The organism is Streptomyces sp. Tek67B01 (genome assembly GCF_055231995.1).
The window spans coordinates 3864389-3979371 of the sequence record NZ_JBUYUY010000001.1; the positions used below are offsets into that span (position 1 = coordinate 3864389).

The following is a 114983-nucleotide window of genomic DNA, read 5'->3' on the forward strand; positions in this document are numbered from 1 at the left end:
CTTCGCGGACATGACCGAGGCCCAGGTCGCCGAGACGCTCGGCGTCTCGCTCGGCTCGGTGAAGGCGTACGGTTCGCGGGGCATTGCCGCGCTGCGGGTGGCGATGGAGGCTGCGCGGTCATGAGGGACGACGACACCACCCGCCGGGACGGCACCACCCGCGCGGACGACACCACCCGCCGGGACGAAGTTGTCCGCCCGGACGGCCTCGACGCCTTGGAGGAGCGGCGGCTGCGCGCCCTGCTGAGCGGCGCCGTGCAGGGCCTGGAGCCCTCCGAACACGCACTGGAGCGGCTGCGGCACGCGGTCCCCGCCCGCCGGACCCGCAGGCGTCGCGCCCTCCTCGGTGCGGCGGCGGCCGTCCTGCTGGCCGGTGCGGCGGTCCCGACGGCCCTGCGCATGACCGGCACCGCGGGCAGCGGCGCGGCCGGGCACCCGGCCATGGCCGGGCACGGGGAGGTGCCGGGCGGCAAGGTGGGCAGCTCCTCCGACCCCCGCCAGAACGGCTCGGGGACCCACGCCTGGTCCACGGCCCCCGCCGGCAAGGACCCAGGGGCGGGCGACGGCGGCGGCAGCCCCGCCCCCCGCCCGAGCGGCTCCTCCTCGGACGGCGCCGTCGCGGGCCCGACCGCCGGCGGCGCCTCGACGGGTACCTCCGGCCACCGGGACCGCAACCACCAGTTGCCCCCGATCGGGGCGGTGCCCGGAGTCCCCGAGTGCACCGCCGGGCAGCTCGGCGTGCTGGGCAGCGCCCACGCGCCGGGGGCCGACGGCAAGGTGTACGGCAGTTTCAAGGTCACCAACGTCTCGGGCCGCGGCTGCGTGGCCTCCGGCCGGGACACGGTGACCGCCGCCCCCGCGGCCGACCCCCCGCCGCCCACGCGGAGCCCGGTGGTGTCCGTGGTCGGGCACACCGCGGGCGATCCGGCGAGCGCACTGCTCCCCGACCCGTCCGCGGAGTCCCCGGCGGTCGTGCTCCAGCCGAACGCGGCGTACGAGGTCCGGTTCGCCTGGGTGCCCTCGGAACTCTCCTGTCCGGCGGGAACCGCCGACCCGTCGGCGAAGCCGGCACGGGGCGGGAGCGGAGCGGCCGGTACGGCGCCGGGCGCCGACGGCCCGGCCGCGGCCTCCGCCCCGCTGGGCGCCACCGGCGATCCGGTCCCGACCGGGGTGGAGGTGTCCCACACCCCGGCGGCGGGCGCGCCGACGACGCAGGCGACGATCCCGGCGGCCTGCGGCGGAACGGTCTACCGGACGGGGGTCATTCCCCTGACGGCGCCGTCGAAGCCGTAACGGCCGGACGGATCTGCTGCTCCGGCACCAGACCCGCCTGCGCGTCCCGCAGGGACTCCACCTCGCGCCGGTAGAAGCGGAACCACATGAACAGCACGAAGGCGGCGAAGACGAACCACTCGCCGGTGTAGCCGAGGTTCTGGAAGGCCTTCAGGTCGAGCCCGGTGTTGTCCGGTGCCTTCGCGGGCACCGGAAGCATCCCGTCCGACGGGGTCTGCACGGTCAGCCACGCGTCGTACAGCGGCTCCGGCACCAGGTTCACCAGGGTCGCCGCGCCGATCACGCCGAGCTGCCCGGCGGGCAGGCCGCCCTGCGCGTGCGCACCCTTCGTGCCGGAGTTCTCGGAGGCCTGGAGCGCCCCGGTGACCTCCACCCGGCCGCTCGGCGCGGCCGGTGCCCTCGCCGCGTCCGCGTCGCCCGGCAGCCAGCCCCGGACCACCGGGACGGCTTTGCCGGAGTCGGTCCTCAGCAGGTTCAGGACGTAGAAGCCGTTCTTGCCGTCGAGGTCGCGCTCGGGGACCAGCAGTTGTTCCCCGTACACCCCCGCCGCGGAAGCCAGCCGTCCGGAGGTCTTCTTGTCCACCGGGAGCAGCGATTCCAGCGGCGCGGCGGGCTGCTCCTCGGGCCGCTGGGCGGTGGCCTCGCGGTGGTCGCCGACGCGGTCCTCGAAGCGGCCGAGCTGCCAGGTCCCCATGAACAGGCAGAAGGGGATGGCGAGGACGACGAAGACGTTGATCCCCCACCAGCGCGGGGTCAGGAGAAACCGGTGCACCCCACCACCGTACGGGGGGCGCACCGGATCACCGGTGTCGGGTCAGGCGGGGAGGTGCTTGAGGGCGAACTCCAGATCCATCCGGACCTGCTTGATCCGCTCCTCCACCACGAGCGAGCCGTGGCCGGCGTCGTACCGGTACACCTCGTGCACCGCCCCGCGCGCCGCGAGCCGCTCCACGTAGTTGTCGATCTGCCGGATCGGGCAGCGCGGGTCGTTCACGCCCGCCGCGATGTGGACGGGGGCCTTCACCGCGTCCACGTACGTCAGCGGCGAGGACGCCTCGAACCGCTCGGGGACCTCCTCGGGCGTGCCGCCGAAGAGGGTGCGGTCCAGCGACTTCAGCGCCTCCATCTCGTCGTGGTAGGCCGTCACGTAGTCCGCCACCGGTACGGCGGCCAGGCCGACCGCCCAGGCGTCGGGCTGCGTGCCCAGGCCCAACAGCGTCAGGTACCCGCCCCACGAGCCGCCCGACAGCACGAGCCGCGCCGGGTCGGCGAGGCCGGAGGCGACGGCCCACTCGCGGACCGCCGCGATGTCCTCCAGCTCGATCAGCCCGACGCGGTGCTTGAGGGCGTCGGTCCACTCCCGCCCGTATCCCGTCGAACCGCGGTAGTTGACGCGGACGACCGCGAAGCCGTGGTCCAGCCAGGCCGCCGGGGTGGCGGCGAAGGCGTCGCTGTCGTGCCAGGTGGGGCCGCCGTGGATCTCGAACACCGTCGGGAAGGGGCCGTCCCCGTGGCCGACGGGCCGCTGTGCCAGCGCGTGGACGCGCCCGCCCGGCCCCTCCACCCAGGCGTCCTCCACCGGGACCGAGCCCGGCGGCCGGAACCCGGGCGGGTCGAGCACGACCCCGCCCGCCGTGGACCGGATCGTCGACGGCTCGGCGGCCGAGGACCACTGGTACTCCACCGTCCCGTCCGGCCGGGCCGTCGCACCCGAGACCGACCCCGGCGGCGTGTCCACGCGTACGAGTTCCCGAGCCGCCAGGTCGTACCGCCACAGCTCGCCGCGCGCCTCGAAGTCGTGGTGGATCAACAGCGCCGAGCCGTCCGGGTACCACTCGGCGCCCACGTCGCCCGGCAGGTCGATCGCCAACTCCTCCTCGGTCCCCGTCGCCACGTCCCACACCATCGGCTCCCAGCGGCCCCGCCGCTGGTGCCCGACGAGCAGCCGGGTGTCGCCGGCGACGGGGGCGAAACCGAGCACGCTCAGGCCCAACTCCACGGCGCCGCCCTCGGAGTCGTCCAGCTCGGCGACGGGGGCGCCGTCGAGGGTCACCACGCGCAGCGCCGAATGCATGGCGTCGCCGTGCTCGGTGTGCTCGATCACGACCAGGGTGCCGTCCCGGGACAGGTCGCCGACGCCCGCCGACTCGCGGTGCCGGTAGATCACGGTCGGCTCGTCCGCGCCGGGCCGTACGACGTGGACGGTGGTGCCCTCCTCGTCGGTGGACCGGCCCACGACGGCCGTGCCGTCCCGGCCGATGGCCAGCCCGGCGGGGTACGAGGGCTTCAGGCCTGGGGTCGCCGGCTCGTCGGGGCCGCCCGCGAAGGGCTGGCGCACCCAGGTGCCGAACTCGTCGCCGTCGGTGTCGGAGAACCACCAGATCCACTCGCCGTCGGGCGAGAGGGTGCCGTCGGTGGTGCCGTTGGGGCGGTCCGTGGCCTGCCGCCGACTGCCGGTGGCGCGGTCCCAGGCATAGAGCTCGTAGGTCCCGGTCGCGTTGGAGACGAAGAGCGAGCGGTCCGGGGCGTCCTCGGCCCATTCGGGCAGCCCTACGCGCGGAGCCCGGAAGCGTTTCTCCCAGTCGGGCATCTCGGGGGACGGTACGGAGGTCACGTCGGTGTCGCTGGTCATGGCCCCACCTTGCCGTACCGCGCGCCGGTATGCCGACTACGCCGATCGGGCGCATCGTGGGGGCGTCCCCGGAGAGGGCCGCCGGGGCCCGTGCCGGGGCGGGCGGCCCGCGACGTGCGGTCGGTCGTCGCTGACGTGCGGTCGGTCGCCGCGAAACGCGGGGCACGCGGCACAAGGCCCGGTCGAGCGCGGCCGGTGCCCCTACGCTGGCCGCATGCGGATGATCGTCCGGGGCGCCCGGCTGCTGCACGAACACGGCCTGTCCGACGTGGAGGTGTCCGAGGACGGACGGATCGCCCGCGTCGTCCCGTACGACGACCAGAAGGAACCACCGGCGACCGGTGTGCTGATCGAGGCGCACGGCGCGCTGCTCTCGCCTCCGTACGTCGAGCCGCACATCCACCTCGACACCGCCCTGACCGCCGGTGAGCCGCGCCCCAACGCGTCCGGGACCCTTTGGGAGGGCATCGCCTGCTGGAGCGAGCGCAAGAAGACCCTGACCCGCGAGGACGTGATCGCCCGGGCCACCGAGGTGCTGCGCTGGCAGGCGGCGCAGGGAGTCCTGCACGTACGGACCCACTGCGACGTCACCGATCCGACGCTGACCGCGCTCGACGCGCTGCTGGAGGTCCGCGACCGGGTGCGGGACGTGATGACGCTCCAGATCGTGGCCTTCCCGCAGGAGGGCATCGTCTCCTTCCCGGACGGCGAGGCGCTGCTGCGCGAGGCGGTCCGGCGCGGGGCGGATGTCGTCGGCGCGATCCCGCACTTCGAGGACACCCGCGAGGACGGGGTCGCCTCGCTCGCGATCGCCTTCGCACTGGCCGAGGAGCACGGGCTGCGCGTCGACGCGCACTGCGACGAGATCGACGACGAGCAGTCGCGGTTCGTGGAGGTACTGGCCACCCTCGCGCTGCGCTCGGGCCTGCGGGAGCGGGGCACCGCCTCGCACACGACGGCGATGGGTTCCTACGGCGGCGGGTACAGCTTCAAACTCCGGCGGCTGCTCTCGCGTTCCGGGATCAACCTCGTCGCGAACCCGTTCGCCAACCTCAACCTCCAAGGTCGGTTCGACGGATACCCCAAGCGGCGCGGCCTCACGCAGGTCAAGGAGATGCTGGCGGCGGGCGTGAACGTGGCCTTCGGCCACGACGACGTGATGGACCCGTGGAACGCGCTCGGGACCGGCAACCCGCTGCAGACCGCCCTGGTGGGCCTGTACGCGGCCCAGTTGACCGGCACGGACGAGATCCCGGTGGCGTTCTCCATGGTGACGGACCGCGCGGCGCGGGTGCTGGGCCTGTCCGGGACCGAGTACGGCATCACGGCGGGCGCGCCGGCCTCGTTCGTGCTCCTGCCGGCCGAGTCACCGCAGGAGGCGATCCGGCGCCAGGTCCGCCCCCGGTACGTCGTCTCGCGCGGCACCGTCCTCGCCGAGAGTCCGCCCGCGGTGACGCGGCTGCTGTCCTGGCCGGGGGAGGACGGGCCGGCGGAGGTGGACTTCAGCCGCAGGCGGGAAACCCACCGATAGGACGGGAGTTCGACGGCAAAGCCCTACGCTGCGCCTCATGACATGGACCTTCGACACCGATGCCGGCCGCGCCGCGCTGGAGATCGCCTCCGAGTACGCGGACACGACCCTGCTGAACCACTCGATCCGCTCGTACGCCTTCGGGGCCTGGTACGCGCGGCAACACGGGTTGACCCATGACGCCGAACTCTTCTACGTCAGTGCCCTGCTGCACGATCTGGGCCTGACCGCACCGTTCGACAGTCACACGCTGCCCTTCGAGGAGGCGGGCGGTCATGTGGCGCGCGTCCTGACGGCGGGGCTGGGTTGGCCGCCGGCCCGGCGGGCGCGTGCGGAGGAGGTGATCGTCCTGCACATGCGGGACGACGTGACGGCCGGCCAGGACGTGGAGAGCCACCTCCTCCAGGTGGGGACTAGCGCGGACGTGTCGGGGCTGCGGGTGGGAGAGTTCCCCGAGTCGTTCCTCGCGGACCTCCTCGCGGAGTACCCCCGGCACGGCTTCGGGAAGGCGTTCCTGACGCTGGTCGAGGACCAAGCGGTGCGCAAGCCCGACTGCGCGGCGGCGGCCTACGTGGCGGGCGGCGCGCAGGCCCGTATCGCGGCGAACCCCCTGGACCACCGCGCCTGAGTCCCCGACCGCCGCGCCGAGCTCCCGGGCGGGGCCTCCGCCCCGCCCGGGGCCGGAAGCGGGCCCGCGCGCCGGCGACCGGGCCCGCGCGCGTTCGAGAAGCGCGACGCGGGGGTTCCCCTACCCCCGCGCGCTCTTCGGCCGCATGTCCGTCCAGGTCTGCTCGACGTACTCCAGGCACGCCGCCCGGCTGCTCTCGTCGCGCGCTATTGACCAGCCCGCCGGGACGGCGAAGGGGGCCGGCCAAAGGGACCGCTGGTCTTCCTCGTTCACGAGGACCAGGTAGCTGCCGTCAGCGTTCTCGAACGGGTTCGACATGATGATGTGCTCCTTGACTGAAGGGGGGAGATCGGATCGGTGGCCCTGTCAGGGCCGGTCCAGAGACGGAAGCGGCATGCCGAGGTGGCGCAGGGCCGACCCGGCGGCGTGGTAGCCGCACATGCCGTGGACTCCGGGGCCCGGTGGGGTCGCCGCAGAGCACAGGAAGACTCCCGGTATCCCGGTGCGGTAGGGGTCCACCGCGGCGCGCGGGCGCATCACCATCTGAGTGAGGGTGTTGGCGCCGGTGAGGATGTCGCCTCCGATGTAGTTGGCGTTGTACGACTCCAGTTGCGCGGCGGACATGGCCACATGGGCGATCACGCGCTCCCGCAACCCCGGGGCGAAGCGCTCCAGCTGGGCGAGCACGGCTTCGGTGGCGTCGCCGGTATAGCCGTGCGGGACGTGCGCGTAGGCCCAGACGGGATGGACATCACCCGCGGAGCGGATCGGGTCGGCGAGGTACTGCTGGGAGACGAGGACGAAGGGGCGCTCCGGCATCCGGCCACGCGTGATGTCCTGCTCGGCGTGGGCGACCTCCTCCAGCGTGCCGCCCAAGTGCACAGTTCCTGCTCGCCGGCAGGCTTCGTCGCGCCACGGCACTCCGCCCGCGACGGCCATGTCGACCTTGAACGCCGCCGGCCCGTGCGCCCAGCGTGCGTAGGCGCGCCGGGTGCGGGCGGGCAGGCGGTCGCCGCACAGGGCCACGGCGGCGCGCGGTGCCACGTCCAGCAAAGTGACGCGACTGGGCGGCAGCTGGGCGAGGGAGCGCACCCGGACGCCGGTCTCCACAGTGCCTCCGAGTTCGGTCAGACGCGCTGCCAAGGCGTTCGTGACGGCCTGGGACCCGCCGTGCGCGACAGGCCATCCGTGCCGGTGCCCGGCCGCGACGAGCATGAGGGCGATGGCGGCGCTGCCGGGCGCGGCCAGAGGACGCAGCGCGTGCGCGGCCAACCCGGCGAACAGGGCGCGGGCCTGCGGAGTGTGCCAGCGGTTCGCGACGGCGGTGGCGGTGCGGGGGGCGAGAAGCCCGAAACGGGCCAGGGGAAGAGGGTGCCGGGGCAGGTGGAGCGGGGGCGCCATCAGCTCGGTGGCCAGGGAGTCGTAGTGGTGCGACAGCGGTGCGAAGAGCCGCCGCCACGCTTCTCCGTCCGAGCCGAGGCCGCCTACCGTCCGGTCCAGCGAACGCCGCAGCACGGCTGCGGGGCCCCGGTCGAGCGGATGGGCGAGGTCGATGTCGGGCCATCGCCACTCCAGGCCGTGCCGCTCCAGCGCGAGTGAGCGCAGGAAGGGCGAAGCGAGGGCCATGGGGTGGACGGCCGCACAGTGGTCGTGCAGCAGTCCCGGCAGGGTGAGTTCGCTGGTACGGGTGCCGCCCCCGATGGTGTCGGCCGCCTCCAGCACGGTGACCGAGAGCCCCTGCTGGGCCAGGGCGACGGCGGCGGCCAGCCCGTTCGGGCCGGCCCCCACCACGATCGCGTCCAAAGTCACCGCAGACGTCCCCCGGTACGCCGGAACCACTGAAGGTAGGCCGGCGAAGGCGAGCCGAGCCCGGTGGCGTAGTCGTAGCCGGGGCCGGCGTGCAGGCCGTAGTCGCGGCCCAAGGCGTACAGGACGTAGCGCTGCTTCTCGTCCTCGGAAGGCCCGTAGTCGCGCACGGTGGTGAGGGGGCCGGGTCCCGCGGCCGCAGGCTGGTCCGTGACGTCGCGGAAGGCGGTCGAACCGCCGAGGGCGTAGAGCAAGGGGTTGGCGAAGCCGAGGGGATGACCAATCACTTGCTGGGCGTCGGCCTGTAGTGCGGCGAAGGCGGGGGTGGCGGCGGAAGTGCCGCCGAAGCCGACGAGCTGGAACTGTCCGCTGTCGGTCAGCCCGACCAGGACGGGCAGGGCACCGTCACCTTCCATGGCCACGTCCGGGGTCGCCCTGCGGGCGGGCGTGCCGGCCGCGGGGGCGGGGACGTGTCCGTGCTGGTACCACGGCTCGGGGAAGTCGCTGAGCCCTCCTCCGCCGCCGAAGGCGAAGACCCCCGGCACCGGGCCCCAAGCTCGCTGGGTGCCGGTACCGGTCAGGACCGACAGCTCATCGCCCATGCTGGTCTCCCAGGCGTAGTCGCCGTGCCGGTCCAGGGCCAGGGTGGTGCCTCCGACGGAGGTTACCCAGGGGGAGCCGCTCGGGAAGTCTGCCTGGGCCGCGGTGGTCTTCATGTCGCAGTTGACTCCGGTCTCGGCGGCAACGGGGGAGGAGTCGCCGCAGTCACCGGCAGCGAAGTACGTGCCGATGCCTTCGGCGGCGGCCTGCTGGAACAGCAGGTTCCACGCGTTGACCAGGTCCGGCGTCAGATGCCCGGGGTCGGAGTGGATGATTTCCGCCCAGGAGTTCGATATGGAGTCGGCCAGGTGCTGGTCGATAACGGTGGCCTCTGCGTCCATGAGGTCGTTGTCCAGGCATGAGTCGGCGCCGATGTAGAGCACGTCGGCGTCGGGGGCGAGGCCGTGGGCCATGTCCACGTCCAAGGCCTGCTCCCCGGCCCAGGCCTCGGGCGGTGCGCAGGCGGGCCCCACGCTCCAATCCTTCGGTGTGACCTGCTGGCGGTACTGGCCCGGCCGGAAGGGGCGGTCGCCGGTGGCCTGGGCGAACCGGTCCGCGTCGGCGGGCATGGTGGGGGACCCGTAGGCGTCGACGATCGCGATGGTGGCGCCCTTACCGGTTGCGCCGGAGCCTCCCGCGCCGTACGCGCGGCGCAGCTGCGAGGGCAGGTAAGGGCAGGAGGAGAAGGCCGGGGTGTTGCCGTACGCGGGGGGCAGTTCCGAGGCGGGCTTCTCCCCGAAGTGGTCGGAACAGACCGCGGGCGTTCCGGTGGGGGCGGTGGCGCGTGAGGACAACGGATGGGCGGCCGCGGGTGCGGACAGTCCGGACACGGCGACGATGTCGTCGCCCAGGGCTTCCGGCACGCTGACGTCGCCGGTGGGGGCGTTGACGGTCCCCCCGGTGGTCCGGTAGCGGTGCACGGGACTCTTGAGCGCCTCCTGCACGGCCTTCGCCGGGCCGGAGATCTCCAGATAGTGATGGGTGTCCCGGTTGACGGTGACCCCGGCGCCGGTGAGCCAGTGGGCGATGGCCCGGTGTTCCTGGTCGCTGAGGGCGAAGCGCCGACGGTACTGGTCGGGCGTGAGGAAGTGCCGGTAGGCCGGGTTGTGGGGATCGGTGACGTTCTTGAGGAACGCAGCCAGGCCGGCCGGGTCGCGGGAGCCGAGATACAGGCGGGCGGTGAGGTGCTCCTCGGCGGGGACCGGGCCGGTGTCGGCCGCGGCGGTGGCATAGCCGGGGTGCGAGCCCGGCACGATGTGGCGGTGCGCGGAGGGGGCGTCGGCCTGGGCGGCCGGGGCGGCGAACGCGGTGCCCAGGAGCGCGGCGCAGGCCACGGCGGCGAGGGTACGGGGCCGTACGCGTCGGAGCGGAGATGACGGGGACACGGATTTCCCTTCGGGCAAGGGGCGTGGCGAAAGGGGCATGGCGAAAGAGGCACGACGAAAGAGGCACGACGAAAGAGGCACGACGAAGACGTGCCGGACTGTCGGACATGAGGAGCGGGGGGGGGAAGGGGACCGATTTGAAGGGCGGTCAGGTGCGCAGGGTGCGCCCGCGGTGCAGCGTCCCGTCGATGCCGGTGAACCGGAGGTCGAGCCCTACACCTTCGCGTTCGGCATGGATGTGCAGGTGCGGCTCGCTGGTGTTCCCGGAGTTGCCGACTTCCCCGAGCAACTGACCGGTGTGCACCCGGTCGCCGGCGGACACCGTCACGCTGCCCGGCCGCAGGTGCGCGAGCTTGACGATTTCGCTGCCCGTGTCGATGAACACATGGTTCCCGTACGGCGGTCCGTAGCGGATCGCGCCGGGCGTCTGGTCGGCGTACCCGTCGGCGGCTGACACGACGTGGCCGTCGCACGGGGCGTACAGCTGCGCACCGTAAATCCGGAACGCGTCGGGGGAGTTGCCGCCTCGGAGTCGTACCCCGCGTGCACCGATGCCGACGACGTCAAGAGCCCCGCGCTGTTCGGGCTGCGGCAGATGGTGGTTGAGGCCGCGGCCGCCGCCCTGGGCGATGAGCCAGGTCCCGTCCCGCAGAGGGAAGTGCAGCGGGAGGGACACAGACGCGCCCCCAGAGGGCGAGCCGGCCCCGAGCTCCACATCGGCAGTCCCCGGAGGGAGGTGGGGCAGGCGCCAGGCGGAAGCCGCCGCCACGAACGCGCCCGCCTCCATGGACCGGCGAAACCAACGGGGCAACCGCGCCGGGGTGAAGAAGCCTTCCAGGACCAGATAGGCGGCGCCCGCGACGAGCACGTCCGCGCACCAGGCGGTCACGGACGGCGCGTTCCAGCACGCTGAGACGCGCACGGCCAGCAGCAGGCACCACACGAACCATGCCACGACGCCACGCCCGGCATCCGGGATGCGCAGCCGGCCGGGCCGGTAGGGGCCGGGGGAGATGCGGAGGTGGACGAGGTTCCCGTCGGCGTCCGCCTGGGCGAAGGCGAGGGCGTGGCCCGCGGTACCCCCGATCACCAGTCCGTCGCGACCGTCGGTGACACCGGTGAAGTCTCCGACGTGCTCCCGGGTCGCCGCGACGATCTCGCGCAGCCGCTGGTGGCCGACGGCGGCCACGACACGGGGTGCCAGCCGGGGCCACCGTTCGGGGTCGGCGAGGAGGAACCGTTCGAGCGCGTGGGCCGCCTCCGTGGGGTCGTCCGGCCTACGCATCGGCTCCGCTGCCCTGGGTTTCGAGCAGGCTTCCCACCGGATCCTTGCCGAGTGGGGGCCCGATGGGCGCGGGGGGCCGTGCATGCGCCATGAAGCGCGAGGCGAGTCCCGTGGCACGGTTTTTGAGCGACCGGTAGTCCTCGTCGCGCAAACAGGTGCAGTCCGCGCCGATCATCAGCAGGCCGAAGCACACCAGACCCATGAAGGCCATGATGCCCAGGTGCATGCCCTCGAGGGCCAAGGTGTTGGCCTTCCGTACCCAGCCGCGTGCGGACAGGATCGCGAAGGGCAGGGCCAGCTCGGCGAAGATGGTGAAGTAGCTGACGGCGGTGGTGACGTACGCGTTGCTCATCAAGTGCGCATAGGCCGGCCAGATCTGGAATCCGGTGAGCCGGCTGATGTAGTACATGGCGACGCCGTCCTGCCACATCTTCCCGGCGATCTTCCAGTAGCCGGCGGCGAAATAGAGGATCGCCGTCTGGAAGACGATCAGGTAGGCCGCCAGGTTGTGCAGGACCGTCGGCAGGGAAGGCCCTTCGTCCGCCCGCAGGCGAGCACGGCGCTGTTTGGCCCCGGGCGCGAAATAGGCGTTGGACACCGTGAAGACCATGAAGATGATGAGGATCTGGGCGAGGTTGTCACCGCCTTCGAGCACATCTTGGTTCCGGTTGTGCAGCGACCACATGAGTATCGCCTGGGCCAGGGTGAGTGCCCTGCCGCCATACACCATGTAAACGGCGGATACCAGGATGGTGGCGTGGAACACCATCTCGAACCACACAGTGGAATGGCTGAAGAAGTAGACGGAGAAGCTCCCCGGGGAGAGGGCGGCCTTCGCGGTCTCGATCGAGTTGTACGAGTGGGGCCCCCACAGGAACCGTCGGTTTCCGTAGTCGGAGAGGCAGTACATGACCGTTGCGAGGCCGATCACGACCCGCAGCAGCGCTATCCCGATCAGCCGGTGCTTGCGGCTCGCCATTCTCAGGAGTCCGGCGTCAAGCCGGGCCATGCCGGACGTTGCCCATGCGCGCATCAGCGGGCCACCCCCGGAACGTAGTCCATCCACGACGTCTCAAGAATGGCCTTGACCGGCTGGTCGTGCTTGGGGCTCGCATAGCGTTCGGAAAATGGAATCATGGGCTTGTTCTTGAATGCGGCCTGCACGGATATGATCTGCGCCTTCGGATACATCGAGTCGGCCTGGGCGGACAGGAAGCGCTGGATTTCCTCGAACTCCGACGCGTACTGCTTGTCGAGCAGGTCCTGCGCCGGTTTGCGATCCGCCTCGGGCAGGTTCTTGAAGTTCGTCACCGCGCTGGCGTAGCGATTGCCGGTGACACCCTGCTCAACCCGCACCAGATCGTGCACCGGCAACTCGACGTCGTCGGATCCTGGGCGTTCACCGGGGCACACCTCGTCGAGTACGTACGCCTGCTGCCCGCTCTCGCGGCGCGCTTCGACCTGGCGAGCCTGGTGTCGTCCTACTCGCTGCAGGACCACGAGGCCGCGCTCGCCGCCGTGGCGGGCGGCTCGGTGATGAAGGCGGTACTCACGAACAGATAGGTGTGCGTGAGCTGATGCGCGTGCGGAGCCGCCGGACCGTATCCGGCGGCTCCGCACGTGTGAAGGCGGTCAGTGGGGGGTTGCCGGCACGGCGTCGGCCCGGTCCACCCCGGCGCTGTCGGGCCGGGAAATGCCCTTTTGCTGCCTGGCGTTGACGAGGAGGAAGACGGCGACCGCGGCGACGACGAGGATGCCGACCGCCCACCAGATCGCCGTGGCATAACCGTGCACCGCGGCCTCGTTCGCCAGCCGGGTCGGGTCCGTGCCGGAACGGGCGTGCGAGGCGAGCCAGTCGGTCGTCGCGCCGGCCGCGATGGTGTTCAGCAGGGCGGTGCCGATGGAGCCGCCGACCTGCTGGGAGGTGCTGACCATGGCGGAGGCCACGCCTGCGTCCTGTGGCTGCACACTGCGGGTGGCCAGGCTCATCGCGGGCATGAAGGCCGTACCCATTCCCAGGCCGAGGAGCACCTGCGCGGGCAGCACCAGGCCCACGTACGAACTGTCGACCTCGATCCGGGTGAGCAGCGCGATGCCGAGGGCCGACGTCAGGAAGCCGGGCCCCATCAGCAGCCGCGCCGGCACCCGGGTCATCAGACGGGTGCCGATCTGCGTCGACCCGATCACCATCCCCACCACCATGGGCAGGAAGGCGAGTCCGGCGACGACCGGCGTGTACCCCTTCACGATCTGCAGGTAGTAGGTGAGGAACAGGAAGAGGCCGAACATGCCGATGACGGACAGGCCCAATGAGAGGTAGACGCCACCCCGGTTGCGTTCGGTCACCACCCGGAGCGGCAGTAGGGGGGCCGGGACCCGGGACTCGACGAAGACGAACGTCCCGAGCAGGGCCACCGAGGCGAGGAAGAAGCCGAGGGTGACGGGGGCGGTCCAGCCGTCGGACTCGGCGCGGGTGAACCCGTAGACCAGGGACAGCAGGCCGGTGGTGGCGAGGACGACTCCGGGGAGGTCCAGGCGCGCGCCGTTGCGGGCGCCCACCGGTTCACGGACCACGGTGACGGCACCTACCACGGCCGCGACGGCGAACGGGATGTTGACGAAGAGCGCCCAGCGCCAGTTCAGGTACTCCGTCAGCACCCCGCCCGTGATCAGGCCGACGGCGCCCCCCGCCCCGGAGATCGCGCCGTAGATCCCGAAAGCCTTGGCCCGTTCCCTGGGCTCGGTGAAGGTGACCGCGAGCAACGAGAGCGCGGCGGGCGCGAGCAGCGCGCCGAAGACGCCTTGCAGGGCGCGGGCGGCCAGCAGCATCCCGGGGTTGACCGCGAGGCCGCCCAGCGCGGACGCGCCGGCGAAGCCGAGCAGTCCGATGATGAAGGCACGTCTGCGGCCGGTCAGGTCGGCGATGCGGCCGCCGAAGAGCAGCAGGCTGCCGAATGCCAGGGAATAGGCGGTGATCACCCACTGGCGGTTGCCGTCGGAGATACCCAGGTCGTGCTGGGCCGAGGGCAGGGCGATGTTCACGACGGTCGTGTCCAGCACGACCATCAACTGGGCGATGCCGATGAATATCAGCGCTTTCCAGCGCCGCGGGTCGGGTTGGGCGGTTGCGTGCATCACGTCTCTCAGTTGACGTTCAGGGCGCCTGTTCAAGGCAGGGCAGCAGGGTGGGCAGCAGTTCGGCGAATACGTCGACGGCGGCGCCCAGCGCTTCCTGGCCACCGGCTCCGCCGGCGGCGGTCCGGGCGAGAATGCCCTCGCGGGAGGCGAGCAGGAAGACGGCGAGGCTCTGCGCGCCGACGCGCGTCCCGTTGCGCTCCAGCAGGGCCGCGAGAGCCCCGGTGACAGACTTGTCGTGTTCGTGCAGCCGGACGCTGAGCTCCGGGCTGCGGGCCGCGTCGAGCCGGAATTCCAGGAACAGCAGGATCCAGCCCCGCTCGTCCGGATCCACCGCCAGGAGCAGTTCCCCGATCCGGCGTGCCGCTCCCGGCGCCGGATCTCGCAGCAGACCTTCCAACTGATCGAGCCGGTGCGCGGAGTGGCGGTCGAACAGGGCGAGGACGAGGTCCTGCTTGCTCTCGAAGTTGGAGTAAAAGGCCCCCCGGGTATACCCGGCCGCCGCGCACATGTCCTCGATGCTGGTCTTCGCGTACCCCTGTTCGACCAACACCCGCCCGGCGGCGTCGAGCAGCCGCTCACGCGTGTGCACACGCCGCCGGGGCGGCCGTCCGGAACCGGCGGCAACAGTCTTCGATGGAGCCATGCCGGAACGATACAACAGTGTATTGAGTGCACCGTGTATTGAACGCCGTGCCAGGGAGCCGGGCCTGCCGGTACGCGGCCCGAGGCGCCGAGGAATCTGCGGCCGGGGGCCAGGTCGAGCTGCGGGTACGGAGGAGGCGCCCCCGGGCGCCCGGCGTCAGTGCCCCGGCCACAGCTCGCCGCTGAGCGTCCCGTGCAGCCGGGCGCCGCAGCTCGTTCAGGCCGACGATCTCCACGCCTTGCGGCCGAGGCAGCCTCCGATGCCCCGCGAACGATCTCCGCAGACGCAGAAAGGGCCCGATCCGCGATGCGGATCAGGCCCTTCACTGGTCTTACTCTGTCGGGGTGGCGGGATTTGAACCCACGACCTCTTCGTCCCGAACGAGGTCCACCCAAGATCCCCACCTGCGCAGATGGCGTTTCCCCTGGTCAGGGCTTCGTCCTCGGCTGGCGTGAGCGAGTCCCGACAGGTACCGGGGAGCGGATCGGCTCCCAGTCGGCTCCCAGCGAGGGGCCGGGAGGAGTGCTCGGCTGCTGTCGGATTTCAACATCATCGGCAGTGCCGTGCTGGCTCAGTCCCGAGCTGCCTCGAAAGGCGTCTTCGCCTTCCATTGCGTACGGGCTCCGGGACAATGAAGTACGGTCGGCGAAGCCCGACTATTGGGAGAGGAGGTGGGCGCGCGTGTCGTACGAGCCCAAGCTGGCTGCTGCTCTCTCGGGTGCCACCATGCGCCAGCTTTCCCATTGGCGGCATGCCTCCGGAAGCAGCGGTGCCCTGCTGGTTCCTGAGCTCTCTGACTCCCGCCCGATCTTGTACTCGTTTCGGGATGTTGTAGCCCTCCGCGCGTGCGTTCGGCTGAGGCAGGAGACCTCGCTGCAGAGGATCCGCAAGGCGCTGAACACTCTGAGGGAAGACCTGGGGGAGCGAGAGCACCTCTCCTCGTACGTCCTCGTCGCCGACCGGGGCGCGGTCTACCTGGCGGACGCGGAAAACGCTGTCGACCTGAACAGGGGCGGCAACATGGTGATCCACGAGCTTGTCGACGTGCTTGCGCCCTTCTATCGCGATGGGCGACACATCCCCGACCTGTTGGCACCTCGAGAGCACGTGGCGGTCGACTCCTCCGTGCGCGGAGGTGAACCTGTGATCCAGGGAACCCGGATCCCGGCCTCGGAGGTTGCTGCCCTCGTCCGAGACGGCATCCCGCCGGAGCAGATTGGCGACTTCTACCCTGGCGTGAGCGCTGAGGCAGCCCGTGACGCCGCCGACTTCACGGACTACGTTGACAGCTACGGCGACAGCGAACCCCGGCAGGTCGTCGCTTGAGGCTGCTGCTCGATGAGAACGTGCCACGGCCCATGGCCGAGATCGTGCGCATCTTGTTGAAGGCGCATGAGGTGGTTCACGTCCACGAGCTCCAGGGCTGGGCTGGCACGAAGGACATCGAGCTGTACGCCAGAGCCAAAGTCGAAGGCTTCGAGGTGATCATCACCAACGACGCCAAGCAGCTCAGCCGGCCGCTGGAGGTTGCGGCGATCGCCGAGTCGGGCCTGCACCGAATCGAGTACCGGCAGAACAACAAGCACGGTGGCCTCGTGGGCCTTGGCACCGCAATAGCCACCGTCTGCGCGGCCCTGCCCCACGCCATCGCGGAGCTGGCGGAGGCTGACGGCCAGCGGCTTATCGCTTTGCGGTCCATTGACCCGAGTCGGCAGAATCGCCTGCAGACGACAGACCCGGCGGCGGCACCACCCAAGTTCTGGCCCTCCCGCTAGGCTGCGTCGGCGAGGGATTGCCCCGAACGTCTTCCCCAAGTGTTCGTACGGCCGTCCGGTCGTGGCCATACTCGCCCTGACCTGTGGTGGAGTTCTCTGGTTGCCCTTCGTTTGGACGGCGCCGGAGTGAGGCGAACGCAGCCACAGCCAGGACCCGGCCCCCGGAGGGGGCCGGCCGGGGCTCCTACTCCAAGATGTCCAGGGCTGGCAGGGCATCCACGATCTTCATCGTCTCCACGCTGACCGTCACGATCCGCTTGAGGAGATCAATGATGTAGCGAGGGTCGTCGGACCAATCGTTCGGGTCGTTGGTGAGGCCGCTCTTGCCCTTGGTATCAACCGTGAACTGATAGCGGTCAATGATCCATTCGATCGCGGACCGGGCACCTAGCTGGTATCGGTACGCGTCCTCGGGGATGTTGGTGAGGGTGATGCGGCCGTTGTAGATGATCGTCGAGCGATCCTGCTGCCCCTTCACCTTCGGGATCTTCATCTTGGCAACCCGATACAGGTCGTCCGGTGCCGAGTTGGATACGTCGCCAGTGATCGTCTCGACGATGCCGCGGTAGGGATCAGCCTGCTCGTAGTCGAGGTGCAGATCGGCGAGGTTGCGACCTGCTTCGGCGAATCCCCGGAAGTCGCGCACCCTGGGGATACGCGGGAGGGATTTCTTCAGGTCGGCGGCAAAGCTGGCACGGTAGGCGGGGGAGTGGAGTAGGCCGTAGACGTAGAAGAAGACGTCGTCCTTGGTGATCGTGTCGTCGGCGTACGTCTTCCTGTAGGCGCGGAGCGCAGCGTCAGTGACGTTGTCGACGCGCTCGTACTGCTCGCCCTCGCTGATTGTGGCGAACAGGTCATCATCGCTGCCGGCCTCACGATACGTGTAGCGAGCGAAGTGCGGGCCGACGCTCTTTGTGCCAACCGCGTGAAGATCGGGGATAACGTCCGTCAGTAGAACGGAGAAAGGCTCGTCAGACCCCGTTCCGGTGATGTAGAAGCCGAGATTCTCGTGCTGCGGCGTGGGGAAGATCCGTGGAAGCTGATAAACCGTGTTGTTCAGCTTCCGGTCGAAATAGGCGAACTGTCGAGTGAAAGGGCGGTACATGGAGACGAAGATGCGATCGTCCAAGAAGCGGTACTTCTCACCCTTGGCGATACGACCCTTGTCTGCTCGATCCCAGCTAATCCTCGTTGGGTCGAGATCAATGAAATTGTCAACGTCCGACGGCTTCGGCGCTGTAACTTTTTGGGTCTTGGAATGCTCGGCGAAGCCCTTGACCTGAAAATTGTAGAATTCGATCGTTGACGTCATGTTTTGCTTGAGCTGCAGCTCGGAGAAGTTGTATGCCCAAGCGTCGCGGCCCGTCTTGAGGCCACTGGAGTGTAGCTCAAAGAGTGGATCGGATTTCTCCGACTTATCCTTCTTGGCGATCGGCTGGAACTCGGCGAAGCGCTCGTCCCTCTGGTTGACCCAGTCCCCGTCTGTGTTTGGGGTGATCGTCTGCCAATGGACTGTGTCGAGGTCTTGCCCAGCTACGATGCGCAGCTTGTCCTCGCGGCTAAGGTAGTCATCGACGCTGCAATAGTGCAGGGCGCATGCGTCATTGGCGTCCCTGCCACCCTTGATGAGGATCAGAATCGCGACGGTATTCTGACTCCCAGAGCCGAAGATCTTGCCTCCTTCTCGCTTCCAGTCGTGTGTGCGCTGGTTGCCGCGAAGGTTGTAGCAGTAGATCGCATCGAACTCGTCCGTCAGGGATTTTCGCAGTCCATCGGCTGTGTTGCCGTCAATGTATCCGCCGTTAGAAACGAATGCGACGACTCCTTCATTCTCGATTCGGTCCGAAGCCCATCGAATTGCGCGAATGTAGGAATCATAGAGTGACGTCTTGAGGGTGGCAGTGGACCGCACCGCATATGTTTCGCCGATCCGCTTATCGAGTGCCTCGTATTTGAGATTTTGATTGGCGTCGTTGGCGCTGTCCTGGCCGACCGAGTATGGTGGATTTCCTACTACTACGGTAATGCCCTGCTTTTGCTGTTTCTTCGCCCGCTCGCTGTTTCCTTCCAATACGTCCATCCCGTCGAGCTTCGCCGTGCCCTCGGCGAGCTGGAAGGTGTCCGTAAGGACGATTCCCTCGAAGGGTTGGTATTCACCACCGGCGAGGTCGTGGAAGGCGGCTTCGATGTTGACCGCTGCGATGTAGTACGCGAGGAGCACGATCTCGTTCGCGTGGAGCTCACTCGTGTACTTGCGCAGCAAATCGCCCGGCTTGATGAGACCTGATTGGAGGAGGCGTACCGGGAACGTGCCGGTGCCGACGAACGGGTCGATGATCTGAACGCCCTCATCCGAGAGGGAGCGGCCGAGATGCTTGTTCAGGGCCTGCTCAGTAGCGCGGATGATGAAGTCGACGACCTCGATCGGCGTGTAGACGATGCCGAGGGCGTCGGCGGTCTTCGGCAGTGCAGTCTTGAAGAACTTGTCGTACAGCTCGACGATGACGCGCTGGCGGCCCTCATGGTTGTCGATACCTTCGGCGCGGACCTTCACCGACTCGTAGAAGCCCGCAAGGGTCTTGGCTTCGGAGTCCAGGCCCTGGTCGTCGAGGATGTCGAGCATCCGCTGCATGGCTTTCGAGACCGGGTTGTGCTCGGCGAACCCGTAGTCCTTGAAAAGGGCGTCGAAGACCGGCTTGGTGACGATGTGCTGGGCGAGCATGTCGATGGCGTCGGTCTCGGAGACACCAGGATTTATGTTGGCCCTCAGCTCGCCCACGAACTCGTCGAAGGCCGCTTTCTTCTCGGGGATTGCGAGCGCGGCTTCGATGCGGGTGACATGTCGGCGGGCGATGCCCGCGATGTCCTTGGCCCAGTCCTCCCAGTAGTGGCGCTCGCCTACCTTGTCAACGATGCGGGCGTAGATGGCGTCCCGCCAGTCGGTGACGGAGAACAGGGCATCCTGGATGCCCTGGGCGCTCTGGGCTTCCTTGTCCTTGGCTTCCTGGCCGGTGTCAGCGGTGCTCGAGCCGTCCTTGTCGCCGATCGTCTCGTCGTTAGGCCCGATGCTGCCGATGCCGATCTTGTTGTCAGGCCTGTTCTTGTTCAGCTCGATCTGGTTGACGGTTGCGTTGAAGCGATCGTCGTGGGCGCGCAGGGCCTGGAGGACTTGCCACACGGTCTTGAAGCGCTGGTTGTCGGCGAGCGCCTTCTCGGGCGGCGTCCCAGCCGGCACTGCGACGGGCAGGATTATGTAGCCGTAGTTCTTGCCCGGGGCCAGGCGCATCACGCGGCCGACGGACTGGACGACGTCGACGACGCTGTTGCGGGGGTGGAGGAAGAGGACGGCGTCCAGGCTGGGGACATCGACCCCCTCGGACAGGCAACGGGCATTTGACAGGATGCGGGCGTTGGCCGGACCGGGGTCTTGCTTGAGCCAGTCGAGCAGGACGTTGCGCTTCAGGGTGTTGAAGGTGCCATCGACATGGTCAACTTCGCAGTGCAGGACGTCGTCATCGGCGTCGTCGTAGGCGTCGACGACCTCGTTGAAGCGGGCTGCGATTTCCTTGGAGTCGGCGATGGAACGGGCGAAGGCGACGGCCCGCTTCATGGGCGCCTCGTCCTCGGCGAAGCCGGATCCGTCGGCGAAGGTGCCGGTGCGCTTGGCCATCGCGTTCCAGCAGCCGATGATTTTTGCAGCATCGTCGATGTTCAGCTCGGACGCACCGCCGGCGAAACCCTCCTGGAGGGTCTTGGCGACTACGCCTTCGTCGATGGTGAGGATGAGGACCTTGTAGTCGGTAAGTAGGCCCTGCTCTACGGCCTGGCCGAAGCCCAGGCGGTGGAACTCCGGGCCGAACTGGTCTTCCCTGTCCATCGACGCCAGAGCTGCATCGGCATTCTTCGCATCTGTCTTGGTGTCCTCATTGTAGATACGAGGGGTGGCCGTCATGTAGAGGCGGCGGTCCGCGCCGAGGTACTCATCGTCGTGAACGCGGACGAACGCGGACTCATCGTGGCCGGCGAGGGTGACACCGGTGGTGCGGTGTGCCTCGTCGCACAGGATGAGGTCGAAGCGGGCCAGGCCCTTCTTCTGAGCCTCGGAGATCGTGGCGATGGACTGGTACGTGGAAAACACCACGGTCAGCCCCGGTACCGCCTCGACACTGGCCATCTGCTGGATCAGGCGATTGGGGTCCGTGGTGGCGGGCAGAGCCAGATCGTGGGTGGACATGTCCTTGTCGTCGCCCTGGGGCTGCTTGCCGACCTTCGTGTCCGAGCAGACTGCGAAGCCGCGCAGTGGGACCTCAGCCTCGAACGACCACTCGCGGAGCGTCTGCGAGAGCAGCGCGATGGAGGGGACGAGGAAGAGGACGGTCGTGTGCTCGCCCTCACCGGCCGCGGCGCGCTCCTGCTGGAGCCGCTCCACGATCTTCAGGCCAGTGAACGTCTTGCCCGTACCGCAGGCCATGATCAGCTTGCCGCGGTTGTGGTCGGCGAACCCCGCGAAGACGTTGTCAATGGCCTCGCGCTGGTGCCTGCGCGGCTCCTTCTTGGCCTGCAGCTTCATCTCAAGCGGGGCGCCGGCCTTCGGCATGTGCCACTCGACGGGGCTGTTCGCGATGTCAGACAGGCCGAGACGCGTGACCGGAATCTGCTGGTCATTCAGGGCCGCCTCGGCGTGTACTCCCCACTTCTCCGTCGTCGAGATGATCATGCGGCGGGTGTACCCGCCCTTGCCCGAGGCGGTGAAGAACGAGTCGATGTCGTCCTTCTGGATGGTGTGCTGTGGCTCGTAGAACTTGCACTGGATGGCACAGAAGCCACCAGTCTCGCGGTCCTGGGCCACCAGGTCGATGCCGGTGTCCCGCTTGTCGTTCTCGGCCCCCGGCCAGTCGGCCCACATCCACACACGGCTGAACTGCTCGGTCCACTGAGGGTCCGTGCTGAGGTACTGGAGCATGAGCTCCTCGAAGCGCGTACCGCGGTCGCGATTCCCGGCGGAGCCATTACGGATCGCCCTGATGACGTCGTGCACCGTCGTGGTCGTGGCCACTGCGCTTCGTTTCCCTCACTGCCAGAGGCACGCGAAGTCGCGTACCGAGAACGTTTCACTAGAAGTCCTTCAGAACCCTACTGGCAGCTGAAGACATCACGCACGTACTCCGAACGGCATTCCGTCGGGGTGGCCCACGTGCCTCGTCGGTGCCCGCTTGTCGGCTCGTCCGCGACGGTTCGGCCCCCTTTAGATGCCCCGCTTGCCCGACTGCTGAAGGTTTCCAAGGACCTGCTCGGCAACCGTGGCGGCCTGAGCCTTCATGTCCTTCTCGGACACCACGTGCCCCGGGGAGTACCTCTCCACGAAGAGGAACTGGCCGGAACCGATGTCCACTGAGAGTGAGGCCCGCCAGTCGTCGCCGTACATGATCTGCTGCGCTGCCAGGCGGCCCTTGATCTCCACTGGAACGGCCTTCGTAGGGCTGGGCTTCGTGCCGTCGGCAGTCTGAAGCAGGGCTTCCTCGCTCTTGAACAAGGAGACGACATATCCGGCGGCATTCGTGGTGGTCGGCGTCATGGAGAAGTAGCAGGAGATCTCGCCCTTGCCAGACATAGGCGTGGCCTCGCGGACGCTGATCTCTTTCTGCTGGGCGTCGGTGAGGACGATCTTGCAGATCGAACTCTCGTTCACAGCGTCGGTTGCGATCGGAGCCGCAGGCGTGAGCTTGCCTGGGTCGGCCGGCTGTCCGGCGTCCGAGCATCCTGCCACCGCCAGGACGGTGAGCGACACCAGTGAGAACATGCGCAACCTCGGACGCACTGAGACCCCTCGTCGCGTTGAAGAAAGCCCTGGCCCGCATGGCTGCAGGCGGAACGATCATCGTAAACAGACGATCTTCGCCCAGCCCTTCGTCGATCGACTATGGCTGGAACGGCACCCTTGGCTGGTAGGCGTAAGCCCCGATGGCCAGGGCGTGGCTGCTGACACCGCAGCCAATAGGGAGGCTTGCGCCGCCGAGCAGCGACCCCAGTGGAAGCAGGCATCCGGCAACGGGGCACAGTCCCGTCGCCGAGCGGGCCGCTTCACATGCGTCAGGAGTTCTCTACTGTCGTGGCCGTCCATGCTGAGGACGGAGGCCGTACGCGTGCGCCGTGTCTACTGAAGGGATTGCGCCCGACGACCCGACGGTGTTCACGGTCGACTTCCACGCTGCCGGAGCCCGGCCTCCATACCGGAGCTGGTGCTGAGGACCAGTCGGGTGCTTCGGGCCGCATGGCCCGGAGGGCGTCCTCGCCCATCCCATGGTTCACGCCCCCGCAGACGCAGTCACAAGGCGAACTCGGTGACGCGGTTGCACAGGCTGCCGAGCCGCAGAACGGTGCGCCGGCTCCGTCAGGGTGGTGTCGGCACAGCCTGGACAAGCATGGAGTCTGCAGATACCAGTCGAGGCATCCGACAGCACCAGTCAGCTCACGGTCCAGGACTGCGAGCATCACGGGTATGGCGTCTTCCAGGATGGTGACGGTGCTCCAATATTCCACGGGGGGCGCGTTGCCGAAGATCGCCTCTCGGTAGCCGGAAGCGAACGTGCGCGCCGTAGCGTGGTCGCTGATTGCGCAGAGGTCCGTACTCAGACCCATCGGGCGAAAGCCTCCGATCACCAACGCGTCGTCGGACAGATGAGCCCATCGGTTGCCGGTGGTTCTGCTCTCGAAACGGCCGCCGAAGATCTCCTGCCACTCGCGGACCATACCGGTGAGCACGGTCCGCGTGTCACGGCCGTCCGAGAGCCAGCGCTGATCGGCCGGTGCTGTGGCGAGAACGCCAGTGAGCGCTGTCTCGGCTCGCTGGGTCTTCTTGTCTGTCCTGACGTGTGCCTTGCCGCGTGGGGAGTTCAAGTAACACCTCTCACGGCAATGTGCACGACGGTGAGCGGGATCCGATCAGTCTGCTACTCCTGCTTGGCAGGCGGGCTTGAACGAGCCGGCAGTTGGAGAAACTGGCGGAGAAGCGATGGAGATGGCCTATTGCAGTCTCTGTCGCCAGGGATGCTCTGGTGCGGTCACCTTGAGGGCGTCCAGCAGCCAAGCCCTCTGGTCCTGGTCCAGCGACGGGAGGACCGCGTCGAAGTCCATCTCGTCTTTCTCTCTGGTGTTCTTCGCCTTGTAGAAGAGCTGCATCTCGGGGGTGAGGTAGGGGGTGCCATCCGCGGCGACGCGACTGAGACGGGTGATGGGCATCCGCACGCGGGGGTCGCGTCTCGATACCCATTCGTCGCCGACTGCATCGTCGAGCATGAGCTGCACCGACCAGGGCGAGTCTGGTGTTCGGCGACACCAGATGTCATGAAGGGGCTCTTCGAGCATCTCGCCGAAGCCCCATGCGCGGAGCTTGCCGGTGCCTGGTGGGTCTGCGACGTGGAGATCCCAGCCTGGCAGGCACTCCTGGGCTCGTGTCTGATCGCGCCGCAGCACGAGAACGTCGAGGTCTCCATGCGTCCGCAGCTCGTGCCCGACGAAGAGTTCGATCGCGCGACCGCCGGCGATCCACCACGGGAAGTTGGCCTGCTTGAAGACTTCCGCCATCTCGCTGGCTGAAGCGGGGCTCCACTCCCCAAGGTTGTTGCTCGTCACGAAGCCATCGTGTCAGTGGTGCGACAAGTCGGCATGCGTCTTGGGTAGAGTCCCGCACCGACGGCCATCGGGGTTGCCTGGACCCGAACGTCCGTCATTTCCAGGCCTGTTCCTTCGGGCGAGGCCACGGAGTTTCGTGCGGCAACTCACATCGCGAATGGACGCTCCGCGTAGGCTTGATCACTCGATGTAGATCCGTAGCCTCTGAGAAGAAGGTCGGAGTGACAGTGGCCAAACCCTTCGTGCCTCAACCGTTGTGGTCCCCACTGGACGAGTACCTCTGGCACTCATGCGACATCCTCGCCGACCTTGTCGAGGGACGGCTTGCCCGGCGCCCCTTGGTGGCCACGACGGCGAGGCTAGGGACTGGCGAGCGCGCCCTGGCCGTCGGACCGGGGCAGCGCCTGACGTGGCGGGCACTCGGCAACGGTCGTTACACCCACAACAGCGTCACCGCGTTCGGCAGCCCGGCCTGGGTGATCGGCAGCATGGTGGGATCGGCACTCGGGAACTCCGCTCGCCGCAACCAAGCAGCCCGCGACGCCCAGCCGCGCTGGGTGCAGGACGGAGCCGGTGAAGTCACCATCACGCTGCAGCGTCTGCACTTAGCGCACCCGACGAGCGGGCTCGACATCGAGTGGAAGGCCTTGAGCGCGATCGATCTTGCCGCTCCTGATGTCTTCCAGATGAGCTTCACCAACACCCAGGGCCGGCACATGACCATCCGCATGCAGACACCGTGGGCTTCGCTCATCTTCACGCTAGCCGCACTCACCGCGTTCCCCGCCCATCCCCGGCTGCTTGGCCGAGGCTGGCTGCCTCCAAATTTCGAACAGCGATGTGCCCAGATGGGGCGGCCGTGCCGCTCGGCCGCCGACCTCATGGTGAACGGGCGGGCGACGGACTGACCCACTCCCCGGCACAGGTCTCCGAGGAGCCACAGATTCGATGTGTCACTTCAGCGGCCCCCGCCGAGGATGCTGAGATGCGCCACGAAGCCGCTTGTCAGACTGTCGAGGACGGCCTTGCCCTTCTCTGCCGAGGCAGATGAGGGGTAACCGATCACCCCGGACTCCGTGTACGCGCTCATGCCCTGGACCAGGAGGAAAGGACGGGAGCCGCCATCGTGGTCTGCGGAGGCGAAGCCGTCCCGCACAAGCTCCGGGGCGGAGTGGAGCAGGACGGATGTCTCGATCTCGCCGGCGTGCATGTCTGCGTGTCGATCGGAGACAAGTCCAGCGTGGTCGCGGGCCCGGTCCCAGTCGGCCCCGAGTGGGAAAAGGGAGACGGCGGGGCCGTCGACGTTCGCTTCCTGGACGATGTTGGACAGGACGTAGTTGCCGCCGTGGCCGTTGATGATCACGAGCTTGGTGATGCCGGAGCGGGCGAGGGACGCCCGGATGTCGTCGATCAATGCGCAGAGGGTCTTCGCGCTGATGCTGACGGTGCCGGGGAACGCGGCGTGCTCGTGGCTGCACGACACCGTGATCGGCGGGAGCAAGTGCACGGGGTAGGCGTCGGCGATCTCCTGGCCGATGATGCATGCGATTGCTGTGTCGGTGATCAGTGGGAGATAGCGGCCGTGCTGTTCGAAGGAGCCGATGGGGAGCACGGCCACCATCGGCTGCGACTCTTGGATGTCTGTGCTCGTAGTGGTCGGCAGCAGGTTCACGACACTCCCGTGGCGGCTGGAGATCATCTCTTGCTCGGGCGAGTATGAACTGCTGGCTCAGCCGAGGTGGGGGAATGCGCCGGCGAGGTAGTCGCCGATCTGCTGGCGCATGCTGGGGTGGATGTCGTACTGGTCGAGCTCGGCGGGCTGGATGAAGCGGACGCCGTCAGCCTCGTCGTTGACCGTTGGCTCGCCACCTACGGGGCGGCCGATGTAGGTGTTCTCGTACTGCTGCCGGATCTCGCCGTCGGTGTAGGCCACGATGTGGCGGGGGTTGGTGTAGACCCCGAGGAAGCCGGTGATCTCGGCGACGATGCCGGTCTCTTCGAGGCATTCGCGTACGGCGCACTGTGCAGCCGTCTCGCCGATGTCCTGGGCACCTCCGGGTAGCGCCCACTGGCCGGTGTCACGGCGGCGCTGGAGAAGGATGGCGCCGGTGTCCTCGACGACGAGCAGGTTGCTGGCAGGAATAAGGGTGTTCGCCTTCGGTGCCGCGGGGTCGTTGTAGTACTCAGTCCTGCCCATGTGCGACGGTCCCCTCCTGGTGATGCCAGGGCCGCGGCGGCGACCCAGACGGCTTCGAAGCATGGTGTCGTGCAGCCTCACCGCGTAGCCGGCATCGGGCAGCAAGGCTCGGCAGTATGTCAGGGAGGCGCGGATCTTGGAGGCGAGGTGTTGCCAAGACCCCTCCTTTCGGTCCCGGATGGCAGCACGGGTGTAGTCAGGTCCCTGTTTCCGGCGACTGCCCGTGTTCCAGGTAGGCAGTCAGGCCGTCCGTTCGGGCCTGGATGCCTGCGGCGATTCGGCGCGCGAGGCGGGGGATGGTGAGGTCTGGCACCTGTTCGGCGCCGTGGAAGTCGTAGCTGCGGAGCTCGTCCGCTTGCAGTGCGATCTGTTGGCGGTGGTCTGCGTCCAGGCGGCCGCCGTCGAAGAGGTAGAGGACCTTGTCGCCCTCTCCTGGGTTCGGCGCCCAGTCGACAACGAGCAAGCGGCAGATGTGGGGTTTGATGCCCAGTTCCTCATGGACCTCGCGCACACAGGCTTGTCGGGGCGACTCGCCCTGCTCGACGTATCCGCCAGGGATGTCCCGGTAGTCCTTGTACGACGGCTCGACGAGGAGGACTCGATCAGCTTCGTCGAAGAAGAGAGCGCCGGCCGCCATGCGGGGGTGGGCCATCTTCGCTTCGTGCTCGTTCTCGCTCACGGATTGGACTCTAGCCGCCCGCCACGATGCGGAGCCTGCGGGCCAGGTCGGCCAGGGGATGGGACGGCTGGCCTCTGGTACCGCGTATCCAGCCGATGACCAGTTCTCGGCTCATGTAGTGGTGGCGGACCTGCTCGGGGGCGACCTGTTCGGCTTCCAGCAGGACGGCCAAGGCTTCGTCAGTCCGGTTCCAGGCACTCAGCGCCCTGGCGACTTCGAGGCTGTGCCGCGCACGCCGTTCCACTGGCATACCGCTGGTGTCGATTCGCGGACCGAGGTCCGCGGCGACCTGAATGTCGCCCAGTTCGCCGGCTGCGGCTACACAGTGGATGGCCACATTGGTCGGTCCGAAGGCTGTCCACAGGTGGTTGGCATCGGCGCTGAGGCGCTGCGCGGTCTCGTCCGCCTCTCGGAGGAAGATCTGCGTAGTTGCCCGATCCTCTGCCCGGGCTGCGGCCATCGCCCCGGTGAGGAACAGCGTGCCGTATACGGAGAGGTACTCGTCGCTCGCGTTGCCCAGCTCCGGTTGCATGACGGCAGCCGCGTCGTTCACCAGCTGGATCGCTGCCGTGAAGCGTCCGGTGGCCAGTAGGCAGTGTGTGACCGCGCGGAAGAGTGAACCTGTGACCTCGCTTCGGCCGCTGTGCTGCGCGGCTGCCAGACCGCGGTCAGCCGCGATCCACGCCAGCTCGGACTCTCCGACCTTGCCCAGCACCATGGCTGCGCCGTGGTAGGCCAGGGCGAGTAGCGCGTGAGCCTCCTCCCCCTGATTCCCCGAGTAAGCGCGGGATGCGGCGAGGGCGTCGGCCAGGACGAGGGGGAGACGTCGAGTAGCGAAGCCGTAGCGGGACGCCTGGTAGGCGTCGAGCACCTCGCCCACGTTGGCACGAAGGTCCTGCAGGGCAGGTGGCTCGTCATCGGGTGCAGACCCCAGCAGGGGTGTGAGCTGCTTGTAGTCCATGAGCGCTTCGCGCAACGCGGCAACGGTGCGATGGCCGCTGTCGGGCGACCATTCCATGAGAGCGGGCTCGGCGAGGAGGTCTCCAAGGGAGACATCGAGGGCGTCGGCGAGTGAGGTGATCACCGAGAGGCGATCGAGCTCGATCCGATTGTTCTCCGCTTTGCTCAGCCAGTCCGTGGTACGGCCGACAAGGCCCGCCAGTACCTCTTGGGAGAGGCCGCGACGGCGCCGATACCAGGCGACGCGCTCGCCGATGGTCAGGTTCTCTGTCATACCTCGCATGTCCTGATCATCACCTCGTGGCCGAAGTGGACCCCGGAAGGTTTTTCCGGGGTGTCGTGGGGCGCCCTGGCTACTGTCGCAACAGACCGAGAACGCCGCTGGGCGATGCGAGCAACTCATCCTGCATCAACTGGCTTTTGTTAGTGACACTGGTCCGTCCCACCCGTCTTCTTCAGGCAGAGAGATCGGAGATGGCAAAGCCATGAAGCCCGCATCGCAAGGCCCCGAAGGGGTGGTCCCGGCCGTATCGCGACGCCACGTGACCGTCGAGGCCGCCGCCGGCTGGAGCTCGCTGCCGGAGTGGCTCACGGTCCATGCGCTGGTGATCGACACGGGCACCGGCCGCCGGGGCGAGGTGCAGCCGTGGCCCTACTACTCCGAGAGGCCGCCCGCCAGCGCCTGGCTGCGGCCGGAGGGCGGCGGAAAGGAGTGGATGGCCCCGATCGACGGCCTCCGGCCGGCCCGCGACCATCCGGCCACGTGAAGCCTCAGCAGCTGTGGCAGCGGTTCGAGTGGACCACCGGGAGTTGTTTCCGCTGCGAACGGCTCCATGTAGAGGTGACCGTCATCGGCTCCATCGCCGTGAGCGGTGTTGAGGCCGAGATCCACGCGTGCAGGAAATGTGTTTTCCGCCTGGAACAGCTGCACTGGGTACTCGTCGAGAGAAAGTCTCGGCCACTTGGCCGATATCCCTCTCCGGGCCTCAACTGACAGGCACAGAAGGGTGTTCCGCCGCAGGTAACCTCAAGCGGGCGAGGCGCTGAGCGCCCGTCATATGGCTTGCCTGAAAGCTGAAAGGGAACCGATGGCCCAGGATCAGGAAAACACCGTGGAGCGCACTCTCGTCCTCCTCAAGCCCGACGCGATGGTCCGCGGATTCGCGGGGAAGATCATCGCTCGATTCGAGGATGCGGCGCTGAAGATCGTCGGCATCAAGATGAAGCAGATGGACGCCGAGTTCACCCGGCGCCACTACTTCGACCTGGAGGAGCGGCTCGGTGCCGAGGTCTATAACCTGACCTCCACGTTCATGCAGCAGGGCCCGGTGATCGCGCTCGTGCTAGAGGGCTTCGATGCCGTCGCCACCGTACGCAAGATCGTCGGGAGCACCTACCCGAACGAGGCCCCCGCCGGCACTGTCCGCGGCGACTTCTCGCACTACAGCCGGGGCGCCAGCGCGGCCTCTGGCAAGGCCGTCGCGAACCTGGTCCACGCCTCCGGCAACAAGGCCGAGGCCGACCAGGAGCTGGAGCTGTGGTTCGACAAGGACGAGCTTCACGACTACCGCACCCTCGCGGAGATCTTCACCTACTGAGCCCGACCGATGTCACCGATCGGCCGTCGACGCGTTGAACACCACCAGGCACCAACGTAGGAGAGAAGACGTCATGACCAACCCGACCCGCGTCGCCTCCGTGGCCGAGCTGGAGAGCATCTTCCAGCAGGAGCTGGCCACCGACCGATGGGCCGCGACGGAGACCGCCTTCGCGCTCGCCGTCCGCAGCCGTGACACCGGCGACTGGGAGAAGTCCCGCGAGTGGGTGGCGCAGTGCCTCCAGCTGCTGGAGGGCTTCCCGGACGAGACCGAGGAACAGGTCGCCACCAAGCGCGTGTCCGTCGGCGGCGTGCCGCTCCCGACCTACCTGCACGAGGGCGTCGTGCGTGACCGCTTCGGCGAGCTCGCCTGACGCTCCTGCCCTGTGGCGGTGCGGCACGCACCCGCGTACCGCACCGCCCGGACGCTTGATCAATCACACACCGCACTGAACTGAGCCAGCCCCGCTTTGCCTGGCTCGGGCGGATCACCCATGCCCGATTCCGTAAGGGAGCCACTGTGGCCATCGAGATCGAGATGCGCGCCCGCTTCGACAAGGACGCGTACGAGCAGCTCCTCGCGCGTCTGACGCAGGAGGCCGAGGACCTCGGCTGCGACGACAAGAACATCTTCTTCTACGTGCTGCCCGACCAGCTGCTCAAGGTCACGGACAACATCGCGGCCAGCTCCGCGAAGATCACGCTCAAGGCCGGCAAGATCGGCCAGGGCGCTGCCTTCCCGGAGACCGAGTTCGCCATCGGCCGCGAGGACGTTCCGGCCGCTGTGCGGATTTTCAATGCCCTCGGCTTCGAGGACGCCATGCACCAGGCGTTCAATCAGCGCCACAACTTCCGCTTCCGCGGTGTCGAGATCGCCGTGAAGTGGAGCGATGCCTGGGGGCACCACGCCGAGTTTGAGGTGCTGCTCGACGACGAGGCGAGCACCACCGCGCGGGACGAGGCTGTCGCCCGCATCGGCGCCGTGGCCGATGAGCTGGGCGTGCACCTCATGACCGAGGAGGAGCTCGCCGAGTTCACGGCCGCCTTCGAGGCCGCCGAGCAGGCTCGCAAGGAGCAGGCGGCCCAGACCGCGTCCGTCAGCTAGGCATCCGCTGTCGCAGACCACCGAGGGGGTGGGCCCGATGAGCACGACCTCGCCGGCCGACAGTCTGGTCGAGCTGGCTGCCCGTAAGCAGCTACCGCACCACCAGTACACCGATCCCGCCACCGTTCGCTGGATCACCGCGAACCGGCCGGACTTCTCGGACGGCCCGCCTCCCCGGCTGCGGAAGACCTCACAGTCGCTCCTTTCCCGCTCGGCCATCCCTGCCGGGTGGCTGGCCGAGGCGAAGTGCCTGGACTCCCTCCACGGGATCCGGCACGCGATGCGCACCGCCGCGCTGGCCGCGCTGCTCGCGGAGTCGGCCGGGCTCAGCGAGGACGACACCGCCACGCTGGTCCTGGCCGCCGCCGTCCACGACTGCCGTCGCCTCCACGACAAGGACGACCGGGGCCATGGGGCGCGTGCTGCCATCTGGCTCACGGACAACGCCGACACCGTCTGGCCCCACTTCGGGGTCATGGCGACGCCCAGCCGGATCGCCACCGCCGCCACCGCGGTGCGGCTCCACGACGTGCCGTACGACGCCTTCACCGAGGACGATCAAGCCGATCACACCCGAGCTGAGGTCATCTGCGACCTCCTCAAGGCCGCGGACGCCCTGGACCGCTACCGGCTGCCGAAGCTCAGCTGGTGGCCTGACCCCGCCCAGGTACGCTCCGACGCCTTCAACGGTTTACGCACGACTGCCTTCGAGCTGGTTGTCCGGTCCGAGACCGCATGGCTGGCCGGAGCGAGCAGCACGGAGGCGGTCCTCGTAGGACTTGCGCAGCTGGAGCTGACCCGCTGATGGACTTCCTGGACGCCTACGAGCAGTGGGCCGATGCCCACGCCTTCTTCGATACGACGCTAATCCCCAGCCCTGTGGACGGCCAGGATCCGCTCGCGGAGCAGGCTGCGGCCTGGGAGAACAGGCTCGTGGCGGAGACCCCGAACGGCCGGCTGCTGCGGGACAACGCCCTCTTTCGTGCCTTGGGCGGGGACGGCAAGCTGCACCTGTTGCACGTCACACACGCTCTGGAGCAGATCAGCGAGCACGGCTCGCTCTATCCCTCCGGGGGCTGCCTGGTCGGCAGCGTGTACTGCGCGCCCCTCACCCCGACGGAGCGCGGATACCGCATGCACAACCTCGCCGAGTACGTGCTGACCAAGGAGGCCCCGGCCTTCGTGGCGCAGGCCGGCACACCGAAGCGTGTGCCGACGCCTCTGATCTTCGAGATCAACCTGCCGCCCCAGGCGTACCGCGGGCTGGCCGGCGTGGACTACCTCCGCCTCGGCTCGATCCACCTGCAGATCTACAGCCGCCTGGAGTACCTGCTCTCCAAGACCGAGCGACACCAGCTGCGCGAGACCATCGTCAGCAGGATCAAAAACTCCACGGCCTTCCTCGCCCTGGCGGCTGCCGTCGCCTACCAGGGCGCCGCAGTCCAGCCCAGCACGTTCCTGCGACTCCTCGACGAGACGATCCCTCGGCTGCCGATCCTCGGGTACGTGTACTTCGAGGCCCTGGCGGAGTACCTGATGCTGCACTCCACCACGCAGCAGACGCAGGAGAGGGCCGAGCTCGGCGAATTCAACAACTGGCTTTACAAGGAAATGTTGTTCGCGTCCTTCCCGCACATGGCGGGCAAGTTCGATCTCGCGAAGTTTCGGCCCTCACCGGACGAGCTGGGCTCGCTCCTTGCTCGGATCGACCCCAGCCTCGACGCCGCTCACGCCGGTGCCTACCTCACCGAGCGGATCAGCCACCTCGTCGCGGCCCGGCTGTTCACGCCCGGCCAGGTCCCGGAAGCCTGGCACCACACCCGCTGGGAGTTCGACAGCCTCTCCACCCAGCTCGGCCCGCTCCTCGGACACCTGATCCACCGCGAACTGCGGACCTTCGGGCGGTACCCGGACTTCTACTTCTACTTCGACCAGCACAAGGCGCTCCAGGCGTGGAACTACTGGAACCACATGGACATCATCGCGCCCTTCAACGGCACGATCCCCAAGGGCGAGATCGGCATCAACCCTGCGTACCCCGATCTCGACTACCGGGTCTGGCGGGCCGAGCAGGACGACCGCGGCCGGCTCCATCCCGCCGAAGAACTCGACCTGACCATCGCCCCGCGCCTGGTCGACATCAAGTACACGCTCATGCGCAACAACCAGTGGACCTCACCCACCCCTGCCACGGCCTGAAGCGAGAGGACGCATAGCTGATGAATGCCCACCGCACGGACGGCTGCACCGTCGATCTCCTCGGCGAGCAGATCACGACTCTCCTCGCCGACCCTGCCACCACCCACGGCCTCGCGCGCACCCTCCGCGCTGCGGCCAAAGAGATCGAGCTCAGCCGCTACCACCGCGCCAGCCAGAAGGCGTTCCCCAGCGGCCTGGTCGACGCCGCACCGAATAAAGTCCAGGTCGGCGGCGGAGCCCACCGCCTCGACGGCTTCTGCAACATCGACGCCGTGCCGCCCGCCGACTTGCTGTGGGATGTCCGTGAGGGGATCCCGCTGCAGGACGACTCCGTGGACGTGCTGTTCTCCGAGCACTTCCTGGAGCACATCGACTACCCGGTCTCCGCCAAGCAGTACGCCCGAGAAGCCCACCGCGTCCTCGCCTCCGGCGGCCGTCTCATCACCGGGGTGCCGGACGCGGCCTTCGTACTCGGCCAGTACCCGGCCGGCCCCGAGCAGGCCGAGGAAATGATCTCCCGGTGGTACGGCAAGCGAGACTGCCGCAAGGACATCAACACCTACCTTGACCTGATCAACTACGTCTTCCGCGACCAGGACGACGACCCCACGTACAACCCGCACTACTGGGCGTACGACTTCGAGAAGCTCAGCCAGCTGTTCACCGAGGCTGGCTTCGCCACCGTCGAGCCCTGGGACTTCGACCCGGACCTGGCGAACCCGAAGAGGCAGTGGGCGAGCGTGTACGTAGTCGCGATCAAGTAGCGGGCTGGTGAACGCCTCGTTGGGCTTCCGCCTCAGGACGCCCGACGAGGTCGGGTTACACACCTATTGCGTTGCAGGTGCCGTGCCCGCTTCCTATCCTCGTGGCCAACGCGTAGACGGAGACGAGTAGCCGAGGATCACGCGAGCAGAGAGAGCCGCCAGTAGCTGGGAAGGCGGACTCGCGCCCGAGGCGAAGACCCTCCTGAGCGCGGGGAGGAACGGCCCTTGGCCCAATGCCCCGCCGGCTCGCCCCCGTCACAGGGCGGAATGAGGCTGCTGCTTACAGGCGGCGGCGAAAGTGCGGTGGTACCGCGAGTTCCCTTCTCGCCCGCACCCCCAAGGGATCATGACGACGCCCCGGGAGGGCTGCGATGATCCACACCACGAGCCGCGTACTGACTTCTGACCTACGCGGCCACATCGACCAGACCGTCTCTGTCTCCGGCTGGGTGAACGCACTCCGGCTGCAGCGCAAGATGCAGTTCGTGATCCTGCGCGACCACTCCGGCATGGTCCAGGTGACCCACAGGCGCGACGGCGGCCCGCTGGAGGCTGTGCTCGAGTCCCTCACCCCGGAGTCCGCCGTACGGATCACCGGACGCGTCGTGGACGCGGCGCAGGTCAAGCTCGGCGCCCTGGAAATCGTCCCCGAGGCGGTCGAGGTGCTGAACGTGGCAGAGACGCCGCTGCCGATCGACGAGCAGACCGGGCCGGAGCATCGGCTCGACTGGCGCTTCCTTGACGTCCGCAAGCGGGAGGCCGCGCAGATGGTGTTCGCCGCGCAGACGACCTTGGAGCAGGGGCTGCGCGAGTACGCCATGCAGAACGGCTGCACGGAGATGCACACCCGAAGCTGATGGGTACCGCCTCGGAGTCCGGGGCGGAGGTATTCAAGCTCGGGTATTTCGACCGGTCGGCGTACCTGGCGCAGTCGCCGCAGTTCTACAAGCAGATGGCGGTGGCGGCCGGCATCGACCGGGTTTTCGAGATCGGTCCGGTCTTCCGGGCCGAGCCGTCATTCACCTCCCGGCACGCGACCGAGTTCACCGGTGTGGACGTGGAGCTGTCGTGGATCGACAGCGTCGAGGACGGGATGGGCTTCGAGGAGCGGATGCTCGCCCATGCCATCGCCAAGGTGGCCGAGGTCCACGGTGCGCGGATCCGGGAGGTGTTCGGGGTCGAGGTCATCGTGCCGGAGACGCCGTTCCCGCGGATCACGATGGCCGAGACGCAGGAGGTTCTGCGGGCCGGCGGGTGGGACCCGGAGGGGGTGAAGGAGGACCTGGACCCGGACGGTGAGCGCCGGATTGCCGCACACATGAAAGAGCAGACCGGGCACGAGTTCGTGTTCATCACGCACTACCCGGCAAGCATCCGGCCCTTCTACCACATGCGCCCAGAGGGACAGCCAGACCTGACGCTCAGCTTCGACCTGCTCTGGAAGGGCCTGGAGGTCACCACCGGGGCCCAGCGCGAGCACCGCTCCGACGTCCTGCTCAAGCAGGCGGAGGAGAAAGGCATGAGCACCGAGCCGATGCAGGACTACCTGAACGTCTTCCGCTCCGGCTGCCCGCCCCACGGCGGCCTCGGCGCCGGCCTCGGCCGGATCCTCATGGTCATGATGGGCCTGGACTCTATCCGCGAAGCGACCTTCCTCTTCCGTGGACCGAACCGCCTCACCCCCTGACCGGGGCCGTATATGCCGCTGTTCCCGCCGCCGCTCTGGCGGCAGGAGCAGCTGGTCGGCGTTTGCGCCGGCTTACGGGAGGTTGCGCTCCCGCCATATGGCGTCCATTTCGGTCAGGGCGGTCATCGCGTTGGCGATGGTCTCGCGGGTGACGGAGCGGCCCGGTGCCTGGTACTGGGGGTCATACTTGGCAAAGGTCCTGCTGCCCCGTGTCTGTGCGAGAGCCGTCACGACATCGCACAGGAGATAGGTTGCAACCCTCCGCTGCCGTACGTCTTCCTTGATGCGTTCCCTGTGCTTGTTCCAGGCCTGAATCGCGGTGAGTTCGCCCGTGATGACCCGGTCGGCGAGGTCAGGGGCCTCAACGCGCAGTCGGGCCAAGTGCTGCTGGCTGGCTTGTGCACGAACCTTGTTGGCGAGTGCGATCTCGTGGGCCTCGTCCAGGCTGACGGCACGCGTGATCACCGGGTCTACGAGGTTAGGCTCGTGGCACATGACGAAGTCGGCCAGCTCCAGTCGGCCAGTGGAGATACCGGTCTTCTCGCTGAGGGATTGCATCGCGGCCTCTGGGGCGAGGTGCTCATTCGTTTCGGTGCTGGCTTGGGCCTTGGTTGCGATCACCGCCGCCTGCCCCGTGGTCAGGTTGCGCTGGCGGAGGTTCATGGCCAGGGCGTATCCGTCGGGATCAGCGCCTTCGTAGGTGGTGAAGCGGGGCTCGATTCCGAGGGCCTTGCAGACGGCCAGTCGGTTGCGACCGTCGAGCAGGACCCCGTCGGGGCCGAAGACGATCGGGTGACGTAGGCCGTGGGTCTTGATGGACTCGGTGAGCTCGTGGAGTTCCTCGTTGGTGAGCGGCGGGAACATGGCAGTGATGGGCTGGACGTTCAGGGTGGTGCTCCTTCTGGTGTGGGTATGCCGACAGCACCGTGCGGCTTGGTGGGGTTGGGCGAGGAGCCCGGGTATTTCAATGATCTGGAGAATCCCCGGTTTGGCTGACCGGGGTTCGTCAGCTATATATGCCGACCCCGTCGTGCGAGCAGGAGCGGTTTCGCATGGGCGCGCCGTCGCTGCTATCGCCCGGGTAACGGTGCACACGTTGGCCGGTCGAGCTGCCCTGTAGGGACGGCCCGTCTGGCGGAGCGCGGGGCGCCAAGTGCGGCGCCTTGGAGGTCAGCGTCGTGGGCGGTTCGGCGGGGCTGCGGGGGCGGTGGGCGGCTGCGTGCCGTGTCCAGGCTGGCCGGTCCACGATGCCGTTGTGCGTCGGCGGGCGGCTTCGGCGCGGGGGTTTGGGCTGGGGTTGCGGCCGGTGTGCTGGAGGCGGGTGATCAGGACGCGGGCCGGTTGACGGGCTGTGCCGAGTTCGCGCTGGGCTGCGGCCTCCTTCAGGAGCTGGTGGGGTTGGTGGCCACCGGCTTCGGCGTCGGCCAGGAGGGCGGCGAGGGCGGGCCAGCTAGGGTCGGCAAGGATGCGATCGGCCTGGTCGGGGACGGCGGCGCGTACGTCGTGGGCAAGGGCGCGGCGGGCTTCCTCCCTCGGCTGACGCTGTTCGAGTACGACGACCGTGGGTGTGAGCGCTTGCTCGGCGGCTGCCTGCAGGTGGTGGAGGGCTTGCCGGGCGGCGTCGGCCTGGTGGGCGTGGCCCTTGGCCTCGTGCCAGCGGCCGGCCACGATCCCAGCCCACAGGAGGGCTGCGATGAGGGCTGCGAGGGCGCTGCCGTCGGGGCCTGTGGCGGTGTGGACGATGTCGCGGGCCGCGTTGCGGATGGCGCGGGCGGCACGGTCTTCCGCCCGGATCTGGGAGCGCTGGGCGCGTGCGAACGCCTTGGATGCGGCGTGGAGTTCGGCGCGGAGGTGGGTGGGGGCTTTCTGGGTGGTGGCTTCGAGGAGTTCGCCGAGGGCGGTGATGTGCGCCTGGGCGTGGGTGTCGTCGGCGAGGTCGGTGCGGAAGCTGTCGAGGGCTTCCGTGGCGTGGTGCCACGGGGTGGCGGGGCGGTTGCGGCGGGCGGTGGGGTGTTCCTCGGGCTGGCCGGCTTCGAGGCGGGACTGGATTTTGGGGAGGGTGAGGTCGGGGCCGATCCTCCCGCCGGGGTGGAAGATCTGTTCGCCGTCCTTGTTGAGGTCGCCGGGGCGGCCTGCGGCGTAGCCGAGGAGGTCTCCGGAGGGGCCGCGCCGGGCCTTGACCGCGATGCCGTCGGCTTCGAGGTAGGCGAGGAGTTCCTCGGCCGTGCGGGCGTGGGGGATGGCGGCGCGGATGCGGTCCTGGAGCCATTCGCGGCTCGTCTGTTCCCAGCCGAGGCGTTCGGCCTTGTGCATCTCGGCCTGGGTGGGGGCGCGGGTGCCGGTCCGGTCACCCTTCTTCAGGCGACGGAGACCGTAGTCCTTCTCGATCTGGCGGCAGGCGTCGCCGACGCGGATGCCGCTGTCGTGGAGCTTGGGGCGGCGGCCGTCCTCGCGGACGGTGGTGGCGAGGATGTGGATGTGGTCGTCGTCGTGGCGTACGGCGATCCAGCGGCAGGCCAGGTCGTCGCCCTCGGGGGCGATGCCGGCCGCGGCGACGATGCGCTGGGCGATCTCGCCCCACTCGGCGTCGGAGAGGTGGCGGTCCTCGGGGGCTGCGCGGACGGGGCAGTGCCAGACGTGGTCGGTGATCTTCTTGCCGAACTCGCTGTTGCGCAGGCGCACGGGCTCGTCGAGGTAGCGGGCGAGCTGGGTGAGGGTGGCGTTCTCGTCGCGGCCGGGGTCGGGCATGGCGAGCATGGCGAAGCCGGCCACGATGTGCGGGTCGGTGTGCTCGTCGTGGCGGCCGGGGCCGTAGAGGTAGGCGAGCAGGCCACGCGTGTTGGCGCCGGAGGGCTTGATGGCGGCGATCACGAGGGTCAGACCTCCCTCGGGTCGGCGGGCTCTCGCAGGGCTTCGGCGATCAGGACGAGCAGGTCGTGGAGCTCGTCGAGGCGCTGGCGTATGTCGGGCGGGGTGAGGTCAGTGTTCAGGGCGCGGGCGATCTGGTTGATGTTGACGCCGATGCGGTTGCACTGGCGCAGGACCTGGGCGCGAAACACGTGCGTACGGCGCCGGTCCTCGGATAGCGGGAGGTTGGCGGTGAACCGCCCGTAGATGAAGGCGAGGACGATGTCGGCGGCGAAGCCGGATACACCCTTGTAGCCGTGCTCGGCTGCGGCCTCTTGGAGGCGAGGATGTTCGTCGTCGGTGAAGCGCAGGGGGCCGACGCGGTCGGAGCGCTTGTTGCCGGTGAAGCGGCGGATCGTGGGCTGGACGCTCTTCACCGTCGGCTCGCCGGCGGCAGGCTCGGCGCTGCGTACGGCGTGGAGGATCTCGCGCTGGACGGCGTGGAGCGTCTCCTGGTCGGGGCCGCCTTCGGACCCGACCTCCTGGTCCGGCGCCCCCTGGCGCGGGGCCGTCTCCGCCACCCCCGGGGCGGAGATCCCCGAAGGCCGACCTTGAGTCGGACTCGGGGTACTACTGGCTCCGCCAGGAGCCGTCCTGCCGAACGCGCGCCGCCAACGGTCGGTCAGCGTAGACGACTTTGATGACGGCGAGGGTGTGTCGCCGACGTGCTGCGAGGCGGGTGTCACGGGTGGTTCTCCTGCAGGGTGAGGTGAGAGGGCGATCGCCTCGCGGTTCCGAGCAGGCATGTGCCGGGACGGGATGCGGGAGGCTGTCCGGTCCCCGGTCCCCGGATCGCGTGGTGGCGGGCGTGGTCCCCCGAAGGCGTTTGGGGCGAGGGTCGGGGAATTGGGGATCACTGCAGCAAGGCGAATCGGGGACCGTCCGGAACAGGGGGCGGCGGGGATCGGCGCGTTGGGGACTCGGGCGAGCGGCGTGCGGGGCGCGGCGGGGGAAGCGTGGGGACCGAATGGGACGGTCCCCGTGGTCACTGGTGAGGGGACCGGTCCCCTTCGGTCCCGAGATCCGATGACCTGACGGTCCCCAATGGGATCTGGGGACGGTCCCCAGATGGCGGGACGTCCCGACGGTCCCCAACGCGGTGATGCCGGGCGGTCACCGGGACCGAGTCTGCTTATCAGCCGTTTGACCTGCGGAAAGAATTCGGGACCGTCTCGATGCGGAGATCGGTCCCCGCGCCGTTCTCCGGGGTAGGTGCTGGTTGCGGGGACGGTCCCCGTTTGCAAGCGGCGATCCGCGACGGTCCCCGATCGGCTGTGTGTTCGGGGACGGTCCCGTTCCGTACGGGACCGAGGGGTGTGTTTTGGGGACGGTCCCCTCTCAGCGGGGACCGGGGACCGGGTGTGGTTTTGGGGACGGCCCCCCGAGTGGTCCGGCTTGGTGGCTCGGTCCCCGATGCGTAGGGGACCGTGGCGGTCAGGAGTCCGACGGCTGAGTGCGGCGGCGGTCCGGGCCGGTGAGGATGACGCGGGTGGTCATCTCCGCCAGCCGGGATGCGACGCGGTCCCCGACGGCTCCGCGTAGCTCGGCGATGGGGAGGTTGGTGGTGATCAGCGTCGGGAGCATCTCGGTGTAGCGGCGGTTGATCAGCCGGTACGTCAGCTCCTCGGTCCACTCGGACTGCTTGGCCGCGCCGAGGTCGTCGAGGATCAGCAGCGGGCATCTGCCGAGTTCCTGGATCTCCCGCTCGGGGTCGTGGTTGGGGCGCGGGCGGAACTGGGCGTGCAGGTCTGCGGAGGTGACCGCCTGCCAGCTGAGCCGGACGCCCGCCATGAGAAGGGAGCGGACTGCTCCGTACGCCTGGTGGGTTTTGCCGCTGCCGGTGGGGCCGGCGATCAGCAGTGAGGGCCCGTAGGAGATGCCCCGCGTGCCGCCGGGGCCCACCCGGCCCATGCCGGTGACTTGCTCGGCCCATGCGCGTACGCCGGGGTCCGTGGCGGTGGCCTCCCGGTAGCGGGGCGGGATTCGCCGGTCGGCCAGCTCCAGGGCGGTCACCGGTTCCGCTACGGGCTGGGCGGGGGCCGCGTCGGGGTCGATGCCCTTGGCGGCGAGGATCGCGTTCAGGCGGGCAGCCAGGAGCCCGGCGCGCTGCGGTTCACGGGTCGCTGTGGTCACAGGGCACCTCCGTAGGCGGCTTCGGGGTTTGCGGGGTTGGCGTAGGGCCGGTGGCCGCCCCGGAGCGCGGCGGCCGTCTGCGGCGGGTTCATGGCCTCGTTGACCAGGCTGGGCAGCACGCTGGGGTGCAGGGCCCTCTCCCGAAGTCGCGCCAGCCCGGTGCGGATGTGGGTCGGGTCGATGCCCTCGGAGAGCAGCTTGTCGACGGTCTTGCCGAGCTGGCCCAGTACGGCGGCGGGCGGTCGGTTGGGGCATACGCGGAGGCGTACTCGGCGACGAGTTGGGAGGGGGAGACGGTGTCGTGTGCTGGGGCGCTCGCGCCCCCCAACGGAGTTGATCCTAGATCCACGTTCCTAGGTCCTAGATCCGGACCGTGAGGGCTCACCGCGGGCTCCCGGACACCTCCCTGCGCGCTTCCGGAGAGATCACTGAATCCGCTCTGACCTGCGGATATGTGGATGGGTGAGGGTTCGTTCCGTTCGGGGGAGGGCTCGGCGAGGGGTGCGTGAACCTGCATGGTGCCCTCACGGAGACCTCCGTGCGTCGGCAGTGAATTCGCAGGGACTCGACCGCCTTCGTGGCGGGGGCAGGCCGGATGGCGGCTACCGCTCGGCCGGTTGACCTTCTGGTGCATGGAGAAGGTGACGATGTGCAGGTACCGCTTGCCGTCGTCGCCCTCATACCCGGCAGATGAGCTCGGCAGTGTCGAGCTGGTTGAGGTCGTCCTCGACCTCCAGAGCGCCGTGCTCCGGGCGCAGCGACCACAGGGCTCCGGCGATGACGGCGGCCTGGTCGCGGAACCGCCCGTGGTCGTCGGCTTGGGTGAGCAGGCCGAAGAAGGTCCGCTCGGCGGCGATGCTGACCTTGGCGAGCGACTCGGAGATGAACGCCTCCGGCTTGATGGTGCGGATGCGCGCCATGCCTATCGCCCCGCCTTCGCGCAGTAGGCGAACGAGGTCCTGGGGACCGGCAGGGGGGCGCGGACGGCCACTTGGGCCGTGCGGTGGGGCACAGATGTTCCTCTCGATCGTCCAGCGGGGAGCGGCAGTTCGGTGGGGGCTCGGATGGTCCGCAGCGCATTGCACCGGAGGTCGAATCAATTCCCGAACCGGGCGCGTGGACAACATAGCCACACCCACTTCGGACAAGTCCAGCGATTCCGGTTACGAAGCGGCACCAGTCGAAATGGCGCAGGGGGGAATGTCGTAACGGTAGGGCTGGATCCCCGGTTGACCAAAAAGCCGGCGCCGAATACGGAGCGGGAAAGATCGCACCGCGAAATCCTTGACCGCTGCCGCTAGTGCCGTCTATGTTGCCGCCCGCTCCCACGTCAGACACCGTGCGGCCTGTACATGTGGTCCGTCTGGGCGCATGGCGCCGGATGTCCGAATCACCTGGACGCTGTCGGTCGCCGACCTCCTCCGCAAAGTCATGGACCTCATTAAGTCCTGCGCGAAATGAAGCGGCGGGGCTTTATACCCCACGATCCCCGGTCACCCAAACCGGGGAATCGGAGTTACAACAGACGCATGCCCAAACACCCCGCGAAAATCAGTCCTGACCTGCCCCGCCTGTACCGCCCCGAGGAGATCGCCGCAGCTCTTGGCTGCTCCGTCTGGTGGGTCAAGGACCGGGCCAGTCGGACGCTCATCCCCTGCTCGCGAGTCGGCCGCTCGTATCGCTTCACCGCCGAGCACCTCGCCGAGATCGTCCGTCTGCACGAAGTACGGCCGGCCCAGCGCCCAGAACCCATCGGATCAGCCGCCGCCCCAGCCGCCCCACGTACCAGGCCGGTCCCGACGGCGGCCCGCCTCCGCGCCCGCCCGCCGCGCAGGACCCGGCAGGACGAGTTCGACACCACCGCGTAGTAGAGGGATCCGAAGGGGGAGGGAAGAGTTGGGTTTCGCGGAGAAGCGCGGAAACTACTGGCGCGGTCGGTACAAGACCGAGCCGGGCAAGCACAACACCGTCGTCGACGACACCGGCGCGACGATCAAGTTCGCCACCAAGCGCGAGGCCAAGCGGGCAGCGGACGAAGCGGAAATCGGGTTCCGCCGCGGAGACGTACGCGATCCGTCGCTAGGGAAGGAGACCTTCGCCGAGTACGCAAGCCGCTGGTACGCGGCCCAGGACCTAGCAGCGTCCACCATGCAGAACTACCGCCGCCACATCGAGGAGCACCTGCTCCCCGTGTTCGAGGACAAGGCTCTCGCCGGAATCCTCCGCACCGACGTCGCGCTTTGGGAGAAGCAGGAACGTGCCTCCTATGCGGCCTCCAGTGTCAAGACCTGGCGCGCGACCCTCCACCTCATCCTTGCCGATGCCGTCGACGAGGGGCTCATCGAGGCGAACCCCGCCGCGAAGCGCCGAGGACGGGGCAAACGCGCCGGCCGTTCCGCCGATCGCGGCCCCGAGAAGGTGGTCACCGACGCGCTCGGCGTCCTCCTGATCGCCGAGCGGGCCGCCCTCCTTGCCGGGCGGGACGACGAGTTCGTCGCGGTGCTCCTCAAGGCGTACACCGGCATGCGCTGGGGTGAAATCGTCGGTCTGGAGACCGAGTTCGCCCGCCGGGGCTCGGTACGTGTCGAGTGGCAGCTGTACGAGCTCGACTCGGGTGTGATGGTCCGCTGCCCGCCTAAGGACGACAGCTACCGCACCATCGACGCCCCCGACTGGCTCTCGGCCCTCGTGGCCGACCACGTCGCCCGTACCAAGCCCAAGCCGTGCCCGTGCCATGGCAGGACGTACGTCTTCCAAGGCCAGGGCACCGCCCGCACCGGAGGCCACCAAGGTGCGAAGCTGGTCGACGTAGCCCGCCGCGCCGGCGTCTCCACGGGAACGGTGTCCAACGTCCTGAACCACCCCGACCGCGTGCGCGAGGTCACCCGTACCCGCGTCGAACTCGCCATTACCGAGCTGGGCTTCGTACGAGGCGGCGCACCCTCGGAACACGCCGCCCACTGGCGCCGCAACGGCTTCGCCACCTGGCTCTTCCACCCGGCGACGACGGGCTGGTACCCGAAGAAGGCGCCGCAGGAGCCCCGTCCCGTTCCGCTCCTCGGCGACCCGTTCCCGGGCATACCGGTCCGGGGTCGCAACGCCCAGGGTCGCGCCGACGCCTGCTGGACGGCCATCGCCAGGGGCCTCACCCCGCACGGCCTGCGCCATTCCCACCGCACGCACATGGAGGACCTCGGCACGGAGAAGGTCCTCATGGACGAGCGGATGGGGCACATCGACGGATCAGTCTCCGCGCGCTACGCCCACGTCACCCCGGGCATGCGCCAACGCCTCATGGCCGGCCTCACCCAGCAATGGGAGGCAGCCCTCGACGCCCGCCTGTCGATGGCCCCGAGGTCCCCAGTGCGTGCGCTCGACACACTTTTGCGAGCTCGATCTGCTGCGCGATAGCCGCTGGGCGAATGCCGTGCTCGAACGCGGGTCTGCCGGTACGCGTCCGGCCGGACGTCAGGTGACCAGGAGACGCCGGAGTTCGTCCACCGGCAGGCGGGCTTCCTGAGCGGCGGCGCCCGCCTCGAAGCGGACGCCCTCGGTACCCAGGACGTCTGCGGGAGTGTCTGCACGTTTCGTGTCGGGCCACTGGAAGCCGGTGCTTACACGCCCAGCGGCGGTGAGCACTCGCCAAGCGTTGGGGCACTGTCCGCAGGTCGCCAGGTGGGTTCCGACTGGGACGGCGTGGCTGCCGATCACGGTCGCCACATCCCCGTAGGTCGTCCACTGACCGGAAGGGATGGCTCCCAGAAGGGTGTGCAGACCCGACCAGTCCTTGCGGGTACCGCTGAGCTGCTTGGCCAGGGCCGCGAGACTGGTGCCCGCAAGTGCTGCCCACTCACCGGGGTCGACGGTGTCCGGGACACGGTCGGTATCGACGTCCCACCAGGTCGTGCCCTGTATCCCGTCGGCCTTGCGGCCGGTCACGCTGATGAAGATGTGGTTGGCCAGCCCGGTCGGCGTGTACGACTTGCCGTCGGCTTCCCAGGTCAGCGGCTCGGCGGTGTTGTTGCTCCACGTGACGCTCGCGCGCCTGCCGTTCTCGTCGACCCAGGCCCGGATGTCCTCGCGGATGGATTCCGGCACGCCGTGCCTCGGTACCAGCTGCAGCCGAGCCCCATCGGGCAACAGCCCGGCGTCGACTAGAACGTGCACGGCGTTGCGGGCGCGTGAGCGTTCCTCCAGTTTCTGGGCTGCGGCCTTGGCCTCGATCCGGGCCGGAGCGAGGGTGAACTCCTCGACCTCCGGGGTGGGGTAGACCTTGGTGAATCCGGCGACGAGCTGCCCCTGGACCTTCCAGAGGCCGACCTCGATGAGGTCGATGTCGAGGTTCATCTCCGACAGCCACACGACGGTGTGGGTGACCTGCTTGGGGAAGCCAGCCGCAATGATCACTTGGCGGGGGCGCTGGAGCAGCTCTGGACTCCAGTCCCCGTCCACGTGGTCCAGGAGGCGCTGCCGGCACTCGTCGAGTTCGAGGCTCTGGCCCCTGCCCTTCAAGAAGTCGCGGTGCGCCTGGGCCAGGGTGTCGAGGTCGAAGCGGGACACCAGGGCGGCGTAGGTGATCGCTTGGAGGTGTACGTCTCGGTCGGCCGTTCCCCGCTTCAGCTCGACCACCACGAGGCGCCCGGTGGCATCCAGGCCCAGGACGTCCAGTCGGTCCCGCGCCGGCACCCCGTCCGTGTCGGCCCACCGGTCGAACTCGGCGGTGATGACGAGTACCGACTCTCCGAGGACCTGAGGGTGCGCGATCACCCACTCCTGGAGGTGCTGTCGTTCGAGGAGCCCCTCCGCTGCGAGCGCGGTCGGCGCGACGGGCGCGGCCGAGGCCCCTTCGACGGTGAAGAGATGATCCACGCTGTCCCCCTGCCCCAGTCCGTCAGCCAGGCGCTCCCGCGCCGACTGCCCCGAGCCTACGTGCGGGCCGTGCCCCGGGGCAGTTGCTTCCGGTAGATCACGGACGGGGCGGGGCCGACTCCGAAGTCGGCTCGCCGTCGAGATCTTGTTGATGGGCATCCGGCGGCGCCGTCGACCTGGCTCAATGGAGGCATGAAGATCGGGGAGTGCTGGGCCTATCGGGCCAAGCCGAAGGAACTGGGCGGCGCCCTGCGCCAGGTGGAGATCGTTCGAGTGGGCGCCTCCGGCAGGTCAGGAATCCACGTGCGGTTCCTGGACGGTGATGAGGCCGGACTGCAGGAGTGGGTCAGCGCCGGCTGTCTGGTCACGCTCTGGGCTGACGTCGACGCCTTCCGTGCGGATGACACGGCGGAGCTCGCCCTGGCCGAGGCGTCGAGGGAGGTGCGGGGGAGTGCCGAGTTCGAGGCGGCGCGGATGATCCTGGGCTTCGTCCGCCCCAAGGGGCGGCTACGGCTGCGCAAGGCGGTGGCAGACGCGGGTGTGCTGGAGCTCGGCCACCTCGACGAGACAGCGCCGCTGATCGCCATGGACCCCGCCGAGCTTCGCGGCGACGCCATGGTCCACGAGGACCGCAACGGCCTTTGCCTGGTCGGCTGGCCGGTCGCCGAGCGGATCGCGCGGCAGGTGGCGCAGCGCTTGACTGAGGAGGTCCTGCCGGAGGTGGACCGGCGGCAACAGGCTGTGGACGATGAGCGCGCTCGGCCCTCCTGGCAGTCGTACCACCGCCGGGACGACCGCAAGCTGGACGCGGAGGCGGCCGCCCTGCGCACGGTCCGGGAGTGGTGCGGGGAGGAGAAGGCCGAGCGCTACGACGAGCTCGTCGCCCTACGCGCCGAGGTGCTGCGCCTTGGCGAACTGGTCGAGCAGGCCGTGAAGGCGCTCCGAGACCGTGGGCATGGCGTCATCGCCTCCACCATTGAGCGCGGCCTTGGGGTCCATATCTCCAGCCTTGGTCCTGACGTACGTCGTTGAAGCCGTCACGCCACCGCTCGGGCTCCGGCTTGGGCGGTGCGGGCTCCACCGGTGGCTTCACCTTCTCCGGGCGGTGCGGATGCCAGCCGTCGAGGAACGGCCGCAGCTCGTCCCCGGTGGGCTCGGCGTGGAAGTCCCGGGCACCGAGCCCCTTTCCGTTCAAGGTCGGGTCCAGGCGGGCGGCCTCCGCCCTGCCCCACGCCGACCACTCCCGGAGCCGCTCGGCCTCGATGGGGTCCTCCGTCTGGGCGGCGGTCTCGTCCAGCGCGTTGCAGAAGGTCCGGATCTCTCCTGCGGCTCGCCACTGTTCCAGCGCGGTGCCGAAGTGCTCGGCCCGAGCGGCGTCCACCGCCTTGATCGAAGCCACGCCGACCGCGGCCTCCCACTCCCGTTGGGCGCGCTCTTGCCTCTCGGCTTCCAGTCGGCGGTTCTCGGCCTGCTGCCGTTCCCGCTCGTCCTGGAGCCGCCGCTGTTCGGCCTCCCGCTCCAACCGGGCCCGTTCCTGCTCATCGGCCCGGGCCCTGAGCGCCCGGAGTACCGAACCGATCTGGTCCTCAAGCGGCTTCTTCTCGGTGTCGGCCCACTCCTTCTTCCAGCCGTACTGGTACCCCTGTTGCTGGGCGAGGACCATTTCCAGCTCCCCGGACGGCTCGAACCGCTGCGCCGGGACGACCCGCTGCCAGTCGTACGTGCGGCGGCCCGCTGGCTTGGGCACGTACCGGACCTGCTTCTGACGTTCCTTGAAGGTGATCTCGTACGTACGGCCATGGATCGTGAGCAGTGGCCTCGGTTGCCTACGCTTCTTGGACACCGCGATCTCCCCGTGGAGAGGGAGGGCCTGCTCGGCGATCCGGCGAAGCAGGGACAGAGCACGGGGAAGTGCCCCGTCGGAGATCTCGAAGGCGCTGTGGTCCGCGGTCACGGCCGCGACGACATCGTCCACGTCGGTGATCACACGACTGCGCGCCAGGCGGATCCGGTTCCACTCCGTGTCGTCCTCGCCGGTCACCCGGAGCAGCCCCAGGAAGAAGTCCCCCTTGGTCCGCCCGCTGTACTTCAGGTGGTACCCGGCGGACGCACACTGGCGGGCCGCGTCGAAGGCTCTGCGGTAGCGAGCTCGCTCCGCCTCGTCCGGGGCGGGGATGCGCAGGAACCGGCCTGCCTGCTGCACCTCCGCGATCAGGGCGGGCCCGATGTCTGCCGGAGAAGGCCGTGGGGCCCTGGCGACGTGCTGAACAGGAGGCTTCGGTTCGGCAGCGGCCTTTCGCTCGCGGTCGGACTCCGGTTTCTTGGCTTCGGACGTCGTTGCCGGTCGAGCCTTCCGTGGTGCCGGCTCAGGCCGGTCCGGGTGATGGCCGTGCTGGAGGTAGAACTGCCCCGCAATGGTGATCTCCGCCCGCCACTTCCCGTCTTCCTTGGGCATGGCGATGAGCCCGCGCTCCTTCAGGGCCCGCGCGGTGAGCGCGAGATGGGGGCTTTCCGACGTGACGGGGTCGGAACCCTCCGCGACGCGGGTGAGGAGAGCGAGCTGACGATCGTTGAGCGGCGACCAACGGTGCATGGTCTCGGTGGTACCGGCCGCGTCGGCCCCGCACAAGCGGAATCGTGATTCGGCTGGAAATCATCGCATTAGCTGACACTGCGTCGGGGAGAGATGAGCGGTCATCACTCGGAGTGAAGTGGGGGTTGCATGCGGCGGAGGGGCGAGACGGAAAAGGCACTCAGTCAACTCGACGTCATAAGGGGAGCGCTTGAGGACCCGGCGACGGGGCTGAGCGCGCTCTACGTGACGGTGGACCAGACGCGGCAGAAGGTTCTGGAAGCCGTGGCGCAAGGCACGATGGGCCTGCGCGAGGAGAACCGCGAGCTCCGGCGACGTCAGGAACGGATGCTCACCGACTTGGCAGAGACACGGGGCAGTTTGGAGTCCCTGAGCCGGCGCCTGGAGGAGAGCAGCCAGCCGGTGCCGTTGGTACAGCCTCAGGTGACGAGTCTCCCGGCTTCTAGCGCCCTGGCCGCCGTTGTGTCCGTTGAGCAACGGCCCGCCGGGCTGGACACGACCGCGCCTGAGGTACTCGGAGAGCCGGCCGAGCTGACCGAACAACCCGACGGGAAGGAACCTCAGGTGCTGGAAGAAGTTCGCATCGCCCACGGTCAGGGGAACGCGGCAACCGGGCAGGGCGCCGCGCCCGACTCGTCTCCGGTCGCGACGCCGGTCCAGAAGCCCGTTCAGATCGACCAGGAGGACCAGCGCGCTCATCTGGAGCGCCTGCTGTCGGCGGCGTCGATCGCCTCCGCGACCCTGATCTGCCACAGGGAGACGTGGGACTTCATCGCGGAGCAGACCAGCGGGCACGCCCACTTCCGGCTCCCCGAGCGGATCGACGACGCGGATGGCGGCCGTGTCGAGACAGCCCTGTCGGGAAGGTCCCTGCTCGCCGTGCTCACCACGATGTGGAAGGTGACCCGGGGACACGAGGCAGGCGGCGCGCCGGGTGAGGACCAGGACCTGGCCACGTGGGCGCTGGCCGCGGCGGTCTACCGCAGGACGGCGCTCGCCGTGGACCGTGTGACCGATCAGGCCGAGAAGGAGAACGGCCCCGCCTTGATCGTCCTCGACGACCGGAGCACCCGCACGACTGCCCCGGACCCCGGCGCCGCCGCTGCCTGACCGGCTCCCCGGGGAGCCAGGTTCCGAAGTCGGCTCCCCGATGGCTCCCAAGACAGGAGCAAACGCCAAACAGGGGCCTGATCCACTGAGTGGATCAGGCCCCTGACCTGGTCTTACGAAGTCGGGGTGGCGGGATTTGAACCCACGACCTCTTCGTCCCGAACGAAGCGCGCTGCCAAGCTGCGCTACACCCCGATCGCCGCCTGTGCAGCGTGTGCTGTCCTGGCGACATCGATTACTTTAGCGGACCGTCGGCCGGAGACGAAATCCGGTTTTCGCGGGGCGCCCGCCGGGCGGTCAGCCGGGTTGCCGCGGGGTCAGTGTCAGGAGGGTGGCCTCCGGGGGGCAGGCGAAGCGGACCGGGGTGAAGCGGTTGGTGCCGCAGCCCGCCGAGACGTGGAGGTACGCGCGGTTGCCGTTCGCCGTGTGGGTCGACAGGCCCTTGACCCGGTCGGTGTCCAGGTCGCAGTTGGTCACCAGCGCCCCGTAGAACGGGACGCACAGCTGCCCGCCGTGGGTGTGCCCGGCCAGGATCAGCGGGTAGCGGTCGGTGGTGAACGCTTCGAGGACGCGCAGGTACGGGGCGTGGACCACCGCCATGGAGAAGTCCGCGTCCGCCTCCGGTCCGCCCGCGACCATCGCGTAGCGGTCCCGCTTGATGTGCGGGTCGTCCAGGCCGGTGAAGGCGATCTCCAGCCCGTCCAGCTTCATCCGCGCCCGCGTGTTGGTCAGGTTCAGCCAGCCGGCCGCGTCGAAGGCGTCGCGCATCTCCTCCCACGGGTTGTGGACGGCGCCGACGACCGGCTTGTTCCCGTTCAACCCGTGCCGACCCTGGGTCTTCTCGATCAGGTAGCGCCCGGGGTTGCGCAGCCGCGGCCCGTAGTAGTCGTTCGAGCCGAAGACGTACACGCCGGGGAAGGACATCAGCGGCCCGAGGGCGTCCAGCACCTCCGGCACGCCCTCGGTGTCGGAGAGGTTGTCGCCCGTGTTCACCACGAAATCCGGGCGCAGCCCGGCGAGCGATTGGAGCCAGGCGCGCTTCTTGCGCTGCCCGCCCACCATGTGGATGTCCGACACCTGCAGTATCCGCAGGGGTCGCATACCGGGGGGGAGGACGGGGACCGTCACCCGGCGCAGCCGGAACGACCGTGCCTCGAACCCGGCCGCGTAGGCCACACCCGCGGCCCCCACCGCCGCGATCCCGGCGCCGACCTTCAGGGGTACTCCGTAACGCGCACGCATGACCCCATCGTCGCACCCCGCGTCGCCCCAGCGGAAAACCGGCGGGCGCCGACGCCGCCGCACCTGGCAGACTCGGGGCATGACCACGCTCAAGGCCAAGCTCCAGGAAGACCTCACCGCTGCCATCAAGGCGCGCGACGAGCTCAGCTCGTCCACGCTGCGACTGACCCTCGCCGCCATCACCAAGGAGGAGGTCGCCGGCAAGGAAGCCCGGGTGCTCTCCGACGACGAAGTCCTCAAGGTGATCGCCAAGGAGGCGAAGAAGCGCCGCGAGGCAGCGGAGGCGTTCAGCCAGGGTGGCCGGGCCGAGTCGGCCGCGCGGGAGCTCTCGGAGGGCGAGTTCCTCGACAGGTACCTGCCCAAGCAGCTCACGGACGACGAGCTCGGCGAGATCGTCGCGCAGGCCGTGGCGGAGGCGAAGGCGGCCGGGGCCGAGGGGCCGCGGGCGATGGGCGCCGTCATGAAGATCGTGAACCCGAAGGTCGCCGGGCTGGCCGACGGCGGTCGCGTCGCCGCCGCCGTCAAGCAGCGGCTCGCGTAAGGCTCCCCGACCTGGCGTGGGACTCCTGGACCTCTCGCCGAGGGCTTCCGGACACGGGAAGCCCGGACACGTGGAGAGGGAGGCCCCCACCGGAATCCGGCGGGGGCCTCCCTCTTTCACGCCCAGGCGTGTCCGGGCTACTGGACGTCGCCGCCGCCGATCACGCCCGGCGGGATGGAGATCCCGGGGAAGGGGTCGACGGGTGCGCCGCCGCCGGTGGCCCCGGCGATCGTCGCCCCGCCCGGGTCGCCGTCGCCCGGCTTGCCGTCCCGACCCGGCTTGCCCTTCCCGGGCTTGGCCGGGTTGGGGTTGCTCGGCTGGGTCGGGCGGTTGCCGCGGGCGCCGCCGGACGGGGTGGCGGAGTCACCGACGAACACCGTCTGGAAGCTCTGGTTCTCCCGGCCCGCCAGCGCGCCCGTCACCGCCTGCTTCCAGATCGGGCCGGGCAGCCCGCCACCGTAGACCTTGTCGTAGAACTCGCCGCCGATGGTGATGTTCTCCATCGACACCTGCTTGAGGCCCGCCGAGCCGACCCACGTCGCGCCGGACATGTTCGGCGTGTACCCGACGAACCAGGCGTTGTAGCGGTTCTCGGTCGTACCCGTCTTGCCCGCGCTCTGCCGGTCGGTGAGACCCGCCTGGGCGCCCGTACCGGAGTCGACCACGCCGAGCAGCAGGGTGTTGATGGTGTCGGCGGTCTTCTCCGACATCACCCGCTCGCACTGCGACTTGGGGACGGCGAGCGCCTTGCCGTGCGCGTCCGTGATGGACTCTATGGCGATCGGGGTGCAGCGCACGCCCCGGTTGGCGAACGTGGCGTAGGCGCCGGCCATGGTCAGCGGGGACATGCCCTGGGTGCCGAGCGCGATGGCGGGGACCTCCGGCAGCTTGGCGCCGTCGGCCGGGACGACACCGAGCTTCGTGGTCATCTCGGTGACCGGGCACAGCCCGATGTCGCTGATCATCTCGACGAAGTAGGTGTTGACCGACTTGGCCATCGCCTCCCTCATCCCGTACGGGCCGTTCTCGGACTCCGATTCGTTCTCGACCCGGTCCTTGGGCTTGCTGTCGTTGACCCAGGGCTTGTCGCCGCAGGTTTGCACGCCGCTCGGGTACTCCATGTCGTGCGGGGAGGCGTACACCTTCGTGGGCGACATGCCCTGCTCGATGGCCGCGGCCGCGACGAAGGGCTTGAAGGTGGAGCCGGTCGGGAAGCCGAAGTTCGAGCCGCCCATCCGCTTGTCGACGGAGTAGTTGATCTGCGTCTCGTCCTTGCCGAAGCCGTACGGCTTGGACTGGCCCATTCCGAGCACCCGGCCGGTGCCGGGCTGGACGAGGGTGACGGCCGTCGCGACCTTGTCGTCCTGGTGGACGTGGTCCTTGATGGACTCGTTGACCGAGTCCTGCGACTGCGGGTCGAGCGTCGTACGGACCGTCAGGCCGCCGCGGTTCCAGAGCTTGGCGCGCTCCTCGCGGGTCTTGCCGAACACCGGGTCGGTCAGGAAGGTGTTGCGCACGTAGTCACAGAAGAAGCCGGCGCCCTTCACGGCGGTGATGCAGCCGTTCTTGGGCCGGGTCACCTTGAGCGTGACCGGCTTCTGCTTCGCCTCGTCCGCCTCGGCCTGCGAGATGTCCTTCATGTCGGCCATCCGCTGGAGGACGACGTTGCGGCGCTTCATCGCCTCCTGGGAGTCGTTGACCGGGTCGAAGCGGGTCGGCGACTGCACCACGCCGGCCAGCAGCGCGGACTCCTCCAGCGTCAGGTCCTTGGCGGGCTTGCTGAAGTAGCGCTGGGAGGCGGATTCGATTCCGTACGCCTGCTGGCCGAAGTAGGTGATGTTGAGGTAGTTCTCGAGGATCTTCTTCTTCCCGAGTTCCTCCTCGACCTGGATCGAGTACTTCAGCTCGCGGATCTTGCGCCCGAGGCTCTTCTCCTGCGCCTCGCGCACCTTCGACTCGTCGTCACCGGCTTCCTCGACGAAGACGTTCTTCACGTACTGCTGGGTCAACGTGGACGCGCCCTGGGCGGCGCCGCCCTCCTGCGCGTTGCGGTTCACCGCACGCAGGATGCCCTTGAGGTCGACCGCGCCGTGCTCGTAGAAACGCGAGTCCTCGATGGCGACGATCGCCTTCTGCATGTACGGGGAGATGGCCGTCAGCGGGACGACTTGGCGGTCGCGCGAATAGACGGTGGCGATCAAGCCACCCTCCGCGTCCAGAATCGTGGTGCGCTGGCTCAACGGAGGTGTCTTGAGATTGGCCGGGATCTCGTCGAATCCCTCGACCGTCCCCTTGGCTGCGAGACCCAGGGCGCCGGCGCCCGGGATCGCGATGCCAGCCAATACGACTCCGGAGAGGACCGACACCCCGAGGAACTTGGCGGCCTGTTGCGGCCCCGTGAGCCCGCCGCCCGAGCGCTTCTTTCCCATGGAGGGCAGCCTAATCCGTTGTTAGCGGCATTCTGCGGGACCACGGGTCTCTCGGGATGTTCGAGTACCAGACCGTGACATCCAAGTGCAGCCGGGCCATCGAGGCCTCAACGTAGATCGGTGCGCGGTCTGGTGCGAGTGGTGGCGGTCACGTGGGTGCCGGGCGGACGCCTTGGTGTTGCCTGGCCTTCGAGGCCTGGCAATAGAGCGAGCGGCGTCCGGCGCCTCCGTGGCCGCCGCCACGAGTGGTGTTGGCGCCCGTCGGCGCTGGACGGATGCCCAAAACTCACCCGGCATCGATGCCTATTAAGAGAGCGGCACTGTCCAGGGCCGTCGCGGGTCAACACCTCTCGACTTGATCATTCGTTTCGTTGGTGGTGCGAGCCCATCGCATGGTGACCTCTTGAGCCGCCCGAGCCGTCTGAGCTCCCGCATAGACCGAGGCCCGTGGGATGCGCTGGTGCCACGAACGGCTAGTGAGGTGGCGGCCCGGCCGTAGTGCGGTCGAGGCCTGGGATTAGGCCGCTGCGTGGCCCGCATGCGCTCGTGACCAGCGCAAAAGCCGAACTCTGGGGAGGGAATCTTGATCTACTGCGGAATCGACTGGGCGGAACGAACCCACGACGTCGCCCTGGTCGATGACACCGGCCAGCTGCTGGCCAAGCGTCACATCACCGACGATGTGGCCGGCTACACGATCCTGCTGGAGTTACTCGCCGAGTACGGCGACACCGAGGAGAACCCGATCCCGGTCGCGATCGAGAGTTCCCGGGGCTTACTGGTGGCCGTACTGCGGACCGGCAAGCGCAAGGTGTTCGCGATCAACCCGATGGCCGCCGCCCGCTATCGCGACCGGCACAGCGTCTCGCGAAAGAAGTCAGACCCCGGCGATGCCCTGGTCCTGGCCAACATCCTCCGCACCGACATGCACGCCCACCGGACCTTGCCAGACGACTCGGAGCTCGGGCGCGCGATCACCGTCCTGGCACGAGCTCAGCAGGACTCCCTGTGGAACCGGCAGCAGCTCGCCAACCAGCTCCGGTCCCTGCTGCGCGAGTACTACCCCGCAGCCCTGGCCGCCTTCGCGGCCTGGACCAACGGCCTGTGCCGCCCCGAAGCCCGCGAGCTCCTCAAGACCGCACCGACCCCGACCAGAGCCGCACGCCTGACCCGCACCCAGATCCAGGCGGCCCTCAAGCGCGCCGGCCGCCAGCGCGGCATCGAAGCCGAAGCCGAGCGCCTCCGCGAGGTCTTCCGGGACGAATGGGCGCACCAGCCGCCGTTGGTTGAGAATGCGCTCGGCAAGCAGATGCTCGCCCTCCTCATCCAGCTGGATGCGGCCTGCACCGCCGCAGACCAGCTCGCCAAAGCGGTGGAAGAAGCCTTCCCCCAGCACCCGGACGCCGAGGTCCTGCTGAGCTTCCCCGGCCTCGGAATCCAGCTCGCCGCCCGAGTCCTTGCAGAGATCGGAGACGACCGCGGTCGCTTCGTCGACGCCCGCGGCCTCAAGGCCTACGCCGGCTCCTCACCCATCACCCGAGCCTCGGGCAAGAAGTCCGCCGTCACCAGACGGTGGGTGAAGAACGACCGGCTCAACCACGCCGGCTACCTCTGGGCCTTCGCTTCTCTGCGAGCATCGACCGGAGCCAACGCGCACTACCGGCGCCGACGCGAACAAGGCGACTGGCACGCGGCCGCCCAGCGCAACCTGTTCAACCGCATGATCGGCCAGCTCTATCACTGCCTTCAGCACCACAAGCTGTTCGACGAGCAGTCCGCGTTCCCAGCACCGTCGTCGGCAGAAGCACAAGCCGCGTGACCTGCGAAGAAACCTTGCCCACGCTGCTGACGGCGGCCGATCATTCGAGCATGAGACCCGAAGTGCAGGCGTTCGTTGCTGACGGCCCGCTCCCCGACTGGGACGCGAGCGAAGAAGAGATCGACCAGCGTGACCAACAGCTCCGAGCGATCACCAAGCCAGTCACCGGGGAAGAGGCGCAGGCTCTCGTCTCATGCTTCGGTCCGGACGACTGCTACGGCGTGGCCTGGACCCTGCTGCATCTCATAGAGACCGGCCCGAATCCCGTGCTGATCAGCAAGCCCGCTTCTGGCGCAAACGAGTGGCATCAGCGCCTCTACGACCGCGCCGTGTTCGGAGGCCTCATCCCATGAACTTGACCGCATAGCAACGTGAGGTGTCTACGTTCTCATTCACCGGACACGCGCGAATGCCTTGGCCTAAGCTGGCCCCAACTGTCACAGCAGTGCGGCGCGACATCAACCCCTCGGCTTGATTTTCACCCTTGCCGAATGCGGTGGACTGATGTCCGAATCCCGCCGTTCACTCGGACGGTGTCCGGTGGTGAATCTCCGATTTCACCCGAATCGCCGGAATGGTCGGGCATGTCGTCCGATCACTCCGTCGGGTGATCTGCCGCTTACCCATAGTCCGTTCGGACCATTCAAGATTGGGCCCGTCGGGGGTGTTGCGCTGTGCTCGCCTTCCGTAACGTCCTCAACTGGCAGCGGTGAATATGCCGCTACCGCCGTGGGGGAGCCTCGATTCGGGAGAGGACGGCGCCGGGATGGGCTGGGTTACCGACTGGAGTGCGCAGGCAGCCTGCCGCACTACCGATCCGGATGAACTGTTCGTTCAAGGAGCGGCACAGAACAGGGCCAAGGCGGTGTGCACCGGATGTCCGGTGCGGACCGAGTGCCTGGCCGACGCGCTCGACAACCGTGTCGAGTTCGGAGTATGGGGCGGAATGACCGAGCGGGAGCGTCGCGCGTTGCTGCGCCGGCGTCCCACCGTCACCTCGTGGCGACGGCTGCTCGAAACCGCCCGCACGGAGTACGAGCGCAGTACGGGCATCCTCACCATGGATGTCGACGCGGAGATCGACGTTCCGTACGAGACGTACGCGGCAGCCGGGTAAACCGCCCACACCGCACGTACGCGAACGCCTACGCTCCGGCCGGAACCCCGGTCGCGAGCCGCTCTCCGATGGCCCGTAGCCCGGCGAGGTCGTGCACATCGCCGGGCAGGGCGGCCACTTCGGCCACCGCCACCTCGGGATGCAGTGAGGTGAAGCGGTCACGCGTGCGCTGTTCGCGCGCGATCACCTGCATCCGCTCGGCATGCAGACGCAGCAATCCCGCGGTGATCTCGTCCACGTCGGCGTCGACGGCGCTGGGGGAGCCGGTCTCGGGGGCGCCGGTGTCCGCGTCCGAGTCACGAAGTCCAGCTTGCCCGGACTCCTGATCGACAATGCCCCCGTCCTCAAGATTCTCTGCGGCGGCCAACGCCCTTTCCGCGGAGAGCTGTTCGGCCGCACTGTCATGGACCCGGTTCAGCACCAGGCCGGCCAGCGGCATCCGTTCCGCCGCCAGCCGCTCGACGAAGTACGCCGCCTCGCGCAGGGCGTCCGGCTCGGGCGCGGCGACCACGAGGAAGGCCGTGCCAGGGGCCTGGAGCAGTCGGAAGGTCGCGTCCGCGCGGGTGCGGAAGCCACCGAACATCGTGTCCATCGCCGCCACGAAGGTCTGTACGTCCTTCAACAGCGAGGCGCCCATCAACTTGCTCAGCGTGCCGGTCATCAGTGACATGCCGACGTTGAGGAACTTCATCCCGGCCCGCCCGCCGACCTTCGCCGGAGCCATCAGAACCCGGATGAACCTGCCGTCCAGGAACGACCCCAGACGCTTCGGCGCGTCGAGGAAGTCCAGCGCGGACCGGCTCGGCGGGGTGTCGACCACGATCAGGTCCCAGTCGTCCCGCGCCCGCAGCTGGCCCAGCTTCTCCATCGCCATGTACTCCTGCGTGCCGGCGAAACCGGCCGACAGGGACTGGTAGAAGGGGTTCGCCAGGATGGCCCGGGCCCGCTCGCCGTCCGCGTGCGCCTCGACGATCTCGTCGAAGGTGCGCTTCATGTCGAGCATCATGGCGTGCAGTTCACCGCCCTCACCCGACACGCCCGCGACCTTGCGCGGCGTGTTGTCCAGCGAGGCGATCCCCATCGACTGGGCCAGCCGGCGCGCCGGATCGATGGTCAGCACGACCACCTTCCGGCCGCGCTCGGCCGCCCGTACGCCGAGCGCCGCCGCGGTGGTGGTCTTGCCGACGCCGCCGGAGCCGCAGCACACGATGATCCGGGTCTTCGGGTCGTCCAGCAGCGCGTCCACCGCCAGCGCGGGCGGAGTGTCCAGGCCCATGTCGTCGGCCACCAGCTTCCCGGTCGTGGGCGTATCGGTCGTCTGTCCCTCCGGCGTCTGTTCCTCCGGCGTCTGTTCCTCCGGCGTCGGCTGCTCGCTCGGCTGCTCCTCCGCCGCCGTCCCGCGCTCGGTCATGCGTCGACCGCCTGCTTGCGCAGTTCCGTCGCCAGCTCGTACAGCCCGGCCAGGTCCATGCCCGAGCCGCCGAGCAGGGGAAGTTCGTACGTCGGCACGTCCAGCCCCTCCAGCACGGTCCGCTGCTCCCGCTCCAGCCGTACCCGGCTCGTGTGTTCGGCGGCCTGCGCGAGCAGCGGGTCCACCAGCCGCTCGGCCAGACCGCCGCGGCGCGCGCCGCCCAGACCCGCGCGGGACAGGGCCTTCGCCACATCGGCACGGCGCTCGCCGGCCGCCGCGCCCAGGGCTTCCTGGTCCAAGTGGTGCGGGCGGACCATGTTGACGACGACCCGGCCCACGGGCAGCCCGGCCGCCTCCAGTTCGGCGATCCCGTCCGCCGTCTCCTGGACCGGCATCTCCTCCAGCAACGTCACCAGGTGGACGGCCGTCTCCGGGGACTTCAGGACCTTCATGACGGCCTGCGCCTGGTTGTGGATCGGCCCGAACCGGGCCAGCCCGGCCACCTCGTCGTTGACGTTCAGGAAGCGGGTGATCCGCCCCGTCGGCGGCGCGTCCATGATCACGTGGTCGTAGACGTACCGCCCGGCCTTGTCCTTGCGCCGGACCGCCTCGCAGGCCTTGCCGGTCAACAGGACGTCGCGCAGGCCCGGCGCGATGGTCGTCGCGAAGTCGATCGCGCCGAGCTTCTTGAGCGCGCGGCCGGCGGAACCGAGCTTGTAGAACATCTGGAGGTAGTCCAGTAGCGCGCGTTCGGCGTCGATGGCGAGCGCGTACACCTCACCGCCGCCGCCCGGCGCGACGGCGATCTTCCGCTCCTCGTACGGGAGCGCCTCCGCGCCGAAGAGCTGCGCGATGCCTTGCCTGCCCTCGACCTCCACCAACAGAGTCCGTCTGCCCTCGCGCGCGAGGGCGAGTGCGAGTGCGGCGGCGACCGTGGTCTTGCCGGTGCCGCCCTTGCCGCTGACCACCTGGAGCCTGCTCACAGCGTCCGAGCCTAACGAGTCGGCCGGACGGTTCGTGTTCCGGGCCGGGGAACGAGGCCGCGCGAGAGGCCCCGGTGACAGGCACTACCCTCGCTCCCATGACCAAGAAGTTCGAATACGCGACGGTCCCGCTGCTGGTCCACGCCACCAAGCAGATCCTGGACACCTGGGGCGAGGACGGCTGGGAGCTCGTCCAGGTCGTGCCCGGGCCGAACAACCCCGAGCAGCTCGTGGCCTACATGAAGCGGGAGAAGGCCGCATGAGCGGGAACGTCGAGGCGAGGCTGGCCGAGCTCGGCCTGACCCTGCCGGACGTCGTGCCGCCGCTGGCCGCGTACCAGCCGGCCGTGCGGTCGGGCGCCTACGTGTACACCGCCGGCCAGCTGCCGATGGTCAAGGGCAGCCTGCCGGTCACCGGCAAGGTCGGCGCCGAAGTGTCGGCGGAGCAGGCCAAGCAGTTGGCCGCGACCTGCGCGCTGAACGCGCTCGCGGCCGTCAAGTCCGTGATCGGCGACCTGGACAAGATCGCGCGTGTCGTGAAGGTCGTCGGCTTCGTGGCCTCCGCCCCGGACTTCACCGGGCAGCCGGGTGTGCTGAACGGTGCGAGCGAACTGCTGGGCGAGGTGCTCGGCGACAAGGGCGTGCACGCCCGCAGCGCGGTCGGCGTGGCGGTACTGCCGCTGGACGCCCCGGTCGAGGTCGAGATCCAGGTCGAGCTGGTCCCCGAAGCCTGACCGGCTCCTTCCCCGCCCCGCCGTGATCGGCGGGGCGAGGTGGCGCCGGGTCGGGTGGGCTCTCCCGCACCCCGGCCCGCCTCGACTCCGGCCTCGCCGGCGTTCCGGGCGCGGGGCCGTGGGTGGCGGCGGTGATGTCGTGGTCCGGGCGGAGCCCGGCCGTACTGCTCGTCGGCACCCAGAGCCGAGGCTTCGGCCGGGGCGCCCGCGCCGGTTTCGGGCCCTGGTCGGTGGCGCCCGCCTCGGGTTGCGGCTTCCGGCCTTCCAGGCGCCCGCCTCGGTCTCAGACCCCGGTCGGTGGCCGCGTACGGGGCCCTCACTCGGGCAGGCTCCCCCGGTTCAGGGCCCGTGTCGTGGTCCGGGCGGAGCCCGGCCGTACTGCTCGTCGGCCACCTGATCGGGGCTCTCGGCCGGTTTGCCCGCCCGGGGGTTGCGGCCCCGGTCAGTGGCCGCCTACCCGGCCCTTGCGTAGCCGGGCTTTCAATATTCGGGCGAGCTCCTGTGGTTCGGGGCCCGCGCCCTGGCCCGCAGCTCCCGCCCGGCCCCGGCCCCGGCCGGGCAGTCGGGCCACTCGGCCTCCGCCCGGCCCCGGCCCTCGCTCCGGCTCTCGCCCGGCCGGCGGAGCGGTCGGCAGATCGGCCCGCGGCCCGGCCTGCGGCCTTCGTCTGGTCCCGGCCTTATTCCGGCCCCGGTCCTCGCCCCGTTTCCGCTCCTGCTCCTGCTCCGGCCCCGGCCCCGGCCTCCGCCCTGCTCCAGCGTGGCGGGTTCACGGTTGCGCCCTCGGCCTTCGGCTCGGGCCCCGGCGTGACGGGTTCGCGGTTGCGGGCAGGTGTTCGGCCCGGCAAGTCAGCGGCCCCGAGCCTCGCGTGCCTTGGCCCGCAGCCTCCGCCCGGCTCCGGCCCTTGCTCCGGCTCTCGCCCGGCCGGCGGAGCGGTCGGCAGATCGGCCCGCGGCCCGGCCTGCGGCCTTCGTCTGGTCCCGGCCTTATTCCGGCCCCGGTCCTCGCCCCGTTTCCGCTCCTGCTCCGGCCCCGGCCCCGGCCCCGGCCCCGGCCTCCGCCCTGCTCCAGCGTGGCGGGTTCACGGTTGCGCCCTCGGCCTTCGGCTCGGGCCCCGGCGTGACGGGTTCGCGGTTGCGGGCAGGCCTTCGGCCCGGCAAGTGGCCGGCCGCCCGGGTTCCCGCCCGGTCGGCTGCGGGTGTGAAGAGCCGTGTCCGACCGCCTGGCGGCGGCGGGCAGGCGGCTCGCTTCCGACCGCCTGACGGGTGCTCCACCCCGGGGCCTACGGGGCCTCGGCCCTGGCGGGCCCGTCGCTGCGGGTCGGCTCCGGGCGCGTGGGGACCGTAGGGCAGCCACTCCTGGGCTCACCCGAGCTCCGGGCCGCCCCCCCGGCCCACCCCGCCGTATCCGGACCCTTCGGCCCGCCCCCGGCCCGGCCGTTGGCGTGGCGGCCCAGGCAGCGGCCGCGTGGGGGCGCTCGTAGCCTGCGGGCTCCCCACCGGCTGCGGCGCGGGGGTGGTCCGGCTCGGGTCGCGGAGGCGGGGGCCGACGGGGCGGGGGCCCCTCGAACATCGGGCCGGATGGCCGTAGCATCCGGCCATGCCCAACGGTGAGCAGGGACAGCAGCAGTCGCACCCGGACGAGGCCACGCCCGCCGGGGGCCAGTGGTACCCCCCGGAGTGGCCCGACCGCATCCGCGCGCTAGCGGACGGTTCCCTCACTCCCGTCGAACCCAGACGCGCCGCCACCGTGATGCTGCTGCGTGACACCGACGCCGGTCCGGCCGTGCACATGCTGCGCCGGCGCACCTCCATGGCCTTCGCCGGCGGCGCCTACGCCTACCCCGGCGGCGGGGTCGACCCCCGCGACGAGGACCACCGCATCGGCTGGGCGGGACCGAGCCTCGAGGACTGGTCGGACCGCCTCGGCACGGACCCCCGTACGGCCCAGGCCATCGTCTGCGGAGCCGTCCGCGAGACCTTCGAGGAAGCCGGGGTCCTCCTCGCCGGCGAAGCCCCCGACGCGATCGTCGGCGACACGACCGGCGACGATTGGGAGGTCGACCGGCTGGCCCTCGTCGCCCGCGAGCTGTCCTTCGCCGAGTTCCTCGACCGCCGTGGCCTCCTGCTGCGCTCGGACCTGCTCGGGGCCTGGGCCCGCTGGATCACCCCGGCGTTCGAGCCCCGCCGCTACGACACCTGGTTCTTCGTCGCCGCCCTCCCCGAGGGGCAGCGCACCCGCAACGCCTCCACCGAGGCCGACCGGACGGTGTGGATCCGCCCCGAAGAGGCGGCCGCGGGCTACGACAAGGGGGAGCTGCTGATGATGCCGCCCACCATCTCCACCCTGCGGTCACTGGAGCCGTACGAGAGCGCCGCCGACGCCCTGGCCGGGGCAGTGCACCAGGACCTGACCCCGGTCCTCGCGCAGGCGGCCCTGGAGGGCGGGGATGTGGTGCTCAGCTGGCCGGGGCACGATGAGTTCACCAAGCGCGTCCGCCTCGGACGCCCCGGAGGTGCCACCGCATGACCGACGCCGCAAGCCTGCCCGGCCAGCCCCGGGGAGTGGTCTCCTCGGGGCCCGCCACCGCCCGCGCGGTCAACGTCCTGGCCCCCAACGCCTCCGCGATGACCCTGGACGGGACCAACACCTGGCTCGTCTCCGAGCCCGACTCCGACCTGGCCGTCGTCATCGACCCCGGCCCGCTCGACGAGGGGCACCTGCGGGCCGTCATCCGCACCGCCGAGGAGGCCGGCAAGCGCGTCGCCCTGACCCTTCTCACCCACGGCCACCCCGACCACGCGGAGGGCGCCGGCCGCTTCGCCGAGCTCACCGGCACCAAGGTCCGCGCCTTGGACCCGGCCCTGCGGCTCGGCGACGAGGGCCTCTCGGCGGGCCAGGGGATCCAGGTCGGCGGCCTGGAGCTGCGCGTGGTCCCGACGCCCGGTCACACCTCGGACTCCCTCTCGTTCCACCTGCCCGCCGACCGGGCCGTCCTCACCGGAGACACCATCCTCGGACGCGGCACGACCGTCGTCGCGCACCCCGACGGCCGGCTCGGCGACTACCTGGACTCCCTGCGCCGCCTGCGCTCCCTCACCGTCGACGACGGGGTCCACACGGTGCTCCCGGGCCACGGTCCGGTCCTGGACGACGCGCAGGGGGCGGTCGAGTTCTACCTGGCCCACCGCGCCCATCGGCTGGCCCAGGTCGAGACCGCCGTGGAGAACGGTTTCCTCACCCCCGAGGCGGTCGTGGCCTACGTCTACGCCGACGTGGACCGGTCGCTTTGGCCGATTGCGGAATGGTCTGTCCGGGCCCAACTGGAGTATCTTCAAGATCACGGACTGATTCCGGGGGGACCTGAATGACCACGCTGTTCCTGTTGCTCGCGCTGATCGCCACGGCCTCGTGGATCACCTCGACGGTGACCCTGCGGATGAAGGCCCTCGAACGCCGGGCGGACGGCCTGGAGCGCCGCCTGGGCCTGGTGCTGGACCACTTCGGCATCGAGGAACCCGAACCGGCGGGGATGGACGAGGTACGGGCCCTGGCCCGCGACGGCCGCACCGTCGAAGCCATCCGCGTCCACCGCCGCGCCACGGGTTCGGGCCTCGCGGAGGCCAAGCACGCGGTCGAGGCGCTCACCGACCGGACCGAGATCTAGCAGCCGGCGCCCGTCGGACTACCGGGCCCAGGGCCTGTCGGGCTGCGGTCAAGGCCGGCCGGGCGGGACGTCTCACCCACGGCCTCACCCACGGCCTCACCCACGGTCCGGCCCCGGTCCCGCGCGGGGACGCCGTGCCGGGCGGTGTACTCCCGCGCGAGCCACGGCCCGAGGTCCTCCGTGTACCCGCGCACGACCGCCGGGTCCGCGACCGGGTCCAGCGCCACCGCGGCCGTCGCCCGCATCTGCGCCGCACGCTCGGGGTAGTACCGGCCGAAGACCTCCGCCGACTCGGTGAGGTCGCTGGTCCAGCCGCCCCACCAGGGCATGACCAAGGTGAACCCGCTGCGCACCAGGTGCCGGGAGAAGGACCGGCTCAGCTTCCGGTACTCCTCGGGCGAGGAGGCCGCCCGCGCCCTGCTCCGCCACGCGGGCAGCAGAGCGTCCAGTCCGCCGTTGGTCTCCCGGGCGAGCACACCGTCCGGCCGGTAGCGCGGCAATTGCTCGGCCAGGTCCTCGCCGAGCAGTGGCGTGCTCAGGCAGGCGAGGAACCAGCCCAGGTCGAAACGTTCCTCCTCGCTCAGCAGCCGGTCCTTGCCGAAGAGCAGAACGCCCACCCCGTCGATCTGCGGGAAGTCCTCGTCCAACCCCCGCCCGAGTACTTCGGCGGTGTCCCGGTCGTCGTCGGCGGGTTCCCGGTGCAGGGCGAGCAGCAGGTCGAGGTCGGAGCGCCCGGGGCGGGCCGTCCCGCGCGGCACGGACCCGTAGAGGTAGGCGCTGTGCAGCCGCCGCCCGTACGCCTCGGCGATCCGCTCCCGCGCGGCGACGACGACCGGCGTGAACGGCCGCGGCACCCGGCCGAGCGATCCCTCGCGCTCGAAGTACCCCTGTGCGTCCAGCCCCTTGTGCCCCATGCCTCCACCCTGCTCCTTCCCGGAGAAGACGTCACGGGAGATGCCGTCACGGGGGGCCGCCGCAGGGGAAAGGTTCCACGGGAGCCGACGTCGTGCGGATGATGTCACCGGAAACGACGGAAGGGCCCCACCCCTCGGGGCAGGACCCTTCCGCGCAGCCTGTGGCGGTGCGCCGGGTTGGCGTCAGCGCGAGCGCTTCGCCAGCCGCTCGACGTCCAGCAGGATCACCGCGCGCGCCTCCAGCCGCAGCCAGCCGCGGCCGGCGAAGTCGGCCAGCGCCTTGTTCACGGTCTCGCGCGAGGCGCCGACGAGCTGTGCCAGCTCCTCCTGCGTGAGGTCGTGCACGACGTGGATGCCCTCCTCCGACTGCACGCCGAAGCGGCGCGACAGGTCCAGGAGGGCACGGGCCACGCGGCCCGGGACATCGGAGAAGACCAGGTCGGACATCTGGTCGTTGGTCTTGCGCAGGCGCCGCGCCACGGCGCGCAGCAGCGCCGTCGCGACCTCGGGCCGGGCGTTCAGCCAGGGCTGGAGGTCGCCGTGACCCAGACCCAGCAGCTTGACCTCGGTCAGCGCGGTCGCGGTGGCGGTGCGCGGGCCCGGGTCGAACAGCGACAGCTCGCCGATCAGCTCGCCGGGACCGAGGACGGCCAGCATGTTCTCGCGGCCGTCGGGGGAGGTGCGGTGCAGCTTCACCTTGCCCTCGGTGACCACGTACAGCCGGTCACCGGGGTCGCCCTCGTGGAACAGGGCGTCACCGCGTGCGAGGGTCACCTCGCCCATGGAGGCGCGGAGCTCCGCGGCCTGCTCGTCATCGAGCGCCGCGAAGAGCGGGGCGCGCCGCAGAACGTCGTCCACGAGTCTCTCTCCTATGTCGACCGGCTCAGGGGACCGCTCCCCATTTTGCCGGACGGCTGAAACAGTGCGATCAATCACAAGGATGCCGGACGTACGGGTGTGCTGTGTGGCGAGGGCCCCATCGGGGTGGTGTTACCAGAGGTCCGGGCGGCTGTCAGCGGTCGGCCTTAGGCTGGCCGGGTGTCCAATAAGCCGGTGAGAGCACAGGCCATGGGGTCCGCAGGAGTGACGGCGGGCCAGAATTCAGCCGTGGGCGAACAAGGCCCCGGGGCGTCGCCCTCGGAGGTTCCTCCGAGCCCACAGGGCAAAGGTTCGACCAAGAAACAAGGGCCCGGGCGGGCCGCAGGGCAGCGGAAGCCCATGCCCGCCAAGACCGCTTCCGCCAAGACCGCCCTCGCGAACAAGGCCGCGTCCGCCGAGACCGCCCCCGCGAACACGCCCGCGTCCGCCGACGCCGCGCCCGCCGAGGGCGCGCCGTCGCAACCGCCCAAGCCGTCGCAACCGCCCAAGCCGTCCCGGGCGCCCAAGCCGTCCCGGACGGCGGCCAAGCCGTCCAAGACCGCCGCCCCGGCGAAGCCCGCCAGGACCCCGAAGCCGGAATCCCGCCTCGCGATGATCCGCAGGGCCCGCCGGATCAACCGGGAACTGGCGGAGGTGTACCCGTACGCCCACCCGGAGCTGGATTTCCGCAACCCGTTCGAGCTCCTGGTCGCCACCGTCCTCTCCGCGCAGACCACCGACCTGCGCGTGAACCAGACGACCCCGGCCCTCTTCGCCGCCTACCCGACCCCCGAGGCCATGGCCGCCGCCGCCCCGGAGGATCTGGAGGAGCTGATCCGGCCGACCGGGTTCTTCCGGGCGAAGTCGCGTTCGCTCCTCGGCCTTTCGCAGGCCCTGTGCGAGAACTTCGGCGGCGAGGTGCCGGGCCGGATCGAAGACCTGGTGACCCTGCCCGGCGTGGGCCGCAAGACGGCCAACGTCGTGCTCGGCAACGCCTTCGGCGTCCCGGGCATCACCGTCGACACCCACTTCGGCCGGCTGGTGCGGCGCTTCAAGTGGACCGAGCAGGAGGACCCGGAAAAAGTCGAGGAGGAGATCTGCGCGATCTTCCCCAAGAGCGAGTGGACGATGCTCTCGCACCGCGTCGTCTTCCACGGCCGCCGGATCTGCCACGCGCGCAAGCCCGCCTGCGGCGCCTGCCCGATCGCCCCGCTCTGCCCGTCGTACGGGGAGGGTGAGACCGATCCGGACAAGGCGCGCAAGCTGCTCAAGTACGAGAAGGGCGGTCAGCCGGGCCAGCGGCTGAGCCCGCCGGCGGACTACCCGGGCCTGCCCGCGCCGCCGCTGGGCGCCCCGGCGCCCTGAAGGGGGTCCGCGGCGTCGCAAGGCGCTCGCGGAGGAACGAAACCGGCGGCGGGCCGCGTTGAGCGGGTGTCACCGTCGCCGGGGTGGACACGGATCAGGAGCCAGGAGCAGGGGTGCCTATGACGCGGGGTACGAGGGACGAGAGCGTGACGGGCGGGCCGGTGGGCGCGGCGGGAGTCGAGGGTGATGAGTCGTACGTCGGCCCCCGCGGCCCCGTGACCCTGAGCACCCGGGGGCTTCCCGGCTGGTTGGACCCGGTGGTCGAGGCCGTGCGCACCGTGCGGCCCCACCAGCTGAGCCGGTTCCTGCCCCCCGAGGACGGGCGGGGTCGCCAGTCCGCGGTGCTGATCCTCTTCGGCGAGGGCCCCCGAGGCCCGGAGCTGCTGCTCCAGGAACGCGCGGGGAGCCTGCGCTCGCACGCGGGCCAGCCTTCCTTCCCCGGCGGTGCCCTCGACCCGGAGGACGGCGATCCGCGGACCACGGGCCCGCTGCGCGCCGCCCTGCGGGAGGCGGAGGAGGAGACCGGCCTCGATCCCGCCGGGGTCCAGCTCTTCGGGGCGCTGCCCCGCCTCTACATCCCGGTCAGCGAGTTCGTCGTGACCCCGGTGCTCGGCTGGTGGAGGGTGCCGACCCCGGTCGGCGCCGTGGACCCGGCGGAGACGGCCCGCGTGTTCACGGTGCCGGTCGCGGACCTCGCGGATCCGGCGCACCGTGTGACAGCCGTACATCCGAGCGGTCTGCTGGGCCCCGCTTTCACCGTCGAATCGGCTCTGGTCTGGGGTTTCACCGCGGGGGTGATCGACCGGTTGCTGCACTTCGCGGGGTGGGAGCGCGAGTGGGACCGATCACGTGAGGTCACGATCGACTGGCGCGCATGAGACGGTGGCCCACGTGAATGTGCTGGACATCCTGTTGCTGGTCGCCGCCGTATGGTTCGCGATCGTCGGCTACCGCCAGGGCTTCGTCGTCGGCATCCTGTCGGTGATCGGCTTCCTGGGCGGTGGTCTCATCGCCGTGTCCCTGCTTCCGCTGATCTGGGACCGGGTCACCGACAACGGCACTCAGGTGTCCACCACCGTCGTGGTCATCGCCGTCGTCGTGATCATCATCTGTGCCTCGATCGGCCAGGCCCTCACCACCCATCTGGGCAGCAGACTCAGACGGCACATCACCTGGTCCCCGGCCCGCGCGATCGACGCGACGGGCGGGGCACTGGTGAACGTCGTCGCGATGCTGCTGGTGGCGTGGCTGATCGGTTCCGCGCTTGCCGGGACCTCGCTGCCCACCCTGGGCAAGGAGGTCCGCAACTCCAAGGTGCTCCTCGGCGTGTCGCGGGTGATGCCGGCGCAGGCGAACACCTGGTTCTCGGATTTCAGTTCGACCTTGGCGCGCAACGGTTTCCCGGAGGTGTTCAGCCCCTTCTCCAACGAGCCGATCACCGAGGTGAAGGCGCCCGATCCGGCGCTCGCCCGCAGCGGTGTCGCCGACCTGGCCAAGCGCTCGATCGTGAAGGTCGTGGGCACCGCGCCCAGTTGCAGCAAGGTGCTGGAGGGCACGGGCTTCGTGTTCGCGCCCGGCAAGGTGATGACCAACGCGCACGTCGTCGGCGGGGTCGCCGAGCCGACGGTGCAGGTGGGCGGCGAAGGCAAGCTCTACGACGGCAAGGTGGTGCTCTACGACTGGGAGCGTGACATCGCCGTCCTGGACGTGCCCAGGCTGAAGGCGCCCGCGCTGGAGTTCACCGAGAAGGACGCGGCGAGCGGCAGCGACGCGATCGTCGCCGGTTTCCCGGAGAACGGCGCGTACGACATCCGCTCGGCGCGCGTCCGCGGCCGGATCAACGCCAACGGCCCTGACATCTACCACCGCGGCACGGTCCGACGGGACGTGTACTCCCTGTTCGCGACGGTCCGCCAGGGCAACTCCGGCGGCCCGCTGCTGACGCCCGAGGGCAAGGTGTACGGGGTCGTCTTCGCCAAGTCGCTGGACGACCCCAACACCGGTTACGCCCTGACGGCGGACGAGATCCGCGACGACATCCGGAGCGGGAAGACGGCCGAACGGCGCGTCGACAGCCAGGGTTGCGCCCTCTGAGGCGTGTGCGAAGGGCAGCGCCGGGCCCGAGGGGCCCTACATCCGCGGATGGCGCAGCCGGGCCGATACCCAGCGGGCCCGGCGGCGCAGGATGCGCGGAATCCCGAGTCGAGGGTCGTGGCCGTCGCGGCCTTGCCCCTCGTGGGTGCCCGGCGCGGTGGCCGAGCGGCGTTCGTGTGCGGTGTCACCGTAGTCGTGCGTCCAGCCCATACTCCGAGCTTTGCCCGGGCCCAAAGGTCGGTAATCGCGTACGCGGCGGCCAATTGGCCTATGCGGCAGGCAATTGAACGACCGTCACACAACCGTATGAAGGATGGGCGGACTGTCGTCCCGGCTCCCCTCGTAGGTTCCCCATTCCGGCCGCCCCCAGGCTCCCCGCCCGGGCCGCCGCTCGGGCCGCCGATCGGCCGCCGGCGGGGCGTCCGCCCGGCGGACGGGCACTCGCCGGGCGCCCGTCCGCTCAGCGGTCCGGTTCGGGGTCCTTGAGCCAGTTCACCAGTTCCGCCGAGAAGGCCGCGGGGTCCTCCTCGTGCGGGAAGTGCCCCAGGCCGTCGAACAGGCGCCACCGGTAGGGAGCTTCGACGTACTGCCCGCTGCCCGCCGCACTCCGTATGCGCATCACCGGATCGAGCGAGCCGTGCAGGTGCAGCGTCGGCACCCGCACCGGTCGCTTCATGCGCCGGTTGAACTGGAGCCCGTCGGGCCGGGCCATCGAGCGCATCATCCAGCGGTACGGCTCGATCGAGCAGTGCGCGGTGGACGGAATGCACATCGCGCGCCGGTACGCGTCGACATCGGCGTCCTCGGGCGGCACGGGACCGGACCACTCCCGGATCAGCCGGCCCACGAGCGCCCCGTCGTCGGCGACCAGTTGCCGCTCGGGGACGAACGGTCGCTGAAAGCCCCAGATGTGCGAACTCGCGCGGGTCTGCCCGAAGTCCGCGAGCATCGCCGCGCGCCAACGACGCGGGTGCGGCATCGAGGAGACCACCAGTCGGCGGACCAGCTTCGGCCGCATCACAGCCGCCGTCCAGGCGAGGTAGCCGCCCAGGTCGTGCCCGACGAGTGCGGCGTCCGGCTCACCGAGGGACCGGATGACGCCGGTGATGTCCAGCGCCAGGTTCGCCGGGTCGTAGCCGCGGGGCGTGCGGTCGCTGCCGCCCACCCCGCGCAGGTCCATCGCGACGGCGCGGTAACCGGCGTCTGCGAGGGCGGTCAGTTGGTGCCGCCAGGTCCACCAGAACTGCGGGAAGCCGTGCAGCAGGAGCACCAACGGCCCGTCACCGAGCTCGGCGACGTGGAAGCGCGCCCCGTTGGCGGCGACGTCCCGGTGCGTCACCTCTTTCCCGCCGGGGATGTCGAGCCGTACCGCCGAGGCGGCGGTGGGCGGGGTGCCGGAAGCCGGCGAGGGCGCTGTCATGAGGACGAGCGTGCCACACCCACGGCGTTGTCACTGACCGCGCGGGGATGCGGCTTGACGGTCCCGACGACGGCCGCCGTCTGCTTCACGGAGGCGATGGTCCTCTCCGGCGGCTTGACCTTCTTGAACTTCGACACGGCCAGCAGCGAGAGCACGCCGGCGAGCAGCAGGAACGCGGCTCCGACGATGAGGAAGGACCAGGCGAGCCCCAGCCCGAGGTTGTGGATCCCGTACGCCGCGGCGAAGCTCAACACCGGCAGCGAGAACAGCGCGAACACCCCTGCGATGGAGATCGCGGCGCCGCCGACCCCGGCGCGCTTGGCGTCCTGGCGCAGCTCCGCCTTGGCGAGGGCGATCTCGTCGTGCACCAGGGCGGACATCTCCGCGGTCGCCGAGGCGACCAGCTGACCGAGCGTGCGCTCGGCTCCTTGTTCCCCTTGGTCCAACGCGCTCATCGCTCTCTCCCTATGTCGTCCGTCGTCGACGGCTGTCCTCCGTCAGTTCAGATCATGCCGGACGGTCGCGCTCTGCGCTGGACCCGGCCGACGCTTCGTCGCCCGCGAGCGCCGCGGCCGCCGCGGCGAGTCGGCGGTGTTCCGCCGCCTTCTCCTCGTGGATGCGCGCCATGCGCAGGTGGTACTCGGGGTTGTCCAGCTCGTACACGTCCGGGATGCCGTCGCGGTCCTCGTCGCGGTCCTCGGCCTCCGTGAGCGCCTTGTACTTGCGGTCGCGGAGCTTGAGCAGCACGCTCGCGACGACCGCGGCGATGAGCGAGCCGATCAGGACGGCGGCCTTGACCTCGTCGGTGAGGGTCTCGTCGCCGGCGAAGGCGAGCTCCCCGATGAGCAGGGACACCGTGAAGCCGATGCCGGCCAGCGAGGCGACCGCGAGGACGTCCGGCCAGGCGAGGTCCTCGTTCAGCTCGGCCTTGGTGAAGCGGGCGGCAAGCCAGGTGCCGCCGAAGATGCCGATCGCCTTGCCGACGACCAGGCCGAGGACCACGCCGAGGGTTTCCGGCCGGGTGAAGACCTGGGCGATGGCCTCGTCGGAGAGCGACACGCCGGCGGAGAGGAGGGCGAAGAGGGGGACGGCCACGGCCGCGGAGAGGGGGCGTACGAGGTGTTCCACGTGCTCGCCCGGAGAGGTGTCCTCGCCTTCCCCGCGGGTGCAGCGCAGCATCAGGCCCATCGCGACACCGGCGATGGTGGCGTGGACCCCGCTGTTGTACATCAGGCCCCAGATCACCAGGGCGAGCGGGACGTAGACGTACCAGCCGTGGACGCCGGCGCGCAGCAGGAACCAGAAGAGCACCAGGCCCGCGACGGCGCCGCCGAGCGCCGCGAAGTCGATGTCGCTGGTGAAGAAGACCGCGATGATCAAGATGGCGAAGAGGTCGTCCACGACCGCGAGGGTCAGCAGGAACGCGCGCAGGGCAGACGGCAGGGAGGTGCCGATGACCGCGAGGACCGCGAGCGCGAAGGCGATGTCGGTGGCGGTCGGGACCGCCCAGCCGTTTGTCGAGCCGTTCCCGAGCAGGTTGACCACTACGTAGACCAGCGCGGGCATCGCCATGCCGCAGACGGCGGCGATCACCGGGAGGGCGGCCGCCTTGGGGTCGCGCAGATCGCCGGCGACCAGCTCGCGTTTGAGCTCGATGCCGGCGACGAAGAAGAACACGGCGAGCAGGCCGTCCGCCGCCCAGTGCTGGAGGGAGAGGTCCAGGCCGAGCGAGGCGGGGCCGATGTGGAAGGACCGTACGGTGTCGTAGCTGCTCGCGAGAGGTGGGACGTTGGCCCAGACGAGTGCGGCGATCGCGGCCACGAGGAGGAGCACACCGCCGACGGTTTCGGTCCGCAGGGCGTCGGCGACGTAGCGCCGCTCGGGCAGCGAGAGGCGGTCGAGCAGTTTGCGGCTCTTGTGGTCGGTGGGGCTGGACGCGGCCACGTGAGGCACCTCCGGGGCGGTTGGACGGCATGGCGAAGCTCGTTGCCGACCAGACTTCCCGGCGCACCTGAGTATTTTTTACGTGGTCAATACTTTACAGGTGGTGCGCAAGGGCGTATCCGGCGATCTTCACTTTATGTGCGAAAGGGCCATCCGGCGCGTCGCGCCGGATGGCCCCCGGGGCCCTGTTCGGACCCGCTACGCCGGGCTCAGTCCTCGCTGCCGGCGGCCGGCAGCTTGCTCTGGATGAGGTCCATGACGGAGGAGTCGGCGAGCGTGGTGACGTCGCCGACCGTCCGGTTCTCGGCCACGTCGCGCAGCAGCCGGCGCATGATCTTGCCCGAGCGGGTCTTCGGCAGTTCCTGCACCGGCAGGATGCGCTTCGGCTTGGCGATCGGGCCGAGCGTGGCACCCACGTGGTCGCGCAGCTCCGCGACAAGGGTCTGCGTCTCGGACGCGCTGCCGCGCAGGATGACGAAGGCGACGATGGCCTGACCGGTGGTCTCGTCGTTCGCGCCGACCACCGCGGCCTCGGCGACCGAGGCGTGGGAGACGAGCGCGGACTCGACCTCGGTGGTCGAGATGTTGTGACCTGACACCAGCATCACGTCATCGACGCGGCCGAGCAGCCAGATGTCGCCGTCGTCGTCCTTCTTGGCGCCGTCGCCCGCGAAGTACTTGCCCTCGAAGCGCGACCAGTAGGTGTCGAGGAACCGCTGGTCGTCGCCCCAGATGGTGCGCAGCATCGACGGCCACGGCTCGGTGAGCACCAGGTAGCCGCCCCCGCCGTTCGGGACCTCGCGGCCCTCGTCGTCGACGACCGTGGCGCCGATGCCGGGCAGCGCACGCTGCGCCGAACCCGGCTTCGTCTCGGTGACGCCCGGCAGCGGGGAGATCATCATCGCGCCGGTCTCGGTCTGCCACCAGGTGTCCACGATCGGGCAGCGGTCGCCGCCGATGTGCTTGCGGTACCAGATCCAGGCCTCGGGGTTGATCGGCTCGCCGACCGAGCCGAGGACCCGCAGGCTCGACAGGTCGAACTTGGCGGGGATGTCGTCGCCCCACTTCATGAACGTCCGGATAGCCGTGGGCGCCGTGTAGAGGATGGTGACGCCGTACTTCTGGACGATCTCCCAGAACCGCCCCTGGTGCGGGGTGTCCGGGGTGCCCTCGTACATCACCTGGGTGGCGCCGTTGGCGAGCGGGCCGTAGACGATGTAGGAGTGACCGGTCACCCAGCCGATGTCGGCGGTGCACCAGAAGACGTCGGTCTCCGGCTTGAGGTCGAACACCGCGTGGTGGGTGTAGGCGGCCTGCGTCAGGTATCCGCCGGAGGTGTGCAGGATGCCCTTGGGCTTACCCGTGGTCCCCGAGGTGTACAGGATGAACAGCGGGTGTTCTGCGTCGAAGGCCTGCGGGGTGTGCTCCGCGGACTGGCGTCCGACGATGTCGTGCCACCAGACGTCGCGGCCCTCGGTGAAGGCGGTGTCCTGGCCGGTGCGGCGGACGACGAGGACGTGCTCGACCTGCGGGCACTTGGCGACGGCCTCGTCGATGGCGGGCTTGAGCGCGCCGGGCTTGCCGCGGCGGTAGCCGCCGTCGGCGGTGATGACCAGCTTCGCGTCGGCGTCCTGGATGCGGGAGGCGACGGCGTCGGCGGAGAAACCGCCGAAGACCACCGAGTGGGCGGCGCCGACCCGGGCGCAGGCGAGCATCGCGACGACGGCCTCGGGGATCATCGGCAGGTACACCGCGACCCGGTCGCCGGCCCGTACGCCCAGCTCGGTCAAGGCGTTCGCGGCCTTGGAGACCTCGTCCTTGAGCTCGGCGTAGGTGATCGCGCGGCTGTCGCCGGGCTCACCCTCGAAGTGGAGGGCGACGCGGTCGCCGTTGCCCGCCTCCACGTGCCGGTCGACGCAGTTGTACGCGACGTTCAGCGTGCCGTCCGCGAACCACTTCGCGAAGGGCGGGTTGCTCCAATCGAGCGTCTCGGTCGGCTCGGTGACCCAGGTCAGGCGCCGGGCCTGCTCGGCCCAGAAGCCCAGCCGGTCCGCTTCGGCCTGTGAGTACGCAGCCTCGGTGACATTGGCGGCGGTGGCCAGATCGGCGGGCGGTGCGAACCGCCGCTCCTCCTTGAGCAGATTGGCCAGGCTTTCGTTGCTCACGACATCTCCCTTTCCCAGGGTGTCCGTTGTGTCCCCGGGCATAGCTCATCAGTCAGCGGCCCAGGTGACAAGGGGTAGGCGAAAATTGGTTTAGACCTATACCACGGCTGCGCCCATGCCAATGACCCCTCCCCGCTGCAGGCTGCGGGAAGGGGCCACCGAGTGGCACGGATACGGGAGGTTATCGGTTCACCAGCACCACCAGCCCTGGTGTGGCCGGTTCCTTACCCGCCGCCCGGGTCAGACATGGCCGCCGACGCTGTCGAAGATCCGGCAGTCGAAGAAGTCGTCACCCTCGGAGAGCAGGTAGGCCTGCGCCTCGCCCACGTGGAAGTACATCCCGTGCAGCTCCAGCGTCCCCTCGGCCAGCCGGCGCGCCACCGACTCGTGCGCCCGCAGGTGCTCCAGCTGCTGGACGACATTGGTCAGGCACAGCTGCTCCACGGCGTCCGCCGGCAGCCGTCCCGCGATCCGGGCCCAGGGGTGGTGGCGGCTCCTCATCCGCTCCAGGCTGGGCAGCCCGTGCCGCAGCCAGCGCCGCAACGGGGTCATCGGAGCCCCCGGATGCGAGTTCAGCAGCGCCTGCATCGCGCCACAGCCGGAGTGTCCGCACACGGTGATGCTGTCCACCTGGAGCACGTCCACGGCGTACTCGATCGCGGCCGCGACCGAGTCGTCCGTGGCTTCCGCGCCCGGCAGCGGGACCAGATTGCCGACGTTGCGGACGGTGAACAGGTCGCCCGGGCCGCTGGCCGTGATCATGCTGGTGACCAGACGGGAATCGGCGCAGGTGAGGAACAGCTGGGAGGGTTGCTGCCCCTCGCGGGCGAGCCGGGCCAGCTCGTCGCGCACATGCGGTGCGGTGTCCCGCTGGAAGGCGATGATCCCGCTGGCCAGTTGACCGGCTCCCCGGCGTCGGGGCTCGGACGCGGGGGTCGCGGCCGTCGGGCCGGGGAGCGTCCGGCCCTCCTCGTGCCCGTCGGCGCGGTGGTCGCAGTGGTTCTTCCAGGGAGTCCAGGGGCGGCAGCAGTGGTGCGCGCCGCGCCGGGCCGGCTCACCGCCGGCGGCCCGGCCGCTCTCGGGGGCCCGGGCCCCGGCACGGCCCGTCACCTCGACGGAACCGCCGTGTGCGACATGCGAGTCCTGCCAGTCCTGGAGCGTCTCGAAGGCGGCGTGGTCCATGAAGGAGCCGTCCAGTTCGATCACCGTCCGCGCGTCGTACGGGATCTGGTTCAGCACCCGGCTCAACCGCGGGACGGCGAGGAAGGTCAGCTGACCGCGGGCCCGGACCCGGTGGATGCCGTCCAGCTCCTCCAACGTGATCCTGGTCCGGGCGAGTCGGTGCAGGGCTACCGCCACGGCCACCGCGATACCGATGGCCACCCCCTCCAGGACGCCGCCGAGGACCACGGCCGCGATCGTCGTCACGTAGACCAGGATTTCCCGGTGTCGGGTGACGGTGCGCACATGCGTCGCGCTCACCATCTGCACCCCCACCACCATCACCAGCGCGGCGAGCGAGGCGAGCGGGATCAGGTCGAGCACCGGGACCATCAGCCCGGCCGCGAGCATGATCCACAGACCGTGCAGCATGGCAGCGCGGTGGCTGACGGCCCCGGCCCTGACGTTCGCCCCACTGCGCACGGCCCCGCCCGCGACGGGCAGCCCACCCAGGGCCCCGGAGACGATGTTGGCCGCGCCCTGTCCCCGGAGCTCCCGGTCGAGATCGGCGCGCGGCGGCCGGCTGCCTCTGTCCCGGCCGGTCGCGATCAGCTTGTCGGTGGCGACGGCGGACAGGAGGGACTCCACGCTGCCGACCAGGGTGACCGTCAGAACGGCGGCGATGATGCCGAGCACCGGCCCTTCAGGCCACTCCGGCAACGCGTGGCTGCGCCAGGACGGCAAATCCACCCGGGGAAGACGGAGCCCCGTCAGGGCCGCGAAGGCGGTGGCCGCCGCGACGGCGGCGAGCGCGGCGGGCACTTTGCGCAGGGCCGGCCCGACCCGCCCGGGTAGTCGTGGCCAGCCGAGCAACACGATCAGCGTCAGCACGCTGACGCCGAGCGCGGCCGGATGCAGATCGGCCAACTGGGCGGGCAGAGCACGCACGTTGGCGAGGGCTGAGCTCTGCGGGGTGCCGCCGAGCACGATGTGCAGTTGGGCCAGTGCGATGGTCACACCGATGCCGGCGAGCATGCCGTGCACGACGGCCGGACTGACCATGAGTGCCGACCGGGCGGTGCGCAGGAACGCGAGCCCGAGCTGGCAGCAGCCCGCGAGCACGGTGATGGCGCAGGTGGTGCGCCACCCGTAGCGCTGGATCAACTCGGCGGTGACCACGGTGAGTCCGGTGGCCGCCCCGCTCACCAGGAGCGGGGCGCCGCCGAGCCGCCCGGCCACGATTCCGCCGGCCGCCGCTGCCACCAGCCCGGCCTGCAGCGGCGCGCCGGTGGCCAGCGCGATGCCGAGGGACAGGGGCAAGGCGATCAGGAAGACGGCGACGGAGGCGGAGAGGTCGGCGGGCAGACCTGCGGGCAGGCGTCTGCCCTGGCGACGGTCGGGCCCGTGGTCAGGCCGGTGGTCTGGCCGACCGGCCGGGTGACCCTGCGGCCGACCGGCGGTGCCGGTGGTGCCGGTGTCGGGGAGGTGGTTTGCGGAGGGATGGGTGGCGGAGGTGGCTGTCATGGGTTCCCGTCTCCTCTGAGGAGGGATGAAGCGGCGGGAGTCAACACTCGGTAAATGGATAGTAATGGAGAGTAAAGAGCTAAGGGAGGGAATGGGGTCAAACGGCCTAGGAATTAGCACTCAGGGGTGATTAAGCATTTTGTCCGGCTTGTCACATCTTCTTCAAAGCTGACCGCGTGGGACGGTGCGCCCGGAAGTGCCACGAGGGAACTGCGAGGGAGAGGTGTGCGGATGATCGCCGCTACGAAGAAGATCGCCGGCGGCCTGGCCGCCACGGTCCTGGTGCTGGGCGCCGCCGGGTGCGGAGGCTCGGAACCCGCCAAACCGCCCGCGCTCGGGGGCCCGAACGCGAAGAAGGGCGCCGGCGTGCCGGAGGCCGCGCCGGGCAGCGTCAACCGGCTGATCGGTGACGGATCCACCTCGTACACCGGCCGACAGCCCAACGTGCAGCAGCCCCAGAAGCTGAAGCCCGGTGAAAAGCCCCCGCAGTTCGTCGTCTTCTCCTGGGACGGCGCCGGCGAGGACAGTCAGAAGCTCTTCTCCCACTTCCGCGAAGTCGGGAAGGAGTACAACGCGCGGATGACCTACTTCCTCAGCGGCCTGTACATGCTGCCGGAGGAGAAACGTTCCCTCTATACCGCCCCGCAGCATGCCCCGGGCCGCTCCGACATCGGCTTCGGCGATCCGCAGAGCATCAAGGACACCGCCACCCAGGTCCGTTCGGCCTGGCTGGAGGGCAACGAGATCGGCACCCACTTCAACGGCCACTTCTGCGGGCCCGACGGTGGCGTGGGCACCTGGTCCGTCGAGGAGTGGAAGAGCGAGATCAACCAGGCCAAGTCCTTCGTCAAGAGCTGGAAGTCCAACTCGCCCGAGCTCAAGGGCATGGAGGCGCTCCCCTTCGACTACGACAAGGAGCTCGTCGGGGCCCGCACCCCCTGCCTCGAAGGCCAGAAGAACTTCATGCTGGCGGCGAAGGACATGGGCTTCCGGTACGACTCCAGCGGTATCAGCAAGCAGATCTGGCCGAAGAAGACGGACGGCCTCTGGGACATCCCGCTCCAGCTGGTACCCATGCCCGGCCGGGCCTTCGAGACCCTGAGCATGGACTACAACTACCTGGTCAACCAGTCCGGGACGACGACGCAGGGCGACCCCTCGCAGCACGCGTACTGGGGGGAGCAGATGCGCGACGGTCTGCAGAAGGCCTTCGACCGCGTCTATCAGGGCAACCGCGCGCCGCTGATCATCGGCAACCACTTCGAGTCCTGGAACGGCGGCACCTACATGAAGGCCGTCGAGGACTCGATCAAGTCGATGTGCACGCAGAAGGAGGTGCGCTGCGTCCCGTTCCGCGAGCTGGCCGACTGGCTGGACGCCCAGGACCCCAAGGTCCTGGAGTGGATGCGCACCCTCGACGTGGGTGAGGCGCCCAAGGACGGCTGGACGAAGTTCCTGACGGCGGGGCCGCCGGCCAAGCCGGCCGCCCCGGCCGAGGTCAAGCCGGCTGCGGAGCCGGCCGAGTCCGGTTCGGACGAGGGCTGACCAGCCCCTGTGATCCGGCGGGGCGTGCCTCGTCGAGGACGAAGCCGGGGTCGACCTGTTCCGCGAGGTCGGCCCCGGTCTTGGCGTTCCCCCAACTCTCCGCGTTCTTCAGGTGGAAGTGGACCATCTGACGCGTGTACCGGGCCCAGTCGCGGTCGGCGTACGAGTCCTCGGCGGCGTCCTGGAGCACCTGGAGCGCGAGCCGGTTGGTCGCCTCCAGCAGCTCGAACGCGGCCGGGTGCCCCCTCTCCATCGTCCGCACCCAGTCGGAGTGCCCGACGGTGACCAGTAGGTCATCGCCCACCTCGTCCTGGAGGAATTCAATGTCCTCGGGACCCTGCACTTTGTTGCCGATCACCTTGAGGGCGATCCCGTAGTCCCGGGCGTACTCCTTGTACTGGCGGTAGACGGAGACGCCCTTACGGGTCGGCTCGGCCACCAGGAAGGTCATGTCGAAACGGGTGAACATGCCCGAGGCGAAGGAGTCCGAACCGGCGGTCATGTCGACGACGACGTACTCGTCGGGACCGTCCACCAAGTGGTTCAAGCACAGTTCGACCGCTCCGACCTTGGAGTGGTAGCAGGCCACGCCCAGATCGGCCTCGGTGAACGGGCCCGTGGCCATGAGCCGCACGGGCTCCCCGTCGAGCAGCACCGTGCGGGCGCACGCGGCGTAGACGGGGTTGTCCTCGGTTACCCGCAGCAGCCGCGAACCACTTCCGGGCGGAGTCGTCTTGATCATGGTCTCGGCGGACGTGATGCGCGGGTTCGACCCGCGCAGGTAGTCCTTGATCAAGGACAGGTGCGCACCCATGGCGGGCAGCGTCGCGGCCTCGTCCTCGTCAAGCCCGAGGGCCGCGCCGAGATGCTGGTTGATGTCGGCGTCCACCGCGACGACGGGGGCCTCATTGGCGGCGAGGTGGCGGATGAACAGGGAGGACAGCGTGGTCTTCCCGCTGCCGCCCTTTCCCACGAAAGCGATCTTCATGTTCACCAAGCGTAGTGGATCGGTCGCTTTGGGTGTTCGGGGTGAGTGAAGAAGACCACTCCAAGGAGGGGTCGGTGCTATGGGGCCGCAGTGCGTAGGCTCCTTACTTATGAGTAGCGCTGCTGACCCGCTGGTCCCTTTGGCCGGGCTTCCGGGTGTCGCCGATTCCGTGGATTCCGTACGCAAGGCCGTGGACCGGGTCTATGGGCACCGGGTGATGCGCCGGCGCGCCGGCGAGATCACCTCGGAGGCGGCCCTGCGTGGGGCCAGGGGCAGCGCGGCGCTGTCCGGGGCCGATTGGGCCCTGGAAGAGGTGCGCCGCCGGACCGACTTCGGTGCGGAGGAGCAGGCGCGCACGGTGGGTGCGGCTCTGCGCCTGACGGCCGAGGCGGGGCAGCTGCTCAGCATCTGGCGTCAGTCGCCGCTGCGGGTCCTCGCCCGCCTGCACCTGGTCGCCTCGGGTTCCACCCCGGCGACGGCGGGGGGCGGGGCAGCGGCCGGCGCGGGCGCGGGGGGCGAGCGCGGCGGCGACGCCGTGGGTCGGCCCCGGCTGGCCGGCGAACCGGTGCACGAGCCGCTGATCGAGGCTCCGTTGCCCAGCGCCGAGGAGGTCGCGGGAAGGCTCGACGGCCTGTCCCGGCTGGTCATCGCGGGTGGCTCGGCCCCGGCGCTGATCACGGCGGCGGTGGTGCACGGCGAGCTGCTGGCGCTACGCCCCTTCGGTACCTACAACGGTCTGGTCGCGCGGGCGGCCGAGCGCATCGTGCTGATCAACAGCGGGCTCGACCCGAAGGCGATCTGCCCGGCGGAGGTGGGCCACGCGGAGCAGGGTCGGGAGGCGTACCTGGCGGCCTTCGGCGGCTATGTCTCCGGGACACCGGAGGGTATGGCGGCCTGGATCGCCCACTGTGGCCGCGCGGTCGAACTGGGAGTGCGGGAATCGACGGCTGTGTGCGAGGCACTCCAGCGCGGCGCGGCCTGACCGCTCGGAGTGAACGCGGGGATCCCCGCGAGCCGCGGACAGGGTTGCGGCGACACCGTCTTGCTTCGGTGTCGCCGCTGGCATTCCCGCCGGGTTACCAAGCGTCCTCGATGATGCCCATCAGGCCGGGAACTTTGCCCGTGGCCTGGTGCGGCTGGCCCGTAATCGACGGGTCGACGTCGCGTGGGTGCTCGGCGTTCCTGCTTCGGTCCGTGGGCCTTACTGCGTTTTAAAGATGATCCTCTCGGATGTTCTTTGGTCTCGCGGGCCGTTGACTCCTTTGTACTCCGCTTCCGAGACGAGCGAAACCCCTGACCTCACTTCTTTACCTTTCTCCGCATTACCGGATGATCCGGACATCGAATATCGGGGCATGCCCGGCATTGCGGAGCGGGACGAGGGGGCCGGGCAGGCCCCCGCGGGTGACGCACCGGCTCCCGCCCCGCCCGCCGTGGGGCGGGAATCCGGGGTCGGGGCGGGGAAGTGCGGTACGGGGGCCGAGCCGGGATCTCAGGCGGCGGCGGTGGCCCGGCGGCGGCTGGCGTACCAGACGAGGCCGGCGGTGGCCGCCGCCGCTCCGACCGCCGCGGCGGCCACCCATGCCGGTCGCGCGGCCATCGAGAACCCGGGCACCCGCTGCTTGAGGCGTACCGGCCGGTTGAACCCCAATACCGGCCACTCCCGAGCCATCGCCTCGCGCCGAAGGGCCCGGTCGGGGTTCACCGCGTGCGGGTGTCCGACCGCCTCCAGCATCGGTACGTCGGTGATCGAATCGCTGTACGCGTAGCACCTGGTGAGGTCGTATCCCTCGGACTCGGCGAGCTCGCGCACGGCCTCGGCTTTCGTCGGCCCGTAGGCGTAGTAGTCGATCTCCCCGGTGAAGCAGCCGTCCTCGCCGACGACCATGCGGGTGGCCACGACGCGGTCGGCGCCGAGCATCTCGCCGATGGGCTCGACCACTTCGGCGCCGGAGCTGGAGACGATCACCACGTCACGCCCGGCGGTGTGGTGGGCTTCGATCAACGACGCGGCCTCGTCGTAGATGATCGGGTCGATGAGGTCGTGCAGGGCTTCGGCGACGATCTCGCGCACCTGCTGGACGTTCCACCCCTTGCAGAGGGCGGACAGGTACTCCCGCATCCGCTCCATCTGGTCGTGGTCGGCGCCGCCGGCCAGGAAGATGAACTGGGTGTACGCGGTGCGCAGGACGGCCCGCCGGTTGATCAGGCCACCCCGGTAGAACGACTTGCTGAAGGTCAAGGCGCTTGACTTCGCGATGACGGTCTTGTCCAGGTCGAAGAAGGCAGCGGTCCGAGGCGAGGAGTGCGGCAAGGGCTGGTTTTCCACGCCCCGAGCATATGCGCCCACCATTCGGCGTAAGGTGTGGCGCGTGGGTTTGCCTGAGAAGGCTCTCGGGTACACCATGGAAGTCACGGATCGTTCGCGACCGTGCTAACCCGGTCTGGCTCCTCCCCCCCCGAGTCGGACCGTGGGGACGACCCCCGCTCTCCCCCCCGGCGGGGGTCGTCGCATGTCCGGGCGCGGTTCGCGCCCCTTGGCTCCAGCTCTCGATCGACATCTTCCCGGCCCCTCCTGTGTGGTGGGCCCGCGCGGCTGAGGCCCTCTCCCCTCCGAACTCGTGACTCTGCGTAGTGGTTCCGGCGCGCTATGAACTCACCCGATGGGGTGGCGGAGATATCCACAAGCGCGTTCCTGTCCACAGATATCGAGCAAGATCCACTTCGTTTTCCCGATCGTTGCACCGTGATTCCAGCCGCGAAGTCCGCGGTTCACGGATTTGCAATGAGAAGGGGGCGGAGATCGTGGCTGGATCGAAGTCGTGTGACGTGCCGGAGTTCAAGGTGTCGGGCGGGACGAGGGCGCCTAGCCGGACGGGTGGACCCGTGCCCGGTGGCGGACGGCCCCTGATCATCACCGAGGATCCCCTGTTGCTCGACGACCTGTTGCGGCTGTGCGCCGCAGCGGGCGCCGAACCGTACGTGCACCACACCGTGCCCGAGCAAAGCGGAACGCTTGGGGACGCGAGTGCCACGCGGGCAGGGTGGGACCGCGCGGGCGTAAGCGGCGGGAGTGGCGGGCGCGGCGATCGCTCGAACGGTGTCAACGCAGCGGACGTCGTCGCCGAGGAGGTGGCTCGCTCCCGCGGCGACACGAGGTGGGAATCCGCGCCCCTCGTCCTCGTCGGGGACGACGCCGCCCGGCGGGTGCGTGGAGCGCCGCGGCGGGACGGGGTGTTCCTCGTCGGGAGGGACTTGGACGACCCCGGGGTGTGGCAGCGGGCGGTGGAGATCGGCGCCGAGGAAGTGCTGCGACTGCCTGACGCCGAGAACAGGCTCGTCGACCGCATCGCCGATGTGGTGGAAGGAGCCGGCCGGCCCGCTCTCGCCGTTGGAGTGATCGGTGGCAGCGGCGGGGCCGGGGCGTCCACCCTGGCCTGCGCTCTCGCCGTCAGGGCCGCCCGGGCCGGAGAGCGGACCATCCTCATCGACGGAGACCCGCTCGGTGGCGGGATGGACGTGCTGCTGGGCGGTGAGGGCGCCGAAGGGCTGCGCTGGCCGGACTTCGCCGGGTCGCGGGGTCGGGTGGGTGCGGGCGCGCTGGAGGAATCCCTGCCCGAGCTGCACGCCCTCAGGGTGCTGAGCTGGGATCGCGGGGACCGGGTCGTCGTACCGCCCGCCGCGATGCGGTCGGTGGTGTCCGCTGCCCGGCGCCGCGGCGGGGTGGTGGTGGTCGACCTGCCGCGGAGGGTGGACGAAGCCGTCGCCGAGGTGTTGGCCCAGTTGGACCTGGTGTTGATGGTTGTGCCGGGCGAGCTGCGGGCCGTGGCGGCCGCGAGGCGGGTGGCGGCCGGGGTGCGGATGGTGGCCCGGGATGTGCGCGTCGTCGTACGGGGCCGCTGCCCCGACGGGCTCGACGCCGAAGCGGTGGCCGACCTGTTGGGGGCTCCGCTGGCGGGGGTGGTGCCGGTGGAAGTGGGGCTTCCCGGGCGGGTGGCCGAGGGGGAACCGCCGGGGGCGCGGGGGCGAAGCGCGCTCGCCCGGTTCTGTGACGGCTTCTGGCAGCGGGCGCTCGGCTCCGCCCAGGGGGTGCCGGCATGAGCGCGGTACTGCTGGACGCGGTGCGGCAACGGCTCGCCGAGAGCGGGGCGGAGCCGACCCCGGCCGGGGTGGCGGCGGCCCTTCGGGCTCAGGGCCGGTTGCTGGGGGACGCGGAAGTGCTGGGTGTGGCGGCGGAGTTACGGTCGGAGTTGGTCGGAGCGGGCCCGCTGGAGACGTTGCTCTCCGATCCGGAGGTCACCGATGTGCTGGTGGCGGCCCCGGACCGGGTGTGGGTGGACCGCGGTGGCGGGCTGGAACTGACCGGGGTGACCTTCGCCGACGCGGAGGCGGTGCGCCGCCTGGCCCAGCGGCTGGCGGCGGTCGCGGGAAGACGGCTGGACGACGCCCGACCCTGGGTGGACGCCCGGATGCCGGACGGCACCCGGCTGCATGCCGTGCTGCCACCGGTGGCGGTCGGATCGGCGTGTCTGTCTCTGCGGGTGGTGCGGCCCAGGGCGTTCACGCTGGACGAGCTGGTGGCCGCCGGCACGCTGCCGCCGGGCGGGCAGACGTTGTTGGCGGCGGTGGTCGAGGCCCGGCTGTCGTTCCTCGTCTCCGGTGGGACGGGGACGGGCAAGACCACCCTGCTCAGTGCCTTGCTGGGGTTGGTCGGCCCGGGGGAGCGGATCGTGCTCGCCGAGGACTCGGCCGAGTTGCGTCCCGACCATCCACATGTGGTGAGGCTGGAGACCCGCCCCGCCAATCAGGAGGGGGCGGGGCTGGTCACCCTGGCTGACCTGGTCCGGCAGGCGCTACGGATGCGCCCCGACCGGTTGGTGGTCGGCGAGGTCCGGGGCGCCGAGGTGGCGGACCTGTTGGCCGCCCTGAACACCGGACACGAAGGCGGGTGCGGCACGGTCCACGCCAATGCCGCGGCTCACGTACCGGCCCGGCTGGAGGCGCTCGGGACGGCGGCGGGGCTCGACAGGGCCGCCCTGCACAGCCAGTTGGCGGCCGCGCTGGCCTTGGTGGTGCACCTGGTGCGGGACCGGTCGGGTCGGCGCCGGGTCGCCGAAGTGCATGTGCTGGAGCGGAATCCGGCCGGTCTGGTGGTCACGGTGCCCGCGCTGCGCTGGGGCGCCCGGGGCTTCGTGCGGGAGCACGGCTGGGACCGGCTCGCCGTCTTGCTGGGTGGTGCCCGGTGAGCGCCGGGGGGCTGGAGGCGGCGGGCTCCGTGGGCTCCATGCCCGTCTTCGCCGGGCTGTTGTGTGCCGGAACCGCGGCCTGGCTGCTGGCCGGGGGCGACCAGGTCTCGCGGCGGGCCCGGTTGGTGCTGGGCGGAGGTGGTCCGGTGGTGCCGGGCGGCCCCGTGAACTGGGAGCGGCTGGTGATCGCGGTGCGGGTGAGGGCCGCGCGATGGCGGGAGTGGGCCGGTCTGGGAGTGGGTCTGCTGGTCGCCCTGGTCGGCGCATCGGTGATCCCCCTGGTGCTGGGAGCGCTATCGGTGCCGCTGGTGCGCAGATGGCTACGGGCCCGGGAGTGGGAACGGGCCCGGGCCGGGCGGGCCGCCGACGTGGTGGCGCTGTGCGGGGCCGCCGTGGGGGAGCTGCGGGCGGGCGCGCAGCCCGGGCAGGCCCTGACAGCGGCGATCCGGCGGACGGCGCCTGTGGAAGGTCGGGCCGGCGCGGCGGAAGCCGGGGTGCTGGCGGCTGCCGCGTTCGGCGGGGATGTGGCGGCGGCGCTGCGCGAGGCGGCCCGGGAGCCGGGCGCGGAGGGGCTGGCCGGGATGGCGGCCTGCTGGCGGGTGTCGGTGGACGGCGGCGCCGGCCTGGCCGCCGGGCTGGAGCGACTGGAAGGGGCGTTGCGGGCCGAGCGGGACCGACAGGAGTCGCTGCGGGCGCAGTTGGCCGGAGCCAGGTCGACCGCGGTGGTGCTCGCGCTGCTGCCGCTGGTGGGCCTGCTGATGGGCACGGCACTCGGCGCGGAGCCCCTGCGGGTGCTGCTGCACACCTCGATGGGGTGGGGCTGCCTGTTGGCCGGTGGGGTGCTGGAGGGGCTGGGACTGCTGTGGTGCGGGCGGATCGTACGGATGGGGGAGCGGTGATGGGCGGGTCGGTGATTCACCGGCTGGGGATGGCGGTGTGCCTCGGGGCGGCGCTGCTGTGCCTCGGGTCGATGGTGGCGGCGCGGGTGCGGGAACGTGCGACCCGCCGCCGGATCGCGGCGCTGCTGGCGCTGCGGGCACCCCGGCCCGGGCCGGTATGGAGCGCACGGATACGCGCCCTGGCGGTGGCGTGGGCCGGGCCGGCGGGGGCGGTGGTGGCGTGTTGGGTGCTGGTCGGGGGGCTGACGGGGGCGCTGCTCGGCTGTGGGGCCGCGTTCGGCGTACGCCGGATGCTGCGGGGCCGCCCGGGCGTCGGGGTGGACTCGGCCGAGGCGGAAAGGCAGTTGCCGTTCGCGGCCGACCTGCTGGCCGCGTGTCTGGCGGCCGGGGCCGGCCCGGTGGAAGCGGCCGAGGTGGTCGGTGAGTCGCTGGGCGGCCCGGTCGGGGAGCGGTTGGCGTTGGCCGGGGCGGAGCTGCGGCTCGGCGGCGAACCGGGTTCGGCGTGGGGGAGGTTGGCGGAGATACCGGGTGCCCGTGGACTGGCGGAGTGCCTGGAGCGGGCCGCCCGTACGGGGGCGCCGGCCGCCGAGCCGGTCTCTCGCCTGGCGGCGGCCCTACGGGCGGACCGGGTCCGTCAGGCCGGTGCCAGGGCGCAGCGGGCGGCGGTGCTCATCACCGCACCGGTGGGGCTGTGTTTCCTCCCCGCGTTTCTGGCGCTGGGAGTGGCGCCCGTGGTGATCGGTATGGCTTCCGGTCTCCTTTCGGGCAGTTGAGATCACCAGCTGAAAAAAGATCAAGAACGTAATCCAACAGGAGGCTGCTATGAAGATCATCTGGATTCGGGTACGGGCCGCGCTGAGCGGTCGTCACCGTGATGCCGGGATGTCGACTTCCGAATACGCCATGGGCACGATCGCGGCCTGTGCGTTCGCCGCCGTTTTGTACAAGGTGGTGACGAGCGAGGTGGTGTCGACGGCGCTTCAGTCGACCATCGGGAAGGCTCTCGATGTGCCGTTCTGAGCAAATTTCGCGGCGAATCGGAGACCGCGGATATGTGACGGCGGAAGCGGCCCTGGTGATCCCGGCGCTGGTGCTGTTCGCGGCGTTGCTCGTGTGGGCGTTGATGGCGGCGGCCGCGCAGATCCGCTGCGTGGACGCGGCGCGGGCCGGGGCCCGGGCCGCGGCCCGGTCGGAACCGGCCGAGGTGGCGGTGGCGGCGGTCAAGGCGGCCGCCCCGCCGGGGGCAGAGGTGGGGCTGGAACGGGAGGGTGACCTCTGGCGGGTCCGCGTGACGGCGCCCGCTCCCGGACCGGGCGGGCTGCCGGTCCGCCTGGGCGCCCAGGCGGTGGCCTTGGCGGAAGACAGCGTGGGGCCGCCGCCGTGAGCCGGGACCGGGGCTCGGCCACCGTGTGGGCCGCGCTGGTGACGACCGTCCTGGGGGCTGTGTTCGGAGGTGTGCTGCTGCTGGGCCAGGCGGTCGTGGCACGCCACCGGGCGGCGGCCGCGGCGGATCTGGCGTCCCTCGCGGCGGCGACGGCTTGGGCGCACGGCCCGGAGGCCGCTTGCGCCGCGGCTGCCCGGGTCGCCCGGGCCCAGGGGGCGGCCCTGGCGGAGTGCCGCCTACGGGGCGAGGTGGCGGATGTCGAAGCCCGCGTCCCGGCGGGCCCCTTCACCCCCTCGTCCACCGCCCGCGCGGGGCCGTCTGGGCGGCCGGCGGTCCCAGCTGGGCCGTCTGGGGGGCGGGCCGAGCTGGGCCGTCTGGGCCCGTCGCCGCCCCAGCTGGACCGGTTTGGGCCGGTGGCCGCCCGTGCGGGGCCGCCTGAGTCGGCCGTCTGGGCCCGTTACTGACCGTGCGGGGCCGTCTGGGCGGCTCGCGGTGCGAGCTGGACCGGTTTGGGCCGGTGGCCGCCCGTGCGGGGCCGCCTGAGCCGGCTGCCTGGGACCGTTACCGCCTGAGCCGGGCGTCTGGGCGGGCGGCGGTCCCAGCTGGGCCGTCTGGGGGGCGGGCCGAGCTGGGCCGTCTGGGCCCGTCGCCGCCCCAGCTGGACCGGTCTGGGCCGGTGGCCGCCCGTGCGGGGCCGCCTGAGTCGGCCGTCTGGGCCCGTTACTGACCGTGCGGGGCCGTCTGGGCGGGTCGCGGTCCGTGCGGGGGTGTCTGGCCGGTGGCCGCCGCCTGGGGTTGCCTCGGGCCCTGGCGGCCGGTGTGGCCCGGTTCAGGTCAGTGGTAGCCGTGCGAGCGGGCGCGTTGCACTCGTGAGTCCCGACGCGGCCCGGCGCCGGGCCGCCGCGCAGGCCCGAAGCGGGGCGGCCGGTCGGAGGCATTTGCTCGGGCCGGTTCGGCGTCGCCCGAGCCAGGGGTGCTCCCGCCGACACCCCGGGCAGGGGTTCGGCGCCCGAGGCCGACCGGCCGAGGGCGGAGCGTCACGGTCGTCCCTGCGGGTGGTCCTGGGGGCGCGCCGGCCCGGCACGCCGGGGCGGCAGGCACGGTTCCCGGGCGGGCCCCGGCGGGCCGAGGCCCTCAAGTCGCGGGGTCGGTGGGCGGTGGGGCTTCCGTCAGGAGGCGGGTGAGGAGGCGGATCGCGCCGCGCTTGTGGAGGGGGTCGTTGCCGTTGCCGCACTTGGGGGACTGGATGCAGGAGGGGCAACCCGCCGCGCATTCGCAGGCGGCGATGGCGTCGCGGGTCGCGGTCAGCCAGGAGTGGGCGGTGTGGAAGGCCCGCTCCGCGAAACCCGCGCCGCCGGGGTGGCCGTCGTAGACGAACACGGTCGGCAGCAGGGTGTCCGGGTGCAGCGGGACGGAGACACCACCGATGTCCCAGCGGTCGCAGGTGGCGAACAGCGGGAGCAGCCCGATGGAGGCGTGCTCGGCGGCGTGCAGGGCGCCTCCGAGGATCTCCGGCGAGATCCGGGCCTCGTCCAACTGGTCCTCGGTGACCGTCCACCACACGGCCCGCGTGCGCAGGGTGCGCGGGGGGAGGTCCAGCTTGGCCTCCCCGAGCACCTCCCCGGACAGCAGTCTGCGCCGCAGGTAGGAGACGACCTGGTTGGTGACCTCGACGGAGCCGAAGCAGAGCCGTCCCCGCCCCCAGGGGATCTCGTGCTCGGTCTCCAGCACCGAGATGGCGGTCGTGTCCCGGGCGGTGGTGGAGAACGGCGGGCTGGCCTCCTCCACCAGGGCCACCGAGTCCTCCAGGTCCAGGTGCTTCACCAGATAGGTGCGGCCCTGGTGCAGGTGGACGGCCCCGTCGTGGACGGCGGTGTGGGAGGCGGACTCGTCGACCGTGCCGAGCAGCCGACCCGTGGCGGCCTCCACGATCTGCACCGGGCGCCCGCCTCCGCCCCGGATGTCGGTGAGGTCCGAGGCGCGCTCCCGCCGGGTCCAGTGCCAGGCCGTCGCCCGGCGCCGGAGCAGTTTCGCCGCCTCCAACTGGGGGAGCAGCTCGCCCGCGGAGGGGCCGAACAGGGCCAGGTCGGCCTCCGTCAACGGAAGCTCCGCCGCGGCCGCGCACAGGTGCGGGGCCAGTACGTACGGGTTGTCGGGGTCCAGGACGGTGGCCTCAACCGGCCGGCGGAACAACGCCTCGGGGTGGTGGACCAGGTAGGTGTCCAGCGGGTCGTCCCGGGCGACGAGGATAGCCAGCGCCCCCTGCCCGGTGCGCCCGGCCCGGCCCGCCTGCTGCCACAGGGAGGCCCGGGTACCCGGGTAGCCGGTGATCAGCACGGCGTCGAGGCCAGACACGTCCACGCCCAGCTCCAGCGCGGTGGTCGCGGCCAGCCCCAGCAGTTCCCCCGAGTGCAGGGCCCGCTCCAGGGCGCGCCGCTCCTCGGGCAGATAACCGCCCCGGTACGCGGCGACCCGCCCGGGCAGCGAACGGTCTACCGCCGCGAGCCGTTCCTGGGCGATCACCGAAATCAGCTCGGCGCCGCGCCGGGACCGCACGAAGGCGACCGTACGGACCCCCTGGACCACCAGGTCGGTCAGTAGGTCGGCGGTCTCGGCCGTGGCGGTGCGGCGTACCGGGGCGCCCCCCTCGCCCTTGAGGTCGGTCAGCGGGGGCTCCCACAGGGCGAAGACCACCTCGCCGCGCGGCGAGGCGTCGTCGGCGACCTCGGTGACCGCCACCCCCGTCAACCTGGACGCCGCGGCCGCCGGGTCACTGGCGGTGGCGGAGGCCAGCAGGAAGACCGGCTCGGAGCCGTAGCGCGCGCACAGCCGGCGCAGCCGTCGCAGTACCTGCGCCACGTGCGACCCGAATACCCCCCGGTAGGTGTGACACTCGTCGACCACGACGTAGCGCAGCGCCTTCAGGAACGAGGACCAGCGCGGGTGGGCGGGAAGGATGCCCCGGTGCAGCATGTCGGGGTTGGTGAGGACGTAGTTCGCGTACTGGCGTACCCATTCGCGTTCCTCGACCGGCGTGTCCCCGTCGTACACGGCGGGCCGGATCGCGTTGCCCAGCGGCGCGGCCAGCTCCCGGACCGCCCGCCGTTGGTCGGCCGCCAGGGCCTTGGTCGGAGCCAGGTAGAGCGCGGTCGCTCCCCGCCCGTTGGGCGCCTGCGCGCCGTCCGCGAGGGCGGACAGGACGGGCGCCAGGTACGCCAGTGACTTGCCGGAGGCGGTGCCGGTGGCGACGACGACGGAGGTGCCGTCCAGGGCGTGCTCGGCGGCTTCGGCCTGGTGGGCCCACGGATGTTCGATCCCGGCGGCCGCGATGGCCGCTACTACATCTGATCGAACACGGTCCGGCCAGACCGCATGACGACCCGCCCGAGGGGGCAAGTGCTCCGTATGGGTGATGCGCGCAGCCCGGGATGGCCCCGCTGCCAGCCGGTCCAGGACCGTGCCGGGGGTGGGTCGTGTGTCCGCGTGTGCCGTGGGCCGACCGGGACCGTGAGTATTGGCCATTTGGAACCGAGTGTGTCACTGGCGTGCGGGACAATGGTCCCAAGGCGTCGTGCGCGCCTGCCGGTAAGTGATTGAATGCCATCGCGGCAGCCAATCCCTCCTCTACCTTCGGGTAGGGAGGCCCCTGGGGGGCGCCGCTCGATAGCAAGGTGCTGGAGGATCCGTGGACCTGTCCCTGTCGACTCGCACTGTCGGCGACCGCACGGTCGTTGAGGTCGGTGGCGAGATTGATGTGTATACCGCGCCCAAGCTGCGCGAGCAGTTGGTGGAGTTGGTGAACGACGGCAGCTACCACTTGGTTGTCGACATGGAGCGAGTGGACTTCCTCGACTCCACCGGCCTCGGTGTGCTCGTGGGAGGCCTCAAGCGCGTTCGCGCGCACGAGGGCTCGCTGCGTCTGGTCTGCAACCAGGAGCGCATCCTCAAGATCTTCCGTATTACCGGTCTGACGAAGGTGTTCCCGATCCACACCACCGTGGACGACGCCGTCAACGCCACCGACTGACGCTCACTGACGGCAACCTGCCGTCAAGGAGCCGACGACGGGCGGGGGTACCGGGCCATGGGCGGTCCGGGCCCCTGTAAGGCACGCCCGGGCGCCCGTCCGGGCCCGAGCCCGCGCCCGTAGTTCGAGGCGCCGCAGTTCCAGGCGCCCGTAGTCCGAGGGGGACGCGCATGGCCACCGTTGAACTCCGCTTCAGCGCCCAGCCCGAACACGTCCGGACGGCCCGTTTGGTGGCCGCCGCCGTGGCGCGCCGGGCCGGTGTGGAGGAAGCAGTTCTCGACGAGGTTCGCCTCGCCGTCGGGGAGGCCTGCTCGCGCGCCGTCGGGCTGCACCGAAGCAACGGGCTCACCGCGCCCGTCCGCGTCGTGCTGACCGAGGAGGAGAAGCTGTTCTCCATCGAGGTCGGCGACGAGGTTCCAGGGCCCCCCGGTGGCCCGTCCGATGCCGTGCCGGGGATCGAAGCCGTCCTGGACCCCGACATCGAGGGCGAGGACGAGATGGGCCTGGCCGTCATCAGCGGGCTCGTCGACGACGTCGAGGTGACCAGTGGCGAAGGGGGCGGGACCATCCGGATGACCTGGCCGGTCGCGCGGGTCACCGCCCTGCCGTAGCCCTGTTGTAGCCGTGCCAGCGGGCTGCCCCCGTCCGGTCGTAGCCGTGCCCGCGGGCTGCCTCATCGGTCTCGGCGCAGCCCGGCTGTGAGCTCGGCCCCGGCCGACCCTGCCCCCGGTCCTGCCACGACCTTCCGCAGGCCGCCGTGACCTGACGCGGCCCTGCCTCCCTTCCGACGCGGCTCCACGGCAACCCCGGCGTGGTGGTCCCGTCTCCGGCCGTCCGGGCTCCTGAGTGCGTCGCGGCGGGGTCCCCTGCCCGGGCGGTGTCGGCCTGCTGAGGGTGGCGCGGGTCTCGGCCTCGCCGTGGTGCAGGTGGGTGGGAGGGTGCCGTCCGGCCTTGGGCTCCGGGGCGGGGGGCGCCGACCTACCGTGGTGGTGTCGGGTGCGCGTGCCATCGTATCTTCCGATCTTTATCAAAGCCCTGCCGAGCAGGGCTTTTTCCGTTTTCCGGAGCGCGCCGCCAGGAATATCCGGCGCAATGATCAGCTCAATGATCAACCGTCAATGCCTTTGCCCCATTACCACTTTCGAGGGTAATGGAGTGACGCGATCTATTGGTGAGGAGCAAGAGCAGGCCAATTCCGTTTCCCGCCCACTGTTTTGATCAGGTCGCGCTCCCTACAATCCGTCCACATCTTGAGCTCATCACGTCAAGGAGGACGAATGACGGGGCTCTTCACCCCCAACGCGCCGATCGGCAACTCCGATCTGGCAGCCGCAGTGCTCACCGATGACAATCGCCTCATCGTCATCGTGATCGCCGCGGTCGCACTCGCCGCACTCGCCGTCGCGCAGATCCTGGTCCGCCAGGTGCTCGCCGCCGACGAGGGCACCGACAGCATGAAAAAGATCGCCGCCGCGGTTCAGGAAGGCGCCAACGCCTACCTCGGCCGCCAACTGCGCACGCTCGGCGTTTTCGCCGTCGTCGTTTTCTTCCTGCTCTTCCTGCTCCCCGCCGACGACTGGTCCCTGCGGGCCGGCCGGTCCGCCTTCTTCCTCGTCGGCGCCCTCTTCTCGGCCGCCACCGGTTACATCGGCATGCGCCTGGCCGTCCGCGCGAACGTCCGCGTCGCCGCCGCCGCCCGCGAGGCGACCCCTGCCGAGGGCGGAGCCGCCAAGGACCTGACCGAGGTGTCCCACAAGGCGATGAGGATCGCCTTCCGCACGGGTGGCGTGGTCGGCATGTTCACCGTCGGCCTGGGCCTGCTCGGTGCCTCGTGCGTCGTACTCGTCTACGCCGCCGACGCGCCCAAGGTCCTGGAGGGCTTCGGTCTCGGCGCGGCCCTCATCGCGATGTTCATGCGCGTGGGCGGCGGCATCTTCACCAAGGCCGCCGACGTGGGCGCCGACCTGGTCGGCAAGGTCGAGCAGGGCATTCCGGAGGACGACCCGCGTAATGCCGCGACCATCGCCGACAATGTGGGCGACAACGTCGGCGACTGCGCGGGGATGGCGGCCGACCTCTTCGAGTCGTACGCCGTCACCCTCGTGGCCGCGCTCATCCTCGGCAAGGCCGCCTTCGGCGACCTGGGCCTGGCCTTCCCGCTGATCGTCCCGGCCATCGGCGTGATCACCGCGATGATCGGCATCTTCGCGGTCTCGCCGCGCCGCTCCGACCGCAGCGGGATGGCCGCGATCAACCGCGGGTTCTTCATCTCCGCGGTGATCTCCCTGGTGCTCGTCGCGGTCGCCGTCTACGTGTACCTGCCGGCGACCTACAAGGAGCTCGTCGGCGTCGAGAACGCCGCGATCACCAACCACAGCGGTGACCCGCGCGTCCTCGCCGTCGTCGCCGTCGCCATCGGCATCGTGCTCGCGGCCCTGATCCAGCAGCTGACCGGCTACTTCACGGAGACCAACCGCCGTCCCGTCCGGGACATCGGCAAGTCCTCGCTGACCGGCGCGGCCACCGTCGTCCTCGCCGGCATCTCGGTCGGCCTGGAGTCCGCCGTCTACACCGCGCTGCTCATCGGGCTCGGTGTCTACGGGGCGTTCCTGCTCGGCGGCGCGTCGATCACGCTGGCGCTCTTCGCGGTGGCCCTGGCCGGTACCGGTCTGCTGACCACGGTCGGCGTCATCGTCGCCATGGACACCTTCGGACCGGTCTCCGACAACGCCCAGGGCATCGCCGAGATGTCGGGCGACGTGCAGGGCGCGGGCGCGCAGGTGCTCACCGACCTGGACGCCGTCGGCAACACCACCAAGGCCATCACCAAGGGCATCGCCATCGCCACCGCCGTCCTGGCGGCGGCCGCGCTGTTCGGCTCGTACAACGACGCCATCGCGACCGCCGTGAAGGAGGTCGGGGCCAAGGCCGGGGAGATGAACCTCAGCCTGGACATCGCCCAGCCCAACAACCTGGTCGGTCTGATCCTCGGCGCGGCCGTCGTGTTCCTGTTCTCCGGCCTGGCCATCAACGCCGTGTCCCGCTCCGCGGGCGCCGTCGTCTACGAGGTGCGCCGGCAGTTCCGCGAGCACCCCGGGATCATGGACTACTCGGAGAAGCCCGAGTACGGCCGCGTCGTCGACATCTGCACCAAGGACGCACTGCGCGAGCTCGCCACGCCCGGCCTGCTCGCGGTCCTCACCCCGATCGCCGTCGGGTTCTCGCTGGGCGTGGGCGCGCTCGGCTCGTTCCTCGCGGGCGCCATCGGCACGGGCACGCTGATGGCCGTCTTCCTCGCCAACTCCGGGGGCGCCTGGGACAACGCGAAGAAGCTGGTCGAGGACGGTCATCACGGCGGCAAGGGCAGTGAGGCCCACGCCGCGACGGTGATCGGCGACACCGTCGGCGACCCGTTCAAGGACACCGCCGGTCCGGCCATCAACCCGCTGCTCAAGGTCATGAACTTGGTGGCGCTGTTGATCGCTCCGGCGGTCGTGCAGTTCAGCTACGGCGCGGACACCAGCGCGACGGTGCGGGCGATCGTCGCGGTCCTCGCGATTGTGGTCATCATCACCGCGGTGTACATCTCGAAGCGGCGCGGCATCGCCGTGGGCGACGACACGGAGGGCGGCACGGCGGAGCGGGTGGCCCAGCCGTCCGCCGACGCCGCGACCGTCTCCTGATGGGCCCTGGCCGGGCCTTCGCGGGTCCCTGAGCGGCCGTCTCGGTCGCTTGGCCGGGCTCGGGGCGACCGGGCTCGAAGGTACGCCCGAACGGCGGACGGGCGGCGCGGACTGACGCGCCGTCCGTCCGCCTTTGCATGTCACCCGATGGCCGGCGTGTATCTTCCGGGCCGAGAGCCTTCGAAGGGACCAATCCGGTGAACAAGAAGTTTGCGACCGCGGTGTCCGGCGGTGCGGTACTGATGCTCGTGCTGTCCGGGTGCGGCGGGGACGACGGCGACAAGAAGGCCGACGCATGGGCCAAGAAGGTCTGTGACGCCTGGCAGCCCGAGCTTTCGAAGATCGAGGCCGGCAACGTCGACATCAAGCGGGTGGCCACGGAGAGCAGCAAGCCGGAGGACGTCCAAAAGACCGACTCGGCCGCCTTCCAGGTCATGTCCGACGCGTACAAGGCGATGGGGACCGCTCTGTCGGGCGCGGGAGTTCCGCCCGTCAAGGACGGTGCGGAGACCCAGAGCACGGCGGTGAAGGGCTTCGAGTCGACGTCGAAGGGCTACGCCGAGTTGAAGGTCAAGATGGACGCCCTCGACGTCAAGGACCAGACGAAGTTCGCCGAGGGGCTCAAGGACGTCGCCGGGGGCCTGGAGACCGCGACCCAGGGCGGCAAGGAGGCCCTGGACAAGCTGAAGTCGGGCGGCCTGGACAAGGCGATGAACGGCCAGAAGGGCTGCCAGGTCCAGACGACGGCGAAGTAGCGCCCGCGGGACCCGCCGGGGACCCCCGCGGGACCGTTGCGGGGACCGCCGCGGACCCCTCCGTGACTGCCGCGGACCCCTCCGGGACGCTGCGAGACCGCGCCGGGACCTTTGCCGGGGTGCGTGCGGGGCGGGTCCGGGTCGGCGAGCCGGCGGCCGCTCCCAGGTTGTCCGTCGTACGTCGCCACGGGCGGCCGGGGCCGGAAGCGACCCCCGCCCCCCCTTGGCCCTCGCCTCCCGTGCCGGCCCACCGCCGCCGGCCGACGACCGGTCGTCGGTCCCGGGGCGCGGTCCACGACCCGGTTACGACCTCGGGGCCGCGGCCCATGACCCGGCCACGACCTCGTGGCCGCGGCCCACGACCCGGCCACGACCGGTCCTCTGGCGCCCGCCCGGGGGCCTCACCCGACACCGCCCCCGGCCTGCGGACGGTGGCGCCGCCGGAACACGGCCGCGCGGCACACGCATTGTCGGAGCGAGCGGCCACAATGGGCGGGTGAGTACCACCAGCCTTCCTTCGCCCGACCGCGCCGCCGAGCTCCGCACCGCCCTGCTGGCCGCCGGCTTCACCGCCGACGGGCTGCTCGACCTGCTCGGCGCCCCCGCCTACGCCGCGCTGGCCCGCAGCGAGACGGTTCCGGCCCTGCGCGCCACCCGGGACCACGCCGACGCCCCGCTCGCCACCCTGGTCCGGCTCTTCCTGCTCCAGCAGCCGGTGTCCTCGGTGCGGGCGGGGGCCGTGCTGCCCGTCGAAGCGGCGCTCGCCGACGGCTGGCTGCGCCGGGAGGAGGCCGCCGACGGCGAGGACACCGTCCGCGCCACCGTCGACGTGCGCCCGTACGGCGGGCCCGACGGGGAGGACTGGTTCATCGTCTCCGACCTCGGCTGCGCCGTGGGCGGGGCCGGGGGGATCGGCAGTCGCGAGGAGGGGGTGGTGCTCGGCGTCGGCGGCGCGTCCACGACGCTGGCCGGGATCACCGTCCGCATCCCCGTCGGATCGGCCCTGGACCTGGGCACGGGATCGGGCATCCAGGCCCTGCACGCCGCCCAGCACGCGACGCGGGTCACCGCCACCGACGTCAACCCCAGAGCCCTGGAATTCACCCGGCTGACGCTGGCGCTCTCCGGGGCGCCGAAGGCCGAGCTGCTCGCGGGGTCGCTCTTCGAGCCGGTCGGGGACGCCACGTACGACCTGATCGTGTCGAACCCGCCCTTCGTGATCTCCCCGGGCGCGCGGCTGACGTACCGGGACGGCGGGATGGGCGGCGACGACCTGTGCCGGACCCTGGTCCGGGAGGCGGGCGCCCGCCTCAACCCGGGCGGGTACGCGCAGTTCCTCGGGAACTGGCAGCACGTCGAGGGCGAGGACTGGCGCGACCGGCTCCGCGCCTGGGTGCCGCCCGGCTGCGACGCGTGGATCGTGCAGCGGGACGTGCAGGACGTGACGCAGTACGCCGAGCTGTGGCTGCGGGACGCCGGTGACCACCGCACCGACCCGGCCGAGTACGCGCGACGGTACGAGGACTGGCTGGACGAGTTCGAGGCCCGCAAGACCAAGGCGGTCGGTTTCGGCTGGATCACCCTGCGCCGCACGGACGCGGCCGAGCCGTCGATCGTCGTGGAGGAGTGGCCGCACTCGGTGGAGCAGCCGCTCGGCGAGACGGTCCTGGCCCACTTCGCCCGCCAGGACTTCCTGCGCGAGCATGATGACGCAGCCCTGCTGGCGGGGTATTTCGCGCTGGCCGAGGAGGTCGTCCAGGAGCAGGTCGGCGCGCCCGGGGCGGAGGACCCGGAGCACGTGGTGCTGCGGCAGAACCGCGGGATGCGGCGGGCGACCAAGGTGGACACGGTCGGCGCGGGGTTCGCCGGAGTGTGTGACGGCTCACTCAGCGCCGGTCGCATCCTGGACGCGATCGCGCAGCTCATGCAGGAGGACCCGGTCGTCCTGCGCGACCGCACTCCGGAGGCGATCCGGATGCTCGTGGAGCAGGGCTTCCTGGAGCCCGTCGCCGCCCCCGGGCGGTAGGCCCGGGGGGCCGCGCGGAGCGTGGCGGGGGGCTCGTGCCTCGCGCCGCGCGCCGGTGGGCTCGGGAATGCGCCCCGGCTGGGCCGTATCGGTGTCACACCTGGCCTGTACCGCTGCGCGACCGCCCTCGTACCGGTGCCGGAGCGGCGGTCGGCGGGCCGTCGGTGCTGGCGGGCGGGGCGCCGCCGGGGCCGGGGACCGGTGCTCCGGGCCGGTGCTCCGGGGCCGGTGGGAAACGCCCTGTGAGCAGGCTCTCCGCAAGCGGACCACAGGCCCCGTCGAGCCGGCCGGGAACCCCGTGACGCCGCAGGTCCGGAGGGGGTCGTGGAGCGGGGCCAGACGGCCCCCCGGCCACTCGGCCCGGTGATCGCCAAGGGCCCGGCGCGGTATCCGGGCGGCAGAACCCGCACTTGTCGGGTTACCGTTCGAGTGGCCGTTGCGGGCTTGTGCCGTTTGACACGGGGGCGGGTTGTACCGTCACACTCCGCAGCGTCGCCGTACCGCGACCGAGTGCCGACCGGAGAGAAGAGCCAAGTTGTCCCCGACTAGCGAGACCGCAAAGGGCGGCCGCCGACTCGTCATCGTCGAGTCCCCTGCCAAGGCGAAGACGATCAAGGGCTACCTCGGCCCGGGGTACGTCGTCGAGGCGAGCGTCGGGCACATCCGCGACCTCCCCAGCGGCGCGGCCGAGGTTCCCGACAAGTACACCGGCGAGGTCCGCCGTCTCGGCGTCGACGTCGAGCACGATTTCCAGCCGATCTATGTGGTCAACGCGGACAAGAAGGCGCAGGTCCGCAAGCTCAAGGAGCTGCTGGCCGAGTCCGACGAACTCTTCCTCGCCACCGATGAGGACCGCGAGGGCGAAGCCATCGCGTGGCACCTGCAGGAAGTCCTCAAGCCCAAGGTCCCCGTCCACCGGATGGTCTTCCACGAGATCACCAAGGACGCGATCCGCGACGCCGTCGCCAACCCGCGCGAACTGAACCAGCGCATGGTCGACGCCCAGGAGACCCGCCGCATCCTCGACCGCCTCTACGGCTACGAGGTCTCGCCGGTCCTGTGGAAGAAGGTCATGCCGAAGCTGTCGGCCGGCCGCGTCCAGTCGGTGGCCACCCGTCTCGTCGTCGAGCGGGAGCGCGAGCGCATCGCCTTCCGTTCCGCCGAGTACTGGGACCTGACCGGTACCTTCGGCACCGGCCGCGCCGGTGACTCCTCGGACCCCTCCACGCTGGTCGCCCGCCTGAACACGGTCGACGGCAAGCGCGTCGCCCAGGGCCGTGACTTCGGATCGAACGGGCAGCTCAAGAGCGAGGTCCTGCACCTCGACGAGGCGAACGCGCGGGCCCTGGCCGCCGCGCTGGAGCAGACGTCGTTCGCCGTCCGCTCGGTCGAGTCCAAGCCGTACCGCCGCTCCCCGTACGCCCCGTTCCGTACGACGACGCTCCAGCAGGAGGCCTCGCGCAAGCTGGGCTTCGGTGCGAAGGCGACGATGCAGGTGGCGCAGAAGCTGTACGAGAACGGCTTCATCACCTACATGCGTACGGACTCCACCACGCTCTCCGACACCGCGGTGTCGGCGGCGCGGGCGCAGGTCACGCAGCTGTACGGGGCCGACTACCTGCCGGAGAAGCCGCGTACCTACGCGGGCAAGGTCAAGAACGCCCAGGAGGCGCACGAGGCGATTCGTCCTTCGGGTGATCGTTTCCGCACGCCGGCCGAGACGGGTCTGACCGGCGACCAGTTCCGCCTGTACGAGCTGATCTGGAAGCGGACCGTCGCCTCCCAGATGAAGGACGCGGTCGGCAACTCGGTGACCGTGAAGATCGGCGGACGGGCCTCGGACGGCCGTGACGCCGAGTTCAGCGCCTCGGGCAAGACGATCACCTTCCACGGCTTCATGAAGGCGTACGTCGAGGGCGCGGACGACCCGAACGCGGAGCTGGACGACCGCGAGAAGCGGCTGCCGCAGGTCGCCGAGGGCGACGCGCTGTCGGCCGAGGAGATCACGGCGGACGGCCACTCGACCAAGCCGCCGGCCCGCTACACCGAGGCCTCGCTGGTCAAGGAGCTGGAGGAGCGGGAGATCGGGCGGCCGTCGACGTACGCGTCGATCATCGGCACGATCCTGGACCGCGGCTACGTCTTCAAGAAGGGCACGGCGCTCGTGCCGTCCTTCCTGTCGTTCGCCGTCGTCAACCTGCTGGAGACGCACTTCGGGCGGCTCGTCGACTACGACTTCACCGCGAAGATGGAGGACGACCTCGACCGCATCGCGCGGGGCGAGGCCCAGTCCGTGCCGTGGCTGAAGCGGTTCTACTTCGGCGCGGAGGACGCGTCGGAGGTCGTACCCGCCGACGGCGACCACCTCGGCGGTCTCAAGGAGCTCGTCACCGACCTCGGCGCGATCGACGCCCGGGAGATCTCCTCGTTCCCCGTGGGCGACGGGATCGTGCTGCGCGTCGGCCGGTACGGACCGTACGTCGAGCGCGGCGAGAAGGACGCGGAGGGCCACCAGCGGGCGGACGTCCCCGACGACCTCGCGCCCGACGAGCTGACGACGGATTTCGCGGAGGAGCTGTTCGCGAAGCCGAGCGGCGAGTTCGAGCTGGGCGCCGACCCGGTGAGCGGGAACCAGATCGTCGCGAAGGACGGTCGCTACGGGCCGTACGTGACGGAGATCCTGCCCGAGGGCACGCCGAAGACGGGTAAGAACGCGGTGAAGCCGCGGACGGCCTCGCTGTTCAAGTCGATGTCCCTGGACACGGTGACGCTGGACGACGCGCTGAAGCTGATGTCCCTCCCGCGGGTCGTGGGCGTGGACGCGGAGGGCGTGGAGATCACGGCGCAGAACGGCCGCTACGGTCCGTACCTCAAGAAGGGCACGGACTCGCGGTCGCTGGAGACCGAGGACCAGCTGTTCTCGATCACCCTGGACGAGGCCCTCGCGATCTACGCGCAGCCGAAGCAGCGGGGGCGGGCGGCGGCCAAGCCGCCGCTCAAGGAGCTGGGCACGGACCCGGTGAGCGAGAAGCCGGTGGTCGTCAAGGACGGCCGGTTCGGGCCGTACGTGACGGACGGCGAGACGAACGCGACGCTGCGGCGGGACGACGACGTCGAGACGATCACGCCGGAGCGGGGCTACGAGCTGCTCGCGGAGAAGCGGGCGAAGGCGCCGGCGAAGAAGACGGCGAAGAAGGCCCCGGCCAAGAAGGCACCGGCGAAGAAGGCCGCGGCGACCAAGACCGCTGCGGCGAAGACCGTCGCGACCAAGACCGCCGCGGCGAAGAAGACGGCGGCGAAGACGGCGGCGGCGAAGAAGACGGTCGCGAAGAAGGCTCCGGCCAAGAAGGCGGCCGTGACGGCGCCGGCGTCGACGGACGAGTAGCGTCCGCTCGCACCCGCGGAGGAACACGGTCGGACCCCGACGCCACGGCGTCGGGGTCCGACCGTCTTTCGGCGTCGCGGGTGCGCGGTCCGGGCACGAGGCGCTGGTCGGAGGGGTCGACGGGGGGTTGTCCACAGGCCCCCGGCAGTCGATTGGCGTAGCGGATAGGCTGGGCGGATGACGCGAGCCGAGCAGCCACCGGTCGTGACCGCCCCCAATGACCCCACCTACGACGAAGCCCTAGCCGCAGACTCCCGTGAGCGAGCGGTGCGCGCCCTGCTGCGCACACCCAGGTTGCGCCGGCTGTGGAGTGCCCAGCTCGTGAGCGGCATCGGAGATGCCCTCGCCCTGCTGGTGCTCGTATTGCTGACGCTCCAGGCGACCGTCTCCCAGGAAGCCTTCGGCGGTGGCTACCGCGGTGCGGCCTTCGCCGTCGCCGCCGTCTTCGGGGTCCGTATCCTCGCCACGCTGCTCTTCGGCGCCGTGCTCCTCGGCCCGCTGTCCAAGCTGACCGCCTCCGGCGGCGCCCTGGACCGCCGCTGGACGATGGTCGGCGCCGACGGGATGCGGATAGCACTGTTCGTCGTCGCCCCGCTCTGGCTCGACTGGATTCCGGGGCAGGCCGTGACCGCGCTGCTGGCCACCGTCTTCGTCTCCGGTGCCGCCGAGCGGCTGTGGACGCTGGCGAAGGAGAGCGCCGCTCCCGCCCTGCTGCCCGCGCCGCCGCCGGAGGGTGCGACCGTACGGCCGCTCCCCGACCACTTGGACACGCTGCGGCGCCTGACGCTGCGTACGGGATTCGCCGCGATGCCCGTCGCCGCCGCCCTCCTGCTCGCCGCGACCCTGATAGGGCGGGCCCTCGGACTGGGCGTGGACTGGTTCGCCGAGAACGAGTCGGCGCTGGGCTCGTACGTCGCCGCCGGCCTGTTCGCCGCGTCCGTCTCCCTGTTGCTGCCGCTGGTGCTGCCCGATGGCAAGACCCCGCGTCCGAGGTCCCCGCTGGAGGGCCTGCGCGCCCCCAAGGCGGGGGACCGGCCCGAGAAGGGGCGGACGGGGGCCATCGGCATGCTCGTCGCGGCTTGCGCCGCCGTCGCCGCGGCCGTGGCCGGCGCCGCCTCCGTGGCGGTGCTGTACGGCTTCGACCTCGGTGGGGGCCCCTCCTCGTACGCCCTGCTGGTCCTCGCCCTCGTCGGCGGCACCGGTCTCGGCATCCGGGCCGCGCAGTCCGGCAAGGTGCTGCCGGGGCTGACCCGGCGCCGATCGCTGGCGCTCGCCATCGCGGTGACCGGGCTCGCGCTGCTCCTGGCCGGGCTGGTCCCGGACACGGCCACCGTGCTGTTCCTGTCGCTGACGGCCGGTCTGGCCGCCGGGGTGGCCGCCAGTACCGGGCACACCCTGCTCGACCAGGAGACCGAGGAGTTCCGTCGGGCCCGGGTCACCGAGCACCTCCAGGCCGTGGTGCGGGTGGCCGTCGCCGTCGGGGCCGTCCTCGCTCCCGTACTCGCCGGGGCCATAGGCACGCACCGGCTGGGTGGCGGCCGGGTGGTCTTCGCCTACGGGGGCGCCGCGTTCACCCTGATGCTGGTCGGTGTGCTGCTGCTGTCGGTCGCGGCGGTGGTGCTGGCCAAGGCCGACGATCGCGGCGGCGTACCGCTGCGCCGTGACCTGCGCGAGGCGCTGCGGGGCGGGGAGCCGTCCCAGGCCCCGGCGACCACCGGGTTCTTCATCGCCCTGGAGGGCGGTGACGGCGCCGGGAAGTCCACCCAGGTGGAGGCGCTGGCCGACTGGATACGGGGCAAGGGCCACGAGGTCGTCGTGACGCGCGAGCCCGGCGCCACGCCGGTCGGCAAGCGGCTCCGCTCGATCCTGTTGGACGTCTCATCCGCCGGGCTGTCGAACCGCGCCGAGGCGCTGCTGTACGCCGCCGACCGGGCGGAGCACGTGGACACGGTGGTCCGGCCCGCCCTGGAACGCGGCGCGGTGGTCATCACGGACCGCTACATCGACTCCTCGGTGGCGTACCAGGGCGCCGGACGCGACCTGTCGCCGACCGAGATCGCCCGCATCTCCCGCTGGGCCACGGGAGGGCTGGTGCCGAACCTGACCGTGCTGCTCGACGTGTCGCCGGAGACGGCCCGGGAGCGGTTCACGGAGGCGCCGGACCGGCTGGAGTCGGAGCCGACGGAGTTCCACGAGCGGGTGCGGGCCGGCTTCCTGACGCTGGCCGCCGCCGACCCCGGGCGCTACCTGGTGGTCGACGCCGGCCAGGACCCGGCCTCGGTGACCACGGTCGTACGGCACCGGCTGGACCGGATGCTCCCGCTCTCCGAGGCCGAGATCGCAGCCCGGGCCGAAGCCCGGCGGCTCGCCGAGGAGGAAGCCCGGCGCAGGGCAGAGGAAGAGGCGGCGCGGAAGGCGGAGGAGGCCCGGCTGAAGGCCGAGGAGGAAGCCCGCCTGGCCCGCGAGGCCGAGGCCGCCCGGATCAAGGCCGAGGCGGAGGCCGCCCGTAAGGCGGAGGAGGAGCGGCTGCGCGCCGAGGAGGAAGCCCGCGTCCGGGCCGAGGCCGCGCGACTGCGAGCGGAGGCCGAGGAGAAGGCGCGGGCCGTGGAGGCGGAGCGGCTGCGCAAGCAGGCGGAGGAAGAGGCCCGGCTGCGGGCCGAGGCGGAGGCACGGCGGCTGGAGAAGCAGCGCCGGGCGGAAGAGGCGCTGCTGCGGGCCGAGGAGGCGCGTCGGCTCGCGGAGGCGTCGGCGGCCGCGGCGGCTGCCGAAGCCGCCGCGCGGACGGCCGCGGAGCCGGGGCCCGCGGCGGCGCCCGCCGCTCCCGCGGTGTCCATGCGGAAGGAGCCGGAGCAGCCGCGGTACCGGCGGCCCGATCCGGACGACGCCGTCACGGTCGAGACGCCGGTGGTCAAGCGGGTCGTACAGCCCGACGACGTCACCCAGACGGTTCCCGTCCCGAAGGTGGACCCGGCGGCGGAGACCTCCGTCCTGCCGCCGGTCCGCCCCGGGGGCCGTGGTCAGGACGCCGAGGACCCGCGCCGGGAGCGGCCTGCCAAGACGGGCCGTGCCCCCTCGGGTCCGTCCGGTACGTCGGCTCCCGCGGCCCCGTCGGCGTCGCGGCCCACCACCCCGCACTCGCAGGAGAGCCCGGCCGACCGGGTGCCGCCGGACATGTTCCGCGACGCGGGGAACGACGTCACCCGGGAGCTCCCCGCCTTGGACGAGCACGGTCGGCCGCGCCGGCAGCCCTCGGATTGGGCGGAGACGACACCGCTGGACGATCTGCCGACCCTGGCCGACGAACTGCTCGGCCCGCGGTCGGACGACGAGGACGACGACCACCCGCGCCGCCGCCGCTGAGTCGCCGCCGCTGAGCGGTGCCAGGGCCGGATCGCCGGTGCAGGGCCCGGGTCGGCGGTGGCGCCGGATTGTCGGTGGCTACCGCCACACTGTGGACAGGCAGTCGGTTGGGTAGCCGTACACGCCCGTCGCGCCCGGACGCGCCAAGTACGGGCACGGACAGAAACAGAAACAGGGACAGGGAAGGCGGTGGGCGGGATGCCCGTATGGGACGACCTGGTGGGTCAGGATCGTGTGCAGGCGCAGCTCGCCGCCGCCGCCCGTGATGCGGATGCCCTGGTCACGGCCGTCTCGGACGGAGTGCCGCCGCCGGACGCGTCCAAGATGACCCATGCCTGGCTGTTCACCGGGCCGCCCGGCTCCGGCCGGTCCACCGCCGCCCGCGCCTTCGCCGCCGCCCTGCAGTGCACCAGCCCGGACCGCGCCCTCGGGGGAGAGCCGGGCTGCGGCTTCTGCGAGGGCTGCCACACCAGCCTCGTCGGCACCCACGCCGATGTGGAGGTCGTCCGCACCGACCTGCTGTCCATCGGTGTGAAGGAGACCCGGGCACTGGTCCGCCGGGCCCAGCTCTCGCCGGCCGTCGGGCGCTGGCAGGTCATCGTCCTGGAGGACGCCGACCGACTCACCGAGGGCGCGGGGAACGTGCTGCTCAAGGCGGTGGAGGAGCCCGCTCCACGGACCGTGTGGCTGCTGTGCGCGCCCTCCTTGGAGGACGTGCTGCCCACCATCCGCTCCCGCTGCCGGCACCTGACGCTGCGTACCCCGCCCGTGGCCGCCGTCGCCGACGTACTGGTGCGGCGCGACGGGATCGAACCCGCCGTCGCCGCGGCCGCCGCCCGCGCCACCCAGGGACACATCGGCCGGGCCCGCCGCCTGGCGACGGACGAAGCCGCCCGGTCGCGCCGCGCCGCCGTGCTCAGGCTCCCGATGCGCGTGGACGACGTGGGCGACTGCCTGAAGGCGGCCCAGGAGCTCGTCGACACCGCCGCCGAGGACGCCAAACAGGTGGCGGAGGACGTCGACACCAAAGAGACCGAGGAACTGCGGGCGGCGCTCGGCGCCGGGGCGGGCGCCGGCAGCCGTATGCCGCGGGGCACGGCGGGCGTGATGAAGGAGCTGGAGGACCGGCAGAAGCGCCGTCGTACCCGGACCCAGCGTGACAGCCTCGACCTGGCGCTGATCGACCTCATCGGCTTCTACCGGGATGTGCTGGCCCTCCAGCTCGGCTCGGGCCTGGCCATCGCGAACGAGGAGATACGGGCCGACCTGGATCGCATCGCCCGCGCCTCGGGACCCGAGCGCACCCTGCGGCGCATCGAGGCGATCATCGCGTGCCGGGACGCCCTCGACCGGAACGTGGCTCCGCTCCTCGCCGTGGAGGCCATGACCATGGCGCTGCGCGCGGGCTGAGCACCGCCCGTGCCGAGCGCGCCGCCCGGTTGACGTGTTCACCCGTACGAGGGGTCCGGCCCTTCCGCGTCGGCGGGACCACTTCCCCAGGGGAGGCGGGGCGGTCGGCCACCGCGGGATGCCGCGAGGCCCGCCGCTGCGCCATCCGGGGCGCCCGGCAGGTCGTAGGCTCGCCCCATGGACACCAGTCGCCTGCTGCGTACCACCGGAACCGTGATCGCAGCTGCCGGGCTGCTGCTCTCCGGGTGCACCTCCGGCGGACTGGGTGAGCCGAGGGCCTCCGCGTCCCCGGCCGAGCCGGGCCCCGTACCGGCGGCGCTGCGTCCGTACTACGAGCAGAAGCTGAGCTGGCGCGACTGCGGTGTGCCCGGCTTCCAGTGCGCCACGATGAAGGCCCCTTTGGACTACGCGGACCCGGGAACTCCCGCTTCGGCGCGGTCGATCGATCTGGCGGTGGCCCGTCGGGTGGCGACGGGCCCCGGAAAGCGGCTCGGCTCGCTGGTGGTCAACCCGGGCGGCCCCGGCGGTTCGGGAATCGGGTACCTCCAGGCGTACGCGGGCATCGGCTACCCGGCGGCGGTGCGCGCCCAGTACGACATGGTGTCCTTCGATCCGCGCGGGGTGGACCGCAGCACCCCGGTCGAGTGCCTGACCGGCCCGGCGATGGACAAGTTCACCCAGGTGGACCAGACGCCGGACGACAAGGGGGAGCAGGCGCTGCTGGTGACGGCGTTCAAGGAGTTCGCGGCGGGGTGCGAGGCCCGTTCGCGGCGCATCCTGCCGCACGTCTCGACCGTCGACGCGGCACGCGACATGGACATGCTGCGGGCGGTGTTGGGGGACCAGAAGCTGACGTACGTCGGAGCCTCTTACGGCACCTTCCTCGGCGCGACGTACGCGAACCTGTTCCCCGGTCGGGTGGGCCGGATGGTCCTGGACGGCGCGATGGACCCCTCCCGGTCCGCCCTGGAGATGAACCGGGACCAGACGGCGGGCTTCGAGACCGCCTTCCGCTCCTTCGCGAAGGACTGTGCCAAGCACCCCGACTGCCCGCTCGGCCAGGGCTCCCCGGACGCGGTCGCCGGGCGGCTGAAGGAGTTCTTCCGCAAGGTCGACGCCCAGCCCCTGCCCACCGGCGACGCGAAACGGCCGCTCGGGGAGTCGCTGGCGACGACCGGTGTGATCGCGGCGCTGTACGACGAGAGCGCGTGGCCGCAACTGCGCGAGGCGCTCACGGCGGCGTTGGGCGGCGACGGCTCGGGCCTGCTGAGCCTGGCGGACAGCTACTACGAGCGGGAGCCGGACGGCCGCTACGCCAACCTGATGTTCGCGAACGCCGCCGTGAACTGCCTGGACCAGCCTCCGGCCTTCGACGGGCCGGCTGCGGTCGAGGCGGCGCTGCCGTCCTTCGAGAAGGCCTCGCCGGTCTTCGGGACGGGGCTGGCCTGGGCTTCGCTGAACTGCGCCTACTGGCCGGTCAAGGCCACCGGCACGGCGGGCCGACTGACCGCGAAGGGCGCGGCGCCGATCGTGGTCGTCGGCACCACCCGTGACCCCGCGACCCCGTACAAGTGGGCCCAGGGCCTCGCCGAACAGCTCGACTCGGGCACCCTGCTGACCTACGACGGCGACGGCCACACGGCGTACGGGCGCGGCAGCGACTGCGTCGACACGGCGATCAACCGCTACCTCCTGGAGGGCACCCCGCCGGCGCCGGCCAAGCGCTGCTGACCCCCGCCGCCCGCCCCCGCAGAACCCGGTTCGGGGCACCCCGTTCAACCCTGTAGACTTGGCGCCGCTGCTGATGAGAGCACCTCTTCGGGGGGATTCTTGTCGAAACCAGCGGTGCCGCCTTAGCTCAGTTGGCCAGAGCAACGCACTCGTAATGCGTAGGTCTCGGGTTCGAATCCCGAAGGCGGCTCTGTGGAACCCCCAGGACTCACTCGCCGTGACCTGGGGGTTTTGCTATTTCCGGGGTGGGTCGGGGGAGTGAAGCCGGCGGTGCCGGGGCGTCCGCCGGGGGTTCACGGGGTGGCCGGGGTCACGAGGTTCGGGCGCGTTGCGTGACCACGATGCAGGTGAGGACGATGGCGGCCGTGAGGGGGACGGCCGGCGTGATGTGTTCGCCGAGCAGGAGCACCGCCCAGACCAGGGTCAGCAGCGGCTGCGCCAACTGGAGCTGGCTCGCCCTCGCCACGCCGATGAGGCCCATGCCCTTGTACCAGACCACGAATCCGCCGAACTGCGAGACGGCCGCGATGTAGGCCATGCCGACCAGGGCCTTCGCGGTGAGGTGCACGGGTTCGTGCGGGAGCGCCCACAGGGACACGGCGATGTTGACGGGAGCGGCGAGCACCACGCCCCAGGCGATGACGCGCCAGCCCGGCATGCCCGCCGCGGAGAGGCGCCCGCCGAAGGCGTAGCCCGCCGCGCAGACCAGCAGGGCACCGAAGAGGTAGAGGTCCGCGACGGTCGGCCGGCCGTGGTTCTGCGCGAGCGTGAACACGATGACGGTCGCGGCCCCGACGCCGGCGGCGGCCCAGAAGACCTTCGAGGGGCTGCGCCGGGTGAGGACGGCCGAGAACACCGCCGTGGCCATCGGCAGCGCGCCGATCACGACCGCCGAGTTGGCGGTGGACGAGGTTTGCAGGGCGAGCGTGGTGAGGAGGGGGAAGCCGACCGCGCACCCGCCGGCGACGACGGCGAGCGCGAGCCAGTCCCGGCGCGCCGGCAGGGGCGCCCGGGTGATGAGGAGGGCGGTGACCGCGATGACGGCGGCCAGGACGCCGCGCACTCCGATGGCGCTCCAGGGCCCGAACCCGTCGAGTGCCCACACGGTTCCGGGGAAACTGAAGGAGAAGCTGAGCACGCCGAGCGCGGCGAACACGGTGCCGCTGGAGACCGCCGGTGTACTGGCGGGTGCGGGTGCGGGTGCGGTGGCGGGGGAACCCTGCTGTGCGGTCATGACTGTCCGTTCTTTCGCTTCCGAGGGATTTGTTCCAACCGTACGGAGATGACCTGCGCGAACCGGGTGGCGGAGGTTTCCGAGAACGGCATGCTGAGCGAGGGTTCGCAGAGTTCGAGTTCGAGGAGCAGGGGCTGTCCGTCGTCGTCGCGGATGAGGTCGACGCGGCTGTAGAGCAGCGGCTCCTGGAGCTCCAGGTGGGCGGCCGCGGCGTCCAACGCGGCTGCGGCGACGGCTCGTTCGTCCGCGGCGGCGTCCCGCGCCGTGCGGGCGTCCTGCGTCGGTTCGTCGACCGTGCCGTCCGACAGGAGCAGCGCGCGCTTGCGGATGGCGTGGCTGTAGACGCCGCCGAAGTGGATGAGGTCGGTCTCGCCGTGGCGGTCGATGGAGTCCAGGTAGGGCTGCAGGATGACGTGGGAGCCTTGGTCGAGCAGCTTGGCGACGTACGCGGCGGCCTCGACCTCAGACGAGCGGGAGAAGCGCTGCACGTCGCGGGAGTAGGCGCCGACGGTCGGCTTGACCACGATCTCGCGGGCCCGCGCGTGCCGGTCGAGGAAGGTGCGCAGGGCGGCCTCCGGGTCGGTGCCGGGGGCCACGAAGCCGCTCGGGACGACGGGAACGCCCGCCTCCGCCAGGTCGGCGAGGTAGTGCTTGTCGAGGTTCCACCGCACCACCGGGAGCGGGTTGAACAGGTACGTCACGTCGGTGACGTACTCGCACCACTCCACGAACTCCCCGAGGCTCTCCACGTAACTCCAGGGGGAACGGAGCAGGACGGCGTCGAAGCGGTCCCATTCGATGTCCGGGTCGCGCCAGGAACATATCTCGGCCCTGATGCCGGCGGCCAGGCAGGCGTCGAGCAGCAACGGCATGTCGTAGTCGATGACGAGGCTGGTCTCGTCGGTGACCAGGGCCAGATGGTTGCCCATCGGGTGACTCCAATACGGGGTGGGGGACGGGGGAGGGGCCGGGGCGCCTACCACGGGACGGTTTCGCCGCCGTGGGTGTAGGAGCCGGTCGGGCCGTCGTCGCCGAGCAGGGCCATGGCCACGCTCGTCCGGGCGCCTTCCGTGACGTCGAGGTCGCCCGCGCCTTCGTTCATCCCGGTCTTGGTGTAGCCCGGGTGCACGGCGTTCACCTTGACCGGCGTACCGCGCAGTTCGTAGGCGAGGTGGACGGTGAAGGAGTTGACCGCGCTCTTGGAGGCGCTGTAGGCCGGGAGGGACTTGAACATGGGGGTGTACGCGTACGACCGCGGGTCGCTGTGCGTGGTCAGCGAGCCGAGCAGGCTGGAGACGTTGACGACGCGACCGGCCGCGGACCGGCGGATGAGGGGGAGGAGGGCCGTGGTCACCTCGACGACGCCGAAGAGGTTCGTGTCGAAGGTCTCGCGCCACTGCCGCATCGGCTGCTCGGACGGCAGCTTCCCGTACTCCTCGGTCCGGATGCCGGCGTTGTTGACGAGGATGTCGAGGCGGCCGTGGCGGCGGTCGACCTCCGCCGCGGCGGCCCGGACGCTCGCGGGGTCCGTGACGTCGAGCACGAGGGGGTCGGCGGCGCGGCCGTCGGCCCGCAGCTTCTCCGCGGCCTCGGTGACCGCCGCGCGGTCGCGGCCCGCGAGGAGCACGCGGACGCCGCCGGAGGCGAGTTGACGTGCGGTCTCGAAGCCGATGCCCCGGTTGGCGCCGGTGACGAGGGCGATTTTGGAGGAAGGGTCGGGCATGCGGACTCCAGGGCACGAGAAGAGGGTCGGGAGGGGGAGGAGAGCGGGGCGGGCGGGGCGTGGAGGACCGTTCGGCTAGAGCGTGGTCAGGAACTTCGCCACGGGCGCTCCGAAACGGGCGGTGTCGATCAGGAAGGCGTCATGTCCTTCCGGTGAGTCCATGGCCAGGAACTCGACGTCCGTGCCGCCGGCGGCGAGGCCGTCGGCGATCTGCCGCTGCTGGCGCAGCGGGAACAGGATGTCGGTCTCCACGCCGATGACCAGCGCCTTTTCCAGCCGGATGCGGGCTAGGGCCTCATCGGTGGTGCCCCCGCAGGACTCGCCGAGGTCGAACCGGTCCATGCAGCGGCTGAGGTAGAGGTAGCTGTTGGGGTCGAAGCGGCGGGCGAAGCGGCGTGCGTGCCGCTCCAGGTAGTCCTCCACCTGGAATTCATGGCCGAACGGGTCACCGCCGGAGGGGTCACCGCCGATCGGATCGCCGCCGGAGGGGCTGCCGCCGTCCCCGTGGTTCTGCGGCGCGATGCGCGCGCGGCCGAAACGGCCGTCCCATTCCAGGGCGGACCGGTACGTCATCATGCCGAGCTTGCGCGCGGTGAACATGCCGCGCTGCGGATAGGCGGCCTGGTCGTACCGCCCCTCGTTCCAGTGTGGGTCACACCTGATCGCCTCGCGTTGCAAGGAGCGGATCGCTATCGAGAACGGCAGGGCGCTCGCCGCACCGCAGATGTTGATGTGGGCGCGGGCCAGACCGGGGTGACGGGCCAGCAGGGACAGTGCGCTCATGCCGCCCATGGACGTGCCGATCACGCACGCCGGCCGGTCGACGCCCAGGGCTCGTACCGCGTGGGCGGCGGCGTCGGCGATGTCCTCCATCGACAGGTCCGGGAAGTGGGGCCCGTACGGTTCGCCGGTGGTGGGGTCGGGTGACGCGGGGCCGGTCGAGCCCTTGCAACTGCCGAGCGAGTTCATGCAGATCACGTACCAGCGATCGGTGTCGACGGGCTTTCCGGGCCCCACCATCGCCTCCCACCAGCCGGGGTCGGTGTCCGCCGGGTGGGAGGCCGCGTGGGCGTCGGGAGAGAGCCCGGTGAGGATCAGGACCGCGTTGTCGCGTTCCGGGGTCAGCCGTCCGACGGTTTCGTACGCGATGCGCGCGCCGGTCAGGTTTCCGCCGTGCCGCATGGTGAAGGGGGTGGGGAGGTCGATGAAACGGGCCGCGGGGGGGATGAATTCCCTCATGGGTCTGGTTCCTGCCAGTGATGTGTGCCGCGTGGAGACGGTGTGCCGCGAGGTGGTGCTGGGCCGCGAGGTGTCGGTGTGCACGGCGAGGCGGTGGTGTGGGCGGCCGTGGGGCCGATCCGCCCGCCCGGTCAGGCCGCGCCCTCGTCCGTCTCCAGGGAGGCGAGCCACTCGTCGTCCGAGCCCTCGACCATCCCCTCCATCAGGAACGTGGAGAGGTAGCGCTCGCCGGTGTCCGGGAGCATGGCGAGGAGTACGGAGCCGGCCGGGGCGGTCCCGGCGACGCGCAGCGCGGTCGCCAGGGTGGCACCGGCCGAGATGCCCGTGAAGATGCCCTCCTCGGCGGCGAGCCGGCGCGCCGTGTCGCGCCCTTCCACCTCGTCGACGGTCACCAGCTGGTCGATGACGCTCGCGTCGAGCACGCCCGGGACGAAGTTCGGGGCCCAGCCCTGGATCCGGTGGACGTTCCATTCCTGTCCGGCGAGGACGGCGGCGTTGTCCGGTTCGGCGGCCACGATCCGGACCTCGGGGCGGGCCGTCTTCAGCATCTGCCCGACGCCGGTGAGGGTGCCGCTGGTGCCGAACCCGGTGACGAAGTAGTCGAGCCGCTTGCCCGCGAAGTCGCCCAGGATCTCCGAGGCGGTGGTCTCGCGGTGGTAGGCGGGGTTGGCGGGGTTGTCGAACTGGTTGGCACGGAACCAGCCGTGTTTGGCGGCGAGTTCGTCCGCGATCCGGTTGCCGCCGCTGCTGCCGAGGCGGCCGGGGAAGAGGAGCACCTTGCCGCCGTAGGCGCGGATCAGCTTGCGCCGTTCCGCCGAGTACGTGTCGCCCATCACGGCCACGAACCGGTAGCCCCGGGCCGCGGCCACCATGGCCAGGGCGATGCCGACGTTCCCGGAGGTGCACTCGACGATGGTGTCGCCGGGCTTGAGGAGTCCCTTCGCCTCGGCGTCGAGGACGACGGAGAGCGCGAGGCGGTCCTTCACCGAGCCGCCGGGGTTGAAGGACTCCACCTTCACGTAGACCGTGGTGTGTGCGGGAGCCATGCGGTTCAGCCTGACGATCGGGGTGCGGCCGATGGTGTCGAGGATGCTGTGGTGGAGGGGCATCGGTAGGTACTCCTTGGCAGGCGGAACCAGCGGCGCTGTCCGCGGGGATCTGTCAGGTGGGGGGGGCGGGGCCGGTGGGGCGGACCGGCCGCGGGGGGCCGGCGGCCGGCCGAGCCCGTGGTGTGTCTCTCGGGGTCTTATCCCGGAGCTCGGGGAGTCAGGGCTTGGGGAGTCAGGGCCTGGCGGCCGGGACCTTCTCGAAGGCGGGCGCGATCATGTCGAGGATCGTCTCGACCGCCCGGGCGCTGAGTTCCTCGTTCAACGGGGCGTTGAACTCGGCCAGTTCGACGCCGCGGAGCTGCTCCGCCGGAATCGCCTCGAAGATCGCCCGGATCTGCGACGGGAGCAGGCCGTCCGGCACCGTGTAGTCGGCCGGTACGTGTCCCGGTTCGAGGACGTCCCAGTCGATGTGCACCCACACCGGGGAGTCGCCGATGGCGGCCAGGATGTTCTCCGCCGTCGTCTGCGCCGGGGGGATGACCCGGACGCCGTGCTCGGCGATCAGCTCGGCCTCGGCCTCGTCGATGTCGCGGGACCCGACCAGGACGGCCTGCCCGGGGCGCAGGCCGGAACCGTGGCCGCTGTCCCAGAGTCCGCAGGCGCCGGCGAGGACCATGCCGCCCAGGTAGCCGGTGCCGGTCGTCTCCGGCGTGTTGAAGTCGCCGTGCCCGTCGATGTAGAGCACAACGGCGTCCGGGTGCTCCCTGGCCACCACCGGCAGGGTGCCGAGGCTCGCCGAGCAGGTGTTGGAGATCATGACCGTCCGGCTGCCGTTCGCGATGCTCTCGGTGACGGCCCGGCGCAGCCCGGTCAGCGTGTCCCGTGCTTGGGGAAGGCTGACGCTCCAGTCGTCGTCCGCGGGGGGCGCGGGCTCCCCGACGAAGCGGCCGGTGAGTCCGTAGCGCTCCTCCAAGGCCCGCGCGATGCGGGCGGCACCCTCGATCATCCGGGGCTCCCGGTCTGCCACCCGCCCCTGGGACACGATGAGCTCGATCATTTGGTGAGGATCTCCTGTTCGTTTTCAAAAGCCGTCTGGGGTCGGAAAGGGCAGATTCCCTTTCGCTCGGCGTTTTCCTCGATGAGCCCGTACTGGAGCCATTCGAGGGCTCCGACGCCGTATGAGCCCAATTGTGGCGAGTGTCGAATTCCGTCGTAGCGGTGTATTCGGTTGCGGATGTTCGCGCGGACCTTCCGGCCGCTCGGCGTCTCTCCGGCGAACACGTCGAAGCGTTCCCGTGGATTGACGACGATGGCGAAGTGCTCGCCGAGGTTTCTGCTGCGTCGGTTCCGGTGTGCCGGATTGCTCATGTTGCAGAACAACGGCATCCCGTTGAAGCACATCGACCAGGATGCGGAATCCGGATCGTCGCCGACCCCGGTCGGCCACGGTGCGGGATCGAGGTGGTGCAGTTCTTGCAGCACCCGCCAGCCGAAGGCGTGGTACTCCTCGACGGTGGCCCCGGTGACGGCCTCCTTCGAGAACATCACGAGCAGGGGATATGCGGTGTCGAGCTGACCGTCCCAGTCCCGGGACAGCTCGACGTACTCGGTGAGGGCCTGCGCCAGGTGCCGGAAGCCGTCACTGTCGGCGCTCTCCACGAAAGCGAACCTGAGGAGCTGCTTGCGGAACGCGTTCCGGGAGAAGACGCACGGGAAGTCCGGACCGGCGAGCCGTGATGCGATCTCGTCGAGGGCGGCGCGGTGCCATCCCCCTCCACCTTCGAGGACTTGCGTCTGGGAGATCAGCTTCGTGGTCTGCTGCAACCTTTCCACCTGAGCATCCATTTCTACGGGCCCTGCCGTTTCGAATGAGGGGGTGAGAGGGTCGGTGCCCCTTTCTGGGGCTTGCCGCGCACTCCGGCACATTCGCGGAGGCAGGGATTCCGGTACGGGTGTTTTCCATTACCCCCACCGTGGCCTCCGGATCAGGTCACCGGGCCGCGGCATCGCCATCGTGTCGCAGGAATTCGGGATTCCGCAACGCCTTGCCACCAAGGGCTCAGTGGGGGTGTACACCACGTACGCCCATGGTTGTATGGCGACGCGCCCGAGGCCATTCCTAGGCTGCGGTCGTGATGAATTCCGCTGGCTACCTGAGCGTCCCCGTTCCGGCTCGCATTCCGGGTCTCCGATTGTCTGCCGCGGCACGGGCGGCTCGCCTGTGCTGGGCGGAGGCGCGCCCGTCGGTACAGCTGGTCTTCCTGCTGCGTTTCGCGGTGGGGACGGTGTCGGCCGCCACGCCGCCACAGGCGCCGGGCCGGGTCGTGCTCGGCATGGCGGCCTGGTGGTGCGCCGTCGCCTGCGCGTACCTGCTCAACGGGGTGACGGACGTCCGGGAGGACCGGGCGAACGGCTCCAGGCGTCCGATCGCCCGGGGCGACCTCTCGGTCCGCTCCGCCGCGACCGTCACGGCCCTGCTGGCCGTCGCCGCGCTGGCGTTCGGCGGGCTGGCGGGGGCCGGGGTGTTCGGGTGGGTGGTGGGCTTCCTGCTGCTCGGCTGGGCGTACTCGGCCTCTCCGGTGCGGGCGAAGGAGTCGAGCGTGCTCTGCGCGGTGGTGGTGTTCGGCCTGGGAGCGACCTCGTACGCGGCCGGTGTATCGGCGGCCGGGTCCGGGTGGACCGTGACGGGCGCGGTGTTCGGCTGCGTGATGTCGGCCTGGATGGCTCTGGTCGGCTCCCTGGTCAAGGACCTGGGCGACGCCGGCG

94 protein-coding genes, 2 tRNA genes and 3 pseudogenes (2 of these 99 running past the window's edge) are annotated in these 114983 nt (G+C 70.4%); 52 read left to right on the forward strand and 47 right to left on the reverse strand.

Going from position 1 to position 114983, the window contains the following annotated elements; translation table 11 throughout:
• Nucleotides 1-124, forward strand: the final stretch of a protein-coding gene (locus ACV7NM_RS17440) for a SigE family RNA polymerase sigma factor (RefSeq protein WP_463411134.1). 650 nt of this gene lie to the left of the window's left edge; 124 of the gene's 774 nt are visible here — the last part of the coding sequence; the start codon falls outside the window, past its left edge; the stop codon is at nucleotides 122-124.
• Nucleotides 121-1293, forward strand: a complete 1173-nt coding sequence (locus tag ACV7NM_RS17445; protein WP_463411135.1) for a hypothetical protein — start codon at nucleotides 121-123, stop codon at nucleotides 1291-1293. Before ACV7NM_RS17440 ends, ACV7NM_RS17445 begins: the two co-directional genes overlap by 4 nt.
• Here the strand turns inward: ACV7NM_RS17445 and ACV7NM_RS17450 are convergent.
• Nucleotides 1262-2065, reverse strand: a complete 804-nt coding sequence (locus ACV7NM_RS17450) for an SURF1 family protein (protein WP_463411136.1) — start codon at nucleotides 2063-2065, stop codon at nucleotides 1262-1264. The genes ACV7NM_RS17445 and ACV7NM_RS17450 overlap by 32 nt on opposite strands.
• Nucleotides 2066-2107: 42 nt before the next feature.
• Nucleotides 2108-3925 carry a S9 family peptidase gene (locus tag ACV7NM_RS17455; RefSeq protein ID WP_463411137.1) on the reverse strand — a complete coding sequence of 606 codons (1818 nt, stop codon included), beginning with the start codon at nucleotides 3923-3925 and terminating at the stop codon, nucleotides 2108-2110.
• A 214-nt stretch (nucleotides 3926-4139) separates the two neighbouring features.
• On the opposite strand from ACV7NM_RS17455, the gene codA reads away from it, so the two are divergent.
• Nucleotides 4140-5456 carry a cytosine deaminase gene (gene codA / locus ACV7NM_RS17460; protein ID WP_463411138.1) on the forward strand — a complete coding sequence of 439 codons (1317 nt, stop codon included), beginning with the start codon at nucleotides 4140-4142 and terminating at the stop codon, nucleotides 5454-5456.
• A gap of 37 nt (nucleotides 5457-5493) precedes the next feature.
• Nucleotides 5494-6084 carry an HD domain-containing protein gene (locus ACV7NM_RS17465; protein WP_463411139.1) on the forward strand — a complete coding sequence of 197 codons (591 nt, stop codon included), beginning with the start codon at nucleotides 5494-5496 and terminating at the stop codon, nucleotides 6082-6084.
• A gap of 120 nt (nucleotides 6085-6204) precedes the next feature.
• Here the strand turns inward: ACV7NM_RS17465 and ACV7NM_RS17470 are convergent, their stop codons facing one another.
• The 6 genes from ACV7NM_RS17470 to ACV7NM_RS17495 form a co-directional block, all read right to left on the reverse strand.
• Nucleotides 6205-6402: an MbtH family protein gene (locus tag ACV7NM_RS17470; RefSeq protein ID WP_463411140.1), complete on the reverse strand. Its 198-nt coding sequence runs from the start codon at nucleotides 6400-6402 to the stop codon at nucleotides 6205-6207.
• 48 nt (nucleotides 6403-6450) lie between these two features.
• Nucleotides 6451-7893, reverse strand: coding sequence for a phytoene desaturase family protein (locus ACV7NM_RS17475; protein WP_463411141.1), 1443 nt, complete (start codon nucleotides 7891-7893; stop codon nucleotides 6451-6453).
• A complete protein-coding gene (locus ACV7NM_RS17480; RefSeq protein ID WP_463411142.1) occupies nucleotides 7890-9875 on the reverse strand; it encodes a S53 family peptidase in 1986 nt (661 codons plus the stop codon). Before ACV7NM_RS17480 ends, ACV7NM_RS17475 begins: the two co-directional genes overlap by 4 nt.
• A gap of 148 nt (nucleotides 9876-10023) precedes the next feature.
• A complete protein-coding gene (locus tag ACV7NM_RS17485) occupies nucleotides 10024-11160 on the reverse strand; it encodes a M23 family metallopeptidase (RefSeq protein ID WP_463411143.1) in 1137 nt (378 codons plus the stop codon).
• Nucleotides 11153-12139: a hypothetical protein gene (locus tag ACV7NM_RS17490; protein WP_463411144.1), complete on the reverse strand. Its 987-nt coding sequence runs from the start codon at nucleotides 12137-12139 to the stop codon at nucleotides 11153-11155. Before ACV7NM_RS17490 ends, ACV7NM_RS17485 begins: the two co-directional genes overlap by 8 nt.
• Before the next feature lie 53 nt (nucleotides 12140-12192).
• The gene (locus ACV7NM_RS17495) at nucleotides 12193-12528 is read right to left on the reverse strand and encodes a hypothetical protein (RefSeq protein ID WP_463411145.1); all 336 of its coding nucleotides are present in this window, start codon (nucleotides 12526-12528) and stop codon (nucleotides 12193-12195) included.
• Here ACV7NM_RS17495 and ACV7NM_RS17500 point away from each other — a divergent pair.
• Nucleotides 12523-12723 carry a hypothetical protein gene (locus ACV7NM_RS17500; RefSeq protein WP_463411146.1) on the forward strand — a complete coding sequence of 67 codons (201 nt, stop codon included), beginning with the start codon at nucleotides 12523-12525 and terminating at the stop codon, nucleotides 12721-12723. The two genes, ACV7NM_RS17495 and ACV7NM_RS17500, sit on opposite strands and share 6 nt — an antisense overlap.
• A 69-nt stretch (nucleotides 12724-12792) precedes the next feature.
• On the opposite strand, the gene ACV7NM_RS17505 is transcribed toward ACV7NM_RS17500, so the two are convergent.
• Both ACV7NM_RS17505 and ACV7NM_RS17510 read right to left on the reverse strand, forming a co-directional pair.
• Nucleotides 12793-14295 carry an MFS transporter gene (locus tag ACV7NM_RS17505; protein ID WP_463413969.1) on the reverse strand — a complete coding sequence of 501 codons (1503 nt, stop codon included), beginning with the start codon at nucleotides 14293-14295 and terminating at the stop codon, nucleotides 12793-12795.
• A 19-nt stretch (nucleotides 14296-14314) separates the two neighbouring features.
• Nucleotides 14315-14941: a TetR/AcrR family transcriptional regulator gene (locus ACV7NM_RS17510; RefSeq protein ID WP_463411147.1), complete on the reverse strand. Its 627-nt coding sequence runs from the start codon at nucleotides 14939-14941 to the stop codon at nucleotides 14315-14317.
• A 681-nt stretch (nucleotides 14942-15622) separates the two neighbouring features.
• On the opposite strand from ACV7NM_RS17510, the gene ACV7NM_RS17515 reads away from it, so the two are divergent.
• Nucleotides 15623-16267: a DUF433 domain-containing protein gene (locus ACV7NM_RS17515; RefSeq protein ID WP_453421375.1), complete on the forward strand. Its 645-nt coding sequence runs from the start codon at nucleotides 15623-15625 to the stop codon at nucleotides 16265-16267.
• Nucleotides 16264-16716 (forward strand): DUF5615 family PIN-like protein, encoded by a 453-nt coding sequence (locus ACV7NM_RS17520; protein WP_453421376.1) that lies wholly within the window; start codon nucleotides 16264-16266, stop codon nucleotides 16714-16716. The genes ACV7NM_RS17515 and ACV7NM_RS17520 overlap by 4 nt, the downstream gene beginning before the upstream one ends.
• Nucleotides 16717-16900: 184 nt before the next feature.
• On the opposite strand, the gene ACV7NM_RS17525 is transcribed toward ACV7NM_RS17520, so the two are convergent.
• From ACV7NM_RS17525 to ACV7NM_RS17535, 3 genes are all read right to left on the reverse strand, one after another.
• Complete coding sequence (locus ACV7NM_RS17525; protein WP_463411148.1) at nucleotides 16901-21772, reverse strand: DEAD/DEAH box helicase; 4872 nt, start codon at nucleotides 21770-21772, stop codon at nucleotides 16901-16903.
• Between the two features lie 189 nt (nucleotides 21773-21961).
• Nucleotides 21962-22504 carry a DUF3558 domain-containing protein gene (locus ACV7NM_RS17530; RefSeq protein WP_463411149.1) on the reverse strand — a complete coding sequence of 181 codons (543 nt, stop codon included), beginning with the start codon at nucleotides 22502-22504 and terminating at the stop codon, nucleotides 21962-21964.
• A gap of 1235 nt (nucleotides 22505-23739) precedes the next feature.
• Nucleotides 23740-24348 (reverse strand): nucleotidyltransferase domain-containing protein, encoded by a 609-nt coding sequence (locus ACV7NM_RS17535; protein WP_463411150.1) that lies wholly within the window; start codon nucleotides 24346-24348, stop codon nucleotides 23740-23742.
• Nucleotides 24349-24569: 221 nt separating this feature from the next.
• On the opposite strand from ACV7NM_RS17535, the gene ACV7NM_RS17540 reads away from it, so the two are divergent.
• Entirely contained in the window at nucleotides 24570-25256 is a 687-nt protein-coding gene (locus ACV7NM_RS17540; protein WP_463411151.1) for a hypothetical protein, read from the forward strand.
• Between the two features lie 50 nt (nucleotides 25257-25306).
• Here the strand turns inward: ACV7NM_RS17540 and ACV7NM_RS17545 are convergent, their stop codons facing one another.
• The 4 genes from ACV7NM_RS17545 to ACV7NM_RS17560 all read right to left on the reverse strand — a co-directional run bounded on the left by ACV7NM_RS17545 (nucleotide 25307) and on the right by ACV7NM_RS17560 (nucleotide 28458).
• Nucleotides 25307-26020 (reverse strand): creatininase family protein, encoded by a 714-nt coding sequence (locus tag ACV7NM_RS17545; protein ID WP_453421380.1) that lies wholly within the window; start codon nucleotides 26018-26020, stop codon nucleotides 25307-25309.
• Between the two features lie 57 nt (nucleotides 26021-26077).
• Nucleotides 26078-26545: an NUDIX hydrolase gene (locus tag ACV7NM_RS17550; RefSeq protein ID WP_453421381.1), complete on the reverse strand. Its 468-nt coding sequence runs from the start codon at nucleotides 26543-26545 to the stop codon at nucleotides 26078-26080.
• Nucleotides 26546-26741: 196 nt separating this feature from the next.
• Entirely contained in the window at nucleotides 26742-27224 is a 483-nt protein-coding gene (locus tag ACV7NM_RS17555; RefSeq protein ID WP_463411152.1) for an NUDIX domain-containing protein, read from the reverse strand.
• Between the two features lie 10 nt (nucleotides 27225-27234).
• Nucleotides 27235-28458, reverse strand: a complete 1224-nt coding sequence (locus tag ACV7NM_RS17560; protein WP_463411153.1) for a helix-turn-helix domain-containing protein — start codon at nucleotides 28456-28458, stop codon at nucleotides 27235-27237.
• Between the two features lie 211 nt (nucleotides 28459-28669).
• Here ACV7NM_RS17560 and ACV7NM_RS17565 point away from each other — a divergent pair, with 211 nt between their 5' ends.
• The 8 genes and pseudogenes from ACV7NM_RS17565 (at nucleotide 28670) to aspS (ending at nucleotide 35536) form a co-directional block, all read left to right on the forward strand.
• The gene (locus ACV7NM_RS17565) at nucleotides 28670-28951 is read left to right on the forward strand and encodes a hypothetical protein (protein WP_453421384.1); all 282 of its coding nucleotides are present in this window, start codon (nucleotides 28670-28672) and stop codon (nucleotides 28949-28951) included.
• Between the two features lie 321 nt (nucleotides 28952-29272).
• On the forward strand, nucleotides 29273-29782 hold the full coding sequence (locus ACV7NM_RS17570; protein ID WP_453421385.1) for a nucleoside-diphosphate kinase: 510 nt from the start codon (nucleotides 29273-29275) through the stop codon (nucleotides 29780-29782).
• 73 nt (nucleotides 29783-29855) lie between these two features.
• A complete protein-coding gene (locus ACV7NM_RS17575) occupies nucleotides 29856-30155 on the forward strand; it encodes a hypothetical protein (protein ID WP_463411154.1) in 300 nt (99 codons plus the stop codon).
• A 146-nt stretch (nucleotides 30156-30301) separates the two neighbouring features.
• The gene (locus ACV7NM_RS17580; RefSeq protein WP_406075191.1) at nucleotides 30302-30886 is read left to right on the forward strand and encodes a CYTH domain-containing protein; all 585 of its coding nucleotides are present in this window, start codon (nucleotides 30302-30304) and stop codon (nucleotides 30884-30886) included.
• A gap of 37 nt (nucleotides 30887-30923) precedes the next feature.
• The gene (locus ACV7NM_RS17585) at nucleotides 30924-31691 is read left to right on the forward strand and encodes a hypothetical protein (RefSeq protein WP_463411155.1); all 768 of its coding nucleotides are present in this window, start codon (nucleotides 30924-30926) and stop codon (nucleotides 31689-31691) included.
• Nucleotides 31691-33085, forward strand: coding sequence for a hypothetical protein (locus tag ACV7NM_RS17590; RefSeq protein ID WP_463411156.1), 1395 nt, complete (start codon nucleotides 31691-31693; stop codon nucleotides 33083-33085). Before ACV7NM_RS17585 ends, ACV7NM_RS17590 begins: the two co-directional genes overlap by 1 nt.
• 20 nt (nucleotides 33086-33105) lie before the next feature.
• Entirely contained in the window at nucleotides 33106-33849 is a 744-nt protein-coding gene (locus ACV7NM_RS17595; protein WP_453421388.1) for a class I SAM-dependent methyltransferase, read from the forward strand.
• A 371-nt stretch (nucleotides 33850-34220) separates the two neighbouring features.
• Nucleotides 34221-35536, forward strand: a pseudogene (gene aspS, locus ACV7NM_RS17600) (aspartate--tRNA(Asn) ligase).
• A gap of 72 nt (nucleotides 35537-35608) precedes the next feature.
• On the opposite strand, the gene ACV7NM_RS17605 reads toward aspS, so the two are convergent.
• The 5 genes and pseudogenes from ACV7NM_RS17605 to ACV7NM_RS17625 all read right to left on the reverse strand — a co-directional run bounded on the left by ACV7NM_RS17605 (nucleotide 35609) and on the right by ACV7NM_RS17625 (nucleotide 41496).
• Nucleotides 35609-36400 (reverse strand): plasmid replication/partition related protein, encoded by a 792-nt coding sequence (locus ACV7NM_RS17605; RefSeq protein ID WP_463411157.1) that lies wholly within the window; start codon nucleotides 36398-36400, stop codon nucleotides 35609-35611.
• A gap of 306 nt (nucleotides 36401-36706) precedes the next feature.
• Nucleotides 36707-38407 carry a relaxase/mobilization nuclease domain-containing protein gene (locus ACV7NM_RS17610; protein WP_463411158.1) on the reverse strand — a complete coding sequence of 567 codons (1701 nt, stop codon included), beginning with the start codon at nucleotides 38405-38407 and terminating at the stop codon, nucleotides 36707-36709.
• Between the two features lie 5 nt (nucleotides 38408-38412).
• Nucleotides 38413-38964, reverse strand: a complete 552-nt coding sequence (locus tag ACV7NM_RS17615; RefSeq protein ID WP_463411159.1) for a MobC family plasmid mobilization relaxosome protein — start codon at nucleotides 38962-38964, stop codon at nucleotides 38413-38415.
• Between the two features lie 913 nt (nucleotides 38965-39877).
• Entirely contained in the window at nucleotides 39878-40576 is a 699-nt protein-coding gene (locus tag ACV7NM_RS17620; protein ID WP_453421393.1) for an ATP-binding protein, read from the reverse strand.
• A pseudogene (locus ACV7NM_RS17625) lies at nucleotides 40573-41496 on the reverse strand (hypothetical protein). Before ACV7NM_RS17625 ends, ACV7NM_RS17620 begins: the two are co-directional and overlap by 4 nt.
• 609 nt (nucleotides 41497-42105) lie before the next feature.
• On the opposite strand from ACV7NM_RS17625, the gene ACV7NM_RS17630 reads away from it, so the two are divergent.
• Together ACV7NM_RS17630 and ACV7NM_RS17635 are read left to right on the forward strand one after the other, a co-directional pair.
• Entirely contained in the window at nucleotides 42106-42444 is a 339-nt protein-coding gene (locus ACV7NM_RS17630) for a DNA-binding protein (protein ID WP_453421395.1), read from the forward strand.
• 28 nt (nucleotides 42445-42472) lie between these two features.
• Nucleotides 42473-43987, forward strand: coding sequence for a LacI family DNA-binding transcriptional regulator (locus ACV7NM_RS17635; protein ID WP_453421396.1), 1515 nt, complete (start codon nucleotides 42473-42475; stop codon nucleotides 43985-43987).
• Between the two features lie 57 nt (nucleotides 43988-44044).
• On the opposite strand, the gene ACV7NM_RS17640 is transcribed toward ACV7NM_RS17635, so the two are convergent.
• Nucleotides 44045-45445, reverse strand: coding sequence for a DNA-binding protein (locus tag ACV7NM_RS17640; protein WP_453421397.1), 1401 nt, complete (start codon nucleotides 45443-45445; stop codon nucleotides 44045-44047).
• 192 nt (nucleotides 45446-45637) lie between these two features.
• Between ACV7NM_RS17640 and ACV7NM_RS17645 the strand changes: the two genes are divergently transcribed.
• A complete protein-coding gene (locus tag ACV7NM_RS17645; RefSeq protein ID WP_453421398.1) occupies nucleotides 45638-46477 on the forward strand; it encodes a PE-PGRS family protein in 840 nt (279 codons plus the stop codon).
• Here ACV7NM_RS17645 and ACV7NM_RS17650 read toward each other — a convergent pair.
• Entirely contained in the window at nucleotides 46407-48038 is a 1632-nt protein-coding gene (locus tag ACV7NM_RS17650; RefSeq protein ID WP_463411160.1) for a PE-PGRS family protein, read from the reverse strand. The genes ACV7NM_RS17645 and ACV7NM_RS17650 overlap by 71 nt on opposite strands.
• Nucleotides 48039-48167: 129 nt before the next feature.
• Between ACV7NM_RS17650 and ACV7NM_RS17655 the strand changes: the two genes are divergently transcribed.
• Nucleotides 48168-49148 carry a hypothetical protein gene (locus tag ACV7NM_RS17655; protein WP_463411161.1) on the forward strand — a complete coding sequence of 327 codons (981 nt, stop codon included), beginning with the start codon at nucleotides 48168-48170 and terminating at the stop codon, nucleotides 49146-49148.
• Between the two features lie 121 nt (nucleotides 49149-49269).
• Here the strand turns inward: ACV7NM_RS17655 and ACV7NM_RS17660 are convergent.
• Nucleotides 49270-49343 (reverse strand) — tRNA-Pro (locus ACV7NM_RS17660).
• 102 nt (nucleotides 49344-49445) lie between these two features.
• Nucleotides 49446-50390: a metallophosphoesterase gene (locus ACV7NM_RS17665; RefSeq protein WP_463411162.1), complete on the reverse strand. Its 945-nt coding sequence runs from the start codon at nucleotides 50388-50390 to the stop codon at nucleotides 49446-49448.
• Between the two features lie 79 nt (nucleotides 50391-50469).
• Between ACV7NM_RS17665 and ACV7NM_RS17670 the strand changes: the two genes are divergently transcribed.
• The gene (locus ACV7NM_RS17670) at nucleotides 50470-50931 is read left to right on the forward strand and encodes a GatB/YqeY domain-containing protein (protein WP_463411163.1); all 462 of its coding nucleotides are present in this window, start codon (nucleotides 50470-50472) and stop codon (nucleotides 50929-50931) included.
• Nucleotides 50932-51068: 137 nt separating this feature from the next.
• Here ACV7NM_RS17670 and ACV7NM_RS17675 read toward each other — a convergent pair whose 3' ends face one another.
• Nucleotides 51069-53360 carry a transglycosylase domain-containing protein gene (locus ACV7NM_RS17675; RefSeq protein WP_463411164.1) on the reverse strand — a complete coding sequence of 764 codons (2292 nt, stop codon included), beginning with the start codon at nucleotides 53358-53360 and terminating at the stop codon, nucleotides 51069-51071.
• Nucleotides 53361-53943: 583 nt separating this feature from the next.
• Between ACV7NM_RS17675 and ACV7NM_RS17680 the strand changes: the two genes are divergently transcribed.
• From ACV7NM_RS17680 to ACV7NM_RS17690, 3 genes are all read left to right on the forward strand, one after another.
• Complete coding sequence (locus ACV7NM_RS17680; RefSeq protein WP_463411165.1) at nucleotides 53944-55179, forward strand: IS110 family RNA-guided transposase; 1236 nt, start codon at nucleotides 53944-53946, stop codon at nucleotides 55177-55179.
• Nucleotides 55176-55532, forward strand: a complete 357-nt coding sequence (locus ACV7NM_RS17685; protein ID WP_463411166.1) for a hypothetical protein — start codon at nucleotides 55176-55178, stop codon at nucleotides 55530-55532. The genes ACV7NM_RS17680 and ACV7NM_RS17685 overlap by 4 nt, the downstream gene beginning before the upstream one ends.
• Nucleotides 55533-55945: 413 nt before the next feature.
• Entirely contained in the window at nucleotides 55946-56296 is a 351-nt protein-coding gene (locus tag ACV7NM_RS17690) for a WhiB family transcriptional regulator (RefSeq protein ID WP_053676911.1), read from the forward strand.
• Nucleotides 56297-56324: 28 nt separating this feature from the next.
• On the opposite strand, the gene ACV7NM_RS17695 is transcribed toward ACV7NM_RS17690, so the two are convergent.
• Complete coding sequence (locus ACV7NM_RS17695; RefSeq protein WP_463413970.1) at nucleotides 56325-57572, reverse strand: ArsA family ATPase; 1248 nt, start codon at nucleotides 57570-57572, stop codon at nucleotides 56325-56327.
• A 131-nt stretch (nucleotides 57573-57703) separates the two neighbouring features.
• Nucleotides 57704-58690, reverse strand: coding sequence for an ArsA family ATPase (locus ACV7NM_RS17700; protein ID WP_463411167.1), 987 nt, complete (start codon nucleotides 58688-58690; stop codon nucleotides 57704-57706).
• A gap of 98 nt (nucleotides 58691-58788) precedes the next feature.
• On the opposite strand from ACV7NM_RS17700, the gene ACV7NM_RS17705 reads away from it, so the two are divergent.
• The 5 genes from ACV7NM_RS17705 to ACV7NM_RS17725 all read left to right on the forward strand — a co-directional run bounded on the left by ACV7NM_RS17705 (nucleotide 58789) and on the right by ACV7NM_RS17725 (nucleotide 63088).
• Nucleotides 58789-58953, forward strand: a complete 165-nt coding sequence (locus ACV7NM_RS17705; RefSeq protein ID WP_136216794.1) for a DUF4177 domain-containing protein — start codon at nucleotides 58789-58791, stop codon at nucleotides 58951-58953.
• The gene (locus ACV7NM_RS17710) at nucleotides 58950-59423 is read left to right on the forward strand and encodes a RidA family protein (RefSeq protein ID WP_463411168.1); all 474 of its coding nucleotides are present in this window, start codon (nucleotides 58950-58952) and stop codon (nucleotides 59421-59423) included. Before ACV7NM_RS17705 ends, ACV7NM_RS17710 begins: the two co-directional genes overlap by 4 nt.
• 1597 nt (nucleotides 59424-61020) lie before the next feature.
• Nucleotides 61021-61950 (forward strand): NUDIX hydrolase, encoded by a 930-nt coding sequence (locus ACV7NM_RS17715; protein ID WP_463411169.1) that lies wholly within the window; start codon nucleotides 61021-61023, stop codon nucleotides 61948-61950.
• Complete coding sequence (locus tag ACV7NM_RS17720; protein ID WP_463411170.1) at nucleotides 61947-62792, forward strand: MBL fold metallo-hydrolase; 846 nt, start codon at nucleotides 61947-61949, stop codon at nucleotides 62790-62792. The genes ACV7NM_RS17715 and ACV7NM_RS17720 overlap by 4 nt, the downstream gene beginning before the upstream one ends.
• Nucleotides 62789-63088: a hypothetical protein gene (locus ACV7NM_RS17725; RefSeq protein WP_463411171.1), complete on the forward strand. Its 300-nt coding sequence runs from the start codon at nucleotides 62789-62791 to the stop codon at nucleotides 63086-63088. Before ACV7NM_RS17720 ends, ACV7NM_RS17725 begins: the two co-directional genes overlap by 4 nt.
• Here ACV7NM_RS17725 and ACV7NM_RS17730 read toward each other — a convergent pair.
• Together ACV7NM_RS17730 and ACV7NM_RS17735 are read right to left on the reverse strand one after the other, a co-directional pair.
• The gene (locus ACV7NM_RS17730) at nucleotides 63085-64002 is read right to left on the reverse strand and encodes a nucleotidyltransferase domain-containing protein (RefSeq protein ID WP_463411172.1); all 918 of its coding nucleotides are present in this window, start codon (nucleotides 64000-64002) and stop codon (nucleotides 63085-63087) included. The two genes, ACV7NM_RS17725 and ACV7NM_RS17730, sit on opposite strands and share 4 nt — an antisense overlap.
• 183 nt (nucleotides 64003-64185) lie before the next feature.
• Nucleotides 64186-64860, reverse strand: a complete 675-nt coding sequence (locus tag ACV7NM_RS17735; protein ID WP_003981529.1) for a Crp/Fnr family transcriptional regulator — start codon at nucleotides 64858-64860, stop codon at nucleotides 64186-64188.
• Between the two features lie 360 nt (nucleotides 64861-65220).
• On the opposite strand from ACV7NM_RS17735, the gene nth reads away from it, so the two are divergent.
• From nth to ACV7NM_RS17750, 3 genes are all read left to right on the forward strand, one after another.
• Complete coding sequence (gene nth / locus ACV7NM_RS17740; RefSeq protein ID WP_463411173.1) at nucleotides 65221-66225, forward strand: endonuclease III; 1005 nt, start codon at nucleotides 65221-65223, stop codon at nucleotides 66223-66225.
• 119 nt (nucleotides 66226-66344) lie between these two features.
• Nucleotides 66345-67103, forward strand: coding sequence for an NUDIX hydrolase (locus tag ACV7NM_RS17745; protein WP_463411174.1), 759 nt, complete (start codon nucleotides 66345-66347; stop codon nucleotides 67101-67103).
• A 13-nt stretch (nucleotides 67104-67116) separates the two neighbouring features.
• Nucleotides 67117-68319 (forward strand): MarP family serine protease, encoded by a 1203-nt coding sequence (locus tag ACV7NM_RS17750; protein WP_463411175.1) that lies wholly within the window; start codon nucleotides 67117-67119, stop codon nucleotides 68317-68319.
• 36 nt (nucleotides 68320-68355) lie between these two features.
• Here ACV7NM_RS17750 and ACV7NM_RS17755 read toward each other — a convergent pair whose 3' ends face one another.
• From ACV7NM_RS17755 to ACV7NM_RS17780, 6 genes are all read right to left on the reverse strand, one after another.
• Nucleotides 68356-68529, reverse strand: a complete 174-nt coding sequence (locus ACV7NM_RS17755; RefSeq protein ID WP_463411176.1) for a hypothetical protein — start codon at nucleotides 68527-68529, stop codon at nucleotides 68356-68358.
• Between the two features lie 250 nt (nucleotides 68530-68779).
• A complete protein-coding gene (locus tag ACV7NM_RS17760; protein ID WP_463411177.1) occupies nucleotides 68780-69739 on the reverse strand; it encodes an alpha/beta fold hydrolase in 960 nt (319 codons plus the stop codon).
• Nucleotides 69736-70194 (reverse strand): phage holin family protein, encoded by a 459-nt coding sequence (locus ACV7NM_RS17765; RefSeq protein WP_463411178.1) that lies wholly within the window; start codon nucleotides 70192-70194, stop codon nucleotides 69736-69738. Before ACV7NM_RS17765 ends, ACV7NM_RS17760 begins: the two co-directional genes overlap by 4 nt.
• A gap of 52 nt (nucleotides 70195-70246) precedes the next feature.
• On the reverse strand, nucleotides 70247-71683 hold the full coding sequence (gene nhaA, locus ACV7NM_RS17770; protein ID WP_463411179.1) for a Na+/H+ antiporter NhaA: 1437 nt from the start codon (nucleotides 71681-71683) through the stop codon (nucleotides 70247-70249).
• Nucleotides 71684-71892: 209 nt separating this feature from the next.
• Nucleotides 71893-73890: an acetate--CoA ligase gene (gene acs, locus ACV7NM_RS17775; RefSeq protein ID WP_463411180.1), complete on the reverse strand. Its 1998-nt coding sequence runs from the start codon at nucleotides 73888-73890 to the stop codon at nucleotides 71893-71895.
• 198 nt (nucleotides 73891-74088) lie between these two features.
• The gene (locus ACV7NM_RS17780; RefSeq protein WP_463411181.1) at nucleotides 74089-76533 is read right to left on the reverse strand and encodes a SulP family inorganic anion transporter; all 2445 of its coding nucleotides are present in this window, start codon (nucleotides 76531-76533) and stop codon (nucleotides 74089-74091) included.
• A gap of 231 nt (nucleotides 76534-76764) precedes the next feature.
• Between ACV7NM_RS17780 and ACV7NM_RS17785 the strand changes: the two genes are divergently transcribed.
• Entirely contained in the window at nucleotides 76765-78078 is a 1314-nt protein-coding gene (locus ACV7NM_RS17785; RefSeq protein WP_463411182.1) for a polysaccharide deacetylase family protein, read from the forward strand.
• Here ACV7NM_RS17785 and ACV7NM_RS17790 read toward each other — a convergent pair.
• Complete coding sequence (locus ACV7NM_RS17790) at nucleotides 78032-79066, reverse strand: ATP-binding protein (RefSeq protein WP_463411183.1); 1035 nt, start codon at nucleotides 79064-79066, stop codon at nucleotides 78032-78034. The genes ACV7NM_RS17785 and ACV7NM_RS17790 overlap by 47 nt on opposite strands.
• 109 nt (nucleotides 79067-79175) lie before the next feature.
• Between ACV7NM_RS17790 and ACV7NM_RS17795 the strand changes: the two genes are divergently transcribed.
• Nucleotides 79176-80048, forward strand: a complete 873-nt coding sequence (locus ACV7NM_RS17795) for a Fic family protein (protein ID WP_463411184.1) — start codon at nucleotides 79176-79178, stop codon at nucleotides 80046-80048.
• A 510-nt stretch (nucleotides 80049-80558) separates the two neighbouring features.
• Here the strand turns inward: ACV7NM_RS17795 and ACV7NM_RS17800 are convergent.
• On the reverse strand, nucleotides 80559-81419 hold the full coding sequence (locus ACV7NM_RS17800; protein WP_463411185.1) for an HAD family hydrolase: 861 nt from the start codon (nucleotides 81417-81419) through the stop codon (nucleotides 80559-80561).
• 533 nt (nucleotides 81420-81952) lie between these two features.
• Between ACV7NM_RS17800 and ssd the strand changes: the two genes are divergently transcribed.
• The 7 genes from ssd to ACV7NM_RS17835 are packed head-to-tail and all read left to right on the forward strand — an operon-like array spanning nucleotide 81953 to nucleotide 87059.
• A complete protein-coding gene (ssd, locus tag ACV7NM_RS17805; RefSeq protein WP_463411186.1) occupies nucleotides 81953-83167 on the forward strand; it encodes a septum site-determining protein Ssd in 1215 nt (404 codons plus the stop codon).
• Complete coding sequence (locus ACV7NM_RS17810) at nucleotides 83164-84312, forward strand: TadA family conjugal transfer-associated ATPase (protein ID WP_463411187.1); 1149 nt, start codon at nucleotides 83164-83166, stop codon at nucleotides 84310-84312. The genes ssd and ACV7NM_RS17810 overlap by 4 nt, the downstream gene beginning before the upstream one ends.
• Before the next feature lie 38 nt (nucleotides 84313-84350).
• Nucleotides 84351-85211, forward strand: a complete 861-nt coding sequence (locus ACV7NM_RS17815) for a type II secretion system F family protein (protein WP_463413971.1) — start codon at nucleotides 84351-84353, stop codon at nucleotides 85209-85211.
• Nucleotides 85211-85984, forward strand: a complete 774-nt coding sequence (locus tag ACV7NM_RS17820; RefSeq protein ID WP_463411188.1) for a type II secretion system F family protein — start codon at nucleotides 85211-85213, stop codon at nucleotides 85982-85984. Before ACV7NM_RS17815 ends, ACV7NM_RS17820 begins: the two co-directional genes overlap by 1 nt.
• Before the next feature lie 49 nt (nucleotides 85985-86033).
• Entirely contained in the window at nucleotides 86034-86231 is a 198-nt protein-coding gene (locus ACV7NM_RS17825) for a DUF4244 domain-containing protein (protein ID WP_463411189.1), read from the forward strand.
• Nucleotides 86218-86595 (forward strand): TadE family type IV pilus minor pilin, encoded by a 378-nt coding sequence (locus tag ACV7NM_RS17830; protein ID WP_463411190.1) that lies wholly within the window; start codon nucleotides 86218-86220, stop codon nucleotides 86593-86595. Before ACV7NM_RS17825 ends, ACV7NM_RS17830 begins: the two co-directional genes overlap by 14 nt.
• Nucleotides 86592-87059, forward strand: coding sequence for an Rv3654c family TadE-like protein (locus tag ACV7NM_RS17835; protein WP_463411191.1), 468 nt, complete (start codon nucleotides 86592-86594; stop codon nucleotides 87057-87059). The genes ACV7NM_RS17830 and ACV7NM_RS17835 overlap by 4 nt, the downstream gene beginning before the upstream one ends.
• A 670-nt stretch (nucleotides 87060-87729) precedes the next feature.
• Here the strand turns inward: ACV7NM_RS17835 and ACV7NM_RS17840 are convergent.
• Nucleotides 87730-90199, reverse strand: a pseudogene (locus tag ACV7NM_RS17840) (DEAD/DEAH box helicase).
• Between the two features lie 81 nt (nucleotides 90200-90280).
• Here ACV7NM_RS17840 and bldG point away from each other — a divergent pair.
• The 10 genes from bldG to ACV7NM_RS17890 all read left to right on the forward strand — a co-directional run bounded on the left by bldG (nucleotide 90281) and on the right by ACV7NM_RS17890 (nucleotide 107162).
• On the forward strand, nucleotides 90281-90622 hold the full coding sequence (gene bldG, locus ACV7NM_RS17845; RefSeq protein ID WP_030028781.1) for an anti-sigma factor antagonist BldG: 342 nt from the start codon (nucleotides 90281-90283) through the stop codon (nucleotides 90620-90622).
• 170 nt (nucleotides 90623-90792) lie between these two features.
• Nucleotides 90793-91233, forward strand: coding sequence for an ATP-binding protein (locus ACV7NM_RS17850; protein ID WP_463411192.1), 441 nt, complete (start codon nucleotides 90793-90795; stop codon nucleotides 91231-91233).
• Nucleotides 91234-91899: 666 nt separating this feature from the next.
• Nucleotides 91900-94305 (forward strand): sodium-translocating pyrophosphatase, encoded by a 2406-nt coding sequence (locus ACV7NM_RS17855; RefSeq protein WP_463411193.1) that lies wholly within the window; start codon nucleotides 91900-91902, stop codon nucleotides 94303-94305.
• Between the two features lie 197 nt (nucleotides 94306-94502).
• A complete protein-coding gene (locus ACV7NM_RS17860; protein ID WP_463411194.1) occupies nucleotides 94503-95060 on the forward strand; it encodes a small secreted protein in 558 nt (185 codons plus the stop codon).
• Nucleotides 95061-95556: 496 nt separating this feature from the next.
• The gene (locus ACV7NM_RS17865; RefSeq protein ID WP_463411195.1) at nucleotides 95557-97086 is read left to right on the forward strand and encodes a DUF7059 domain-containing protein; all 1530 of its coding nucleotides are present in this window, start codon (nucleotides 95557-95559) and stop codon (nucleotides 97084-97086) included.
• Nucleotides 97087-97621: 535 nt separating this feature from the next.
• The gene (gene topA, locus ACV7NM_RS17870) at nucleotides 97622-100471 is read left to right on the forward strand and encodes a type I DNA topoisomerase (RefSeq protein ID WP_463411196.1); all 2850 of its coding nucleotides are present in this window, start codon (nucleotides 97622-97624) and stop codon (nucleotides 100469-100471) included.
• Nucleotides 100472-100648: 177 nt separating this feature from the next.
• Entirely contained in the window at nucleotides 100649-103831 is a 3183-nt protein-coding gene (tmk, locus tag ACV7NM_RS17875; protein ID WP_463411197.1) for a dTMP kinase, read from the forward strand.
• A 198-nt stretch (nucleotides 103832-104029) separates the two neighbouring features.
• The gene (locus ACV7NM_RS17880; RefSeq protein WP_463411198.1) at nucleotides 104030-105241 is read left to right on the forward strand and encodes a DNA polymerase III subunit delta'; all 1212 of its coding nucleotides are present in this window, start codon (nucleotides 104030-104032) and stop codon (nucleotides 105239-105241) included.
• A gap of 177 nt (nucleotides 105242-105418) precedes the next feature.
• Complete coding sequence (locus ACV7NM_RS17885) at nucleotides 105419-106972, forward strand: alpha/beta hydrolase (RefSeq protein WP_463411199.1); 1554 nt, start codon at nucleotides 105419-105421, stop codon at nucleotides 106970-106972.
• A gap of 116 nt (nucleotides 106973-107088) precedes the next feature.
• Nucleotides 107089-107162 (forward strand) — tRNA-Thr (locus tag ACV7NM_RS17890).
• A gap of 120 nt (nucleotides 107163-107282) precedes the next feature.
• Here ACV7NM_RS17890 and ACV7NM_RS17895 read toward each other — a convergent pair.
• From ACV7NM_RS17895 to ACV7NM_RS17925, 7 genes are all read right to left on the reverse strand, one after another.
• Nucleotides 107283-108206: a DMT family transporter gene (locus ACV7NM_RS17895; RefSeq protein WP_463411200.1), complete on the reverse strand. Its 924-nt coding sequence runs from the start codon at nucleotides 108204-108206 to the stop codon at nucleotides 107283-107285.
• On the reverse strand, nucleotides 108203-109135 hold the full coding sequence (locus ACV7NM_RS17900; protein ID WP_463411201.1) for an ATP-grasp domain-containing protein: 933 nt from the start codon (nucleotides 109133-109135) through the stop codon (nucleotides 108203-108205). The genes ACV7NM_RS17895 and ACV7NM_RS17900 overlap by 4 nt, the downstream gene beginning before the upstream one ends.
• Before the next feature lie 47 nt (nucleotides 109136-109182).
• Nucleotides 109183-109929 carry an SDR family oxidoreductase gene (locus ACV7NM_RS17905; RefSeq protein WP_463411202.1) on the reverse strand — a complete coding sequence of 249 codons (747 nt, stop codon included), beginning with the start codon at nucleotides 109927-109929 and terminating at the stop codon, nucleotides 109183-109185.
• 75 nt (nucleotides 109930-110004) lie between these two features.
• Nucleotides 110005-111168, reverse strand: coding sequence for a homoserine O-acetyltransferase MetX (gene metX / locus ACV7NM_RS17910; protein WP_463411203.1), 1164 nt, complete (start codon nucleotides 111166-111168; stop codon nucleotides 110005-110007).
• A gap of 131 nt (nucleotides 111169-111299) precedes the next feature.
• Nucleotides 111300-112277 carry a cysteine synthase A gene (cysK, locus tag ACV7NM_RS17915; protein ID WP_463411204.1) on the reverse strand — a complete coding sequence of 326 codons (978 nt, stop codon included), beginning with the start codon at nucleotides 112275-112277 and terminating at the stop codon, nucleotides 111300-111302.
• Nucleotides 112278-112449: 172 nt separating this feature from the next.
• Nucleotides 112450-113274 carry an arginase family protein gene (locus ACV7NM_RS17920; RefSeq protein ID WP_463411205.1) on the reverse strand — a complete coding sequence of 275 codons (825 nt, stop codon included), beginning with the start codon at nucleotides 113272-113274 and terminating at the stop codon, nucleotides 112450-112452.
• Nucleotides 113271-114041, reverse strand: a complete 771-nt coding sequence (locus ACV7NM_RS17925) for a YqcI/YcgG family protein (protein ID WP_463411206.1) — start codon at nucleotides 114039-114041, stop codon at nucleotides 113271-113273. Before ACV7NM_RS17925 ends, ACV7NM_RS17920 begins: the two co-directional genes overlap by 4 nt.
• 368 nt (nucleotides 114042-114409) lie before the next feature.
• Between ACV7NM_RS17925 and ACV7NM_RS17930 the strand changes: the two genes are divergently transcribed.
• On the forward strand, nucleotides 114410-114983 hold the 5' portion of the coding sequence (locus tag ACV7NM_RS17930; RefSeq protein ID WP_463411207.1) for a UbiA family prenyltransferase. The gene runs 344 nt beyond the window's last position; 574 of the gene's 918 nt are visible here — the first part of the coding sequence; the start codon lies at nucleotides 114410-114412; the stop codon falls past the right edge of the window.

Excerpts from the sequence above, each read along its gene's own strand:
- ACV7NM_RS17905 (WP_463411202.1), bottom strand. The coding sequence starts at position 109,929 with ATGCCCGACCCTTCCTCCAAAATCGCCCTCGTCACCGGCGCCAACCGG.
- ACV7NM_RS17605 (WP_463411157.1), bottom strand. The coding sequence starts at position 36,400 with ATGTTCCCGCCGCTCACCAACGAGGAACTCCACGAGCTCACCGAGTCC.
- cysK (WP_463411204.1), bottom strand. The coding sequence starts at position 112,277 with ATGCCCCTCCACCACAGCATCCTCGACACCATCGGCCGCACCCCGATC.
- ACV7NM_RS17780 (WP_463411181.1), bottom strand. The coding sequence starts at position 76,533 with ATGACAGCCACCTCCGCCACCCATCCCTCCGCAAACCACCTCCCCGAC.
- ACV7NM_RS17855 (WP_463411193.1), top strand. The coding sequence starts at position 91,900 with ATGACGGGGCTCTTCACCCCCAACGCGCCGATCGGCAACTCCGATCTG.
- ACV7NM_RS17570 (WP_453421385.1), top strand. The coding sequence starts at position 29,273 with ATGGCCCAGGATCAGGAAAACACCGTGGAGCGCACTCTCGTCCTCCTC.
- metX (WP_463411203.1), bottom strand. The coding sequence starts at position 111,168 with ATGAGGGAATTCATCCCCCCCGCGGCCCGTTTCATCGACCTCCCCACC.
- ACV7NM_RS17665 (WP_463411162.1), bottom strand. The coding sequence starts at position 50,390 with ATGCGTGCGCGTTACGGAGTACCCCTGAAGGTCGGCGCCGGGATCGCG.
- ACV7NM_RS17820 (WP_463411188.1), top strand. The coding sequence starts at position 85,211 with ATGGGCGGGTCGGTGATTCACCGGCTGGGGATGGCGGTGTGCCTCGGG.
- ACV7NM_RS17810 (WP_463411187.1), top strand. The coding sequence starts at position 83,164 with ATGAGCGCGGTACTGCTGGACGCGGTGCGGCAACGGCTCGCCGAGAGC.
- nth (WP_463411173.1), top strand. The coding sequence starts at position 65,221 with ATGCCCGCCAAGACCGCTTCCGCCAAGACCGCCCTCGCGAACAAGGCC.
- ACV7NM_RS17645 (WP_453421398.1), top strand. The coding sequence starts at position 45,638 with ATGAAGATCGGGGAGTGCTGGGCCTATCGGGCCAAGCCGAAGGAACTG.
- ACV7NM_RS17800 (WP_463411185.1), bottom strand. The coding sequence starts at position 81,419 with ATGGTGGGCGCATATGCTCGGGGCGTGGAAAACCAGCCCTTGCCGCAC.
- codA (WP_463411138.1), top strand. The coding sequence starts at position 4,140 with ATGCGGATGATCGTCCGGGGCGCCCGGCTGCTGCACGAACACGGCCTG.
- ACV7NM_RS17585 (WP_463411155.1), top strand. The coding sequence starts at position 30,924 with ATGAGCACGACCTCGCCGGCCGACAGTCTGGTCGAGCTGGCTGCCCGT.
- ACV7NM_RS17745 (WP_463411174.1), top strand. The coding sequence starts at position 66,345 with ATGACGCGGGGTACGAGGGACGAGAGCGTGACGGGCGGGCCGGTGGGC.
- ACV7NM_RS17565 (WP_453421384.1), top strand. The coding sequence starts at position 28,670 with ATGAAGCCCGCATCGCAAGGCCCCGAAGGGGTGGTCCCGGCCGTATCG.
- ACV7NM_RS17730 (WP_463411172.1), bottom strand. The coding sequence starts at position 64,002 with ATGGGGCACAAGGGGCTGGACGCACAGGGGTACTTCGAGCGCGAGGGA.
- ACV7NM_RS17830 (WP_463411190.1), top strand. The coding sequence starts at position 86,218 with ATGTGCCGTTCTGAGCAAATTTCGCGGCGAATCGGAGACCGCGGATAT.
- ACV7NM_RS17825 (WP_463411189.1), top strand. The coding sequence starts at position 86,034 with ATGAAGATCATCTGGATTCGGGTACGGGCCGCGCTGAGCGGTCGTCAC.
- ACV7NM_RS17465 (WP_463411139.1), top strand. The coding sequence starts at position 5,494 with ATGACATGGACCTTCGACACCGATGCCGGCCGCGCCGCGCTGGAGATC.
- acs (WP_463411180.1), bottom strand. The coding sequence starts at position 73,890 with ATGCCCGGGGACACAACGGACACCCTGGGAAAGGGAGATGTCGTGAGC.
- ACV7NM_RS17550 (WP_453421381.1), bottom strand. The coding sequence starts at position 26,545 with ATGGGCAGGACTGAGTACTACAACGACCCCGCGGCACCGAAGGCGAAC.
- ACV7NM_RS17595 (WP_453421388.1), top strand. The coding sequence starts at position 33,106 with ATGAATGCCCACCGCACGGACGGCTGCACCGTCGATCTCCTCGGCGAG.
- ACV7NM_RS17790 (WP_463411183.1), bottom strand. The coding sequence starts at position 79,066 with ATGAAGATCGCTTTCGTGGGAAAGGGCGGCAGCGGGAAGACCACGCTG.
- ACV7NM_RS17445 (WP_463411135.1), top strand. The coding sequence starts at position 121 with ATGAGGGACGACGACACCACCCGCCGGGACGGCACCACCCGCGCGGAC.
- ACV7NM_RS17690 (WP_053676911.1), top strand. The coding sequence starts at position 55,946 with ATGGGCTGGGTTACCGACTGGAGTGCGCAGGCAGCCTGCCGCACTACC.
- ACV7NM_RS17470 (WP_463411140.1), bottom strand. The coding sequence starts at position 6,402 with ATGTCGAACCCGTTCGAGAACGCTGACGGCAGCTACCTGGTCCTCGTG.
- ACV7NM_RS17650 (WP_463411160.1), bottom strand. The coding sequence starts at position 48,038 with ATGCACCGTTGGTCGCCGCTCAACGATCGTCAGCTCGCTCTCCTCACC.
- ACV7NM_RS17710 (WP_463411168.1), top strand. The coding sequence starts at position 58,950 with ATGAGCGGGAACGTCGAGGCGAGGCTGGCCGAGCTCGGCCTGACCCTG.
- tmk (WP_463411197.1), top strand. The coding sequence starts at position 100,649 with ATGACGCGAGCCGAGCAGCCACCGGTCGTGACCGCCCCCAATGACCCC.
- ACV7NM_RS17505 (WP_463413969.1), bottom strand. The coding sequence starts at position 14,295 with ATGCACGCAACCGCCCAACCCGACCCGCGGCGCTGGAAAGCGCTGATA.
- ACV7NM_RS17560 (WP_463411153.1), bottom strand. The coding sequence starts at position 28,458 with ATGACAGAGAACCTGACCATCGGCGAGCGCGTCGCCTGGTATCGGCGC.
- ACV7NM_RS17885 (WP_463411199.1), top strand. The coding sequence starts at position 105,419 with ATGGACACCAGTCGCCTGCTGCGTACCACCGGAACCGTGATCGCAGCT.
- ACV7NM_RS17765 (WP_463411178.1), bottom strand. The coding sequence starts at position 70,194 with ATGAGCGCGTTGGACCAAGGGGAACAAGGAGCCGAGCGCACGCTCGGT.
- ACV7NM_RS17705 (WP_136216794.1), top strand. The coding sequence starts at position 58,789 with ATGACCAAGAAGTTCGAATACGCGACGGTCCCGCTGCTGGTCCACGCC.
- ACV7NM_RS17880 (WP_463411198.1), top strand. The coding sequence starts at position 104,030 with ATGCCCGTATGGGACGACCTGGTGGGTCAGGATCGTGTGCAGGCGCAG.
- ACV7NM_RS17755 (WP_463411176.1), bottom strand. The coding sequence starts at position 68,529 with ATGGGCTGGACGCACGACTACGGTGACACCGCACACGAACGCCGCTCG.
- ACV7NM_RS17725 (WP_463411171.1), top strand. The coding sequence starts at position 62,789 with ATGACCACGCTGTTCCTGTTGCTCGCGCTGATCGCCACGGCCTCGTGG.
- ACV7NM_RS17795 (WP_463411184.1), top strand. The coding sequence starts at position 79,176 with ATGAGTAGCGCTGCTGACCCGCTGGTCCCTTTGGCCGGGCTTCCGGGT.
- ACV7NM_RS17920 (WP_463411205.1), bottom strand. The coding sequence starts at position 113,274 with ATGATCGAGCTCATCGTGTCCCAGGGGCGGGTGGCAGACCGGGAGCCC.
- ACV7NM_RS17590 (WP_463411156.1), top strand. The coding sequence starts at position 31,691 with ATGGACTTCCTGGACGCCTACGAGCAGTGGGCCGATGCCCACGCCTTC.
- ACV7NM_RS17485 (WP_463411143.1), bottom strand. The coding sequence starts at position 11,160 with ATGCGTAGGCCGGACGACCCCACGGAGGCGGCCCACGCGCTCGAACGG.
- ACV7NM_RS17850 (WP_463411192.1), top strand. The coding sequence starts at position 90,793 with ATGGCCACCGTTGAACTCCGCTTCAGCGCCCAGCCCGAACACGTCCGG.
- ACV7NM_RS17715 (WP_463411169.1), top strand. The coding sequence starts at position 61,021 with ATGCCCAACGGTGAGCAGGGACAGCAGCAGTCGCACCCGGACGAGGCC.
- ACV7NM_RS17785 (WP_463411182.1), top strand. The coding sequence starts at position 76,765 with ATGATCGCCGCTACGAAGAAGATCGCCGGCGGCCTGGCCGCCACGGTC.
- ACV7NM_RS17655 (WP_463411161.1), top strand. The coding sequence starts at position 48,168 with ATGCGGCGGAGGGGCGAGACGGAAAAGGCACTCAGTCAACTCGACGTC.
- ACV7NM_RS17455 (WP_463411137.1), bottom strand. The coding sequence starts at position 3,925 with ATGACCAGCGACACCGACGTGACCTCCGTACCGTCCCCCGAGATGCCC.
- ACV7NM_RS17695 (WP_463413970.1), bottom strand. The coding sequence starts at position 57,572 with ATGGGCCTGGACACTCCGCCCGCGCTGGCGGTGGACGCGCTGCTGGAC.
- ACV7NM_RS17675 (WP_463411164.1), bottom strand. The coding sequence starts at position 53,360 with ATGGGAAAGAAGCGCTCGGGCGGCGGGCTCACGGGGCCGCAACAGGCC.
- ACV7NM_RS17815 (WP_463413971.1), top strand. The coding sequence starts at position 84,351 with ATGCCCGTCTTCGCCGGGCTGTTGTGTGCCGGAACCGCGGCCTGGCTG.
- ACV7NM_RS17490 (WP_463411144.1), bottom strand. The coding sequence starts at position 12,139 with ATGGCGAGCCGCAAGCACCGGCTGATCGGGATAGCGCTGCTGCGGGTC.
- ACV7NM_RS17895 (WP_463411200.1), bottom strand. The coding sequence starts at position 108,206 with ATGACCGCACAGCAGGGTTCCCCCGCCACCGCACCCGCACCCGCACCC.
- ACV7NM_RS17575 (WP_463411154.1), top strand. The coding sequence starts at position 29,856 with ATGACCAACCCGACCCGCGTCGCCTCCGTGGCCGAGCTGGAGAGCATC.
- ACV7NM_RS17900 (WP_463411201.1), bottom strand. The coding sequence starts at position 109,135 with ATGGGCAACCATCTGGCCCTGGTCACCGACGAGACCAGCCTCGTCATC.
- ACV7NM_RS17510 (WP_463411147.1), bottom strand. The coding sequence starts at position 14,941 with ATGGCTCCATCGAAGACTGTTGCCGCCGGTTCCGGACGGCCGCCCCGG.
- ACV7NM_RS17760 (WP_463411177.1), bottom strand. The coding sequence starts at position 69,739 with ATGACAGCGCCCTCGCCGGCTTCCGGCACCCCGCCCACCGCCGCCTCG.
- ACV7NM_RS17720 (WP_463411170.1), top strand. The coding sequence starts at position 61,947 with ATGACCGACGCCGCAAGCCTGCCCGGCCAGCCCCGGGGAGTGGTCTCC.
- ACV7NM_RS17670 (WP_463411163.1), top strand. The coding sequence starts at position 50,470 with ATGACCACGCTCAAGGCCAAGCTCCAGGAAGACCTCACCGCTGCCATC.
- ACV7NM_RS17630 (WP_453421395.1), top strand. The coding sequence starts at position 42,106 with ATGCCCAAACACCCCGCGAAAATCAGTCCTGACCTGCCCCGCCTGTAC.